At 65.5% G+C, this 110,700-nt stretch carries 111 protein-coding genes and 1 tRNA gene (2 of these 112 running past the window's edge); 51 read left to right on the top strand and 61 right to left on the bottom strand.

Going from position 1 to position 110,700, the window contains the following annotated elements:
* Nucleotides 1-104 carry the 5' end (the start) of a hypothetical protein gene (locus ASC89_RS19725; RefSeq protein WP_055880512.1) on the bottom strand. The gene continues 445 nt to the left of window position 1, outside the view, so the window shows 104 of its 549 coding nt (coding positions 1-104); its start codon is at nt 102-104; its stop codon lies beyond the left edge, outside the window.
* 119 nt (nt 105-223) lie between these two features.
* On the opposite strand from ASC89_RS19725, the gene ASC89_RS19720 reads away from it, so the two are divergent.
* On the top strand, nt 224-652 hold the full coding sequence (locus ASC89_RS19720; RefSeq protein WP_156384692.1) for a hypothetical protein: 429 nt from the start codon (nt 224-226) through the stop codon (nt 650-652).
* A gap of 104 nt (nt 653-756) precedes the next feature.
* Here the strand turns inward: ASC89_RS19720 and carB are convergent, their stop codons facing one another.
* From carB to ASC89_RS19705, 3 genes are all read right to left on the bottom strand, one after another.
* Nucleotides 757-4,080, bottom strand: coding sequence for a carbamoyl-phosphate synthase large subunit (gene carB / locus ASC89_RS19715; protein ID WP_055880507.1), 3,324 nt, complete (start codon nt 4,078-4,080; stop codon nt 757-759).
* A 213-nt stretch (nt 4,081-4,293) separates the two neighbouring features.
* Nucleotides 4,294-4,947 (bottom strand): DUF2161 domain-containing phosphodiesterase, encoded by a 654-nt coding sequence (locus tag ASC89_RS19710; RefSeq protein ID WP_056001942.1) that lies wholly within the window; start codon nt 4,945-4,947, stop codon nt 4,294-4,296.
* A 40-nt stretch (nt 4,948-4,987) separates the two neighbouring features.
* Complete coding sequence (locus ASC89_RS19705) at nt 4,988-5,200, bottom strand: hypothetical protein (protein WP_055880504.1); 213 nt, start codon at nt 5,198-5,200, stop codon at nt 4,988-4,990.
* Between the two features lie 246 nt (nt 5,201-5,446).
* Between ASC89_RS19705 and ASC89_RS19700 the strand changes: the two genes are divergently transcribed.
* Nucleotides 5,447-5,728, top strand: a complete 282-nt coding sequence (locus tag ASC89_RS19700) for a DUF2277 domain-containing protein (protein ID WP_055880501.1) — start codon at nt 5,447-5,449, stop codon at nt 5,726-5,728.
* Here the strand turns inward: ASC89_RS19700 and ASC89_RS19695 are convergent, their stop codons facing one another.
* Together ASC89_RS19695 and ASC89_RS19690 are read right to left on the bottom strand one after the other, a co-directional pair.
* Complete coding sequence (locus ASC89_RS19695; protein WP_055880498.1) at nt 5,729-6,313, bottom strand: NADPH-dependent FMN reductase; 585 nt, start codon at nt 6,311-6,313, stop codon at nt 5,729-5,731.
* Between the two features lie 66 nt (nt 6,314-6,379).
* Nucleotides 6,380-6,889, bottom strand: a complete 510-nt coding sequence (locus tag ASC89_RS19690) for a hypothetical protein (RefSeq protein WP_056000937.1) — start codon at nt 6,887-6,889, stop codon at nt 6,380-6,382.
* 213 nt (nt 6,890-7,102) lie between these two features.
* Between ASC89_RS19690 and ASC89_RS19685 the strand changes: the two genes are divergently transcribed.
* Together ASC89_RS19685 and ASC89_RS19680 are read left to right on the top strand one after the other, a co-directional pair.
* Nucleotides 7,103-8,164 (top strand): SH3 domain-containing protein, encoded by a 1,062-nt coding sequence (locus ASC89_RS19685; RefSeq protein ID WP_056000935.1) that lies wholly within the window; start codon nt 7,103-7,105, stop codon nt 8,162-8,164.
* 144 nt (nt 8,165-8,308) lie between these two features.
* Nucleotides 8,309-8,791 carry an SRPBCC family protein gene (locus ASC89_RS19680; protein WP_056000932.1) on the top strand — a complete coding sequence of 161 codons (483 nt, stop codon included), beginning with the start codon at nt 8,309-8,311 and terminating at the stop codon, nt 8,789-8,791.
* Between the two features lie 109 nt (nt 8,792-8,900).
* Here ASC89_RS19680 and ASC89_RS19675 read toward each other — a convergent pair whose 3' ends face one another.
* Entirely contained in the window at nt 8,901-9,734 is an 834-nt protein-coding gene (locus ASC89_RS19675; protein WP_082533477.1) for a ChaN family lipoprotein, read from the bottom strand.
* Nucleotides 9,735-10,070: 336 nt separating this feature from the next.
* Nucleotides 10,071-10,379 (bottom strand): ATP-dependent Clp protease adapter ClpS, encoded by a 309-nt coding sequence (clpS, locus tag ASC89_RS19670; RefSeq protein WP_055880490.1) that lies wholly within the window; start codon nt 10,377-10,379, stop codon nt 10,071-10,073.
* Nucleotides 10,380-10,485: 106 nt separating this feature from the next.
* Between clpS and ASC89_RS19665 the strand changes: the two genes are divergently transcribed.
* The 3 genes from ASC89_RS19665 (at nt 10,486) to ASC89_RS19655 (ending at nt 15,938) form a co-directional block, all read left to right on the top strand.
* Entirely contained in the window at nt 10,486-13,236 is a 2,751-nt protein-coding gene (locus ASC89_RS19665) for a pitrilysin family protein (protein WP_056000929.1), read from the top strand.
* Nucleotides 13,237-13,702: 466 nt separating this feature from the next.
* Nucleotides 13,703-14,740: a multicopper oxidase domain-containing protein gene (locus ASC89_RS19660; protein ID WP_082533532.1), complete on the top strand. Its 1,038-nt coding sequence runs from the start codon at nt 13,703-13,705 to the stop codon at nt 14,738-14,740.
* 1 nt (nt 14,741) lies between these two features.
* Entirely contained in the window at nt 14,742-15,938 is a 1,197-nt protein-coding gene (locus ASC89_RS19655) for a ZIP family metal transporter (RefSeq protein ID WP_056000924.1), read from the top strand.
* Between the two features lie 252 nt (nt 15,939-16,190).
* Here ASC89_RS19655 and ASC89_RS19650 read toward each other — a convergent pair whose 3' ends face one another.
* A complete protein-coding gene (locus tag ASC89_RS19650; protein WP_156384691.1) occupies nt 16,191-17,504 on the bottom strand; it encodes a tetratricopeptide repeat protein in 1,314 nt (437 codons plus the stop codon).
* Nucleotides 17,505-17,815: 311 nt separating this feature from the next.
* On the opposite strand from ASC89_RS19650, the gene ASC89_RS19645 reads away from it, so the two are divergent.
* Entirely contained in the window at nt 17,816-18,652 is an 837-nt protein-coding gene (locus ASC89_RS19645) for an aldo/keto reductase (RefSeq protein ID WP_056000918.1), read from the top strand.
* Between the two features lie 63 nt (nt 18,653-18,715).
* Here the strand turns inward: ASC89_RS19645 and ASC89_RS19640 are convergent, their stop codons facing one another.
* On the bottom strand, nt 18,716-19,609 hold the full coding sequence (locus ASC89_RS19640; RefSeq protein WP_056000915.1) for a DMT family transporter: 894 nt from the start codon (nt 19,607-19,609) through the stop codon (nt 18,716-18,718).
* An 80-nt stretch (nt 19,610-19,689) separates the two neighbouring features.
* Here ASC89_RS19640 and ASC89_RS19635 point away from each other — a divergent pair, with 80 nt between their 5' ends.
* The 3 genes from ASC89_RS19635 (at nt 19,690) to ASC89_RS19625 (ending at nt 21,937) form a co-directional block, all read left to right on the top strand.
* Nucleotides 19,690-20,019 (top strand): DUF6665 family protein, encoded by a 330-nt coding sequence (locus ASC89_RS19635; RefSeq protein ID WP_056000912.1) that lies wholly within the window; start codon nt 19,690-19,692, stop codon nt 20,017-20,019.
* 146 nt (nt 20,020-20,165) lie between these two features.
* Nucleotides 20,166-21,455: a hypothetical protein gene (locus ASC89_RS19630; RefSeq protein ID WP_056000909.1), complete on the top strand. Its 1,290-nt coding sequence runs from the start codon at nt 20,166-20,168 to the stop codon at nt 21,453-21,455.
* A 206-nt stretch (nt 21,456-21,661) separates the two neighbouring features.
* Entirely contained in the window at nt 21,662-21,937 is a 276-nt protein-coding gene (locus tag ASC89_RS19625; RefSeq protein ID WP_055880471.1) for a hypothetical protein, read from the top strand.
* A gap of 101 nt (nt 21,938-22,038) precedes the next feature.
* Here ASC89_RS19625 and ASC89_RS19620 read toward each other — a convergent pair whose 3' ends face one another.
* Nucleotides 22,039-22,497: a GNAT family N-acetyltransferase gene (locus ASC89_RS19620; RefSeq protein WP_056000906.1), complete on the bottom strand. Its 459-nt coding sequence runs from the start codon at nt 22,495-22,497 to the stop codon at nt 22,039-22,041.
* Nucleotides 22,463-22,846 (bottom strand): helix-turn-helix transcriptional regulator, encoded by a 384-nt coding sequence (locus ASC89_RS19615; RefSeq protein WP_055880464.1) that lies wholly within the window; start codon nt 22,844-22,846, stop codon nt 22,463-22,465. Before ASC89_RS19615 ends, ASC89_RS19620 begins: the two co-directional genes overlap by 35 nt.
* A gap of 112 nt (nt 22,847-22,958) precedes the next feature.
* Between ASC89_RS19615 and ASC89_RS19610 the strand changes: the two genes are divergently transcribed.
* Nucleotides 22,959-24,131 (top strand): MFS transporter, encoded by a 1,173-nt coding sequence (locus ASC89_RS19610; RefSeq protein ID WP_056000903.1) that lies wholly within the window; start codon nt 22,959-22,961, stop codon nt 24,129-24,131.
* 98 nt (nt 24,132-24,229) lie between these two features.
* Entirely contained in the window at nt 24,230-25,381 is a 1,152-nt protein-coding gene (locus ASC89_RS19605) for an MFS transporter (protein WP_056000900.1), read from the top strand.
* Nucleotides 25,382-25,550: 169 nt separating this feature from the next.
* On the opposite strand, the gene ASC89_RS19600 is transcribed toward ASC89_RS19605, so the two are convergent.
* The 5 genes from ASC89_RS19600 to ASC89_RS19580 form a co-directional block, all read right to left on the bottom strand.
* Nucleotides 25,551-27,086, bottom strand: coding sequence for a hypothetical protein (locus ASC89_RS19600; protein ID WP_056000895.1), 1,536 nt, complete (start codon nt 27,084-27,086; stop codon nt 25,551-25,553).
* The gene (locus ASC89_RS19595) at nt 27,086-27,847 is read right to left on the bottom strand and encodes an ABC transporter ATP-binding protein (protein ID WP_082533476.1); all 762 of its coding nucleotides are present in this window, start codon (nt 27,845-27,847) and stop codon (nt 27,086-27,088) included. The genes ASC89_RS19600 and ASC89_RS19595 overlap by 1 nt, the downstream gene beginning before the upstream one ends.
* Before the next feature lie 138 nt (nt 27,848-27,985).
* Entirely contained in the window at nt 27,986-28,792 is an 807-nt protein-coding gene (locus ASC89_RS19590) for a ribonuclease T2 family protein (protein ID WP_082533475.1), read from the bottom strand.
* A gap of 4 nt (nt 28,793-28,796) precedes the next feature.
* Complete coding sequence (gene cfa / locus ASC89_RS19585; RefSeq protein ID WP_055880450.1) at nt 28,797-29,891, bottom strand: cyclopropane fatty acyl phospholipid synthase; 1,095 nt, start codon at nt 29,889-29,891, stop codon at nt 28,797-28,799.
* Nucleotides 29,892-30,005: 114 nt separating this feature from the next.
* Entirely contained in the window at nt 30,006-31,982 is a 1,977-nt protein-coding gene (locus ASC89_RS19580) for a bifunctional 2',3'-cyclic-nucleotide 2'-phosphodiesterase/3'-nucleotidase (RefSeq protein ID WP_056000889.1), read from the bottom strand.
* 234 nt (nt 31,983-32,216) lie between these two features.
* Between ASC89_RS19580 and ASC89_RS19575 the strand changes: the two genes are divergently transcribed.
* The 5 genes from ASC89_RS19575 to ASC89_RS19555 all read left to right on the top strand — a co-directional run bounded on the left by ASC89_RS19575 (nt 32,217) and on the right by ASC89_RS19555 (nt 36,174).
* A complete protein-coding gene (locus ASC89_RS19575; protein WP_056000886.1) occupies nt 32,217-33,116 on the top strand; it encodes a neutral zinc metallopeptidase in 900 nt (299 codons plus the stop codon).
* 11 nt (nt 33,117-33,127) lie between these two features.
* Nucleotides 33,128-33,961 (top strand): neutral zinc metallopeptidase, encoded by an 834-nt coding sequence (locus ASC89_RS19570; protein ID WP_056000883.1) that lies wholly within the window; start codon nt 33,128-33,130, stop codon nt 33,959-33,961.
* A 1-nt stretch (nt 33,962) separates the two neighbouring features.
* Nucleotides 33,963-34,487 (top strand): cupin domain-containing protein, encoded by a 525-nt coding sequence (locus tag ASC89_RS19565; protein ID WP_056000880.1) that lies wholly within the window; start codon nt 33,963-33,965, stop codon nt 34,485-34,487.
* A 46-nt stretch (nt 34,488-34,533) separates the two neighbouring features.
* A complete protein-coding gene (locus ASC89_RS19560) occupies nt 34,534-35,721 on the top strand; it encodes a GGDEF domain-containing protein (RefSeq protein WP_156384690.1) in 1,188 nt (395 codons plus the stop codon).
* A 201-nt stretch (nt 35,722-35,922) separates the two neighbouring features.
* Entirely contained in the window at nt 35,923-36,174 is a 252-nt protein-coding gene (locus ASC89_RS19555) for a hypothetical protein (RefSeq protein WP_055880432.1), read from the top strand.
* 67 nt (nt 36,175-36,241) lie between these two features.
* On the opposite strand, the gene carA is transcribed toward ASC89_RS19555, so the two are convergent.
* Entirely contained in the window at nt 36,242-37,447 is a 1,206-nt protein-coding gene (gene carA / locus ASC89_RS19550) for a glutamine-hydrolyzing carbamoyl-phosphate synthase small subunit (protein ID WP_056000874.1), read from the bottom strand.
* 128 nt (nt 37,448-37,575) lie between these two features.
* On the opposite strand from carA, the gene ASC89_RS19545 reads away from it, so the two are divergent.
* Nucleotides 37,576-37,944, top strand: coding sequence for a VOC family protein (locus tag ASC89_RS19545; RefSeq protein ID WP_056000871.1), 369 nt, complete (start codon nt 37,576-37,578; stop codon nt 37,942-37,944).
* Between the two features lie 3 nt (nt 37,945-37,947).
* Nucleotides 37,948-38,400 (top strand): GatB/YqeY domain-containing protein, encoded by a 453-nt coding sequence (locus ASC89_RS19540; RefSeq protein WP_056000869.1) that lies wholly within the window; start codon nt 37,948-37,950, stop codon nt 38,398-38,400.
* 132 nt (nt 38,401-38,532) lie between these two features.
* On the opposite strand, the gene ASC89_RS19535 is transcribed toward ASC89_RS19540, so the two are convergent.
* Together ASC89_RS19535 and ASC89_RS19530 are read right to left on the bottom strand one after the other, a co-directional pair.
* Nucleotides 38,533-39,711, bottom strand: coding sequence for a diguanylate cyclase (locus ASC89_RS19535; RefSeq protein ID WP_162247968.1), 1,179 nt, complete (start codon nt 39,709-39,711; stop codon nt 38,533-38,535).
* Between the two features lie 61 nt (nt 39,712-39,772).
* Nucleotides 39,773-40,951 (bottom strand): MFS transporter, encoded by a 1,179-nt coding sequence (locus tag ASC89_RS19530; RefSeq protein ID WP_056000861.1) that lies wholly within the window; start codon nt 40,949-40,951, stop codon nt 39,773-39,775.
* 150 nt (nt 40,952-41,101) lie between these two features.
* On the opposite strand from ASC89_RS19530, the gene ASC89_RS19525 reads away from it, so the two are divergent.
* A complete protein-coding gene (locus ASC89_RS19525; protein WP_082533473.1) occupies nt 41,102-41,683 on the top strand; it encodes an HdeD family acid-resistance protein in 582 nt (193 codons plus the stop codon).
* 14 nt (nt 41,684-41,697) lie between these two features.
* Complete coding sequence (locus tag ASC89_RS19520; protein ID WP_055880412.1) at nt 41,698-42,267, top strand: HdeD family acid-resistance protein; 570 nt, start codon at nt 41,698-41,700, stop codon at nt 42,265-42,267.
* Between the two features lie 45 nt (nt 42,268-42,312).
* Here the strand turns inward: ASC89_RS19520 and ASC89_RS19515 are convergent, their stop codons facing one another.
* Nucleotides 42,313-43,197, bottom strand: coding sequence for a YihY/virulence factor BrkB family protein (locus ASC89_RS19515; RefSeq protein ID WP_056000855.1), 885 nt, complete (start codon nt 43,195-43,197; stop codon nt 42,313-42,315).
* A gap of 170 nt (nt 43,198-43,367) precedes the next feature.
* On the opposite strand from ASC89_RS19515, the gene ASC89_RS19510 reads away from it, so the two are divergent.
* The 5 genes from ASC89_RS19510 (at nt 43,368) to ASC89_RS19490 (ending at nt 48,886) form a co-directional block, all read left to right on the top strand.
* Nucleotides 43,368-43,964: a hypothetical protein gene (locus ASC89_RS19510; protein ID WP_056000852.1), complete on the top strand. Its 597-nt coding sequence runs from the start codon at nt 43,368-43,370 to the stop codon at nt 43,962-43,964.
* Nucleotides 43,965-44,015: 51 nt separating this feature from the next.
* The gene (gene dnaG, locus ASC89_RS19505) at nt 44,016-45,977 is read left to right on the top strand and encodes a DNA primase (protein WP_056000849.1); all 1,962 of its coding nucleotides are present in this window, start codon (nt 44,016-44,018) and stop codon (nt 45,975-45,977) included.
* A 173-nt stretch (nt 45,978-46,150) separates the two neighbouring features.
* Entirely contained in the window at nt 46,151-48,229 is a 2,079-nt protein-coding gene (gene rpoD, locus ASC89_RS19500) for an RNA polymerase sigma factor RpoD (protein WP_082533471.1), read from the top strand.
* Nucleotides 48,230-48,241: 12 nt separating this feature from the next.
* A complete protein-coding gene (locus tag ASC89_RS19495) occupies nt 48,242-48,541 on the top strand; it encodes an HlyU family transcriptional regulator (RefSeq protein ID WP_055880403.1) in 300 nt (99 codons plus the stop codon).
* A gap of 123 nt (nt 48,542-48,664) precedes the next feature.
* Nucleotides 48,665-48,886, top strand: a complete 222-nt coding sequence (locus tag ASC89_RS19490) for a hypothetical protein (RefSeq protein WP_055880400.1) — start codon at nt 48,665-48,667, stop codon at nt 48,884-48,886.
* 127 nt (nt 48,887-49,013) lie between these two features.
* Here the strand turns inward: ASC89_RS19490 and ASC89_RS19485 are convergent, their stop codons facing one another.
* From ASC89_RS19485 to ASC89_RS19460, 6 genes are all read right to left on the bottom strand, one after another.
* Entirely contained in the window at nt 49,014-49,853 is an 840-nt protein-coding gene (locus tag ASC89_RS19485; RefSeq protein ID WP_056000846.1) for a glycosyltransferase family 25 protein, read from the bottom strand.
* On the bottom strand, nt 49,850-50,662 hold the full coding sequence (locus tag ASC89_RS19480) for a glycosyltransferase family 25 protein (protein ID WP_056000841.1): 813 nt from the start codon (nt 50,660-50,662) through the stop codon (nt 49,850-49,852). Before ASC89_RS19480 ends, ASC89_RS19485 begins: the two co-directional genes overlap by 4 nt.
* Nucleotides 50,663-50,664: 2 nt before the next feature.
* Nucleotides 50,665-51,480 carry a glycosyltransferase family 25 protein gene (locus ASC89_RS19475; protein ID WP_056000838.1) on the bottom strand — a complete coding sequence of 272 codons (816 nt, stop codon included), beginning with the start codon at nt 51,478-51,480 and terminating at the stop codon, nt 50,665-50,667.
* Nucleotides 51,477-52,301: a glycosyltransferase family 25 protein gene (locus tag ASC89_RS19470; RefSeq protein ID WP_056000832.1), complete on the bottom strand. Its 825-nt coding sequence runs from the start codon at nt 52,299-52,301 to the stop codon at nt 51,477-51,479. Before ASC89_RS19470 ends, ASC89_RS19475 begins: the two co-directional genes overlap by 4 nt.
* A 66-nt stretch (nt 52,302-52,367) precedes the next feature.
* The gene (locus tag ASC89_RS19465; protein ID WP_056000829.1) at nt 52,368-53,408 is read right to left on the bottom strand and encodes an LLM class flavin-dependent oxidoreductase; all 1,041 of its coding nucleotides are present in this window, start codon (nt 53,406-53,408) and stop codon (nt 52,368-52,370) included.
* A 147-nt stretch (nt 53,409-53,555) separates the two neighbouring features.
* Nucleotides 53,556-54,251, bottom strand: coding sequence for a tellurite resistance TerB family protein (locus ASC89_RS19460; protein ID WP_082533470.1), 696 nt, complete (start codon nt 54,249-54,251; stop codon nt 53,556-53,558).
* 152 nt (nt 54,252-54,403) lie between these two features.
* On the opposite strand from ASC89_RS19460, the gene ASC89_RS19455 reads away from it, so the two are divergent.
* From ASC89_RS19455 to ASC89_RS19445, 3 genes are all read left to right on the top strand, one after another.
* Nucleotides 54,404-54,877 (top strand): Lrp/AsnC family transcriptional regulator, encoded by a 474-nt coding sequence (locus tag ASC89_RS19455; protein WP_056000826.1) that lies wholly within the window; start codon nt 54,404-54,406, stop codon nt 54,875-54,877.
* Nucleotide 54,878: 1 nt separating this feature from the next.
* A complete protein-coding gene (locus ASC89_RS19450; RefSeq protein WP_055880379.1) occupies nt 54,879-55,493 on the top strand; it encodes a GyrI-like domain-containing protein in 615 nt (204 codons plus the stop codon).
* 69 nt (nt 55,494-55,562) lie between these two features.
* The gene (locus tag ASC89_RS19445; RefSeq protein WP_056000823.1) at nt 55,563-56,576 is read left to right on the top strand and encodes a DUF4424 family protein; all 1,014 of its coding nucleotides are present in this window, start codon (nt 55,563-55,565) and stop codon (nt 56,574-56,576) included.
* A gap of 82 nt (nt 56,577-56,658) precedes the next feature.
* Here ASC89_RS19445 and ASC89_RS19440 read toward each other — a convergent pair whose 3' ends face one another.
* From ASC89_RS19440 to ASC89_RS19430, 3 genes are all read right to left on the bottom strand, one after another.
* On the bottom strand, nt 56,659-57,042 hold the full coding sequence (locus ASC89_RS19440) for a hypothetical protein (protein ID WP_055880373.1): 384 nt from the start codon (nt 57,040-57,042) through the stop codon (nt 56,659-56,661).
* Nucleotides 57,043-57,211: 169 nt separating this feature from the next.
* A complete protein-coding gene (locus ASC89_RS19435) occupies nt 57,212-57,763 on the bottom strand; it encodes a TIGR00645 family protein (RefSeq protein WP_055880371.1) in 552 nt (183 codons plus the stop codon).
* Between the two features lie 154 nt (nt 57,764-57,917).
* A complete protein-coding gene (locus tag ASC89_RS19430; RefSeq protein WP_055880368.1) occupies nt 57,918-60,641 on the bottom strand; it encodes an OmpA family protein in 2,724 nt (907 codons plus the stop codon).
* Nucleotides 60,642-60,920: 279 nt separating this feature from the next.
* Between ASC89_RS19430 and ASC89_RS19425 the strand changes: the two genes are divergently transcribed.
* On the top strand, nt 60,921-61,745 hold the full coding sequence (locus tag ASC89_RS19425; RefSeq protein WP_244488501.1) for a sulfite exporter TauE/SafE family protein: 825 nt from the start codon (nt 60,921-60,923) through the stop codon (nt 61,743-61,745).
* A 4-nt stretch (nt 61,746-61,749) separates the two neighbouring features.
* On the opposite strand, the gene ASC89_RS19420 is transcribed toward ASC89_RS19425, so the two are convergent.
* Together ASC89_RS19420 and ASC89_RS19415 are read right to left on the bottom strand one after the other, a co-directional pair.
* Nucleotides 61,750-62,520, bottom strand: a complete 771-nt coding sequence (locus ASC89_RS19420; RefSeq protein ID WP_056000820.1) for an SIMPL domain-containing protein — start codon at nt 62,518-62,520, stop codon at nt 61,750-61,752.
* Nucleotides 62,521-62,659: 139 nt separating this feature from the next.
* Complete coding sequence (locus tag ASC89_RS19415) at nt 62,660-63,394, bottom strand: SIMPL domain-containing protein (protein WP_055880361.1); 735 nt, start codon at nt 63,392-63,394, stop codon at nt 62,660-62,662.
* A 230-nt stretch (nt 63,395-63,624) separates the two neighbouring features.
* On the opposite strand from ASC89_RS19415, the gene ASC89_RS19410 reads away from it, so the two are divergent.
* Both ASC89_RS19410 and ASC89_RS19405 read left to right on the top strand, forming a co-directional pair.
* Nucleotides 63,625-64,779 carry a fumarylacetoacetate hydrolase family protein gene (locus ASC89_RS19410; RefSeq protein ID WP_055880359.1) on the top strand — a complete coding sequence of 385 codons (1,155 nt, stop codon included), beginning with the start codon at nt 63,625-63,627 and terminating at the stop codon, nt 64,777-64,779.
* A gap of 142 nt (nt 64,780-64,921) precedes the next feature.
* On the top strand, nt 64,922-66,361 hold the full coding sequence (locus ASC89_RS19405; RefSeq protein WP_056000817.1) for an aldehyde dehydrogenase family protein: 1,440 nt from the start codon (nt 64,922-64,924) through the stop codon (nt 66,359-66,361).
* Nucleotides 66,362-66,421: 60 nt separating this feature from the next.
* On the opposite strand, the gene ASC89_RS19400 is transcribed toward ASC89_RS19405, so the two are convergent.
* Nucleotides 66,422-66,976 carry a dihydrofolate reductase family protein gene (locus tag ASC89_RS19400; RefSeq protein ID WP_056000814.1) on the bottom strand — a complete coding sequence of 185 codons (555 nt, stop codon included), beginning with the start codon at nt 66,974-66,976 and terminating at the stop codon, nt 66,422-66,424.
* 141 nt (nt 66,977-67,117) lie between these two features.
* Complete coding sequence (locus ASC89_RS19395; RefSeq protein ID WP_056000812.1) at nt 67,118-67,558, bottom strand: SRPBCC domain-containing protein; 441 nt, start codon at nt 67,556-67,558, stop codon at nt 67,118-67,120.
* Between the two features lie 194 nt (nt 67,559-67,752).
* On the opposite strand from ASC89_RS19395, the gene ASC89_RS19390 reads away from it, so the two are divergent.
* Nucleotides 67,753-67,828 (top strand) — tRNA-Ile (locus ASC89_RS19390).
* A 7-nt stretch (nt 67,829-67,835) separates the two neighbouring features.
* On the opposite strand, the gene ASC89_RS19385 is transcribed toward ASC89_RS19390, so the two are convergent.
* The 4 genes from ASC89_RS19385 to ASC89_RS19370 all read right to left on the bottom strand — a co-directional run bounded on the left by ASC89_RS19385 (nt 67,836) and on the right by ASC89_RS19370 (nt 70,364).
* Nucleotides 67,836-68,951, bottom strand: coding sequence for a sorbosone dehydrogenase family protein (locus ASC89_RS19385; RefSeq protein WP_056000809.1), 1,116 nt, complete (start codon nt 68,949-68,951; stop codon nt 67,836-67,838).
* A gap of 91 nt (nt 68,952-69,042) precedes the next feature.
* Nucleotides 69,043-69,348, bottom strand: a complete 306-nt coding sequence (locus ASC89_RS19380) for a hypothetical protein (RefSeq protein WP_156384688.1) — start codon at nt 69,346-69,348, stop codon at nt 69,043-69,045.
* Between the two features lie 176 nt (nt 69,349-69,524).
* Nucleotides 69,525-70,094, bottom strand: coding sequence for a DNA-3-methyladenine glycosylase (locus ASC89_RS19375; protein WP_056000803.1), 570 nt, complete (start codon nt 70,092-70,094; stop codon nt 69,525-69,527).
* A gap of 39 nt (nt 70,095-70,133) precedes the next feature.
* On the bottom strand, nt 70,134-70,364 hold the full coding sequence (locus ASC89_RS19370) for a hypothetical protein (protein WP_055880340.1): 231 nt from the start codon (nt 70,362-70,364) through the stop codon (nt 70,134-70,136).
* Nucleotides 70,365-70,467: 103 nt separating this feature from the next.
* Here ASC89_RS19370 and ASC89_RS19365 point away from each other — a divergent pair, with 103 nt between their 5' ends.
* Entirely contained in the window at nt 70,468-71,871 is a 1,404-nt protein-coding gene (locus ASC89_RS19365) for a phosphomannomutase (protein ID WP_056000800.1), read from the top strand.
* 102 nt (nt 71,872-71,973) lie between these two features.
* Nucleotides 71,974-72,801, top strand: coding sequence for an NYN domain-containing protein (locus ASC89_RS19360; protein ID WP_082533468.1), 828 nt, complete (start codon nt 71,974-71,976; stop codon nt 72,799-72,801).
* Nucleotide 72,802: 1 nt separating this feature from the next.
* Here the strand turns inward: ASC89_RS19360 and ASC89_RS19355 are convergent, their stop codons facing one another.
* A complete protein-coding gene (locus tag ASC89_RS19355; RefSeq protein ID WP_056000794.1) occupies nt 72,803-73,420 on the bottom strand; it encodes a LysE family translocator in 618 nt (205 codons plus the stop codon).
* 26 nt (nt 73,421-73,446) lie between these two features.
* On the bottom strand, nt 73,447-73,794 hold the full coding sequence (locus tag ASC89_RS19350; protein WP_056000791.1) for a hypothetical protein: 348 nt from the start codon (nt 73,792-73,794) through the stop codon (nt 73,447-73,449).
* A 235-nt stretch (nt 73,795-74,029) separates the two neighbouring features.
* Between ASC89_RS19350 and ASC89_RS19345 the strand changes: the two genes are divergently transcribed.
* The gene (locus tag ASC89_RS19345) at nt 74,030-74,602 is read left to right on the top strand and encodes a TetR/AcrR family transcriptional regulator (RefSeq protein WP_056001932.1); all 573 of its coding nucleotides are present in this window, start codon (nt 74,030-74,032) and stop codon (nt 74,600-74,602) included.
* Nucleotides 74,603-74,665: 63 nt separating this feature from the next.
* A complete protein-coding gene (locus ASC89_RS19340) occupies nt 74,666-75,235 on the top strand; it encodes a DUF308 domain-containing protein (RefSeq protein ID WP_056000788.1) in 570 nt (189 codons plus the stop codon).
* Between the two features lie 348 nt (nt 75,236-75,583).
* On the opposite strand, the gene ASC89_RS19335 is transcribed toward ASC89_RS19340, so the two are convergent.
* Nucleotides 75,584-76,525, bottom strand: coding sequence for a nucleoside hydrolase (locus ASC89_RS19335; protein ID WP_056000785.1), 942 nt, complete (start codon nt 76,523-76,525; stop codon nt 75,584-75,586).
* A 121-nt stretch (nt 76,526-76,646) separates the two neighbouring features.
* On the opposite strand from ASC89_RS19335, the gene ASC89_RS19330 reads away from it, so the two are divergent.
* From ASC89_RS19330 to ASC89_RS19290, 9 genes are all read left to right on the top strand, one after another.
* Complete coding sequence (locus tag ASC89_RS19330) at nt 76,647-77,882, top strand: AI-2E family transporter (protein WP_156384687.1); 1,236 nt, start codon at nt 76,647-76,649, stop codon at nt 77,880-77,882.
* Between the two features lie 86 nt (nt 77,883-77,968).
* Nucleotides 77,969-79,819, top strand: a complete 1,851-nt coding sequence (locus ASC89_RS19325; RefSeq protein WP_055880318.1) for a monovalent cation:proton antiporter-2 (CPA2) family protein — start codon at nt 77,969-77,971, stop codon at nt 79,817-79,819.
* Nucleotides 79,820-80,108: 289 nt separating this feature from the next.
* Entirely contained in the window at nt 80,109-82,586 is a 2,478-nt protein-coding gene (locus tag ASC89_RS19320) for a glycogen/starch/alpha-glucan phosphorylase (protein ID WP_056000779.1), read from the top strand.
* Nucleotides 82,587-82,592: 6 nt separating this feature from the next.
* A complete protein-coding gene (gene glgB, locus ASC89_RS19315) occupies nt 82,593-84,785 on the top strand; it encodes a 1,4-alpha-glucan branching protein GlgB (RefSeq protein WP_056000776.1) in 2,193 nt (730 codons plus the stop codon).
* A 101-nt stretch (nt 84,786-84,886) separates the two neighbouring features.
* A complete protein-coding gene (glgC, locus tag ASC89_RS19310) occupies nt 84,887-86,158 on the top strand; it encodes a glucose-1-phosphate adenylyltransferase (RefSeq protein WP_056000773.1) in 1,272 nt (423 codons plus the stop codon).
* 15 nt (nt 86,159-86,173) lie between these two features.
* Complete coding sequence (gene glgA / locus ASC89_RS19305) at nt 86,174-87,634, top strand: glycogen synthase GlgA (RefSeq protein ID WP_055881241.1); 1,461 nt, start codon at nt 86,174-86,176, stop codon at nt 87,632-87,634.
* Complete coding sequence (locus ASC89_RS19300) at nt 87,615-89,246, top strand: alpha-D-glucose phosphate-specific phosphoglucomutase (protein WP_055880307.1); 1,632 nt, start codon at nt 87,615-87,617, stop codon at nt 89,244-89,246. Before glgA ends, ASC89_RS19300 begins: the two co-directional genes overlap by 20 nt.
* 13 nt (nt 89,247-89,259) lie before the next feature.
* The gene (gene glgX, locus ASC89_RS19295; protein ID WP_244488499.1) at nt 89,260-91,413 is read left to right on the top strand and encodes a glycogen debranching protein GlgX; all 2,154 of its coding nucleotides are present in this window, start codon (nt 89,260-89,262) and stop codon (nt 91,411-91,413) included.
* A 72-nt stretch (nt 91,414-91,485) separates the two neighbouring features.
* Entirely contained in the window at nt 91,486-92,799 is a 1,314-nt protein-coding gene (locus ASC89_RS19290; RefSeq protein WP_055880304.1) for a hemolysin family protein, read from the top strand.
* A gap of 10 nt (nt 92,800-92,809) precedes the next feature.
* Here the strand turns inward: ASC89_RS19290 and ASC89_RS19285 are convergent, their stop codons facing one another.
* A complete protein-coding gene (locus ASC89_RS19285; RefSeq protein WP_162247967.1) occupies nt 92,810-93,280 on the bottom strand; it encodes a GNAT family N-acetyltransferase in 471 nt (156 codons plus the stop codon).
* Between the two features lie 26 nt (nt 93,281-93,306).
* Nucleotides 93,307-93,666, bottom strand: coding sequence for a MerR family transcriptional regulator (locus ASC89_RS19280; RefSeq protein WP_055880297.1), 360 nt, complete (start codon nt 93,664-93,666; stop codon nt 93,307-93,309).
* A gap of 75 nt (nt 93,667-93,741) precedes the next feature.
* Here ASC89_RS19280 and ASC89_RS19275 point away from each other — a divergent pair, with 75 nt between their 5' ends.
* Nucleotides 93,742-94,149, top strand: coding sequence for a hypothetical protein (locus tag ASC89_RS19275; RefSeq protein WP_056000768.1), 408 nt, complete (start codon nt 93,742-93,744; stop codon nt 94,147-94,149).
* Nucleotides 94,150-94,245: 96 nt separating this feature from the next.
* Nucleotides 94,246-94,962, top strand: a complete 717-nt coding sequence (locus ASC89_RS19270; protein ID WP_056000765.1) for a metallophosphoesterase — start codon at nt 94,246-94,248, stop codon at nt 94,960-94,962.
* A gap of 126 nt (nt 94,963-95,088) precedes the next feature.
* Here ASC89_RS19270 and ureG read toward each other — a convergent pair whose 3' ends face one another.
* From ureG to ASC89_RS19220, 10 genes are all read right to left on the bottom strand, one after another.
* On the bottom strand, nt 95,089-95,721 hold the full coding sequence (gene ureG / locus ASC89_RS19265; RefSeq protein ID WP_056000762.1) for an urease accessory protein UreG: 633 nt from the start codon (nt 95,719-95,721) through the stop codon (nt 95,089-95,091).
* On the bottom strand, nt 95,718-96,146 hold the full coding sequence (locus ASC89_RS19260; protein WP_056000759.1) for a DUF3995 domain-containing protein: 429 nt from the start codon (nt 96,144-96,146) through the stop codon (nt 95,718-95,720). The genes ureG and ASC89_RS19260 overlap by 4 nt, the downstream gene beginning before the upstream one ends.
* Nucleotides 96,143-96,997, bottom strand: a complete 855-nt coding sequence (locus tag ASC89_RS28220; RefSeq protein ID WP_082533464.1) for an urease accessory protein UreF — start codon at nt 96,995-96,997, stop codon at nt 96,143-96,145. The genes ASC89_RS19260 and ASC89_RS28220 overlap by 4 nt, the downstream gene beginning before the upstream one ends.
* Nucleotides 96,994-97,467, bottom strand: coding sequence for an urease accessory protein UreE (locus ASC89_RS19250; RefSeq protein ID WP_056000753.1), 474 nt, complete (start codon nt 97,465-97,467; stop codon nt 96,994-96,996). Before ASC89_RS19250 ends, ASC89_RS28220 begins: the two co-directional genes overlap by 4 nt.
* Nucleotides 97,468-97,520: 53 nt before the next feature.
* On the bottom strand, nt 97,521-98,108 hold the full coding sequence (locus ASC89_RS19245; RefSeq protein ID WP_055880280.1) for a hypothetical protein: 588 nt from the start codon (nt 98,106-98,108) through the stop codon (nt 97,521-97,523).
* A gap of 7 nt (nt 98,109-98,115) precedes the next feature.
* Complete coding sequence (locus ASC89_RS19240) at nt 98,116-98,457, bottom strand: MliC family protein (protein WP_082533463.1); 342 nt, start codon at nt 98,455-98,457, stop codon at nt 98,116-98,118.
* A 53-nt stretch (nt 98,458-98,510) separates the two neighbouring features.
* The gene (locus tag ASC89_RS19235) at nt 98,511-99,713 is read right to left on the bottom strand and encodes an MFS transporter (RefSeq protein ID WP_056000747.1); all 1,203 of its coding nucleotides are present in this window, start codon (nt 99,711-99,713) and stop codon (nt 98,511-98,513) included.
* 60 nt (nt 99,714-99,773) lie between these two features.
* Nucleotides 99,774-100,622 carry an SDR family NAD(P)-dependent oxidoreductase gene (locus ASC89_RS19230; RefSeq protein WP_056000744.1) on the bottom strand — a complete coding sequence of 283 codons (849 nt, stop codon included), beginning with the start codon at nt 100,620-100,622 and terminating at the stop codon, nt 99,774-99,776.
* Between the two features lie 63 nt (nt 100,623-100,685).
* Nucleotides 100,686-102,395 carry an urease subunit alpha gene (ureC, locus tag ASC89_RS19225; RefSeq protein WP_056000741.1) on the bottom strand — a complete coding sequence of 570 codons (1,710 nt, stop codon included), beginning with the start codon at nt 102,393-102,395 and terminating at the stop codon, nt 100,686-100,688.
* Between the two features lie 161 nt (nt 102,396-102,556).
* Nucleotides 102,557-102,958 (bottom strand): hypothetical protein, encoded by a 402-nt coding sequence (locus ASC89_RS19220; protein WP_056000739.1) that lies wholly within the window; start codon nt 102,956-102,958, stop codon nt 102,557-102,559.
* Between the two features lie 130 nt (nt 102,959-103,088).
* On the opposite strand from ASC89_RS19220, the gene ASC89_RS19215 reads away from it, so the two are divergent.
* Nucleotides 103,089-103,472 (top strand): hypothetical protein, encoded by a 384-nt coding sequence (locus ASC89_RS19215; RefSeq protein WP_056000736.1) that lies wholly within the window; start codon nt 103,089-103,091, stop codon nt 103,470-103,472.
* A 134-nt stretch (nt 103,473-103,606) separates the two neighbouring features.
* Nucleotides 103,607-103,921 carry a hypothetical protein gene (locus ASC89_RS19210; protein WP_056000733.1) on the top strand — a complete coding sequence of 105 codons (315 nt, stop codon included), beginning with the start codon at nt 103,607-103,609 and terminating at the stop codon, nt 103,919-103,921.
* Between the two features lie 170 nt (nt 103,922-104,091).
* On the opposite strand, the gene ASC89_RS19205 is transcribed toward ASC89_RS19210, so the two are convergent.
* The 8 genes from ASC89_RS19205 to urtB all read right to left on the bottom strand — a co-directional run.
* The gene (locus ASC89_RS19205) at nt 104,092-104,403 is read right to left on the bottom strand and encodes an urease subunit beta (RefSeq protein ID WP_056000730.1); all 312 of its coding nucleotides are present in this window, start codon (nt 104,401-104,403) and stop codon (nt 104,092-104,094) included.
* Between the two features lie 5 nt (nt 104,404-104,408).
* Nucleotides 104,409-104,711: an urease subunit gamma gene (locus ASC89_RS19200; protein WP_055880252.1), complete on the bottom strand. Its 303-nt coding sequence runs from the start codon at nt 104,709-104,711 to the stop codon at nt 104,409-104,411.
* A 210-nt stretch (nt 104,712-104,921) separates the two neighbouring features.
* Nucleotides 104,922-105,737 carry an urease accessory protein UreD gene (locus ASC89_RS19195; protein ID WP_056000727.1) on the bottom strand — a complete coding sequence of 272 codons (816 nt, stop codon included), beginning with the start codon at nt 105,735-105,737 and terminating at the stop codon, nt 104,922-104,924.
* Between the two features lie 168 nt (nt 105,738-105,905).
* Nucleotides 105,906-106,610 carry an urea ABC transporter ATP-binding subunit UrtE gene (gene urtE, locus ASC89_RS19190; RefSeq protein WP_055880247.1) on the bottom strand — a complete coding sequence of 235 codons (705 nt, stop codon included), beginning with the start codon at nt 106,608-106,610 and terminating at the stop codon, nt 105,906-105,908.
* On the bottom strand, nt 106,607-107,137 hold the full coding sequence (locus tag ASC89_RS19185; RefSeq protein ID WP_056000724.1) for a hypothetical protein: 531 nt from the start codon (nt 107,135-107,137) through the stop codon (nt 106,607-106,609). Before ASC89_RS19185 ends, urtE begins: the two co-directional genes overlap by 4 nt.
* An 80-nt stretch (nt 107,138-107,217) precedes the next feature.
* Nucleotides 107,218-107,967 (bottom strand): urea ABC transporter ATP-binding protein UrtD, encoded by a 750-nt coding sequence (gene urtD / locus ASC89_RS19180; protein ID WP_055880241.1) that lies wholly within the window; start codon nt 107,965-107,967, stop codon nt 107,218-107,220.
* Nucleotides 107,964-109,139: an urea ABC transporter permease subunit UrtC gene (gene urtC, locus ASC89_RS19175; protein WP_055880238.1), complete on the bottom strand. Its 1,176-nt coding sequence runs from the start codon at nt 109,137-109,139 to the stop codon at nt 107,964-107,966. The genes urtD and urtC overlap by 4 nt, the downstream gene beginning before the upstream one ends.
* Nucleotides 109,140-109,323: 184 nt before the next feature.
* Nucleotides 109,324-110,700, bottom strand: partial view of an urea ABC transporter permease subunit UrtB gene (gene urtB / locus ASC89_RS19170; RefSeq protein ID WP_056000721.1) — the 3' portion only. Its footprint extends 237 nt past the window's final position; 1,377 of the gene's 1,614 nt are visible here — the last part of the coding sequence; its start codon lies off the right edge, out of view; it ends in the stop codon at nt 109,324-109,326.

The following is a 110,700-nucleotide window of genomic DNA, read 5'->3' as shown; positions in this document are numbered from 1 at the left end:
CGCTCGGGCGACGGCCGAAACAGGGCGCGTACCAGCAGGCCGGTTGCCGCCGCGCCAGCGAGCCCCGCTGTGATCGGGCCGAAGAGATTGATCCACCACTGCATGGGAGGAGATCTAGCCGACGACGGCTGCAGATTTGCTAAGGTTGTCGGACGAATGCTCAGGATGAAGACGGTCGGGCCATCGACGGTCGACCGATGCAAGGAACACGGAGGTTGTCCCAGTGCCGACCTATGCTGCTGGGCATTGCCAGCTATTGCGGATGATCGCTGCCTCGGCTGGTGCGCTCGCCTTGGCTGGCACGCCTGCGCTCGCCGCGACGTCTTACACCTGCTCCAATGCCGAGCTGCTGCGCGTCGCCTGCGCCGATGCAGCGTGCGAGGTGATGGATGAGGCGATCCTGACCGTGGCGATCGACGGCTACGATCGCTTCACGGTATGCGGCGAGGCGCTGTGCTGGAGCGGGCCGGGGACGCGCCAGGTGTCGGGCGCTTACGAAATCGTCACCGGCGTCGGGCTCAAATCAGAAATGGGCGATGGCGGCGCGCCCAATGATGCGGTGCTGGCGTTCGACCCGAAGACCGGAATGGGGACGATCCTCGCGCCCCCGTTCTATTCGCCGATCCAGTGCCTCGTTCACCCCGGAGAGTGAGGATCAGGCTGCTAGGCACTGCCCCGTGGTCCGAGCGTGTGGCCACCCCCACCCTTGATCCCTCCCCACAAGGGGGAGGGAGAGACGACTGACGGTTTGGCGGCTCAGGCGGCGAAGTAGCTCTGCAGCGGGCGAACCTGCAGGTTGCCTTCGCGGTAGGCGATGATGCCTTCCACGGCCGCCACGGCGCCCGGGATGGTGGTGTAATAGGGGATCTTGCCCATCAGCGCGGTGCGGCGGATGTCGCGGCTGTCCGAGATCGACTTGGCGCCATCGGTGGTGTTGATCACCAGCTGCACGCCGCCGTTCTTCATCGAGTCGACGATATGCGGGCGGCCTTCCAGCACCTTGTTGACCTTGGTCGCGGCGATGCCGTTCTCGACCAGGTATTTATGGGTGCCGGAAGTGGCGACGAGCTTGAATCCTGCATGCTCGAGATGGCGGCAGAACTCGAGGATCAGCGGCTTGTCGTCGTCGCGGACCGAGACGAACACCGTGCCCTCGCGCGGCACTTTCGAGCCGGCGCCGAGCTGCGACTTGGCGAAGGCGATCGGGTAGTTGGTGTCGAGTCCGATGACTTCGCCGGTCGACTTCATCTCCGGGCCGAGCACAGTGTCGACGCCGGGGAAGCGGTTGAACGGGAAAACCGCTTCCTTCACCGCCACGTGGTTCAGCTTCTTCTCAACCAGGTTGAAGCTCGCAAGGCTCTCGCCGGCCATGACGCGCGAGGCGATTTTGGCGATCGGCTCACCGATCACCTTGGCGACGAAGGGCACCGTGCGCGAGGCGCGCGGGTTCACTTCGAGGATGTAGATGGTGCCGTCCTTGAGCGCATACTGAACGTTCATCAGGCCGCCGACCTTGAGGGCCAGCGCCAGTTCGCGGGTCTGGCGCTTCAGCTCGGTGATGACCTCGTCGGAGAGGTGCTGCGGCGGCAACGAGCAGGCCGAGTCGCCGGAGTGAATGCCGGCTTCCTCGATATGCTCCATGATGCCGCAGACGAACACGTCCTTGCCGTCGCTGAGGCAATCGACGTCGATCTCGATGGCGCGGCTCAGGTAGCCGTCAAACAGCAGCGGGTTATCGGAGAGCACCGAGTTGATCTGGCCGGTCTTGTCGTTGGGGTAGCGGATCAGGATATCCGGCGGTACGAGGCCGGTGAGGGTATCCTGCACATAGCGCTCGAACTCGTTGGGCGAGTGGACGATGGCCATGGCGCGACCACCCAGCACGTAGGACGGGCGGATCACCAGCGGGTAGCCCAGGCGCTCGGCGACGAGGCGGGCCTGCTCGAGCGAGTAGGCGATGCCGTTCTTGGGCTGGGTCAGGTCGAGGCGCGAGATCAGTTTACTGAACAGGTCGCGGTCTTCGGCCAGGTCGATCGAGCCGGGCTGGGTGCCGAGGATCGGCACGCCAGCCTTCTCAACCGCGTCGGCGAGGTTCAGCGGGGTCTGGCCGCCGAACTGCACGATGACGCCGTGTAGCGTACCGTTCTGCTTTTCGGTCTCGAGGATCTCGATGACGTCTTCCTCGGTGAGCGGCTCGAAATAGAGGCGATCCGAGGTGTCGTAGTCGGTCGAAACGGTTTCCGGGTTGCAGTTGACCATGATGGTCTCGTAGCCGGCATCGGCCAGCGCGAAGGCGGCATGGCAGCAGCAATAATCGAACTCGATGCCCTGGCCGATGCGGTTCGGGCCGCCGCCGAGGATCACCACTTTCTTCCGGTCCGAGGGACGCGCCTCGTCGTCGGGCTGGCCGTTGAACGGCGCCTCATAGGTCGAATACATGTAGGCAGTGGGCGAGGCGAACTCGGCCGCCGAGGTGTCGATGCGCTTATAGACCGGACGAACGCCGAGCGACTTGCGTAGTGCCCGCACCTCCTTGGCCTGCTTGCCGGCGAGGTCGGCGAGACGGCGATCGGAAAAGCCCATGGCCTTGAGGCTGCGCAGTGCGCCGGCGGTGTCGGGCAGGCCGAGCTCACGGACCTTCTTTTCGGTCTGGACCAGGCCGTGGATTTCTTCGAGGAACCACGGATCGATCTTGGACGCATCGTGGATGTCTTCGAGGCTATAGCCGAGCCGCATCGCTTCGGCGACATGCAGCAGGCGCTGCGGCGTCGGGGTGGAGATGGCGGCGAACACCGCGTTCTCGTTGTCGTCTTCCGGCGCGCCGGTGGCGAAGCCGGGGATGCCGATCTCGTTGAGACCGGTAAGGCCGGTTTCGAGCGAGCGCAGCGCCTTCTGCAGCGATTCCTGGAAGGTGCGGCCGATGGCCATGGCTTCGCCGACCGACTTCATCGAAGTGGTCAGGCGGTTATCGGCGCCGGGGAATTTTTCGAAGGCGAAGCGCGGGATTTTGGTGACGACGTAGTCGATGGTCGGTTCGAACGAAGCCGGGGTGGCGCCGCCGGTGATGTCGTTCTCGAGTTCGTCGAGGGTGTAGCCGACGGCGAGGCGGGCGGCGACCTTGGCGATCGGGAAGCCGGTGGCCTTCGAGGCGAGGGCGGACGAACGCGAGACGCGCGGGTTCATCTCGATGACGATCATCCGGCCATCGGCCGGGTTGATGGCGAACTGCACGTTCGAACCACCGGTCTCGACGCCGATCTCGCGCAGCACCGCGATCGAGGCGTCGCGCATGATCTGGTACTCTTTGTCGGTCAGCGTCAGGGCCGGCGCGACAGTGATGGAATCGCCGGTATGGACGCCCATCGGATCGAGGTTCTCGATCGAGCAGATGATGATGCAGTTGTCGTTCTTGTCGCGAACGACTTCCATCTCGTACTCTTTCCAGCCGAGCACGCTCTCCTCGATCAGCACTTCATCGGTGGGCGAGGCGTCGACGCCGGTCTCGACGATGGCGAGATATTCTTCCTTGTTATAGGCGATGCCGCCGCCGGTGCCGCCCAGCGTGAAGCTGGGGCGGATGATGCAGGGCAGGCCAATCACCTCGAGCGCCTGCAGCGCCTCGATGGTGTTGTGGGCGAGCATGGAGCGCGGGGTTTCGAGCCCGATCTTCTTCATGGCGTCGCGGAACAGCTCGCGGTCCTCGGCCTTGTCGATGGCCTCGGCATCGGCGCCGATCATTTCGACGTTGTACTTGTCGAGGATGCCCATCTTCTTGAGGCTGAGGGCGCAGTTGAGCGCCGTCTGGCCGCCCATGGTCGGGAGCAGCGCGTCGGGGCGCTCCTTCTCGATGATCTTGGCGACGATCTCGGGGGTGATCGGCTCGACGTAAGTGGCGTCGGCCAGGTCCGGATCGGTCATGATCGTCGCCGGATTGGAGTTCACCAGGATGATCCGGTAGCCCTCGTCCTTCAGCGCCTTGCACGCCTGGGTGCCGGAGTAATCGAACTCGCAGGCCTGGCCGATGATGATCGGACCCGCACCGATGATGAGGATCGATTTGATGTCGGTGCGTTTTGGCATCTCGGGCTCTCGGTTCTCGGTTGTGCTTCGGCTTGTCCGAAAAGTCCTGCAACTTTTCGGGCCTCGGCATTGCGCGCGCGGAAAGACCCGCGCGAATGGCGCGGGCTGGGGCGGCAGACTCTATGGGCTAGGCGCGTCCTGTAACCGAAGCGGTGGGGGAAGGGAACCCCCAGCGCGAACGAAGCGTGTGCAAGTTGTCGCGGCCGCTAGCGATCAGGCCTCAACGGGCCAGCGCTTCAGTGCCTCGGCGCCGGCGTCGCTCAGTCCGTAAACGCCGCGATCGATGCGGTCGAACCAGCCATAGACATTGTGCAGGAGAATCTTCGCGGCGATCGGGGTGGTGGTCTTGAGGTCGCGCGGACGCAGCGGGCCGGCCTGCAGCGCCGCGGCACAGGCGAGGGCCTGCTGCCGATAGGCGGTCATGATCGGCTGCCGCGTGCTGCCGCCGGAGGTAGGGTCGCCCTTGCGGCGGCGATGTTCCTCGACCAGCCGGTTGCGCTTGCGCGTGTTCTTTTTCGGCATCGGCGCGAGCGGGCTGACGATGATCTCGATATGGTCGGCAGCGCTGACGCCGAGCATGCCGAGGCCGAGGCGGCGGCAGAGATCGCGGAAGCGGCGGTCGCGCTCGCGGCCCTTGCCGGTCAAGGAGGTGCGCGCGGCGATCCAGACTTCGTCGCTTTGCGATTGTCGGTCGACGGCCTGCAGCACCAGCTCGAGATTGAAGGCCTGCTTCAGCTCACAGATCACCACCAGCGGCGGCTCCCCTTCGAGCAGCCCGACCAAGTCGCAACCGCCGACCTCACCTTTGACAGCGTAGCCGGCGGCCTCGAGGAAGCTCTTCACAGGCGGGTAGAGGGTGGTTTCCAGGGTAGGGCGTCCGAAGATGATTCTCGGCGCCGATGTTAGCTCAATGGCGGGCGTCGAGCGCGTCCCTGACGGCATCGATGCTGATGCCGAGATCGTCGAGACGCCAGGCATCTATTTCCAGCAGGCTGAGCATGGCCAGCCGGCGGGCGCGTTGCGCGCGCCAGGCGATAAAGCTCGAGGCCAGGGCACGTAGTGCAACGGCGGCAAGGCTGGAACGCGGGGCGTCCTGGTGGGCGACGGACAGCAGGCTCATTTCGATCTCTCCTCGGTTTCGACATCCGGCTGAGTGGCCGTTCGACTTCATGACGAGCGAGCGAGAGGCGGATCGACAGTGCCGGAGAAAAAAGTTGCGAGGTCTGGTGGCCGCACCCGGGCGGACGGGTGTCGAACTTGTCGGCGCTGCAGCGACTACCTCGGTGGACGGGTGAGGGCAAAGCCTTGTCGAGGTTCGCGCGAGGTGCGAGCCTTCGGCTCGCCATCGTATAGGGAGACGGGTGCCATGTGCCGCAACATCAAGCCGCTGTTCAACTTCGAGCCGCCGGCCAGCAAGAACGAGATGCATGACGCAGCGCTGCAGTTCGTGCGCAAGATTTCGGGCTATACGCACCCATCAAAGGCCAACGAGGCAGCCTTCGACGACGCCGTCGCCGACATCGAGCGGGTGGTGAAGCGGTTGCTGAAAGAACTCGAGACCGACGCGCCCAAGCGCGACCGCGAGGTGCTGATCGCGCGGGCGCGGGAAAAGGCGAAGCTCAGGTATGCGCCGCGGGTCGAGGCGTAACTAGACCGCCGGACTGTGCGGGCGCGGGATGGCGGTGTAGACGCGCTCGATGAAGCCGTAGAACTCGGCCATGTAGTTGCGGAGGAACTCGGCGGTCGCTTCGTTGGTGACGTCGCCATCGTCGGTGATGAGCCCAGGCTTGAACTGGATATAGGCCTCGATCGAGTTCATCAGCGGCGAGTTGCAGAAGGCCATGACGCTCCTCAGGCTCTGCTGGGCGACGGCGGTGCCGATGGCGCCAGGCGAAGTGCCGATAATGGCAGTGGGCTTGCGGGCGAAAGAGTTCTGGCCCCAGGGGCGGCTGGCCCAGTCGATGGCATTCTTCAGCCCGCCGGGGATCGAGCGGTTGTATTCGGGGGTGACGAACAGCACCGCTTCGGCATCGGCGAGCGCGGCCTTGAAGGCGCGGGCGGCCGGCGGAAAGTCGGCGTCGTAATCGTAGCTGTAAAGCGGGAGATCGGCGAAGCCGATCTCGGTCAGCTGCATCTCGTCGGGCGCAAGGCGCACCAGCGCCTTGGCCAGTTTGCGGTTGATCGACGCCTTGGCGAGGCTGCCGATCAGGTATCCGACCTTCACGTCACGCATGTGCTGCTCCTCGGTAAACCGAGGACAACGCGCGGGCGCGCCGGGCGGTTCAACCGCCGGAGCGGCTCAGCTCTTCTTGAAGCTGATGGCCGAGGCGGTGGTCTGGCCCTTCTTGTCGACCAGGGTGAAGCCCAGCTTGATGCTGCTGCCGCTCAGCGTCATCACCGAAGAGGCGAGGCCGTAGCTGGTTTTGATGCCGGCCGAGGCGAAGACGATGGTGCTGCCCGCCCGCTTGCCCACGGTGGTGGTGTTGGCGCCCTGCGCTGAAGACGAGGCTTCGAAGCGCTTGGTCGCATCATTATAGACCATGCTGCCGCGGAAGCTGGCTGCCCCCGAGCCGCCGAACGAGCAGCGGCCGGAATAGGTGAGCTTGCCGGCGCTTGCTGCCTTGAAGGTCAGGCGGCAGACCACCGTGCCGGGGTCGGGGCCGGTGACCTTACCGCTGCCGCGCCAGTTTCCCTCGTATTTGGCGAGGAGCGCATTCTCGGCCGGACCGGCGACAGCCGGCAGGGCGACGGGCAGGGCGAGGATGGATGCGAGGGCGAGGACCTTGAGGCTCGTCGGCAGGCGCAGCATTAGGCATCTCCGGAATCGGGCGTTTCGGTGAAAGCAACGGTAGCGCGGCGGCTAAGGTTGCGGGAGGGGCTCGCGGAGTTTTGCGAGAACGCGATGAAGCTGGGATGAACGGCCCGAAACATCAGTATTCACGGCGGGTTCAGCCGCCGGGACGCTTGTCTTGCTGCCGTATGCAGGGAAACGCATTCCCCGCAGAGGAGAGGGATGAGGGAAATGACCATCAAACGGGCTATGGCTGCCGCCGCCATGATTGCGGCGAGCCTGCTGGTCTGCAGCACCGCGGCGCTCGCCGTGGAGGCCGCAGCCAAATCACCGGTCAATGTGCGCACCGGACCGGGCAAGACCTTCGGTATCGTCGATCAGTTGACCGCCGGCGAGGTGGTCAATGTCACCGAGTGCGCGCCATCGAATTTCTGCTTCATCGAGCATGACGGCCCCGACGGCTGGGTCAGCGCCACCTTCCTGACCAGCGTCGAGGACGACGAGGAAGAGCCGGTCGAAGAGGGGGCTGGCTCCAATCCGGATTGCAGCTTCGGCTTCACCATGACGCCGAGCGGGCCGAGCATGTCGATCAATTGCGGCGACGACGCAGGCCCGGGCCCGGCTCCCGAACCGGAACCCGAGCCCGAGGAAGACCCCGGCGCCTGCTTCTATGTCGGCAGCAATTTCGGCGGCGATGATCTCTGCGTCGCGCTGGGAACCCGCAACGCGCTCAACGGCACCTTCAACAACAAGATCTCGTCGGTGCAGCTGTTCGGCGGCGCCAAGGCGAAGCTGTGCGAAGACCCCAACCTGGGTGGCTATTGCCGGACGATCACCGGCGATACCGACGTGCTGCATAACTCGATCAACAACAAGGCTTCGTCGCTCGCCGTCTATGTCGGCGCCCCGCCGATGCCGGAGCCGCCCGAGCCGCCGGAAGTGCCGGACACGTTCTCGACCGGCCCGATCGAGCTGATGCAGACCTATACCGCCAACCTCGACAACGGCAATGTCGGGGGGGCAGGCACCGACATCTGGTACGAAGCCGAGACGGCGGTGGAGAAATACATCACGCCGCAGAACGGCGCGTCGATCGCCGTCGGCGACGGTTCGAACCGCGGCTATGAGGGGTGTTTCGATGAGAGCTTCTCGAGCGCACGCGTGCCGCTCGCCGATATCCCGCCGGGCACCTATGTGTGCGCCAGGACCAACCAGGGCCGGATCTCGCAGTTCCGCGTCAACGGTTTTGTCGGCACCACGATGAAGCTTGGCTACACCACCTGGTCGAACTGAAACGCCCGTCAATGAACGGCGAGGGGCCCGGAGGCATCTCCGGGCCCCTCGCTTCTTTCTGAAGTTTTTTCGTCGCGGCTGTCGATTCCGGCTCGCGTGCTTCGTCGTGAAGTCGAACAGGCAGTTCGAACCGAGGAAACCAGAATGACCACGAAGCTCGATATCACTCCCGACAACGGCAACCAGCTGGTGCTGGCCCGCATCATCGATGCGCCGGTGGAGCAGGTCTACCGTGGCTGGACCGACCCGGTACTGATGAAGAAGTGGTTCGCGCCGCGGCCGTGGACGACGCCGAAGGTGGTGACCGATGTGCGGCCGGGCGGCAGCACGCTGGTGGTGATGGCCGACGAGAACGGCACCGAGTATCCCAACCCGGGCCAGTATCTCGAGGTGGTGCCGAACCGGAAGCTGGTGTTCACCGACGCCTATACCGGCGACTGGCAGGCCAGCGAGAAGCCGTTCATGACGGTGACCCTGACCTTCGAGGATATCGGCGGCAAGACCCGTTACATCGCCCGCTGCCAGCATTGGAACGCCGAGGACAAGGCGGCCCACGAGCAGATGGGCTTTCACGAAGGCTGGGGCATGGTGACCGAGCAGCTTGAGGAAGTGCTGAAGGCGCACTAGGCATAGCGAATAGCGAATAGCGAATAGGAGGGGTTGCCGTGACAACGAGCCCTGGCAACCTCTTTCGCTACTCGCTACTCGCTACTCGCTACTCGCTACTCGCTACTCGCTACTCGCTATTCACTGCCCCAGGCAGCCGGAACAGCGCGTCGGCGATGTTGGCTTCGCGCCGCGGATCGAACGGTCCGTCGGTGGGCAGGGCGATCGAGACGCGGTCGACGCCGAGATCGGCCAGCTGGTAGGGCGTGCCGTAGCCATATTCGAGATGGCCGCGGCCGATAATGCCGATCACCAGCGGCGCGGCCGGGCCATCGAGGGCGCGGGCGATGTTGCAGGCGAAGGCGCGATCCCAGGTCTGCTGGGCGCGGACGAACCGGTCGGAGGTCATCGCATCGCGCGAGCGGCTCGCGGGACCTGCAAAACGGCTCAGATAGTCGCGATAGGCAGGCAGCGCCGGACGCGCCGGGGTGAGGCCGTCGCGTTCATCGACCGGGATAGCGTCCCAGCCTTCCTTGCCGACGCGGGTGACCAGCGGGCGGTGGCAGTTGAGCGCCAGCATGGGCAGGCGGAACTGCCGGCAGAACTGGAACAGCGGCAGGTAGAGGGCAGGATCGAAGCGCCAGACTTCGCTCCATTCGGCGGCCTCGAGGAAATCGGTGGTGGTAGCGAAGGCGCCGGCGATGAAGGCATCGAGCACCGGCTGCAGGCGGCGCGGAAACATCTCGAAGCCGAGCGCGATATCGGAGCGGTGCGCCATGATGCCGGCGGCGACGTGCAGCTGCCAGCGATGCACGTCGAAGCGATCGTGGGTCTCGCCGAGCAACACCACCTGCTGCAGCGCCAGGTGGCGCATCAACTGCGGGTGCGCGATGGGTTCGGCAGTGCGCGGATCGAGCCAGGTGCCCGGGGTGATGGAAATCGTGGGGGTGGTCGTATCAGCCATGCCAGCTCTCGTGCGGTTCGGGGGCGCTGGCTGGCAGATGCTGGCTTGCTGAGCGGGTGGTAGCCGCTGCCGGACGACCGGTCAACCGGTCGCTCACAGGCGCTAAGTTACGGTCGTACCCCACCCACCGGGTCATTCCCGCGAAAGCGGAACCACTGTTTTTGGCCTTTGCACGATCGCAAACGGGGTTCCCCACTTTCGTGGGGATGACACCGAGTTTGGGGACTTGCGGAGCGTCGGTTCGCATACCCGGCGTCACCCATGGGGCGAAAGCTCGGATGACACCCGGTGGGCAGGTCGGGATCGAGCCCCAATCGGCTTCGCCGGCGAAATGTTCTACTCTTCCGGCTCGGTGGTGAAGAGCAGCGGGTAACCCTCATTGCGGGCCATCTCGGTGGCGCGCGTTGCCTTGGTCTCGGCGATCTCCTGGGTGAACACCGCGACGACGCACGAGCCCTTGGTGTGGGCGGTGATCATGATGCGATGCGCCTGGTCCTCGGTAATGCGGAACTCGGCCTTGAGCACACGGACCACGAATTCCCGTGGCGTGAAATCGTCGTTGAGCAGGATGACTTTGTGCAGCGGCGGGCGCGCCACCTTGGGTGCGGTCCTGGTACGCGGCTTGGTGTCGGTGTCGTTGGCCATGGTGCTGACAATATAGTGCAGCCTAACCGGCCCCGCACCCTTTCGGTTGGACGATAGCTGAAGGCGGTGCAATGAAGGACGTCAGATTTCATCAGGGTCATATTGCATGCGCGTTATTGGGTTGGTTCTGGCCGCCGCCTGGCTTGTGCTGGGCGGTGCTGTGGTTGCTGTCGGCGATGAACTTCCGCCGGTGGTGCAATACCGGCTCGATAACGGGCTCGAGGTGCTGCTGTCGCCCGACAGCAAAGTGCCCAAGGTCGGGCTGGCGCTGGTCTATCGGGTGGGCGGGATGAACGAGCCGGCCGGGCGCTCGGGCTTCGCGCACCTGTTCGAGCACCTGATGTTCTCGGGCACGACGAAATACCCCAAATTCGACGACACCTATTCGGCGCTCGGGGTCGAGAACAACGCCTTCACCGAGGAAGATCGCACCATCTATGTGGCCGATGCCCTGGCTTCGGCGCTGCCGGTGCTGCTGTCGGTTGAAGCCGACCGGATGGCCAATCTGGGTGGCGAGGTCGACCAGCACGAGCTGGATGTGCAGCGCGACGTGGTCAAGAACGAGATGCGGCAGACGGTGCTCGACAGCGCTGGCCAGCCAGGCATGCAGGCGCTTCGCTCGGCGCTGTTTCCGGCGCCGCACCCCTATGCCGAAGCGGTAATCGGCTCGATCGCCGATCTCGATGCGGCAAAGCTCGACGACGTGAAGGCGTTCTTCGATCGCTACTATGTGCCCAACAATGCGGTGCTGGCATTGGCCGGAGATTTCGATGTCGAGGCGGTGAAGGCGCTGATTGCCGACACATTCGGCCGCGTCCCGCGCGGCGCCGATGTAACGCTCCCTGAAGCGAAGGAGCCCAAGCCGGTGGCGCTGCGCATGGAGGTCACCGATCGGCTGCCGTCGCCGACCGTGGTGCTGGCGAGCACGGGGCCGGCCATCGGCACCATGGACAGCGCGGCACTGATGGTGGCGGGCGATCTGCTCGGCAATTACGAGTATGGCGTGCTGCGGCGCGAACTGGTGAACAAGGGGCTCGCCATCAACGCCACGGCGGGCTGGGACCCGGGCCGGCTCGGCGGACGGTTCATGATTTCGGCCACGGCGGCGCCGGGTGTGACGCCCGATGTGCTCGAGGCGGCTTTGCGGCAGGCCGTGGCGGAGTTCGTGGCGGCGCCGCAGGACGTAGCCGGGGTCGAGCGGGCCCGGCAGACGCTGCGGCTCGGCCGGGCGCTGAGCGGCGAAGCGATGCTGGACCGGGCGCGATCGCTGGCGACGCGCTACGATCTCTACGGCGAGGCCTCACCCGGGCTGGCGGACGATCCGAAACTGCTGGCGCTGAGCGCTGCGGATGTCGAGGCGGCGGTGCGCAAGCGCCTGGCGCCGGAGGCGCTGAGCGTTCTGACCATGCTGCCGGGCGCGGCGCGGAGCGAGTATCCGGCCGTGCTGCAGGCGAGTTCGGGCACGGCTGTGCCGATCGTCGCCGAGCCGCGACCGGTGGTCGATGTGCCGGTGCTGGCGGCAGGGGAACCCGGACGGGCGGCGCTGCCGCCGATGGAGACGGCGACGCTGTCGAACGGCATCCGGGTGGTGCATTACCAGACCGCCGGCTCGCCGCTGGTGCTGCTTGCCGCCTCGGTCAGTGGTGGGGCAGGCAGCGACGTGCCGGGCGAGGAAGGGCTGATCGAGCTCACCACGATGATGATGTCGCGCGGCGCGGGCGAGCGAGGCTTCGAGGCGTTCAGCAAGGCGGCCAAGGATATCGGCGCCGACATTTCGGGGCAGACCGGGATGGAGCAGTCGGCGGTCGTTCTGGGTGTGCCGCCGGAGAACTTCGCGGCCGGCGTCGACCTGATGGCCGATGCGGTGCAGCGGCCACGCTTCGAACAGCCGGAATGGGATGCGCTGCGGGGTGAGGTGCAGCAAGGGCTGGCCTATCGCAAGATGGACCCTGGCGCGCTGGCCTATTACGCGATGGAGGAACTGGCGTTCCCGATCCCTCAGGGCAGGGCGGCGCTGGAGCCGACGCCAGCAGGGGTGGCGGCGCTGACCGTTGCGCAGGCCCAGGCGACGCATCTGAAACTGTTCACGCCGAGGACCATGACCGTCTACAGCGTCGGCTCGGTGAACCTCGCGACCGTCAAGGCGGAGTTGGAGCGGGCCTTCGGCGGCTGGAGCAATGACAGCCCCGGCATCACCCCGGTGCCGCATCCGTCGGCGGTGCTGCCCGAGGGGCTGAAGGTTTATGTGACGCCGAGTGCCGGCAACAGCCAGGCGATCATCAACCTGTCGCGGCCGGCCCCGGCGTTCAACGACAAGGGCGTGCTGGAGGCAATCGCGGTGGCGCGGCTCTTGGGCGGCGATTTTACCAGCCGGCTCAACCAGGTGATGCGCGAGGCGAAGGGCTACTCTTACGGTGTCGGCGCTTCGGTGTGGACCAATATCCCGACGGGCGGCATGCTGACCGTGTCGTCGGCGGTAGCGGCGGACCAGGTGGGGACGGCGATTGCCGATATCCGCGCCGGCTTTGAGGGGCTGACATCGATCCCGGTCGAGCAGACCGAACTCGATCGCACGGTGATGGCCACCGCATCGGGCACTGCCGGGACGGTCGAAACCTCGAGCGGGCTGTTCGGGCTGGTGATGAGCGCCGCCGGAGCCGGGATGACCGCCGAGGAGATGAACGGCAAGCTCGACGAGATCGTCGCGCTGCAGCTGCCGGCGGTGGAGGCCGCAGCGCAGTCGCTGGCTTCGCTCGACCGGGCGCTGGTGGTGATCTCCGGCGACCCGCAATCGATCCTGCCGCAGTTGCAGGCGATCGGCATTACCGATGTGACGGTGCTCCCGCCGGCGGAGTAAGGGCGGGCGCTTTCTATCAGTCGGCGACCCTCCCCCGCCTGCGGGGGAGGCCGATGAGCCCGGCGGCCCTCACGGCGAGGGCGCAGACCGCTAAGCCTTGTAGGGCAGGGTGCTTCACCACCGACCGGCTGTCATCCCAGCGAAAGCTGGGACCCATCTGACCGCCTGCGCCGGGGAATAGTTGGGTCCCAGCTTTCGCTGGGATGACACCGAGTATTGGGGAGCAGCTATGCTCACCACACCCAAGTTGGGTAGATGGCACCGCCGAGGGGCATCCGTAGCCGCGATCGAACCCACTTCCTGCAAATGATACGCACTTGCAGCGATCTAGCGTTCTGTTAGCATTGCGAATGCGAACCATTCGCAAGTGGAGGATGATGTGTCGTTGGATTCGGTGCGGCGGCGGGATTTCCTGCGGGCAGGGCTGGTTGCTGCAGGCGGAACGGCGATCGCGCTGAACGAGGCGATGGGGCAGGAGGGGCATGCGGACCATGCCGGAGCCGCCGCGCCGGCGACACCAGCCACCGAGCCCGAAGTTCCCTATGGCGGAGCCCACTCGGCGCATGGCGACATGCTGACGGTGGGCGCCGTCGACGACGCCGCCAACGGCTTCACCACGACTGAGCTGCTGACCGAGTGGGAGACCGGAACCGTCTCGACGCTGCCCGATGGACGGGTGCTGCGCAGTTTCGTCATCGAGGCGGTGGACAAGGAAATCGAAATCGCGCCGGGAGTGAAGTTCCCGGCCTGGACCTATAATGGCCGCGTCCCCGGTCCGGCGCTCCGGGCCAAGGAGGGCGAGCGGCTGCAGATCACCTTTCGCAACTTCGGCTCACACCCGCACTCCATGCACTTCCACGGCATCCATGCGGCGCGGATGGATGGGGTGCCCGGGGCGGGGCTGATCAATCCGGGCGAAAGCTTCGTCTACGAGTTCGACGCTTTCCCGTTCGGCTGCCACCTCTACCATTGCCACGCGCTGCCGCTGCGGCGGCACATGCACAAGGGGATGTACGGCGCGTTCGTCATCGATCCCGACCCGGCGCTGCATCCGGAGGCGGCGGAGCTGGCCAGCGGGCGGCTGCTCGGCACGCCCGAGAATGCGCGCTGGCAGGAGCTCATCATGGTGATGAACGCCTTCGACACCAATTTCGACAGCGAGAACGAGTTCTACGCGGTCAACTCGATCGCCCACGCCTATGCCAAGGCGCCGATCCGCATCGAGAAGAGCCGACCGGTGCGGATCTACCTGATCAACGTGACCGAGTTCGATCCGATCAACTCCTTCCACCTGCACGCGAACTTCTTCGACTATTACGATACCGGCACGAACCTTTCGCCGACCCTGAAGACCGTCGACCTGATCATGCAGTGCCAGGCGCAGCGCGGCATCCTCGAGTTCAGCTACATCAGGCACGAGCCGGGCCTCTACATGTTCCACGCGCACCAGAGCGAGTTCACCGAGCTCGGCTGGATGGGCATGTTCGACGTGGTGGAGGCGTGAGATGAGCGACATTGCCGAGACCTCTGATGTCGAACGAAAACTGTCGGGTTGGGGGCGGTTGCTCTGGGTGCTGTTGCCGCTGGCGGTGCTGGCAGCGGCGCTGGCCTGGGTGTTTGCGGCCAACCCGCTGCGCAACCTCGATATCGGCGCGCCGCCGGTCGAGGGGCTGACGATCGAGCGGACGGTGCTCGACAGCGCCGGGCTCAGGATGGAGGTGCGGGCCGGCGGCTCAACCGATATGCGGATCGCGCAGGTGCAGGTCGACGATGCCTATTGGCTGTTTACCCAGGAGCCGGCGGGGCCGTTGCCGCGCGGCGCGACAGCCTGGATTTCGATCGCCTATCCCTGGGTGCTGGGTGAGGCGCATGCAGTGCGGTTCGTCACCGACACGGGGGCGACGTTCGACCATGAGATCGCCGTGGCCGTGCCGACACCGCGACCGACCGAGGCGGCGCTGGGCGGGCAGGCGATCATCGGGCTGATCGTCGGGCTGCTGCCGGTCACCGTGGGGCTGATGTTCTATCCGGCGCTGCGCGGCATAGGTCGCGAGGGGATGAACTTCCTCCTGGCGCTGACGGTGGGGCTGTTGGCGTTCCTCTTCGTCGATATGATCGGCGAGGCGCTGGAACTGGCCGGCGAGGCTGCGGCGATGTTCCAGGGGCCAGCGCTGGTGGTGCTGGCAGCGGCGGCGAGTTTCCTGTTGCTGATGGCAGTGGGACGCTGGCGCGGCGCGCCGGGCGGGCTGCAGCTCGCCGGCTTCATTGCGCTGGGCATTGGGCTCCACAATTTCGGCGAAGGGCTGGCAATCGGCGCGGCCTTTGCCTCGGGAGCAGCCGGACTGGGGTTGTTCCTGATCGCCGGGTTTGCGCTGCACAACGTCACCGAGGGGATTGGCATCGCCGCACCGATCCTCAAACAGAAGGTGCCGCTCTGGGCCTTCGCCGGGCTGGCCATGCTGGCCGGCGGGCCGGCGGTGGTTGGGCTGTGGATCGGCAGTCTCGCCACGGCACCACAATGGACGGCGCTGGCGCTGGGCGTCGGAGCCGGCGCCATCCTGCAGGTGATCGTCGAAGTCGGGGCGTACCTCACGCGCAGCAATGCCGGCAAGGCCAGAACCTGGTTCACGCCGGTGGTGATCGCCGGGCTGATTGCTGGCGGCGTGGTGATGTACGTCACCGGCGCGGTGGTGAAGATTTGAGGATTTCGTGGGCGACCGAACCACCTGCCGTGGGCCGAGTAACTTCGGCACCAGTGATTGATAGCCGATGTCCGAGCTGATCCACCCTAGCTCCCCCATCCGCGGTGTCATCCCAGCGAAAGCTGGGACCCATCCATCGGCTGGCGCGGGCGGTGAGTTGGGTCCCAGCTTTCGCTGGGATGACGGCCGGTGGGGCGGGCAGGTCGAGCCCGGGCACAGGGCGTTTCAACCGCAGCGTGAAACGCTCCCTAGCTAACTCTGCGGCAATCCAAGGCGGGTCAGCAGCGCCGTGAAGCGGGGCTCGGCGCGGAGGGTCCGGAATTCCGGCTCGACCAAGAGGCCAATGGTCTCGGCGCGCTCCACCGAGGTTTCGAGGTAGGTGAGGGCAAGCTGCTTGTCGCCGAGCAGGGCGGCAGTGGCGGCGACCTTGTAAGCTTTTTCCCGCTCGGCCAGGAACTGGCGCTGCTGTTCAGCGAGCATGGCGCGCAGCATGGCCTCGCCACCTTGCGGCAGGGCGGCGCGAGCGGCCTTGGCGATCAACTGGCGGCCGACGCTGCCCTCGACACTGGCGGCAATCTCGTAGCTATCGAGGAAATCGGCGTAGCGGCGCTGGTCGAGGTAAATGGTGGCGAGATAAGCCGGCACGGCGAGATAGTCGGGGTTGGCCTGCCGCAGCTGCTCGAGCATCGCAATCGCGGCCTCGGTATCGCCGGCATAGTAGTGGATCAGCGCCGCATTGGCGCGAATGGAGCGCGAGTCCGGTTGCTGCACCAGGGCGCGGTCGATCAGCGCGAGCGGGCGCTCGAACTTGCCCATCTGCATCGAGGTCAGGGCATACCAGTGGAGGGCCTGGGCGTTGTCCGGAGCCAGAGCCAGCGCCTTGTCGAACAGCTCGGCGGAACGGGCGAACTCGTGGCTGCCGTAGAAGGCGTTGAAGCCGAGCGCCGCATAGGCCTCGCCCGATTGCGGATCGAGGCTGAGGGCGCGCTCGGCGGCCTGTTTGGCTTTGGCGTAGGACTCGGCAGCGGGAGCCAGCGTGTACTGGCTGATCAGGTTGTAGACATTGGCGCGGCCGACTTCGGCGCGGGCATAATCTGGTGCAATGGCGAGCGCCGCATCGAACTTCTCGATGGCGGTGGCGAAGCCCGAGGCAGTCCGGTTGGTCCAGGCGATGACGCCTTCGTCGTAGAGGGCGCTGGCTTCGGCCGGGATGGCGGGGACGGGCCGGGCTGGCGGCTGGGCCGTGGCGATGAGGCCGACGATCAGCACGGCGAGGATGGCGATGGCGGCTGCCAGCGGGAGCAGCAGGGGGCGGCTGGCAGTGGGCGCGGTGGCGTCGGCCGGCGGCGGGGCAGCTACCGGGCGCGGCGCGCTGAGCCAGGCTTCGAGCTCGCTGACATAGGCGAAAACCGAGGTGCGGGTGCCACCGGGGACGCGCCGCACCGGCAGGCCGCGAATGCTCTCCCAGCGTTTGACCGTGCGCTCATCCTTGCCGAAGAAGGCAGCGATTTCCTTCCAGCTGTTGAGGCGCTGGCTCACCCCTTCGGGGCCAGTCTGGTCAGGCATCTGCAAGCCCCGAACTCCGTCGTCCACAGCGGTCGCTCCACCCGATTACGGTCGAAGGCGCGGGGGGAGTCAACTGCGTCAAGGGGCATTTGATCGGGCGGCCTTCTTTGATTTCCGGAAGCATCGGCAGATGACGCTGGAGCCAATATCGGCTATCAACGATAGAGGCGGACGCGTGGCATGAGCCGGCGGCGCCTGAACCTTTCCCCCGCCGGCGGCATTGTCCTGCCGGATACCAGACATCCCGATCTATCTCTCAGCGTCGATGGCGACGCCCGGGTCGTCTCATCGTTCAGCTTTGGAGGCAGTAAATGGCAGCGGTTCCATCCATCAAACTTCGCGACGGCAATTCCATTCCGCAACTGGGACTGGGCGTCTGGCAGGTCGATCCGGCCATTACGGCGCGCGTCGTATCCGACGCGATCGAGGTCGGTTACCGCTCGATCGATACGGCCGAGGGCTATCAGAACGAGGAAGGCGTCGGCGAGGCGATCAAGCGCGTCAGCGTGCCGCGGAGCGAACTGTTCATCACCTCGAAGCTGCGCAATGGCGGCCACGCCCGCGACCTGGCGCTCTCGAGCTTCGATGCAACGATGAAGGCGCTCGGGCTCGAGCAGCTCGACCTGTTCCTGATCCACTGGCCGGTGCCGAGCCAGGGCAAGTTCGTAGAGGCGTGGAAGACGCTGGTGGAGCTGAAGACGCAGGGGCGGATCCGCTCGATCGGCGTCTCCAACTTCAACCAGGATCATCTCGAGCGGATCATCGGCGAGACCGGTGAGACGCCGGTGGTCAACCAGATCGAACTGCACCCGCGGTTCCAGCAGCGCGACAAGCGCGACTTCCACAAGGCCAACAACATCATCATCGAGAGCTGGAGCCCACTCGGCTCGGGCCGGATGCTCGACGATGCGACGGTCAGCGCGATTGCCAAAAAGCATGGCAAATCGATCGCCCAGGTGATCATCCGCTGGCACCTGCAGGACGGGCTGATCGTCATCCCCAAGACCACGCATCGTGAACGCATGGTGGAGAATTTCGACGTGTTCGGCTTCGAACTCGACGCGGATGACATGGCCAAGATCAGCGGGCTGGACCAGCGCGACGGCCGCGTCGGCGCCAACCCGGCGACCGCATCGTTCCTGTTCTGAGGTCTGCGCCCTTAGCAGGGGCGTGCCTTCGATCCGAGAGGCCGGGAGCGATCCCGGCCTTCTCTATTCGGCAGCAGCGGCAGAGCGCCGGCGGAATAGCAGGTCCTTGGCGGCCAGCACGGCGCCGGCGGTAATCAGGAGGCAGGCGATCAGGATCACGTGGCTGTAGCTGGCATAGCCGGTAAGGATAAGGATCAGCGTCGAGAGCAGCGGGGCGGAGTAGGACGCGGCGCCGAGCACCTGGATGTCGCCGCGTTTCACCCCGATGTCCCAGACGTAGAAGGCGAGGCCGACCGGACCAAGCCCGAGTCCGATCAAGGCGGCCCATTGCCAGAGGTCGGTGGGCCACACCGTTTGCTCGAGCAGCAGGTGGCAGATCGCGGCGAGGATGGCGGTGACGAGGCAGAAGCCGGCGATAGCGTCACTGCTGACCGCGGCGAAGCGGCGCGACAGCACGGAATAGCTGGCCCAGATGACGGCAGCGCACAGTGCGGTGGCGTAGCCGAGGCTGTACTGCGCATCAAAGCCAAAGCCCTGGCCGCGGGTGACGACGAGCACGGCACCGGTGAGCGCCAACGCGCAGCCGGCGATGTGTTGCCATTTGAGCCGCTCGCCGGGGAGCAGGGCGGAGAACACCACGATCAGCAGCGGCCAGAGATAGTTGATCAGCCCGGCTTCAACGGGTGGGGCGTTCCTGAGCGCGAAGAAATAGCAGAAGTGGTAGCCGAACAGCCCACCGACGCCCAGCAGCCAGACCGGCAGCGGCTGCCGCATCGCCTTGATGGCACCCGGCCGGATCAGCAGCAGCGACAGCCCGCCGATGGCGAAGGTGATGGCGGTGAGCTGGAAGGCCGGCATGGTGCCGCTGGCGGCGGTGAGGAAAGCAAGCAGCGACCACAGCAGCACCGCGGTGAAGCCGATGAAGGTGGCGGTGGAGCGGCTCAGGTGGCTGGTCATCAGACGCTTCTAGCGCGCGTCCGCCAACTGGAAAAGAGCGAGGGGTTGCAGCCGCTGATGGCGCTACCTAATTTCGGCGCATGAGCTTGAGCATCGCCGACCTCGCCGAACTGCGCCAACGACTGACCAGCGGCTTCGGCCCCATCGAAAGCGAGGTGATGGCCGAGAAGGCCGCCTCGCTCGGCTATCACGGGCGGCAGGTGGAGAAGGCGATGGCGGCGCTCAAGGCGTTCGATGCGGCGCCGGGCTCAGCCGATGAACGCTTGATCCTGGTCAAGGCCGCGGCGCGCGACGTGTGGAAGTTCTTCGTGCAGCGCGAAGCCTGCGGGATGCGTGACCAGCGCGACGCCATCCGCCACTACGGCATTCCGCCCGAAGTGCTGGCGCGGCTGGGGGCAATCGAGAAATGACGCAAGGCCTCAATGTAAGTCGATTGATCCGGCCGGGCGATTTCCCTAGAATTTGTGAGATCGATTACATGCCTCATCTGTGCGGGGGCGTCGCGCGCGGATGGGCCAGCCGTTTCGAGTTCGATTGATTCGGCCGGGGAAAGCCGATGCTGGGCGATAAGGTTCGCAAGTCCCTCAGGGATCTCGACAGGCCACTCTCGGCGCTGCGTCCGGCTGCCGACATGGTGCCGCCCTTCCACAAGCTTGCCATCGACGTGATCTGGGCGGGGTTCCGGATCGATCCCGATGCGGTGCGGCCGTTCCTGCCCGATGGTCTGGTGCTGTCGCCGGCCAGCATCGGGGTGCTCGGCATCTACCAGGCGCCCACCGGCTACGGCATCGCGCCCTATATGCGTGGGCTGGTCGGGGTGTCGGTGGAGGGGGGGCGAGGTTCCGACATCGGCGAGGGCATGTTCGTGATGGGCAACATCATGGATGAGCCGGGCGCCGCGACGATGCGGAAGTTCTATTCGGGCGCGACGGTCGAGGGCGTGGCGCGGACCTGGCGCGATGGGGAACTGTTGCATGGCGTTGCCTCGGTCGGCGGGGTCGACTGGTTGCGGGCGACGATCCGGCCAGGTGAACTGCGGCCGGCGCTGTCGGGCGTCGACAACTTCCTCGGGCTGACCGATGCAGGGCTGATCAAGCATGCGGACTCGACCGTGGCGGACCTGGCGGACGCAGACATCGTGACGCTGGAGATCACCGACGCGGCGCCCGACTACATGCGGGCGCTGCGGCCGGTCGAGTACGTGTTCGCGCTCGATGCGGTGCGCGTGAATTCGATCTGGAGCGAGCCCCGGGTGGTGGGGCGAACCGCTTCGGGCAATGCCGCCTCGGTGTTTCTCGCGCTGATCGAGGATACCGGCCGGGCTGCTGCCGTGGTGCGGCAGGATGGGACGCTGATCGAAGCTAATGCCAGCGGGCGGGCCTTGCTCGGACCGGATGGTTCGCGGGCAGGGGAGCCACTGCTGAGCGGCGTGCCGGCCGAAAAGCACGCGCTTTGTCAGGCGCTGAAGATGAGTTGCGCGCGCAAGGGGCCGCGAGTATCGGAACCGATCGCACTGACCCGCCCCGGCGGTGGGCACCTGCTCGCTTATGTGATGCCGCTCGAGCATGGCGAGCATGGCGGCGATGCGGCGCTGGTGCTGCTGGCCGATCCGCGCGGGCCGGAGCGGCGCGATGCCGCACAGATGCTGCAACTGTTCGGGCTGACCGGGGCGGAAGCCAGGCTCGCCGCGCTGGTGGGCGTTGGCCATGCGCCGCGTGGGGCGGCGGCGGAACTCAGGATTTCCGAGCATACGGCGCGCTCGACGCTGAAGACGGTCTACGACAAGCTCGGGATCAACAAGCAATCCGAGCTCGGCCACCTCGTGGCGCGGCTGCAGTATCTCTAGAGCCAGGTCATCGGTTCACTGAACCGAAGAGGTGTCTGTAAGCCTTTGATTTATCGCGCTTTCAGCCAGAAACGTTTGCAACTTTTCCTGAAAGCGCTGTGAAAGCAATGCTACCCATAGGCGGTTGAACCCCTCATTTGTGGGGTGCGGGTTTTGCCGTGTGCTGCGCACTGTCCCTTCGAGAATGCATCTCAGGACAGACCGCCGTGCTCGACCTTCTCGAAAAACGCCATGCACCCAAGGCCCCCGAGCTCGCCGGGCTGACCGTGGGCGACGTGATCGCCATGCTCGAGACGTTTGACCCCTCGGCGCCGCTGATGGTGCAGGGCGAGAGCGGTGGCTTCGAAGAAGTACTGGGGTTCCGCACCACCGGCGTGGTGCTGAATGTCAACACCGCGGAGGGTTTTGGCCCGCATGACCTGCCCGATGACGGCGCGCGGGCGGATTTGGTCGCGGTGGTGCTGCGGTCAACCGAGCGGTAGTCCAGAACACCAGGGACAGTGAGAGCGTCTCCCTCCCCCTAAACATGGGGAGGGAGACCAAAACACAGGCTTCCGGGTAAGCGCCCGCCCAGCGAAGCGGCTCATAGCGCCAGCTTGAAGCCCTCGTGACTCTTCTTGAAGCCCAGCCGCTCGTAGAAGCGATGGGCGTCCAGCCGCTGCTTGTTCGAGGTGAGCTGGACGAGGCCGCAGCCGCGGGTGCGGGCCTCTGCAACGGCCCAGCCGATCATCTCGCCGCCAAAACCCTTGTTGCGATGCGCGGGAGCGATGTGCACCGCCTCGATCAGGCAGCGCCATTCGCCAAGCCGGTTGATACCGGGGATGAAGCTGAGCTGCTCAGTGCCGACGGCCTCGCCGTCAAGCTCGGCGATGATCAGCCGCTGGTTGGGGTCGGCGGTGATGGCCTTGAAGGCGGCGAGGTAGCGCGGGTGCTGCGGCTCGTCGGGGCGGTCGTCAGTGGCGACGACGCTGTCATCGACGATCAGCCGGACGATGAAGCCGAGATCGTCAGGGGTCGCGTCGCGAAAGCTCAGCCGGCTCATTCGGTTCGTCCTCGAATCCATCGATGTGGAGATCACGCGTACTGGTGATGATCGAGTCGAGGAAGCCGGGGAAGCGATGGTCGAGATCGTCGCGCCGCAGGGTGACGCGGCGGCGGGTGCCTTCGGGCGTGACATTGACCACGCCGGCCTCGCGCAGCTTGCTTACGTGGTAGGTAATCGACGTCTTGCTGGCGAGATCGGTAAACTGCCCGCAGGTCATGCCAGTGCCCTCGCAGCGCGACAAATGCCCGATGATCGCCAGCCGCGTCTGGTCGCCGAGCGCGGTGAGCACGGTGGGCAAGGTGATCTGGTCGGCGTCCGGATGGGGCAAAGGCGGCTGAGTGTTCATGGCTCTCACCTATGCCATTTTCCGTCAAAGTTCAATGATCGTTGAACTAGGGCTTGACGGGGGCGCTGACGAGGTTCATTTGTTCAACAATCATTGAACTAAGGATCTTCACATGGACACGCGGCTCATCTGGCTCGCGCTCGGCACCTTTGCCGTCGGCGTCGAGGGCTTCGTCATCGCTACGCTTCTGCCGGCCATCGCGGCCGATAGCGGCGTGACGATCACCCAGGCCGGTTATCTGGTTTTCGCCTATGCCATCGCCTACGCGGTGGGGGCGCCGGTGCTTTCGGCGTTCACCGGCCGGTTCGACCGGCGTCCGCTGCTGGCGGTAGTGGCGCTGGTGTTCGCCGCCGGCGCGCTGCTCGCGGCCCTGTCGCAGGGTTACGCTATGTTGCTGGTGGCGCGGCTGATCATCGCTGCTTCGGCCGGGCTCTACGCGGCGACCGCACAGGCCGCGGCGGTGACGCTGGCGCCGGCTGAACGCCGGGCGAGGGCCGTGGCGACGGTGGTTGCCGGCACCACCATGGCAGTGGCGCTGGGGGCGCCGATCGGGGCGTTTCTCTCGGGCTTTGCCGGGTGGCGCGGCACCTATTTCGCCATTGCCGGGGTCGGCGTGCTGACCGCGGCGGCGATCTGGCTGATGTTGCCCAGGGGCATAGAGGGCGACCGGCGCGGGCTGGGCGAGCGGCTGGGCGTGCTCAGCGTGCCGGGCCTGTTGCCGGCGCTGCTGACGATCCTGCTCTACATGACGGGGCCATTTGCGGCGTTCATTTACCTCGGACCGGTGACCACCAGGCTGATGGGGCTCGATGCCGGGCTGCTGCCCTTCGTCATGCTGGCCTATGGGCTCGGCGCGGCGCTGGGCAATCCGCTGGGTGGGCAACTGTCGGATCGGATCGGCGCGCAGGCGACGGTCACCATCGCGGCGGTGCTCAATATCGGCTTCCTGCTGCTGCTCGGCGCCATCCCATTGCTGCCGCAGGCGGCGATCACCCCGGCTTACTTCGCCTTCATGGTGGCCTGGGGCATTGCCGGCTGGATGTTCGTGCCGGGGCAGGTGAGCCGCGTCGTTGCCCTGTCGCCGAGTTCGGCGCCACTGGCCTTGTCGCTCAACGCCTCGTTCCTTTATCTCGGCACGGCGCTGGGCGCACTGGTCGGCGGCCTGGTGCTTGAGCACCTGCCGATCAATGAACTCGGGCTGGTAGCGGCGATCTTCCCGGCGCTGGCGCTCGGGGTGCTGCTCCTCAGCCGGCCGCGCGCCATCGCCATGCCCCGGCTTGGCTAAAGTCGAGGCCGCCGGGCTCGGCTGAAAGGCTTAGACCCCGGCGGCTTGACCGGCGTCGGGGGCTCTCCTAACCATCGTCGGGCGAGGGGTTTCCGACGATGGACGTGCGACTGCTGTGGTTGGCGCTGGGGGCATTTGCCGGCAGCGTCGAGAGTTCGCTCATCGTCAGCGTGCTGCCCGCCATTGCGACCGAAACCGGCGTCAGCCTGGCGCAGGCCGGCTACCTGATCTTCGGCTATTCCATCGCCTATGGCATCGGCACGCCGCTGCTCTCGACCCTGTTCGGGCACCTCGACCGGCGCTCGGTAGTCGCCGGAGCCGAGCTGCTGTTCGGGCTGATGTGCCTGTTGCTCGGGGTGCTGCCCGGCTTCCTGCTGCTGGTGCTGGCTCGAACCTGCATGGCGCTGGGCGCGGGGCTGTTCACCTCGACCGCGCAGGCGACCGCGGTGGCCCTGGCGGCACCGGGTAAACGCGGTTCGGCGATTTCGACGGTGGTGATGGGCGGCTCTATCGCGGTGGCGGTCGGTGTGCCGGCCTCGGCGCTGGTGGCGGAGTTCCTTGGCTGGCGCGTCGCTTATCTCGGGCTTGGCGTCCTCGCGATCATCGCTTCGGCGACGATGTGGCTGAAGCTGCCTGGCGATATCCACGGCGACCCTCGAACTATCCGAGAGCGGCTGAGCGTGCTGAAGGTGCCGGGGATGCCGCTGACGCTGCTCGCTTCCGGCGTGATGGTGATGGCGAGCTTCACCTTCTTCAACTACCTGGCGCCGGTGACCACGGACCTGCTCGGGCTCGACCGCGTGCTGCTGCCGCTGGTGATGTTTGCCTTCGGCGTCGGCGCGGTGTTCGGCAATTTCTTCGGCGGCCGGCTGGCCGATCGGATCGGGGGCAGGCAGACCATGCTGGTGATCGGCGGGCTGATGGTTGTGCTGCTGGCCGCCGTACCGCTGCTGGCGATGCTGCCGCGGCCCGCCGTGCTGCCGGCGTTCCTTTTCCACATGCTGCTCTACGGCGTGGTGTCGTGGGGCTTCTTTCCGCCACAGCTGCACCGGCTGGCCGCGCTGGCGCCGGCGGCGGTGCCGCTCTCGGCGTCGCTGAACCTCACCTCGATGAATCTCGGCGGGGCGCTCTCGGCGCTGGTGGGCGGCCTGGTGCTCGAGAACCTTGATATTGGCTGGCTCGGGCCGATCGGGGCGGTCGTGGCGGTGGCGGCGTTGGTGATCGCCTACCTCGCACCTGATCATCGGTAGAAATAAGGCGTCGCTTCTGGTGCCGGTGTGCGCTGACCCCCACCCTTGATCCCTCCCCGCAAGGGGGAGGGAGACGATTGCCTCGGCGCCGGTGTGAGGGTCTCCCTCCCCCTTGCGGGGAGGGGACAGGGGTGGGGGGCGGCTATCACTGGCGGCAGCGGTCAGCCAGCTAAACCCGTTTGCCCTTGGGGCTGAGGGCCCAGGCGATGATCAGCACGATGACGGCGAGCGCTGCCGGCAGCACGGCGAGCAACTGGTTGCCGGCGACGAGCACGGCGGTGCCCGCCCACATGATCGAGCTCAGCGCCTCGGAAATCGTTGCGGTGCGCGAAGCGACCTGGCGACGGCGGAACATGGCGCGGCGCATCGGCACGCGGAACCACAGCTGGATGGCGGTGGCAGAGCCGGTCGAGATGGCGACGAAGATGGCGGTGGTCCAGGCCAAGTCCCACGAGGCGATCGCGACGAACAGCAGTATCGGGGCGAATACCACGGCGATTGAACAGAGCACCGCCTCGATCTTGGCGATCAGCACGGCGCGGGGGTGGATCGGCGCGGTGACGACGAGATCGTGCGCGTCTTCGCCAGAGATGGCCAGCCAGGAAAGGCCGCCGGCGAGCTGGCCGGCCGCCATGACGATCACCGGGATCACCACGACATAGGTGCCGGCGCTCTGGCCGTAGGAGACCCACAGGAACAGCGCCGGCGGGAATAGGTAGAGGATCTGCATCAGCGTCTGGCTGAGCAGCCAGGGGTCACGCAGCAGCAGCCGCCATTCCTTGACCCGCAGCGCGTGGCGCTGCGAGGCCTTGCGGAAGGGCCGGGTGGAGGCGGTTTGCTGCACCCGAGTAGCCGAGACGCCGGCCGCCGCAATGGCATGCTGCGCGAAGCCGCCGGAGGTGAGACGGATCACCAGCGCCAGGGCGCCGAGGCCGAGGCCGAGGACGATGAGCATGGCGCCGAGATCGCCCATGGCGGCGCGCGCCGGCAGCCAGAGCGGGTTGGCGAGGTCGGGCGCTCCGGCGACAAACTCCGGAGATTGCAGCACCGAGAAGCGGTTCATGTTGCCGAAGCTGAGGATAGCAACAGCCTGGATGCCGATGACGAAGCCGGCGCCGACGATGCCGGCAATGATCTGGGCGATCAGCCGCGTGCGGGCCGGGCCGATGCTGCGGAACAGCCCGACCGTCACCAGCACCGAGATCGCCGCGGCAAGGGCGCCGAAGCCGGCGAGGACGCCATAGGCGGCGAGCCATTTCGGCCCTTCATAGGCGATCATCACGTTGATGATCGGGCTTGCGAGGAGGCAGGCCAGCAGCACCGTGGCAAAGGCAGTCGCCGCTGTGCGGACGGCGAAGACGCTGGCCGAGGACGCCGGGGAGCTGAGGATCAGGTCGAGGTCTGAGCGCGCGTAATAGGCGCGGGTAACCGATTCCAGCGCCTGGCTCAGCATCACCGTCCAGAACAGGAAACCAGTGCCGGTGACCATCACCAGCGTCGCCTTGTCGGCAACGATGCCCTGGCTGACCCACGGCGCCAGCAGCACGTTGGCGAGCAGATGCAGACCCAGGTAGAACAGCCCGAGCACCAGGACCAGCACGACGCTGCGGACCTTGCGGCCGCCGGTGGTCATGGCAAGCCAATCGCGCCAGGCGAGGCGGAACTCGTGGGCGGCGAACCAGGGGAGCGTCGCGGGCGTGGTCATCAGGCCACCGCCGCGAGGTCGGCTTCTTTCTGGGCCACCAGGTCGAGGAAAATTTCCTCGAGCGTGGTTTCGCGGCCGATGCGGGCGCGGAGCTCGGCGAGCGTGCCTTCGGCGACGAGGCGGCCGTGGTTGATGACGCCGATCCGTTCGGCCATGCGCTCGGCCACCTCGAGGATGTGGGTGGTCATGATGACGGTAACGCCGGACGCTACCTTCTGCTTCAGCACATCCTTGACCTGCCGGGCGGAGCCGGCGTCGAGGCCGGTCAACGGCTCGTCGAGGATGATCAGCCGTGGGTTGTGCACCAGCGCACCGGCCAGGGCCACCTTCTGCAGCATGCCCTTGGAAAAGCCGCCGCAGCGTTCGTTGGCATGCGGACGGAGACCGAGCCAGTCGATCAGTTCGTTGGACTGGCGCTCGGCCTCGCGCGCCTCGATGCGCCAGAGGCCGGCGACGAACTCGAGATATTCCAGCGGGGTCAGCCGGTCATAGACCATGGGCTCATCGGAGACCCAGGCAACGATGGATTTGGCGGCAATCGGGTCCGTCGCCGTGTCGATGCCGTAGACCGAGATCGCTCCGGCATCAGGCTTCAAGAGGCCCGCAACCATGCGGAGAATGGTGGTCTTGCCGGCGCCGTTCGGTCCGAGCAGGGCGTAGAATTCGCCGGCCTTCACCGTTAACTCGAGATCGACGACGACAGGGTGGTCGAAGCTCTTCCGGAGCCCGGAAATGGCGAGGGCGAAATCGGGGGACGGCATGCGAGGCTCCGCTATGTTCGCCTGGAGCCTATCCATCAGCCGTTGAGAGGCGCTGAACTGGGCCGGTAAACAAAGAGTAGTTCTCGCTTGGTCGCGTGATCGAACCGGAAAAGTCTGCAACTTTTCCTGATCACGCTCCTATTGCAGGCCCACGGCGTCGACGATGCCGCCGATGCAGCCGCCATCGGTGGGGCGGGCGGCGCGGATCAGCTTGCCGAGATTGGGGCTCTCGCCCGGCGCGCCCCACAGGCCAATGGTGATCTCGCTGATGATGCGGCGCTTGCCGTCATCATCGCAGGCGATGCGGACGCGCTTGCCGGCATCACGGCCGAAGGCCTCATCGAAAGCGTCGCGGATCTGGTCGCGGCTCAGGGTCTTGCCGATATTGTCGGCGAAGAGGTCGCGCACCTTCGAGGCGTTGAGCGCAGCGAGCAACTGGGCGGCGACGCTGTAATAGCTCCCCTGATCGCCGCCGAAGCAGCTGCCGTGCTTGATCCACTCGTGCCGCTCGAGCTGCGAGCGCGTGCCGGGCATCACTTCGTCGAGGGTTTTCTGCAGCGTGGTTGGAAGCTCGACCGGGGGCAGGGCCGACCAGCGGCCGTCGCGATCGAGCTGTTCGAGCTGGCTCGATACATCGCAATACTCCCCGGTTGGCCAGAGCCCGTGCAGCGAGAAATGGTTGGCATCGAACCGGGTACGGCTCTGCTGGCGACATTCCGGCTTGCCGGCAGCGCCTTCGCAGAAGGCGGGCTGCCAGCTCGCAGCCAGAATCAGGAACTGCTCGGAAGCCCTGGAAGGTGTTGTGGGTTCCGGCTTTGGCGCGGGCTCGGCCGGGGCCGGGGGCGTGGCGACGACCGGCGGGGGATCCGCCGGCTTCAACCAGAGGTACACCGCCCCGCCGATGAGGAAAGCCAGCAGCAGGGCGGTAATGAACCTCGGGTTCATCCGCTCAACGCTGCGTCACGTAGCCGTCGGGCACGCCCCTTGTAGCGAGCACGAACTGCCAGACCTGCAGCACCTTGGCGCGGAAGCCGCCGGCGCAGCAGAGCAGGTAGTACTTCCACAGCCGGTAGAACCGCTCCTCCTCGGGGTTACGATCTTTCTTCCAGTTGCGCTCGAAGTTCTCGTACCAGGCGACCAGCGTCTTGTCGTAATGCGGGCCGATATTGTGCACGTCGATGACGCTGAACAGCCCGTCGATGGCCTTGCCGATCTGCGCGATCGAAGGGATGACGCCGCCGGGGAAGATGTACTTTTCCAGCCAGGCTTCGATGGTCTCGGTCGACCACTGGCTGCCGATGGTGTGCATCATGAACAGCCCGTCGTCTTTGATGACGCTGCGCGCCTTCTCGAAATAGGTGCGGTAGTTCTTGTGCCCGACATGCTCGAACATGCCCATCGAGACGGCATGGTCGGTCTTGCCCTCGAACTGGCGGTAATCCTGCACCCGGAACTCGACCGGCAAGTGCTTGTAGCGCTCGCGGCCATAGGCGGCCTGGTCGGGTGAGACGGTGACGCCGACGCAATTGGCGCCGTATTTCTCTGCCGCAAAGCCCATGAAGGCGCCCCAGCCGCAGCCGATATCCCACACGGTCTGCCCAGGCTGCACGCCGATCTTGCGACAGACCATGTCGAGCTTGGCTTCCTGTGCGTCATCGAGATTGGTGACGCCCTCCGGCCAATAGCCGCATGAGCCGGTCATGCGCTTATCGAGCGAGGCCTTGTAGGCCTCGGTCTCGTTGTAGTGCATGGCAGCGACGCGCTGTGAGCGCGTGATGTTCTGCATGTTCATGAAGCGCGCCTGGACGATCTGCCAGACGAGGTTGGTGGTGACGCGCACGCCATCGGGAACGCGTGAGCGCAGCACCCGGTTGAAGAACTCCGCCATGTCCGCGACGTCCCAGATACCGTCCATATAGGCTTCGCCGAGGCCAAGGGTTCCCTGGCCGTATAGTCGTTTCCAGAACTCTTCGGAGTGGATCTGAGGGTCCCACGGGTTGGGACCGTTCAGCGTGATATCTGCCTCCTTGAGGAGGACTTCCATTTGTGGGGTGGCTCCCATCGAATCCCTGCTCGCTTAATAGACAAACGCGGGAGAGCCAATGCCCCTAAGGCAGGCAAGTCAAGGGCGGCAGGAGTGCCTGCCGCCCTCAATGGATCAGAGCGTGATGCGGTATTCGCCGAAGCCGTTTTCGCTGGTCTTGCCGGTGGCCTCGATCTTCACCGCGGTGACGTCGGCGAGATGCTCGGCGGCCTTTGGGCCGGTCTCGAACAGCACGGTGCCGCCAATCGGGGCGAGCGACCAGTTGCTGTCGGCCTTGGGCTCGATGGTCTTCTGCTCGATGATGTAGCGCACGATGATATCGCGGTTGGTATCGGGGCCCTTGAAGACGATCTTGTCGGGGCCGATGCCCGGGAAGGTGCCGCCGCCACCGGCGCGATAGTTGTTGGTGGCGACCACGAACTTCTGGGCCGGATCGATCGGCTTGCCGTCAAATTGCAGGTCGATGATGCGGCTCTCGGTGTTGCCGATATCCTCACCCTTGGGACCGTATTTCGACGGCTTGGTGACGTCGATCTTGTAGCTGACGCCGTCGATGACGTCGAAGTTGTAGGCCGGGAAATCGAGGTTGATCAGCGGCTGGTCGGCGCCGCCTGATGCCACCTGGTTGAAGATGCCGGCCGAGCGATCGAGCCAGTTCTGCACGTCCTGGCCGGTGATCACCACGGCCTGGATGGTGTTGGGATAGAGGTAGAGATCGGCGACGTTCTTGATCGCCACCGGCCCCACCGGCACATCGGTGTAATAATCCGGACCGCCGCGGCCACCGGCCTTGAACGGAGCGGCGGCGGAGAGCAGCGGCAGGGCCTCGTATTCGGTGCCCTTCAGCATCTGCGTGAGGTACCATTTCTGGGCGATGTTGACGATCTGGACGCTCGGATCGTCGGCGACCAGCGCGAAGTAGGAGTGGAGCGGCGCGGCCGTCTCGCCGACCGGGCGGCGAATATAGGCGAGGGTCTCGTCGTGATCATCCTGCGCGGCGGCGAGGATACCGGCGACGCTTTCGACCAGCGGCTTCACCTTACCCTCGACGCGCTCGAAGATCGGGCGGGCTTCGGCAGTGTGGGAGACGACGCTCCACTTGCCGTCATCGGCCTTTTCGAGCAGCAGGTCGATCAGGCCCATATGCGAGCCCCAGAAGCCTGCCATCACGGCTGGCTTGCCGGCGAGCGTCCCGGCGGTGAGATCGGCGCCTTCGAGGCCCTCGAAATCCTTGGAGTTGGGGAACACCAAATGCTGGTGGCCGGTGACGATGACATCAAGGCCCTCGACGGCCGCCAGCTGCAGCGCAGCGTTCTCGGCCTTGGGCTGGCCGGTGTCGGCGGCGATGCCGGTATGGGCGAGCGCGATGACGAGGTCGGCCCCTTCCGCACGCATTCTGGGAATATAGGCCTTGGCCGTCTCGACGATATCGCGGGTATCGACCTTGCCGACGAGATGGGTGTTGTCCCAGGTCATGATCTGCGGCGGCAGGAAGCCGATGAAGCCCAGCTTGATGGTCTGCTTGGCGCCGGCGCCGTCAACCAGTTCCTTCTCGATAATCTTGTAGGGCGCGACATAGGTGGTGTCGGCCAGGGGATCGGCGCCGAGTTCGCCCTTGGCGAGGTTGGCCGAAACGATCGGGAAGTTGGCGGCGGCGATGGCGGCGTCGAGGAACTCGAGGCCGTAATTGAACTCGTGGTTGCCGAGCGTGCCGACCTCGTAGCCGAGGGTGTTCATGGCGGCGATGATCGGGTGCGGCTCGTTGGTCAGGCCCTTCTCGTAGGCGATGTAGTCGCCCATCGGGTTGCCCTGGATGACGTCGCCATTGTCGATGAGGACCGAGTTGCCGGCTTCGGCGCGGATGGCGTCGATGATCGCCGCGGTGCGGGCGAGGCCGAGCGTGTCGTTGGGCGCATCGGCGTAATAATCATAAGGGAAAACCGCGACATGCAGGTCAGTGGTTTCCATCAGGCGGAGGTGGGCCTGGCCGGCGGCAGCCTGCACCGCGAAGGGGTGCAGCACGACGGCGGCGCCAAGCGTCGCCGAGCCGGCGAGGAAGGCGCGGCGGGAAATTGAGTAATTGTAGTTCATTGACGTCTCCCACAACATTTGAAGAAAGCGCGACCAGACGGAACGTCGGCTCTCCTGGCCGGTTATCCCGCATGGCGATCTGGGCTCAGATGCCGCCGCGACGTGACGTTGGCATGACGACTTGGCAATGACGACGGCGATTGTGACAGTGACTGTTCTGGACCGTTTGGTCAAATTTGCTGTCGCAAGACGAATGGCAGTATTGTTACTGGGCTGGTCCCATGGAGATTCCGGATGAAGTGGCAAGGGCGTGAGCGCAGTTCGAACATCGAGGACCGGCGCGGCCAAGGTGGCGGCAACATGGGCGGCCTGGGCGGCGGCCGTATTCCGATCCCGATGGGACGCGCCGGCGGCGGCGGCCTTGGGCTGGTCGGCATCATTATCGTCCTGGGCATCATCTGGTTCGCCACAGGGCAAAACCCGATCGACATTCTCACGGGCGGTGGTGGCGGTACGACGACGTCGCAGAGCCAGCAATGGGCCCCGCCTCCGAGCAATGCCGGCGAGGACGAACTCGCCAACTTCGTCGGCGTGGTGGTCAAGGACACCGAGAACCTCTGGGGTGAGGTGTTCCAGCAGAACAACCTGACCTACCAGCCGCCCAAGGTGGTGCTGTTCTCGGGCGCCACGCAATCGGCCTGCGGCACGGCGCAGTCGGCTTCGGGGCCGTTTTATTGCCCGAACGACAAGAAGGTCTATATCGACCTCAGCTTCTACGATCAGCTGCGCCGCCAGTTCGGCGCGCCGGGCGATTTCGCCCAGGCCTATGTGATTGCGCACGAGATCGGCCATGCCGTGCAGGATCAGACCGGGGTGCTGCCGGAGTTCAATCGGGCCCGCGCCTCGATGAGCCAGGGGGAACAGAACGCTTACTCCGTGCGGGTCGAGCTGCAGGCCGACTGCTTTGCCGGGGTGTGGGCGAACTACGTCAACCGCGAGAACCTGCTGGAACAGGGCGATACAGAGGAAGCGATCACCGCCGCCAATGCCATCGGCGACGACACGTTGACCCGCGGGCAGGTAGCCGAGCGCAATTTCACGCACGGCACCTCGGCGCAGCGCATGGCGTGGCTGAAGAAAGGTATGCAGACTGGCGACGTGAGCCAGTGCGATACGTTCAAGGGTTCGATCTAGGAACAGCAAAAATGGGGCTGATCCCCGCGGGTGCACTGCCGCATGTGAAGCGGTTCGGCTGGTCCGGCGTCCTGGCGCTGGGCGTGGTGATCGTCATGCTGGCGGGGATCAATCCGATCACGCTGATCAGCGGCAAGGTTTCGCCGCCACCACCGCCGACCTCGATCACCGGCGTGCCGGCGAGTTCGGCCAGCCTCGGGCAGATCGCCGCCTATCCGCCGATCGTCGGCAGCGAGGCGGAGCTGATGTGGCGGCGCTTCTTCTGGCAGACGGCGATCCGTTTTCCGCGGGTGACGATGAGCGTGGTCGAGAGCTCGAGCGCCTTCGGCTGCGGCATGGCGGGCAAGGACCTGACGGTCTTCTACTGCCCGGACAACCGCCTGGTTTACGTCGACAGCAGCGCCTACGAGCGGTTGCGCGCAAAATTCCCGCTCGGCGCCGACTACGCCATGGCCTACCTGGTGGCCGAGGCCTATGGGCATCACGTGCAATGGGCGCTCGGGGTGTTCACCGACCTGGTGGCGCTGCAATCGCTGAAGGGAGCCGACCGGATCGCTGCGCTGGAGCGGCAGATCGACCAGCAGGCAGCGTGCTATGCCGCAATGTGGACGATCACCGCCGGGATCGACGAGCTGAACAAGAGCGCTGCGGTGATGGCGGCGGTGGGCGCGGTGGAGGCCAATCGCGGCAATGCCATCATCAACCTGCCGCTTGGCCGGGTGGTGCCGGAGGTGCTGGCAGCGGCGAGCCCAGAGGCGCGGGCCTTCTGGTACGACAAGGGCTACGCCATCCCGGCGCCGGGCAGTTGCAAGCTCGAAAAGATCGCCGCCGAAGGGCTGGTGTGAGATGAGCGGCCGGATCGACGGATTGCGGGTCGAACGCTTCTTCGACGACGGCACCTATCCCAACAGCGCGCTGCCCTTGCTGTTCTACGAGGAGGCGTTGCCGCGTGCCCAAGCCGATGCCGAGGCGATGGAGGCGCTGTTTGCCGCCAATGGCTGGCCGCCGGCCTGGCGCGCTTCGGTGTTCACCTACCACCACTACCACTCGACGGCGCACGAGACGCTGGGCGTGGTGCGCGGTTCGGCGCGGCTGCTGCTCGGCGGGCCGGAGGGCCGCGAGTTCGACGTCGAGCCGGGCGATGTGATCGTCATCCCCTCGGGCGTGGCGCATCGACGGCTCGATTCGAGTGGCGATTTCCTGGTGGTCGGCTGTTACCCGCCAGGGCAAAGCTGGGACCTGCTGCGCGGCGAGGCGGGCGATCGTCCCGCCGCCGACCACAATATCGAGCGGGTGCCGCTTCCACGCACCGATCCGGTGGGTGGCGCAGACGGGCCGCTGGCGAAGCATTGGCGAGTGGGAACTCGTTAATCGGGCTCGGAATAGGGTGCGCTTCGACACGCCCGGGGCCTATTCGATGTCGCTCGATCTCACCACGCTCTATCTGGTTTCCGCCATGGTGACCGGCATGTCGGGCTTGCTGTTCCTGCTCGACATGCGCGGACGGCCCGATCCGGCGTTGCGCTGGTGGGGGCTGGCGTTCCTGTTCGCCATCACCCCGGCGGTGATCTACGCACTCGCCGGGCAGGCGCCTGAGTTCGTCGTGCTCAACCCGATCGGCAACGGGCTGGTGGTGGCCGGCAGCTCGCTGCTCTGGGTCGGGGCCCGCGCCTTCAGCCACAAGCGCACGCCGCTGGTGGCCTGGGTGGGGCCCGCCGTGCTCGCCGCTGCGCTGCCGTTTGCTCTCGAGCAGCCGCTGGTGACCTGGAGCGGCTTCCCGCTGCTGGCCGGTGGGGTGGTGGTGTTCAATATGCTGGCGGCACTCGAATGCTGGCGGCCGGTGGGGCCGCGGATGCGCAACCACGTGGTGCTGGCCGTCGCCTGGGCCGGCGGCTCGGTGTTCTACCTGTTCCGGCTCATCGCATTCGTGGCGTTCGGGCCGGATGATCCGCGCTTCGCGCTGGCGTTCGGTTCCGAGGCGGCGACGATCTGCGTATTGCTGCTGATCGTCATCTCCAGCTTCTCGATGGTGGCACTGGGCAAAGAGGTCTCCGAGGCGGCGCTGAAACAGGCGGCGACGCGCGATGGCCTCACCGGGGTGCTGAACCGGTCGGAGTTCACTCGGCTGGCCGAGCGGGAGATCCAGGACGCAGGCGCGCGCGACGAGGGTTATGCGCTGCTGTTGCTCGATCTCGATCATTTCAAACGGATCAACGACACGCATGGCCACGCGATCGGTGACGAGGTGCTGGCCGGCGTCGCGGCAGCGGTGAGCCGGTGCCTCGGGCCGCGCGACCTGTTCTGCCGCTATGGCGGGGAGGAGTTCGCGGCGCTGCTGCCGGGCGCGAGCCCTGATGTTGCCGGCGTGGTGGCCGAGCGGGTGCTGCGGGCGGTACGCGGCGTCACGGTGTGGACGCCGGCCGGTCCGCTGCGGCCGACCACCAGCATCGGCATCTCGGCAGCCAACGTCGAATCGATCGATCTGGGAGCGCTGATGCGGGTCGCCGACATTGCGCTTTATCGCGCCAAGCGGGGTGGGCGAGACCGCGCCGAGGGTGCCGGCGACACGCCGGAAGCGTTGCCGAAAACCCTGCTAAACGCGTGAATCTCCAATCGGTTCCGCGTTCCCGTTGGGTTCCCATCGGCCCTCAAAATGACCAGCAAATGATCGCCACGACGCCGTGATCCAGCCGGTTTGCGAGCACAATCAGGCTTAGTCTTTGTCCTCGCCGACAGCATTAAGGTTGTGGGCCGGACCCGGGCCACCGGGTGCCGATTTGAACCTCACATGGAAGGACAAAACTCCATGAAGAAGCTCCTGATCACCATCGCAGCCATTGGCCTTTCCTCGGCGGCTTTCGCCCAGGCGGCGGCAGTCACCTTCACGTCGGTCGATGCCGACACCAGTGGCGGTGTGAGCCTGGCCGAGGCACAGGTTGCCTGGCCTGATCTGACCCAGGAGGCGTTCGACGCCGCCGATACGAGCAAGGACGGTTCGCTCGACCAGGCCGAGTTCGATGCCTATGTAGCGACGCTTCCGGCTCCGGCCGCGCAGTAATTCGGCCAGCCATGGCTGAGAGGGGTCGCCCGGCCACCGGCGGCCCCTTTTTCTTTGGGCTCGGCGATTACTCGCCGGGCTTCACCTGTTCCGGCTGCAGCGCCATGCCCTTCTGCGAGCGCACCAGGTTCAGGAACCGGGTGAACAGGTAGTGGCTGTCATGCGGGCCGGGGCTGGCTTCAGGGTGGTACTGCACCGAGAAGATCGGCTTGCCCTCGACTTCAAGGCCGGCGTTGGAGCCGTCGAACAGCGAGACATGGGTCTGCTTGACATTGCCGGGGAGGCTCTCGGTGTCCACGGCAAAGCCATGGTTCATCGAGGTGATCTCGACCTTGCCGGTGGTCAGGTCCTTGACCGGATGGTTCGCGCCGTGGTGGCCCTGATGCATCTTCTGCGTCTTGCCGCCCACCGCGAGGCCGAGCAGCTGGTGGCCGAGGCAGATACCGAACATCGGCTTGCCGGTTTCCATCAGCGTCTTGATCGTCGGCACGGCATACTTGCCGGTCGCCGCCGGATCGCCCGGGCCATTCGACAGGAAGATCGCGTCGGGGTTGTGCGACATCACATCCTTGGCGGTGGCAGTGGCTGGAACGACGGTCACCCGCGCGCCCTGGTCGGCGAGCTGGCGCAGGATGTTGCGCTTGGCGCCATAGTCGATGGCAACGACGTGGAACTCGGGGTTATCCACCCGGCCATAACCCTCGGTCCGGGTCCAGGAGGTCTGGTCCCAGTGGTAGGTCTGAGCGGTGGTGACTTCGCGGGCGAGATCGAGCCCTTCGAGGCCGGGGAAGTTCTTCAACTCAGCCTGCATCGAAGGCTCGTGGAAGTAGCCATCAGGGGCGTGGGCGATGACGCCGTTCGGCATGCCGTTTTCACGGATGCGGGCGGTGAGTGCCCGGGTGTCGACGCCGGCGATGCCGATGATGTTGCGCTTCTTCAACCAGGCGTCGAGCTTCTCGACCGCCCGGTAGTTCGACGGGTTGGTGATGTCGGCGCGCAGCACGCAGCCGCGGATGCCCGACAGCGCGGCCATGTTGACCGTCTCGATATCCTCGTCGTTGGTGCCGACATTGCCGATATGCGGAAAGGTGAAGGTGATGATCTGCCCGGCATAGGAGGGATCGGTGAGGATCTCCTGGTAGCCGGTCATCGCGGTATTGAAGCAGACCTCGCCGGCCGCGTGGCCGATGGCGCCGATGCCGTGCCCTTCGAGACGGGTGCCGTCCTCGAGCAGCAGGAGGGCGGTCGCAGGTTTTTGCTGCCAGCCGGTCATGGCGGGGCTCCAAGGGTTCGGGTCGATGTCGGTTGAGGGCTCTCCTTAGAAGGGGCCCGGCCCAAGCGCAAGTGGCGCACGGGTATTATTGCGCTATATGGGGTGCGGCATAGAGGGGACAAGTCGCGGTGAGTGCGATCGAGCGTGAGATCGGTGGGGTGTTCGTTCCGGTGAGCGACGTCGAGCGGGCGAGGGACTGGTATCGGGGCCTGTTCGGGCTCGAGCCGGGTGGCGAGATCTTCTTCGGGCACATTCATGTGCTGCCGATGGTCGAAGGCAGCGGCCTGGTGCTCGACAGCAAGGGATTCGCCGGACCGCATGACAAGAAGCCGGCGTTTCACTTCAATACTTCCGACGTGCACGCGGCGCGCCGACAGGCAGTCGCCGCTGGCGCAATGGAGGTGGGACCGGTGACCGATGGGGTGTTCTTCACCTTCAAGGACCCGGATGGAAATCTGTTGATGGTGGCCGACGTGCCGCCTGCACCAAGGAGCTAGTGAATGCGTGAAGCGATCAGCGAAGGCTACAAGACGGCGCTGAAGGCCGGTGACAAGCGGCGCACCGCGACGCTGCGCGCCATCAATGCGGCGATCAAGGACAAGGACATTGACGCGCGCGGGCAGGGCAAGGAGCCGCTGGGCGACCAGGACGTGCTGGCGCTGCTGCAGAAGATGGTGAAGCAGCGCGAGGAATCACTCGGCATTTACGAGAAGGCCGGCCGTGAGGACCTGGCGGTGGTCGAGCGCGAGGAGATCGCCATCCTCAACGAGTTCCTGCCCAAGGGGCTGAGCGAGGCGGAGGTCGAGGCGGCGATCATCGACGCGATCAACAAGACCGGCGCCGCCGGGGCCAAGGACATGGGCAAGGTGGTCGCCTCGCTCAAGGCCGACTTCCCGGGCCGGATCGATTTCGGCAAGGCCTCCGCCAAGATCAGGACAGCGCTCGGCGCTTGAGGTTGGTTGGCGTGCCGGGTGCGGCGTCGTCGAGCTGACGCACTGCGATCACCCCAACTACGATGACAGCCGGTGGCGAGGTCCAGCGTCGAGCCCAACCAGCTTCGTCGATGCAGCCCAATCGTGAACGATCTACGCCGCCAGCCGCAGCTCCGGGCCGTGGACGCGGTTGCGGCCGGCGTCCTTGGCCCGATAGAGCAACTCGTCGGCGGCGCGGAGCAGTGCGTCGAAGGTCTCCGGGCGCGGCGAAGCGATAGCGATGCCGGCGCTGACCGTGGGTGGGCCGAAATCGCCCGGCAGGGGCTCGGTGCTGGCGAATTCCATCCGGATGCCGTCGGCAAGGGCGTGGACGGCGGCGGCGCTGGTGGCGTGGACGAGCAGGCAGAATTCCTCGCCGCCGAGGCGTGCCGCCACGTCCTCCGGGCCGAGGGCGCGCGACAGGATCGCGGCAAAGCGCACCAGTACTTCGTCGCCGATGGCATGGCCGAAGCGATCGTTGATGGTCTTGAAATCATCCAGATCGAGCATGATCACCGCGGTGGCCGGCGCCACCGGGGCGTTGCCGGCAAGGGTGAACAGCGCGCGGCGGTTGAGCAGGCCGGTCAGCGCATCGGTCATCGCCAGGTGGCGGTGTGCTTCGGTGATGCGAAACTGGTGCAGCGCCATGGTCACGGCACCGGCGGCAGCGAGCGAGGCGAGCAGCGCGATCGAGTTGAGGTCTTCGGCCCAGTTGTGGGGCCGCTCGGTGAGCACCCATTGTCCGCCGGCAAACAGCACGACGGCGCAGAGGGCGAAGGTCACGGCGGTCGAGCCGTAGAGCGCAGATTTGGCGAGCATGGCGAGCGGTGTGTTGGTGCGCGCCAGCCAGTGTTCGCGGCCGGCAGCGAGGAAGAAGCCGGCGGCGGCGACGTTCATCACGATGGTGCCGATGCCGCTGAAGCCAACGACGAACAGCGCGCTCATGACCCCACAGGCCAGCACCCAGGCCACCAGGGCCGAGCGCCAAGGCGTGCGGCCGGAGGAGAACTGCGTGCAGCCGATATAGATGAAGGCGAAGCCGGCGAGCAGCAGCGAGAAAGCGATGCACTGCATGGCCGGATCGTAGGTTTCGAACCAGCCGTAGAGCATCGAGCCGGGCGCCACGAAGCCGAGGCCGAGGCCCCAGCTCAGCAGATAATAGTCCGGCCGCGAGCCCAGCCAGGTGATGACCAGCGTCAGCATCAGGGCGGTGGCGGAAAAGCCGATGGCGATGAGCAGGGACGTCTGGTCGAGCACTAGCGGAGTTTGGGTCGGACGCGGGAGTAGCTGCATCGGCCATCGGCGGGGAAATGCGCCCGCCGATGGTAAAGAATATCCTAGGTAAGCGCTCCGGCTAGGCCTCGCTGGTCGCGGCAGCGGAACCGCGGCGCTCCAGCCACCATGAGAGGCTGGCGGTTCCCGCCGCGCAGAGGCTGGTGACGACGCCGACCGCCGGGATATCGGCATAGCTGACGCCGGCACTGAGCAGCATGGCGCCGATGAAGGCGCCGCCGGCGATGCCGATGTTGAAGGCAGTCGAGATCAGCGACGAGGCGAGATTGGGGGCCGAGTGGGCCGCCGCGATGACGCGGGCCTGCAGCGGGGTGGAGAAGGCGAAGCCGAGGATCGAGGTGCCGAGCAGGTTGACCGTCATCCACACCTTGTCGTGCATGGCGAACAGCATGGTGAAGTAGAGCAGCGCCTGCAGCAGCAGCACGGTCAAGAGCGTCGGCATCGGTTTCCAGTCGGTGCCGCGGCCGCCCAGGTAAATGCCCAGCATCGAGCCGATACCGCCGACCAGCAGGTAGATCGGGATGATGTCGGGGTGCAGCCGGGTAACGTTGAGCATGATCGGCACCTGGAAGGTGCCGAAGGCGAGGGCGCCGATCATCACGAAGGTGATGGTCAGGTACGAGAGCCAGACCTCCTGGTGGCGCAGTTCGCGTACCTGCTCGCCGAAGGTGGCGTGACGGTCACCCTCCTGGCGCTTGTCGCGCGGCAACTTCAGGAACAGCACGACGGCGGCGATGGCGCCAAGCGCCGCGACGGCGAGGAAGGGGACGCGCCAGCCGAAATGGAGCCCAATGGCGCTGCCGCCGGGGAGCCCGAGGAGGTTGGCGACGGTGATGCCGGAGATGAACAGCGAGAAGGCGGCGCCGCGCCGCTCCGGTGGTACGAGGCCGACGACCACCACGTTGCCGGCGCCGAAGAACACGCCATGGGCAGCGGCGGAGAGCAGCCGCGCCGCCAGCAGGAGACCGTAATCGGGGGCGATGGCGCACAGCACCTGGGCGATCGAGAAGACAATCATCAGGCCGATCAGCACGTTGCGCTGCGAGAAGCGCGAAGTGAAGACGGTCAGCACCGGCCCGCCGACTGCGACGCCGATGGCATAGGCGCTGACCAGCAGGCCGGCGACGGGAATGGTCACCGCCAGGTCCTCGGCGAGCGGCGGCAGGATGCCGGAAATGACGAACTCGGCCGAGCCGACTGCGAACGCGGCCAGCGCCAGAGCGTAAATGGCGATCGGCATGACTATCCTCAAAATATCCGGGGCGGTCAGACCACGCCATGCCGCAGGAAGCAAGCCGGATAAGCAGCGGTGCCTAAACCCCAGACAAGGCTTGGCGGGACGGCAAAAACAGCTAACCTCCTTGAGGCAAACAACATTGGAGGCGGACCGATGGCTGTATCAAGTGACACGAAAAAGCGCTGGGCGTGGATCACTGGGCTCAGAGGCCTGCTGATGCTGCTGGCGGGACTCTATGCGGTGTTCTTTCCGGCCCAGGCGCTGGCGATACTGATGATCGCCGGCGGTGCATTGTTGCTGGTGGATGGGGTGCTGGGGCTGTGGAGCCTCACCTTTGGTGGCGCCAAGACCGGCAATTTCTGGTTCGACGTGATCCGCAACGTGCTTGCCATCATCACCGGCTTGCTGATCCTGTTGTCGCCGTTCTTTGCGACGTTGCTGACGGCAACTTTGCTGGTCTATCTCGTGGCATTCCAGTCGATCTTCGTCGGCGTCATGGAGATTTGGGTAATCATCCGGGAGCGCGAACAATATGCGCGCGTCTGGCCGGTGCTATTGTCGGGAACGCTTTACGTGCTGTTCGGCATCGCGCTGCTGTTCTGGCCGGTGTTCAGCGCCCTGGTGTTCGTGACGCTCGCCGGCATCCTTGCCGTCATCTTCGCGATCGGCCTGTTCGGGCTGGCGTGGCGGATGTTCAAATCGGCTGGTGACGCTGCGGGTACCAAGCCCGTGTGACCGAGGAGGAGAGAATGGCTACCGATAGCGCTTTACCCTGGCCGAGCATTTTCGCGGGCGTCCGCGGCGTGCTGATGCTGGCGGGCGGCATTTTCGCACTGATCTCGCCGCAACTGGCGCTGGCGACCCTGGTGTGGGTCGGCGGTGTGATCGTCATCATCGATGGCGCGCTGGGCTTGTGGGGCCTGCTGTTCGGCGGCCGCACCAGCTCACGGCTCGGCGTCGCCATCACCCGACATATCCTCGCGATCCTTGCCGGCATCCTGATCGTGGCGTTCCCGGCGATGGCGGCGGCGATCGGTATCTCGACGCTGGTGATCGTGGTCGGGATCATGATGATCCTGATCGGGGCGTTCGCGCTCTATGTCACCATCGCCGGGCGGGCGCTGCTGCGGCAGGGGACGTTCTGGCCTGAAGTGCTCAGCGCCTCTGCCTACCTGCTGTTCGGCGTGCTGCTGCTGGTGATGCCGCTCAGCAGTGCCCTGGTGCTGGTGAGCATCGTCGGCGTGCTGATGATCCTCTATGGGCTGTTCCAGCTCTACATCGCCTGGCAGTTGAGGAGCATCGAGGTGAAGGTCGCCTGACCTGGCAGCGCGGGCGCTGCCCGGATCAATGCAGGTGCTGATGGATCAGCGCGGGGGAGTCGGGCTGACCGCCTCCCTCCCATCCGTGGCGCGTTCGATCTCGGTGTTGAAGGCGGCTCCCAGCACCAGGATCTGGGCGGAGTTGTACAGCCACAGCAGCAGCACCACCGCGGCGGACACCGAGCCGAAGGTCGCTTCGTAGTTGCCCCAGTTCTCGACATAGATCGAGAAGATCGCCCCGGCGAGCAGCCAGAGCAGCGAGGCGAGGATGGCGCCCGGCCAGATGTGGCGGAACTTGCGCGGGTGGCGATCGGGGCCCCAGCGATAGAGCGCGGCAAGTACGAGAACGCTGAGCAGCAGCAATACCGGCCAGCGCAGCGCCAGCGCCACGACCTCTTCGCCGGACGGCCATGGGATCAGGGCGGGCAGGCCGGCGACTGCCAGCAGGGCGAGGACCACGAAGACGGCGCCGCCGATACTGAGGCCGATCGCGTAAGCCAGCGACTTGAAGAAGCCGCGCCGGGGCGCCTCGTTGCGGATGCGCGACATGGCATAAAGCAGGGAATCGACCCCACGCGAGCCGCTCCACAGCGCGAAAGGCACGGTGATCAACAGCCCGAGGCCGAGCGTTGTCGGCGGCTGGCTGGCGAGCATGGTTAGCTGCTCGGCAATGATCCCCTGAGCCATCTGCGGGACGACGTCGCCGACGGTTTCGATGGTGTCGGCGACCATCTGGCGGTTGGCGACGATGCCATAGATCAGCGCGACGGTGGCAATAGCGGGAAAGAAGGAGAGGAAGCCGAAGAAGGCCACGGCTGCGCAGCGCGGCGCGTTGTCGCGTTCGAAGAAGAACGAATGGAGCGTCGCCAGCACGATGGCGCGCCAGCGTCCGAACCAGTTGCTCCCAGCGGTTGCGTGGCTTGTTGTCATCGGTGCCTTCCGCATCAAACGACGCCCGGGCACTGCGGGTTGCGTAGGGATAGTATCAAGGCGGGGATGGCGGCGCGTGACCTGGTAACCGATCTCGGTTGAAGTTTAGCTATCCGATACATCTAACCTGAATTTTGCTCGTGCAGTGTTTTTTGCAGGCAGGGGCTCACATGCAAATACGTACAAAGACTTTTGGCGCGAGTCGGTTGGTTGCGGCCGGCCTTTTCACCTTGTTCGGCGCGATAGCAGCATCGATCTTTGCACCTGGAGTGACAGATTATTTAGCAAACGGGGAGATCGTCGGGCCGTTGCGGGTGGTTAACTCATGGGAGCCAGGGCATCGGTTGCTGCTGGCTCATGTGCTGGTCGGGATCTCGGCGCTTCTCGCCGTCTCGTACCTGCGACGGTTGATCGACAACACGGTGGTGGTGCTGGATCACGAAGGGATCGAGGTGCGGCATGCGCTCTGGGTGAACCGCGCCATGTGGAGAGATTTCGACACCGTCTCCACGAGCCGATTCTTTGGCGCCAAGGACGTCAGCATTCTGTTTCTGCCCGGACGAGACGCCAGCGGCCGCAAATTGTCGCGCAAGGTAAGACTGCCGAACCCCATCCTGGGGGTCGATGCCAAGGCCGTACTGATGGAGGCGCTCGTGCTTGTTGCTGCGGATCAAGCTATGGCGCCATCGCCGAACACCTCGACGAGGGGGCCCGGAGCGCCGCCGATGGTTGGGCCGAGGCGGGCGGTATTCGGCAAGCGGCAGTGAACAGCTAGAGATGGGCGATGACACGGCGGGCGCGCGTGCTTACTTAGGGGCATGCGCTTTTCCGACGGCTTCCTCGATGAGATCCGGCAGCGCCTGCCGATCTCGCAGGTGGTGGGCGAGCACGTCATCTGGGACAAGCGCAAGAGCCAGCCGCAACGCGGCGACATGTGGGCCTGCTGCCCGTTCCATGGCGAGAAAAGCCCGAGCTTTCATGCCGATGACCGGCGCGGCATCTACCATTGCTTCGGCTGTGGGGTATCGGGCGATCACTTCCGCTTCCTGACCGAAAAAGCCGGGATGAGCTTTCCCGAGGCGGTGGAAAAACTCGCCGGGATGGCCGGGGTACCGATGCCGGCGCGCGACGAGCGCGACGAGGCGCGGCAGGAAAGCCGGCGCTCGCTCTACGACGTGATGGAAGTCGCCACCCAGTATTTCGAGGCGGCGCTCAGCCACAATATCGGAGCACGGGCCCGTGGCTATCTGAACGAGCGCGGAGTGAGCGCGGCGGCGCAGACGAAGTTCCGGCTCGGCTATTCCCCTGATAGCGCCAACGGCTTGAAGGAGCATCTCGCCGCCAACGGCGTTTCGGCGCAGGAGATGGTGGATGCGGGGTTGGTGGTGGTGCGCGAGGAATCGCCGCTGCCTTACGACCGGTTCCGCAACCGGGTGATGTTTCCGATCATGGATCTGCGCGGCAAGGTCATCGCCTTCGGCGGGCGAGCCATGTCGGCAGATGTGCCGGCCAAGTATCTCAACTCGCCCGAGACCGAGCTCTTCAAGAAGCGGATGACGCTCTATAACGGGCAGACCGCCCGCGAGGCGGCGCGCTCCGGCAAATCGGTGATCGTGGTCGAGGGTTATCTCGATGTGATCGCGGCGGTGACCGCAGGCTTCGAGGGCACGGTGGCGCCGCTCGGCACAGCGCTGACCGAAGAGCACCTGCAGATGCTGTGGCGGATGAGCGACGAGCCGGTGCTGTGCTTCGACGGCGATGGCGCCGGGCAGCGGGCGGCGGCCCGCGCCACCGATATCGTGCTGCCGCACCTGCAGCCGGGGCGGACGGTGCGGATCGCGACGCTCCCCGAGGGGCAGGACCCCGATGACCTGATCAAGGCGCAGGGGCGCGGCGCTTTCGCCGATGTGATCGACCGGGCCCGTTCGCTGTCGGACGTGATCTGGAGCATCGAGACCGGTGGCATCGTGCCGGAGACGCCCGAGGCGCGGGCGGCGCTCGAGGCGCGGCTCAGGGCCCGGGCCAACGCCATCGGCGAGGCCTCGGTGAAGCGACACTACATGCAGGCGTTCGACGAAAAGCTTCAGGCGTTTTTCGCACCGGTGCGCAACCAGCGCTGGGAGCGGCGTGATGGCGGCGGGCAGCGTGGCGGCGGCTTCGACCGGCGCAATCCGCGCGGCGGCAATGCCAGCCCGGTCGGCAGCCGGGGCAGCCCGCGGGTGGTGGTGTCCGACACGCTGAGGAACTCGCGGCTGTTGAAGCCGGGCAGGGGAGTGGATGCTACCCCGCGGGAGGCGGCGATCCTCGTGACGCTGGTGAACCATCCGGCGCTGGCCGACAGCCGGCTCGAATCACTTGCGTCGCTGGAGCTCAGTTCGCCGGTCTCAAGGAACCTCTTGGGCACCATGCTCGACCTTGTGACCAGGGATCACGATATAAGCGCCGAGGCGCTGAATGCCGCACTCGGGACCCGCGGCTTCGGCGAATCGCTCGACAAAATGCGGGATTTGCTGGCCCGCCAAGGGGTTTGGCAGAGCGGGGCAGAAATCGCCGATCCGGACGCCGAGATCGGATTACGTCATGCCCTGGCCTTGCATTACAAATCCGTTGAGCTAAATAAGGCCCTGAAGGCAGCCGAATTGGCGCTGGGCGACGACCCGAGCGAGGAAACATTCGAACGGCTGCGGGACATCCAGAACCAGATCACCACCGTCGATGGCACAGAGGCATTGATCGAAGGGTTTGGTTCGTTATCGGGGCGCGCGACACGAAGCTTTTAGTTAAGGCTGCGGGTACGCGCGATTTCGCTTATGGGCGAATCAGCACCGGTGACGAACAAGTGACGGCATATCGGAAACCGTCGCGCCAGCCCGTCCCTTTACGATGTCTCAAGCCGTGACCACTTAACGACTATCGGCGCCCTCCCGATCGGGCACCCGGAGCAGCAAGCTAGATGGCCACCAAGGCAGCGACCCAGACCAAGACCAAAGACGCAGAGAAGCCGGAAGTTGCCGGCGCAGCCGGTGGGGCAGAAGCCCCAGATAGCCCGCTGCTCGACCTATCCGATGCCGCAGTAAAGAAGCTGATCAAAACCGCCAAGAAGCGCGGTTACGTCACCTATGAGGAACTGAATGCCGTTCTGCCCTCGGAGGAGGTCAACTCCGAGCAGATCGAGGACATCATGGCGATGTTCTCCGATATGGGCATCAACGTCGTCGACGAAGATGAGGTCGAAGAGGCCGAGCCCGATACCCCGGAAGAGGAATCGACCGAGCTCGCCGAACGGACCGGCACTGCCGTCGCCTCCAAGTCCAACACCCGCGAAGGCAGCGACCGCACCGATGATCCGGTGCGCATGTATCTGCGCGAGATGGGCTCGGTGGAACTGCTCAGCCGCGAAGGCGAAATCGCCATCGCCAAGCGCATCGAGGCCGGTCGCGAGACGATGATCGAGGGCCTGTGCGAGAGCCCGCTGACCTTCCAGGCCATCATTATCTGGCGCGACCAGTTGGCCAACGCCGAAATTCTGCTGCGCGACATTATCGACCTCGAAGCGACTTATGCCGGCCCCGACGCCAAGCAGGCGGCCCCGGTGATGCCGTCCGAGATCGAGCGGCCCTCCGCGGTCAAGGAAGAGATCAAGCCGGCTGCCAAGGCGAAGCCGGCACCGCGCTCGGGCGATGACGAGGACGACTACGTTCCCGACGAGCCGCAGGCGCCGCAGGATCCGGTCGAGGAAGAAGACGACGACTTCGAGAACTCGCTGTCGCTTTCAGCGATGGAAGCCGAGCTGAAGCCGCAGGTGGTCGAGACCTTCGACCGCATCGCCGAAGCCTATGGCAAGATGCGCAAAATGCAGGACCGGCACGCCGAGGACCGCATGGCGGGCAACGCCCCGGCGACCGCCGCCGATCTGAAGAAGCTCGAGGGCCTGCGCTCCGAAGTGATCACCGACGTGAAGTCGCTGTCGCTGAACCAGAGCCGTATCGAGAGCCTGGTCGAGCAGCTCTACGACATCAACAAGCGCCTGGTGCGCCTCGAGGGGCGCCTGTTGCGCCTCGCCGAGAGCTATGGCGTCAAGCGCGAGAGCTTCCTCGAGGCCTATTATGGCAGCGAGCTCGAGCAGAACTGGATCGAAGGCGTCGCAACCCTCTCGGGCAAGGGCTGGGCGGAATTCGCCAAGCGCGAAGCGGACACAGCGAACGAGCTGCGCGGCGACATCCAGACGCTGGCGACGGAAACCGGCCTCGATATCGCCGAGTACCGCCGGATCGTGCACAAGGTGCAGAAGGGCGAGCGCGAAGCGGCGATCGCCAAGAAGGAAATGGTGGAAGCCAACCTTCGCCTGGTGATCTCGATCGCCAAGAAATACACCAACCGCGGCCTGCAGTTCCTCGATCTCATCCAGGAAGGCAATATCGGCCTGATGAAGGCGGTCGATAAGTTCGAGTACCGCCGCGGCTACAAGTTCTCGACCTACGCTACGTGGTGGATCCGCCAGGCGATCACCCGTTCGATCGCCGACCAGGCCCGCACCATCCGTATCCCGGTGCACATGATTGAGACGATCAACAAGATCGTCCGTACCTCGCGCCAGATGCTGCACGAGATCGGTCGCGAGCCGACCCCGGAAGAGCTGAGCGAAAAGCTGCAGATGCCGCTCGACAAGGTCCGTAAGGTCCTGAAGATCGCCAAGGAGCCGATCAGCCTCGAAACGCCGATCGGCGACGAAGAGGATTCGAACCTCGGCGATTTCATCCCGGATGTGAACGCCATCCAGCCGATCGACGCGGCGATCCAGAGCAACCTGCGCGAAACCACGACGCGCGTGCTGGCGTCGCTGACGCCGCGCGAGGAACGCGTGCTGCGCATGCGCTTCGGCATCGGCATGAACACCGACCATACGCTTGAGGAAGTCGGCCAGCAGTTCAGCGTGACGCGCGAGCGCATCCGCCAGATCGAGGCTAAGGCGCTGCGCAAGCTGAAGCACCCGAGCCGCAGCCGGAAGCTCCGCAGCTTCCTCGACAACTAAGAGTGCGAACCCATGTCGTTCTGGAAGAACCTCTTCGGTGGTGGTGGCAGCGGGTCGGCGGGCAAGTCGATCGAGCCGGCGGTGGTGGCGGAGGAGGCCTATAAGGGCTTTACCGTGAAGTCGCTGATCATGCCGGTGGGGAGCGAGTACCAGCTCGCCGGGCTGATCGAAAAAGAGATCGACGGCGAGCTCAAGAGCTACAAGTTCGTGCGCGCCGACCGGTTCTCGTCCAAAGAGGACGTGGTCAGCTTCGCACTCGCCAAGGGCCGGCAGATCATCGACGAACAGGGCGACGGGATCTACCGCCCGTAACGGCTGCCTTACCAGACAACAATGGCGCCCTGGGGATGCGGTCGCACCTCCGGGGCGCTTATACGTTACCCCCACGAGATTGCTGCGAGCGCTGAATTGCGCCGCCAACAGGAGTTCCCAGAGATGGCAAAAAAGCCAACCGCCCGCACCGAGTTCGTGCTGTTCGACATCGTCTACGAGGACGGCAGCCAGCGCTCCAACCGCAAGGTCGATGCGAGCCTGCTCGGCGGCCTCGATGGCGATGAGGCGGCCCGCACCGCCATCATGGAGCAGGACCAGGCCATTGCCGAGAGATCCGGGTTGCCGCCGCTGCAGATCAAGAGCATCAGGCGCAGCGGCAAGTAGGGACTAGAGCGCTCTCAGCAAAAAGCCTGTCCCCGCGAAGGCGGGGATTGCGGACTTTCAGGTTGGAAAGCGCTACAAAATCAATTACTTAGATCTTTCCGCCGGTTCACTTGAACGGCGAGAGTATCTAGACGTCGCCCTCGTAAGGCACTTCCCGCCGCTTCTGCCGGCGCGCTTCGGCATCGGGCAGAATGTGAGCGATCAGCCGGAGGGTGTAAGCCACCCTGCCGAGACCGTCGCGCCAGCGATGGCGGAGTGGCCGGGGCACACCGGCGTGGTGGCCGTCACGATCCCGCTTGAGGTCGCTCCGCTCCGCGTCGGCGGGCTTGTTGCCCCGATAGTGCTCGAGTTGCACCACTGGGGCCGGATCGACCTGGAAGAGCCGGCGGTGCGGAATGATCGGGCCGCCGCGCGAGAACATGTAGCGATCCACTGACATGCGCGGCAGCCTGGGATCGGCGAGGGCGCGCCGAGCCATGCTTGCCGAGATGATGTAGGCGGCGGCTCCCATGTGCGAGGCCAGCAGTTGGCGGACACCGAAGCGGCCGGCGACGGTGCGCACCGCACGGCCAAGCCGTACGCGTTCGTACATCGTCTCCAGCTTCACCAGATCGGGCCGTAAATCACTGCTGAAGGCGGGCTCCAGAAACGCCTTGAGGCCGTCGCCCATCACGGCATCGTCCTCGAGGATCAGGGCGAACTCATTCCCCGCGTCGAGCATATGGCGCCAGGCCTTCTCGTGGCTCATGACGCAGGCCACTTCGACCCGTGTCATCGCCCATGGATTGTGCGGATCGGCATGCAGAGCCATGCGGGCCTCGCCGACCCCGGCAATGGTCACGGCATCGATCCGCTCGGCCACGATGCCGAGCCGCGCGAACTGCTCCTCCATGAATTGCCGGCGATCGGCGCGGGCGCCCAGGTTGATGTAGTAGACGGGGATCTGCGTGGCGGGGAACTCGGTCATCGGGCCTCGGAGGCGCCGACGAAGGGAATGATGACGCGCCGTCCGCGCAGTGCGGGGAGGTCGCGCCCGGCCAGCCGCGCGAGGCGCGCCATATGGTCGAGATGCAAGCCGAGCACGGCCGTCAGGTCGCGCGCCGGCCGACCCGCCGAGGGGGCCCGCGTCACCGCGATGTTGCTCTCGCCGACACGGTCGGCGGCGTCGAGCTTGTCGATCTGGATGCAGGGGCTCGGAATGGCCTGCAGCACGCGGCTGCGCAGCAGGTGATAGCCGCCACGCCCGAACAGGAAGCGGTCGATCCCCATCTGATTGCGTAACGGACTGGCCAGCGAGTGCCGGGCAGCCTCGCGGGTGAGGATGTAGGCAGCGCCGCCCATCTGCGAGGAGCAGAGCTCGCGCAATTCGGTCGTGCCGACACGCTGCGACGCGCTGCCCAGCTTTACCGGACTGTGGAACGTCTCGAGCTTCAGCAGGTCAGCTCGCAGCCGTGCCGGCAGCTCCGGATCGAGGAAATCGCGCACCGGTGCGGCGAGTTGCACATCGTCCTCGAGAACCAGGGCGGCCGGCGCGCCGCTCTCGAGCAGGCGCTCCCAGCTGCGCTGGTGGCTGAGGCCACAGGCGAGGTCGCCTTCGGCCAACCGCCACAGGCTATGGGTCGTCGTGTGCCACGCGACGAGGGCGCGCGGCACTTCATCCATGCGCATTGCCTCGATGCGCTCGGCAGCAATGCCGAGATGCTCGAACTGCCGCTCCATGAATGCCCGGCGGTCGGGGCGGGACGCGAGGTTGATGTAGTAGACGGGGATCGGCATGCTCAGCTGCTGTCATCAGCGAAGGGTACGGCGACCCGCTTGCCAAATGCCGCGCCCGGGTCCCGGAAAGCCAGCGACAGTAGCCGCGCGGCATGATCGAGGTGGAGGCCCATGACCCCCGGGAGGCGGGTCAGCGAGCCGCGTGCCGGCTTGGCTCGGGTGCCGTGCAGGTCGCTGGTGCCAGCACTCGCGGTTGGATCTAGATGACCGAGCTGAATGCATGGGCTGGGCCAGGCCTGCAGCACGGGCGTGCGCAGCAGGCAGCTTCCACCGCGACCAAACAGGAGGCGATCGATACTGGTAAGATCTCGACCGGGATCGGCGAGCAGTTTCTTCGCCAGGGGCCGGCTTATGATGTATGCGGCAGAGCACATCTGCGACGAGCAAAGCTCTCGCACCATCACCGCACCGACCTGATCGACTCGGGTGCCGAGCAGCACCTGCTCGCGTGTCGTTTCCAGTTTGATCAGCTTGGCGCTGAGCCTAGCGAGCGCATCGTGGTCGAGAAAGTCGAGAATGGACGGCGCGAGGATGGCGTCGTCCTCAAGCACCAGGGCCCAGGGGGCCGTGCCCTCGGCGATACTGGCCCAAGTCCGCTGATGGCTCAGGCCACAGGCCAAGTCGCCGGGGTTCATGCGCCATAGGCTCCCACCGCCCCGGTGGTACGCAACCAGCTCGGCCGGCACATCGGCGATGTGGACGGCATCGACGCGCTGCGCGGTGATGCCCAGTTGCGCGAATTGCGATTCCATGAACTCGCGGCGGTCCTGCCGATGGTCCAGGTTGATGTAGTAGGTAGGTACTTGCCCTGAACTCACGGCTTCAACAAACCTCTGGGGGGCATGAGGCGGGCAAGGTCATCTGCCACCGGGAGGTCGATCTGGCGCGCCCCCCAAAGCTCGCCCGTCGGACCGAAGGTCCTAAGAACGCGGAAGGCGTGGCGCAAATTAGCCGTAAGTCGCCGCAATCGCTCAGGCCATGCGCCCGTACTCGGGCTCAGGCGACGAGGCGTCAGGTCGCTGCGCTCGACGCCTCCAGCGCCCACGGTCTTGTCGAGCTGTATCGCCAGGGCCGGCAGGATCTGGAACAGGCGCATCTGGTAGAATGCCCCCCCACTACGACTGAAGAGCAGGCTGTCGAGCGGAAGCTGATCGGCGTAGGGCAGTTGCAGGACACGTCGTGCAAACTGGGCCGTCATCACGTAGGCGGCGCCTCCCAGGCTTGACGACATCAGCCGGTGTTTTGCGACACCTGCAACCGTGGTTGGGATGGGCCTGCCGACGAGCGCGTTGGTGCGGTGGTTCTCGAGTTGCAGCGCGTCGGTGCTGCCCGAGAGGAGTTCGGGGTCGGCCAACAGCTCGCGTGTCCTGGACGACAGCACGACGTCATCTTCGAGAATGAGCGCAGCGGGCACGTCGGTGTCCAGCATCACCTGCCACGTGTGCCGATGGCTGAGACTGCAAGCCAGCTCGCCAGCTGTCATATAGCCTGCCGCCGCGGCCAGTTGGGCTGCGGACAGGTCATCTGGCGTTACCGCCTCAACCCGCGTTGCGCTGAGGCCCAGTGCTGCAAGCTGCCGCTCGACATGATCCCGTCTATCCGGGCGGGCGGCCATATTGATGTAGAAAATCGGCAGCAACCGTTAGCCCCACTGTTGAATCCGGGGACCGTAATACCACTGACGCGTCGGGCGTCAACGGTTACTCTAGCCGTCCAGTGCTTTGTTTACTGCCGGCTTCACCACGGTGCCAAAGAGTTCGATAGCCTTCATGACCTTGGCGTGGGGAAGGGTGCCGACGCTCAGCTGCAGGCCGAAGCGATCGTGCTTGAACCATTCGTGCTGCATCAGGATCTTGTCGATCACCTGCTGCGGCGAGCCCATGAAGTAGGCGCCCGAGGGGCCGGCGCCGGCTTCGAACTGGGCGCGAGTGGTGGGCGGCCAGCCGCGTTCGCGGCCGATGCGGCTCATCGCCTCGTGATGGGCAGGGAAGGCAGTATCGAGCGCGTCCTGCGAGTTCTCGGCGATGAAGCCATGCGAGGAGATGCCGATGGGCAGCTTCGCCAGGTCGTGCCCGACCTTCTCGGCGGTGCGGCGGTAGAGCTCGGTGAACTGGGTGAACGCTTCGGGATTGCCGCCGATGATGGCGAGCATCAGCGGCAGCCCGTAATAGGCCGCCCGGGCAACCGAGTTCGGCGTGCCACCAACCGCGACCCAGAGCGGCAGGGGCTCCTGGACCGGCTTGGGATAGATGGCGATGCCGGGGATCGGCTTGGTGTGCTCAGAACCCTCCCAGAGCACCTTGCCGCCTTCGCGGATCTTCAGCAGTTCGGCGAGCTTTTCCTCGAACAGCGTGTCGTAGTCATCAAGCTCGTAGCCGAACAGCGGGAAGCTCTCGATGAACGAGCCACGGCCGGCCATGATCTCGGCGCGGCCATTGGAGAGCAGGTCGAGCGTCGCGAATTGCTGCCAGACGCGGATCGGATCGTCCGAGCTCAGCACGGTAACGGCAGTGGAGAGCCGGATGCGCCTGGTGATGGCGGCGGCGGCCGCGAGAATGGTCACCGGCGCCGAGGCGACGAAATCTGGACGGTGGTGCTCGCCCAGCCCGTAGAAATCGAGCCCGACCTCGTCGGCGAGCTTGATCTCTTCGAGCAGGTCCTTCAGCCGCTCGGCCGGCGACTGCAGGTGGCCGCCATTCAGCGGATCAGGAGTGTTCTCGGCGAAAGAGTAGAGACCGATTTCCATGGCGCAATCCTCGTGTGGTGCGCCCTGGAGCGCTTCACCGTTTCACTGAAACGTCGAAGCGCTCGAGATCCTGGATTTGTGGCGCCTCTGATCGCGCTCTACATGGCTGTGCGTTTTGAGCCGCGCAAGAACGCACAGCCTTGTAACTCAGACGCTGCTGGTTGGCACGTAGGACGCAGCCGAAGACGAAACCGGAGCCGGCGGAGTGTGCCCGGCCTGGCGGTGGATTTCGGCGACCAGGCCGGCGGGCAGCTTCAGCTTGAAGGCCAACGCTTCAAGATAAGCCCGTTCGGCGGGGGTATCGGGCTGCATGGCGACAAGCGAGGCGGCATAGATTTCGGAAGCGTGCTCGGGTGTGTCGGCGCGGGCGACGACGGCGTCGATATCGAGCGGGCTCGCCAATTCGTCAAAGACGAACGCCTTCTCCTCGGAGGAGAGCGGCATGGTCTCAAGGCGCTTGAAGATGCGCTGCTTCTCCTCGGCGTCGATCTGGCCGTCGGCCTTGGCGGCGGCGATCATGGCGCGCACCAGGGTCTTGCCCAGCTCCTCGCCCTGGTAGGCGGCCTGCGGCGGCGGCACGAAAGCATCCTGCGTCGGGGCAGGGGCGCCATCCGAGGCGGCGCCGGCCTGTTGCTGGTTCTTCTGGTAGGCCTGCCAGGCGGAGTAGGCGAGCCCGCCGACCGCCGCGACCGCGCCCACTTTGGCCACGTTGCCGACCATCTTGCCCAGTCCGCCGCCCGAGAGCAGCATGCCGGCGGCAAGCCCGGCGGCGCCCGTCATCGCAGTCCGCTGGGCATTGGGGTCGGTCTGCAGGGCCTTGATGATACCGTCGATGTTGAACATGGCTTTCTCCCAGCTTTTTTTGGTTTCGAACGGGAGTTAGGTAGCGCGGCGGGGCTGCGCAAGGATGACAAGTTCGCGCAGGGCCTATGGTTGCCTTTCTCGGCTCGGTGGGTAGGTTGAGGCAGCGTTCAGTTGGGGAGGGCCAAGAGCCGATGGCGAGCGGTCTCGACGATATCGATCACAAGCTGCTGGCTCTGTTGCAGGTAGACGATCGGGTGCCGGTGGCGGAACTTGGCAAGACGCTTGGCGTCGCGCCCTCCACCCTCAACGATCGAATCCGCCGGTTGATCAAGCTGGGCGTGATCAGCGGCTTCCATGCACATGTCGATCCCGAGAAGGTTGGCCTGGACCTCCTCGCCTACGTGTTCGTCGGCTGGAGCGATCCGGCGACCGAGAAGCTGTTCCTCGCTGCGATCGCCAGGTCGCCGGAGGTGCTGGAGGCACATCACGTCACGGGATCGTGGAACTACCTGATGAAGGTGCGGCTCACGACAACGCGGGATCTCGAGGGGTTCTTTGCCCAGGTGGTGAAGGAAGTGCCGGGGGTGCAGCGGACGGAGACGCTGATCGTCCTGTCGTCGCCCAAGGAAACGACGCTGATCGTGCCGCCCGAGCTCAAAGCGTGAGATGGAAAAGCTCGACCTGAAGAAGCAGCACAAGGCGCTTTACAACCCGCCCAAGGGTGAGTTCGAGATCGTCGACGTGCCGCCGCTGCACTATGTGCAGATCGATGGTGCAGGCGATCCCAACAGCGCGGAGGCCTACAAGACGGGCGTCGCCTGGCTCTTTTCGGTGAGCTACGCGATGAAGTTCGCGGCGAAGGCGGAGCTCGGCCGCGACTACGTGGTCGGGCCGCTGGAGGCGCTGTGGTGGGCCGACGACATGTCGACGTTTCTCACCCGCCAGAAGAGCGACTGGCAGTGGACGATCATGATCCTGCAGCCGGATTTCGTCACGACCAGGCAGTTTGAGAAGGCTGTCGAGAAGACAGGCAAGAAGCTTGGCGCGGCGCCGGCGAGCCTCAGGCTCGAGACCTATCACGAGGGCCTGTCGGTGCAGACGCTGCATATCGGCAGCTATGACGACGAGGCGCCGACGCTGGCGCGGCTGCATCAGGAATTTGTGCCGGGGAACGGGCTCAAGGAGACCGGCCACCATCACGAGATCTATCTCAGCGATCCGCGCAAGGTCGCGCCGGACAAACTGAAGACCATCCTCAGGCAGCCGGTGCGGCGGCTCTGATCCGGCCGGTTCAGCCGCGGTTCAGGCGCAAACCCGCACAGGGCCGGCGTCCCAACCGAGGAGGAACCCATGCTGGTCCGCAGTGCTCTTTTCATCGTCTTCGCCAGCCTCGCGGCGCCAGCGCTGGCCAATGGGGTGATCAGCGAATTTCCTGCCGGCGGGGTGGTGTTCAAACAGGCCGCCAACATCGCCATTGCGCGCGAGGACCTCTACCTGAGCGTGCGCGAAGTGCGGGTGCGCTACGAGTTCCGCTCGGACGCTTCGGCCGCCGAAACCCACACCATCGGCTTTCCGATGCCGGCGGTGCCGCTCGATGGTGGGCCGAGCTATCTGGGCGGGGGCAGCATCGAGCAACTGGCGGATCCACGGAACTACATGGACTTCGCCGTGAAGGTGGACGGCAAGCCGATCACGGCCAAGCTGCATGAGTACGCCCAGCTCGAAGGCAGGGACATCACGGCAGAGATCGAGGCCGCCGGCCTTGAGCCATTGCTGCTGGCCGAACAGTTCGACGCGACCCGGTTCGATCGCCAGACGCTCGAAGCCTTCGTGGCGAAAGGTTGGTTTGCCAGTGCGCCAGAGAGCGCCGAAGAACTGTGGTGGCCGAACTGGAGCTACCAGGCGGTCTACGAGTGGGAGCAGGCGTTCGTTCCGGGCGAGACGGTGGTCGAGATCAGTTACGCGCCGCTCAATGGGTACCCCAGCGATTACGGCCAGGTCTATGAGGGCGGCGGCGAGTACGACGACCCGGAAACGGTCGCGGCGACCAGGGCGGAGTATTGCATCGACGATGCAGTGCTCAGCGCGCTGCAGCGCCATAAGGCGAAGGGCGGTTATGAGGTAGTGACGCAGGGGTACGTGCTGACCACGGGCAACTTCTGGAAGGGGCCGATCGAGGAGTTCAACCTGGTGGTCGACAAGGCAGACCCGGCGGAAGGGATGAAGAACCTCGACCTGGTCGCCTTCTGCCCGCTCGAAGCCAAAAAGATCAGCGACACGCAGTTCGCTTGGCAGGCCTCGAACTTCGAGCCCGACCGTGACATGCGGGTGCTCTACTACAGCTTCTACGATATCGAGCAATGAAGGAACCCCGGCAGCGGAACTGCCGGGGTTGAGGGAGCTTTGGGGGAGGATCCGAAGCTCAAGCTCTGCTTATTGACCGAGCTTACTGCGCGGCCGGGGCCTCAGTCGCCGGGGCCGGAGCCTCGGTGGCGGGCGCTGCCGGAGCTTCAGTCGCCGGAGCGGCTTCAGCAGGGGCCGGAGCCGGCTCAGCGGCCGGAGCCATCGGCGTGGTCTCGGTGCCCGTGGCCGGAGCCTCGGTCATCGGAGCCGGGGCCGGAGTGGCCGGAGCTTCAACCGCGGGGGTGTTGTTCACGGTCGTCGAGGTCGACGGGCCGGAATTGGCCGAGAAGACCAGGTAGCCAATGGCGAGCAACGCCAAGGCGACGATGATGCCAACGAACCAGCCAGTCGCGCTCGACTCGCGGGTGTAGACAGTGCGGTTGGCGTCATCGCTCGAGTAGACGGTATCGCGTTCGGGGACAGCCATGATCAAGCTCCTTTGTTTGAGTACCGTATGGGCCAAAAACGCAGCAGCCGGCGGAATCGTTCCCGCAAACGTGAGCGAATGCGAGATTGATTCAGCGCGATGTCGCAACCCGCTGACGAATCTGGCGATTTTGCCGCGCCAGAGATGAAGAAAAGCTGTCGCGGACCGCTCAGCTTTCAGCCGATTTTGCCGCTTTTTCGTCGCCGCGGTTTGCCTTGCCGATCGATTTGGTCTGAGCGGAGACGCGATCGATGAAGGCAAGGAACAGCGCCGAAACGACAAAGGCCAGGTGGATCAGGGTGAACCACATCAGCTTGTCGGCGGTATAGCTCGACACGTTCAGGAACACCTGCAGCAGGTGGATCGAGGAGATGGCGACAATGGTCGAGGCGACCTTGATCTTGAGCGAGCCGGCGTCGATCTCACCCAGCCAATGCACCGCATCGCCGTCGTCGAAGCGCGAGACGTAGTTCTCGTAGCCCGAGATGATCACCATGACCACGAGGCTGGCGACCAGCGCCGCATCGATCAGGGCCAGCATCTTCAGGATCGCATCGGCTTCGTCGATAGTGAAGACGTGGCTGACAAAATCCCACAGCTTCACCCCGAAGGTCGCGGCGTAGACCGCCAGCGCCACCGCCAGCCCGAGATAGAACAGCACCAGCAGCCAGCGCGAGGCGAGGATAACCGCTTCGATGACGAGTTCGAGACGCTTGGGCATGGTGGCTCCGGCAAGGTTTAGCGAACGAGGGATAGCGGATTTTTGGGGTGAGGCAAGGGGCAGGGGTGACGCAGTGGGGGATGGCGCTTAGCGCGCAAAACCTAACGGGCCGGGGATTGCTCCCCGGCCCGTTCGTCAGTTCAGGCGATTGCCCTTAGTTGCGGTCGGCAACCGTGATCAGCGAGGTGATGCGCTTGATCGAGACGCGGCGGTTGAGCTTTTCGGCCTTCTCCGTCTTCACCTTCAGGTAGCGCTCGCCATAGCCCTGGGTGACCAGGTTCTCGGGCGGCACGTCGTAGAAGTCGGTCAGGATGCGGGCGACGGTCGAGGCGCGCTGGTCCGACAGGATCAGGTTGGCCTGGTCGCCGCCCACGGCGTCGGTGTGGCCTTCGATCAGGAAGGTCTCGCCCGGGTTGTCCTCGAGGATCGCCAGCATGCCGTTGGCGACCTTGCTGAGCGCCCCGACCTGGCTGCGGGCGATGGTCGCCGCACCCGAGTCGAAGGTCAGACCGCCGACTTCGACACGACGCACCGAGTCACGGATACGGGCCGAACGCTTCACTTCCTCGATGGTGTAGATCTTGCGGACCTGCTCCACCGGCGGTTCGCGGAAGAACAGCTCAACCTCTTCCTCGTCGGCGTCGTCGGCATCGAGGATATAGTCGCGGATCGGGATGGTCAGGCGCAGCGGGGGCAGGTCGTCGCCCGGGTCGCGCCAGTTGCCGAAATAGTCGTCATCCTGTTCGAAATCGTCCTCGTCCTGGTAGGCGAGGATGTACTCGCGGCCGTCCGGCATGATGCGCGAACGCTTCAGCACGTTGCCCCACTTGTCGCGGATGGTGACGATCTGCACGCCGTTCGGGCGTTCGATGGTCTCCTTCACGCGGCCTCCCGGCAGGCGCTGGTAGTAGACCTCGTCCTCATCGCTGTCGCGAATGCGGTCGAAATCCTGGGCCGGGTTCGAGATGATCAGGTTGACGCCGATCTGGAAGATGAAGCCCGAGTTAGTGAAGTTGTTGCCGGGCTTGCCGCCGCCCTGACCGCCACCGTTATTGTTGATAACGGTGTTGTTGTTCGTCACGTTGGTCGTGTTGTTCGTGATGTTGGTCACATTCGTCACGTTGGTGACGTTGTTGATGATGGTGACGTTCTGCGGCACCTCCATCACCGGCAGGGCGTCGACGGCGATCTTCTCGCCTTCCATCTTGGCCAGCGACTGCACCTCGACCGGTGCGATGTCGGCCTGAGCAGCCTTGTCGTCGGTCGGCGGCGGAGCGGTCGGTTCTTCGGCAACCGCCGGCTGTTCGGCCGGCGCCTGGCCATCGACCACCTGGGTGGCGAAGTCCTTGGCGCTGTCGAGCACCGGAGCCGCTTCTTCGGGGGCAACGGTTTCGGGCAGCACTTCGACGGCCTGCGGGGTCACGGCTTCCTGGGCGCCCGGCAGTTCGGAGATCGGCGGAGTGGTTTCCGCCGCCGGCTGCACTTCGGGAACCGGGGGCAGGGTGATGCCGTACTGCGCCAGGCACTGGGCAACATCGGCAACCCCTAGCGCGGCGCAGATGTCGGCGAACTGCTTGTTGGCAGCATCGATGGTCGACTGGCCGGAGGCGTCGCCGGCTTCGAGCTGGCCGACGCCGACGCTGTAGAGCTCGACGGCAGTGCCCAACTGGTCCTGCGCGGCGGCAACCGGGTCGGTGGCGTTGGCGTCTGCAGGCTGGTCGGTCGGGCCGGCTTCCGCAGGCTGTTCAGCCGCCGGCTGTTCGGCGGGCTGCTCGGCTGCCGGCTGTTCGGCGGGCTGCTCAGCCGCCGGCTGTTCGGCGGGTTGCTCGGCTGCCGGCTGTTCAGCCGCGGGCTGCTCGGCCGGCTGTTCGGCCGGCTGCTCCGCGGGCTGCTCAGCCGCGGGTTCGGGCAGCGGGGGCAGGTCCTGGCCGATGCAGGACTTGATGTCCTGGTAGCCGTTGGCGGTGCAGAGCTCCTGGATGCGCGCCGCGGCAGCATCGGCGAGGGGCTTGGCGCCGGCATAGTCGCCGGCAGCGGCCTGGTTGAGCGCCGCCTGATACTGGTCGAGCGCCGCCTGCAGGTCGGCAACGAACTGGGCCTGTGCATCCTCGGCAGCCTTGGCGTCCTCAGCGGCCTTAGCCTCTTCGGCAGCCTTGGCGTCGGCATCGGCTTGAGCCGCTGCTGCAGCTGCCGCTTCGGCGGCCTGGGCATCCTGAGCAGCCTTGGCATCAGCTTCGGCCTGAGCCGCAGCAGCTGCTTCGGCAGCCTTGGCATCCTCAGCTGCCTTTGCGTCAGCATCGGCCTGAGCCGCGGCCGCAGCGGCAGCTTCAGCGGCCTTGGCATCCTCAGCGGCCTTGGCATCAGCCTCAGCCTGAGCTGCGGCGGCGGCTGCTGCTTCAGCAGCCTTGGCCTCCTCGGCTGCCTGTGCGTCAGCTTCAGCTTGCGCCGCAGCGGCGGCGGCCTCTTCAGCGGCCTTGGCCTCTTCGGCGGCGCGCGCTTGTTCAGCTGCCTGTGCGTCGGCCTCGGCCTGTGCGGCGGCTGCGGCTGCTTCCTCGGCAGCCCTTGCTTCCTCAGCAGCCCTGGCCTCTTCCGCGGCGCGAGCTTCCTCGGCCGCCTGGGCCTCGGCATCCGCCTGCGGGTCGGCCGCCGGTTGGCCGCCGCCAGTGATGGCCGCGATGCATTCCTGGACACTCGAGTAGCCGTTCACGATGCAGGTGTCGGTCAGCGCCTGCTGGGCGTTATTGATCGCGTCTGCGTCGCCGGAAGCCTGCGCCTGCTGCAGGGCCTCATATTCGGCCTGCTGCGCGAACGCGGCGCCCGGCACCAATGCGAGAACGGCGAGACTGGTGCCGGTTAGGAGCCAGTTTCGAAAGCGCATGGGTTTTATCCTTGTTTTGGAGTCAGTTGTTCGAAAAGTGACGCAGACCTGCTGAACCGAACCTGAACGGTTGGGAAACCTGCGGCGAGATGAATTAGCCCATCATGTGCCGAACGCCCCTGATGCGCGTGCGGTTCCGTACCGCGACAGGACCGGTCAATCGTGGCACCAGTTGGGCCGTCGCACCCTTGCGAGCAATGGACGGATTCGGTTGCGGCAGCCTAGGCTTGGCGCGCCTATTCGTGCGATCCGATAGGCATTGGTCTGTTGGAGTCGATCTTGGGCGAGCTTCTGAGCTACTGGCCGTTTGTCCTCGGGCTCCTGGCGACCGGGGTGATTTCCGGCATCGCGGCGGGGCTGCTGGGCATCGGGGGCGGCGCCATCATCGTGCCGGCGCTGGCCTCGGCCCTGGCGCTGCTCGGCTATGACAGCGACGTGGTGCAGCACATTGCGGTGGGCACCTCGCTCGCCATCATCATTCCAACCGGCATTGCCAGCGCCCGGGCGCATGACAAGCGCGGTGCGGTGGACCATCGCATCCTGAAACTCTGGGCGCCGGTGGTGGTGGTCGCCACCTTTGTCGGCGGGCTGATGGCCGGCCTCTATACCGGCGATGTTCTGCGCATCGTGTTCGGCGTCGTCGCGTTGTTCATCGCTGCAAATATCGTCCTGCCGTTCCAGGAGCGGCTGATGGGGCACTTGCGGGATTCGGCTCTGACGCATCGGATCTCGGCGGCGGTGGTCGGCTATATCTCGGCGCTGATGGGCGTAGGGGGCGGCTCGCTGAGCGTGCCGACCATCCACGCCTTCGGCGCCTCGATGCACAAGGCCGTGGGCACCGGGGCGGCGATCGGGGTGTTCATCGCGCTGTCGGGCACGCTCGGCTTCATCATCTCGGGCTGGAGCGTCGAAGGCCGCCCGCCGCTCAGCCTTGGCTATATAAACATCGTGGCGCTGGTGCTGATCGGCGTCACCGCGGCGCTCTGCGCGCCCCTGGGCGCAGCACTGGCGCACAAGCTGCAGCAGCGCACCCTGAAGATCGCCTTCGCAGTGTTCCTGACCCTGGTCGGGCTGAACATGATCTGGAAGGCGATCGCGGGGTAGGGGGCTATTGCCTCGCGCCTTCCACCGCCCATTTGACCGCCATGCTGGCACCAAAGGTCAAGGTCGGGAAGGAAATCGGGACAGGCGGCTCGCGGCGGGGCTCCAGCATCAGATCGGCGGCTTCGCCCTCGCCGTAGCTGGGATACTCCATGGTGTCGGTGTCGTAGCCGGTCCCTTCCTTGACGGCGAGGATGTCACCGAGACTGGTGCCCAGCGTGTCGGCGTAAAGCCGGGCCTTGTGAAGAGCGCTTTCGGCAGCCTTCTGTTTGGCTTTAAGCGTGTACTCGTCCTCGCGCGCCGCGGTGAAGGTGAGCGAACTCACCTCAGCGCCCAAACCAGCGATCGTCGACAACACAGCTCCCAACTGGGTAACGTCGCGAACCTCGATCGACATGTTGTTGGTGGCGCGAAAGCCGTCTAACTGGTCGCGATTGGGATCGGGGAAATAGGCGACCGGGTTGCCGTCCTTATCCTTGGCGATGATGTAGACCTTCTCGAACTCAAATCGGTTCGTCTCAATACCGGCAGTGGGCACCCCGATCTTGTCTATCGCCTGCAAGAGTCGCGTAGCCTTATCGATGCTGGCGTCTATCGCGGCCTGCGACGTTTCGGCCTTTTCGGAGATGCTGACGTTGACCGTCGCGATATCGGCCTTGGCGGTAACCTGGGCATTGGCTTCGATGTAGATGTAGTGGCGCGTGTCAAAATCCTGCGCCGAGGCGCAAACTGGCGCCAGCGCCAGTGCAAGCACGAGCGCGTAATGATACAGTTTCATCGTAAATCCCCATTCCCCAAGTCAATGCGATGATCTGCGGTACACCTGGGGGCGCAATTGTGGCCAAGTTGAACGCGGCGCCACAAAAGTTTCGCCCCGGCACCAGGCCGGGGCGATTAGCAGCTTCTGCAGAAGCTGGTTAGTCGGCAAAGTCCCAGGTGACCTGGACGTTGATCGAGTAGCTGAGTTCGCCACCTTCGATCGGCACGGCGCCGGCCGCGACGGAATCGGCCGAGGCTTTCATCATGTAGGGCTGCGGCGTGCCCATGCCCTGCACTTCGCTGATATTGCGGATGCTGCCGAGCTCTTCACCAGCGACGCCGGCATAGAGCGCGGCCTTGGCTTTGGCATCGGCGAAGGCGGCCTTGCGGGCCTCGTCGTAGAGCTTGGACGGGTCGGCGACCGAGAAGCTGACGCCGTTGATGGTGTTGGCGCCGACAGTTACGGCCTTGTCGAGCACCGAGCCGAGCGTCGCCAGCTCACGCACCCGGACGTTCACGTTGTTATAGACCTGGTAGCCGGTGATCTTGGGCGGCAGCTGGTAGCCATTGGCGTCACGCGCGTCGGAATAGACATAGTTCGGGCTGACCGAGAAGCCCGAGGTCTGGATGTCGCGCGCTTCGATGCCGGCGGCCTTCAGCGTCTCGATCAACTCGCCCATCGCCTTGGTGTTGGCATCGAGCGCTTCACGGGCGGTGGCGCCCTGGCTGGTGACACCTGAATTGACGAAGGCGGTATCGGGCGCCGCAGTGACTTCGCCGAGGCCGCTGATTGAAAGGGTGCCGTTCACGGGTGTCTCCTGCGCGAATACGGGGGTGGCAGTCAGCGCGGTGGCGAGGAACAGGGGAATGAGGGCGGCAGTAATGGGACGCATGCGTCTCTCCTATGTGGCCTTCGGTTGGGAAATATGTCCCAGCCGATCGGGGTGTTAGTGCGGCGAACCTGAACGGGATTTGAACGCCGCTTCCAGGAGATAAGACGCCGGAGGTTGCGTGAACCTTGGGTCGCGAACCGACGAAAGTTTGAGTTACGTGCCTCGACCGCTGCTGGACAGGCTTTGGGACGGCGGGTTAGGTAGCCCGTCCGAAAAACCGGGGGAGTGCCGTGGCCAATCCGATCGTTCCAAGCGAAGGCGTCCTTCTCGGTCGGGCGAGGGTGCCCGGATACGAGCATCCGCGGGTGATCACGGTGCGCGGCGAGGATATCGTCGATATCACCTCGAAGGCCGCGCCGACCTCGCGCGATATCGCCGAACAGGCCGACCCCGCAGCCTACGTGGCCGCGGCCAAGGGCCCGGTGATCGGCAACCTCCATCAACTCCTCGCCAACTCCTGGTCGGGCAAGACCGACATTGCGGCGCCCTCGCTGCTATCGCCGATCGACCTGCAGGCGGTGAAGGCGGCGGGCGTGACGTTCGTGGTGTCGCTGCTGGAGCGCGTCATCGAGGAGCAGGCGCGCGGCGACAAGGCCAAGGCTGACGAGCTGCGCAAGGACATCCTGGGGCTGGTCGGCACCGATCTCAGCCAGCTCGAGCCGGGTTCGCCCGCCGCGATGGAAGTGAAAAAGACACTGATCGCGCGCGGTGTGTGGAGCCAGTATCTCGAAGTCGGCATCGGGCCGGACGCCGAGATCTTCACCAAGTGCCAGCCGATGGCTTCGGTCGGGTTCGGCGCCGATGTCGGCATCCTGCCGATCTCGGAGTGGAACAACCCGGAGCCGGAAGTGGCGATGGTGGTGAACTCCAAGGGCACCATTGTCGGCGCAACGCTCGGCAACGACGTGAACCTGCGTGATGTCGAGGGCCGTTCGGCACTGCTGCTCGGCAAGGCCAAGGACAATAACGCTTCGGCTTCGCTTGGGCCGTTCATCCGGCTGTTCGACGGCAAGTTCACTATCGAGACGGTGAAGGCCGCCGATATCGCGCTCAGCGTCACCGGCGAGGACAGGTTCGAACTGACCGGCGTTTCCAACATGAGCCAGATCTCGCGCTCGCCCGAAGCGATCGTCGCGGCCACCGTTGGCCGGCATCACCAGTATCCGGATGGGCTGGTGGTCTATCTCGGCACGATGTTCGCGCCGGTGAAGGATCGTGGCGGCGCCGGCAAGGGCTTCACCCACAAGCTGGGCGACGTGGTGTCGATCTCGACGCCGTCGCTCGGCACCCTATCTAACACTGTGCGCCTCGCCACCGAGGCCGCCCCCTGGACCTACGGCGCCAGCCACCTGCTGCGCGACCTGGCAAAGGCTGGGTTGTTGTAAATACTCGATGTCATCCCTCGCGAAAGCAGGGACCCAACTCGCCGTCAACGCCGGCGGAGAAATGGATCCCGGCCTTCGCCCGGATGACACCGGGGTTGGTTGAAACGAGGTGCTCTATGGCACCTGTGAAGAGGAACTCCCCATGACCGAACTGCACAAGAATCTCATCAACGGCGAATGGGTCGGCGGGGACGGGGTGAACAATATCAACCCCTCCAACACCAACGAGGTCGTCGGCGTCTATGCGCGCGCCAGCCAGCAGGACACGCTCGACGCCATCGCGGCGGCCAAGGCGGCGTTCCCGGCCTGGTCGCGCTCGGGCATCCTGCAGCGCTGGGAAATCCTGTCGAAGACCGCCCATGAGATCTTCGCCCGCAAGGCCGAACTCGGTGAGCTGTTGAGCCGCGAAGAAGGCAAGACTCTTGCCGAGGGCATCGGCGAAGTCACCCGCGCCGGGCAGATCTTCGAGTTCTTCGCTGGCGAGGCGTTGCGCCTTTCGGGTGAGAGCGTGCCGTCGGTGCGTCCGGGCGTCGGCGTCGAGATGACGCGCGAGGCCATGGGTGTCGTCGGCATCATCACGCCGTGGAATTTTCCGATCGCTATCCCGGCCTGGAAGATCGCGCCGGCGCTCTGCTACGGCAACACCGTGGTGTTCAAGCCGGCCGACCTGGTGCCGGGCTGCTCGTGGGCCATCGTCGATATCCTCCACCGCAACGGGCTGCCCAAGGGCGTGCTCAACCTGGTGATGGGCAAGGGCTCGGTGGTCGGCCAGGCGATGCTTGATTCGAAGGATATCGTGGCGCAGACCTTCACCGGCTCGGTGAATACCGGCCGCCGCGTCGCCGAGGCCAGCGTCAAGGTGATGCGCAAGTTCCAGCTCGAAATGGGCGGCAAGAACCCGACCATCGTGCTCGACGACGCCGACCTGAAGGTGGCGGTCGAAACCACGGCGCAGAGCGCCTTCTACTCGACCGGCCAGCGCTGCACAGCTTCGTCGCGCCTGATCGTCACCGAGGGCATCCATGATGCGTTCGTCGCAGCGCTCACCGAGCGGATCCGCAACCTCCGGGTGGGCGACGCGATTGCCAAGGACACCGAGATCGGCCCGGTGGTCGATCCGGGCCAGCTCAAGCAGGACACCGACTATATCGAGATCGGCAAGGGCGAGGGCGCCAAGCTGGTGGTTGGCGGCGAGCTGGTGCAGCGCGACAACCCGGGCTACTTCCTGCAGCCGGCTTTGTTCACCGAAGTGCACAACCAGATGCGCATTGCCCGCGAAGAGATTTTCGGGCCGGTGGCCGCAGTGATCCGGGTGAAGGATTATGACGAGGCGCTGGCCGTCGCCAACGACACCGAGTTTGGTCTCTCGGCCGGCATCGTCACCACCTCGCTGAAATACGCCACGCACTTCAAGCGCAATGCCGAAGCCGGCATGGTGATGGTCAACGTGCCGACCGCCGGCGTCGATTTCCACGTGCCGTTCGGTGGCCGCAAGGGCTCGAGCTATGGCCCCAAGGAACAGGGCAAATACGCCGCCGAATTCTTCACCCAGGTGAAGACGGCCTACACCGCCGCCGGCTGAGGCCAGCCGTTCCGAGTTGATTGAGCCCGCGCATCACTCGATGCGCGGGCTCTGCATTCGTCAGGCGGGACGCAGACCGTAGGTCACGACGACGTTGCCCTTGCTGGTGATCGTCGAGTTCTTGAGCACGAGCTGAGTGATCGGGTCGTTAGCCTCGAAGATGCGCTTGCCCTTGCCGGCGATCACCGGATGGGTGATCAGCGTCAGCTCTTCAAGGAGTCCGGCAAAGAACAGCTGGCGTGCAACGTCGACGCCGGCCATGACGGCAATGTCGCCACCCTCGCGGTTCTTCAGGTCGCGGGCGAAATCCAGCAGGTCGCCCTTGATCAGCGTGGTGTTCTTCCAGCTCAGTTGTTCCCGACTCAGGGTGCGGGAGGCCACGTATTTCGGCACTGCGTTGATGTAGTCGGCAAAGCCCTGGTCGGCCTCGGCGTTGGGCCAGTACCCGGCCCAGTCCTGGTAGCCGACCCGACCCATGATGACGGTGTCGGTCTTGCCCATCACCTCGCCGAGCAGGGCGCCCAGCTCGTTGTCGAAGGCGTCACCCTGCCAGAGGTTGGGCGCCTCGATGACGCCGTCGACCGAGTGGAAGAAGCCCGCAGTGATCTTGCGCATTTGAAGTTCCTTGCTAGTCGGCAGTCGGAAGTGATGCCGCTTCGTCAACACAACGAACGGCAAAAGTCGCAATCGACACGGGAGCGAGAAAATTTAGCGGCAATCGGGATGACCCATCCCATCGAGGCGCGCCAAGGGCCTTCAGCGTGCCTTCGTCTCGGCTCGGCGTTTCAGAGAGTCATTGAGGTCTTCGTGGTGGCGCTGCACCGGGCCACCCATCACCAACTCGAAGACCGGGGCGAGCCAGCCGCTGAGATCTTCGATATGGGTGAAACGCACCCGGTCGGCGGTGAGCGGCTCGATCGCGAACTCGCGGTAGCCGGTGAACAGCAGGTCTGCGCCAAGGTGCCCCCGCCAGGAGAGACGTCGATTGGGGGTGGCCTCGAGGACTTTGGCCTCAACGTTGAGGGGCGGCCGCCCCGGCAGCGCCAGGGTCATTGACAGCACGCCGCCCGCGCGAAGCTCACCCGAGATGGCCGGCAGGGCAGGGTTCCACTCGGGGTAGCGATCGAGGTCGGCGAGCACAGCCCACACCTCGGCATCGGAGGCATCGATCTCGAAATCCGTGCGATGAAGCGCCATCGGCATCTCCCGGTACGTTTCGCAAGTTGTGCACCAGCGCTGGGCGGGTGCAAAGGGACTGCGAACGCGTATCGGGCAGAGCGGCGCTGGGAGCTATGGACGGAGAATGGTGGGCGGAGGCAAGGTCTTGCGACCTATGGCTTTGCTTCGCTGCCGCCTCTTGCTAAGGAGGCGGCGCTCCGTTCTCGGGGCAGGGGCCCATAGCTCAATGGTTAGAGCCGACCGCTCATAACGGTCTGGTTCCAGGTTCGAGTCCTGGTGGGCCCACCAACCTCTCTCACTCAGCCCGCACCACCTCGAACAGGTTGCCCTCGATCGTGGTGATGTAGAGCTCGCCCTCGCTGTCGACACCGAACGAGGTGATGGCGCCGAGCGCGCCCAACTGTTCATTCCAGTAGGTAATGTCGCCGTGCCGGCCGTTGGCGTAGGCGAAGGAGTGGACGCGGCTGTCGCAGAAATCGGCGAAGAAGTATTGGCCGGCGAGCTCGGGGATGGCCTTGCCGCGATAGACATAGCCGCCGGTGATCGAGCAGCCGCCGGTGTCGTGCGAGTAGCTGTAGGTGGGCGGCACGAGGCCCGCCTGGTCGCAGGTCTCGGCGCCGAAACAGGCCGGGCCTTCCATCACCTTCCAGCCGAGATTGGCGCCGGCATCCTCGGCGCCGATGACGGTAATTTCCTCGTAGGCGTTCTGGCCGACATCGGCGATGTAGAAATCGGTGCCGTCGAAGGCCGGGCGCCAGGGGTTGCGGACGCCGAGCGCGAAGATCTCGGGACGACCGCCGCCATTGGCGAAGGGATTACCTGCTGGGATGGCGTAGGGCGTGCCGCCGTCGACATCGAGCCTGAGGATCTTGCCCAGCAGTTCGTCGGGGTTCTGTGCTCGGTTTTCGGGGTCGCCGCCCGAACCGCCATCGCCCATGCCGATATAGAGGTAGCCGTTGGGGCCGAAGCCGAGCCAGCCACCGTTGTGGTTGGCATAGGGCTGGTCGATGTGCAGCAGTTCGGCCGCCGAGTTGGGGTCGGCGACGGCGGGATCGGCGGAGACCTTGTAGCCGACGATGCGGGTGTCGCCGTCCTTGTCGGTGTAGTTGACGAAGAAGCGGCCATTGCTGGCGTAATCGGGGTGGAAAGCCAGACCGAGCAGGCCCCGTTCGCCGCCGCTGCTGACGCTGCTGCTGAGATCGAGGAATGGGGCTTCGGTGAGTTGGCCATCGACGAGGACGCGGATGCGCCCGGTTTGCTCGAGGACGAACAGCCGCGGATCGGCCGGCGGCGCGACCGCGTAGACCGGCTGGTCGAGCCGGTCGGTGAGCAGTCGGGTGGTCAACGCCACCGGTTGGGCCAGGGCAGGTGCGGCGCTGAAGGCGACGAGGGCGGCGAGCAACAGGCGCATGTGATTCCTCCGCAATGACAGGTGCTTATCACCCACGCTGCGGCGGGTGATGTCCAGTCAATCGGAGGTCAAAGCGGCGCGAGTAGGGAGGTCAGGCGCTAGTGGTGCTGACGCTGTCCTTGAGGGCGGCCAGTTCGCTCTCGGCGCGCAAGGCGCGGTCGCGCCAATCCTCGATGGTGAGGCCGTCGATGCGGGCCGGTTCGGCAGCAGGCGCGGCTTCGACCTCGGGAAGCGGGGCGCCGCTGAGCTTGGCGTGCAGTGCCTCGATATAGGCGGCATCATCCGCGTGCAGCGTACCGCCAGCGAACTCGGCCTGCCAGCGGTTCAGATCGGCGGTGGTTTCCTCGTTCATGCTGCCGGTTGCCAGCAATTCCTTGATCAGCGCATCGACCGCCACGGGCATCTCCTGTTCAGTTCGGGCGCAACCTATCCAAAGCCGCCGCAAAGGGGAACCCGGTGCGACCACGCGAAAGCCTTCTTTTGCGTCGCGCAAAGGCCTTCTTTTGCGCCTGTGAGGAAGTCCGCGAACCCGCGTGAAAGTCCTCCTTCACGCCTGTGGGCCTCCACTTCGCCTCACTCCGACGCAGGCCGAAACGCCTTGCTGAGAAAGCCAGAGCCGGCGATGCCGAAACGCCAGGGCAGGTCGGCGGCCTTGGTGATGCCGATGCGGGGGCCGATCACCACCGGGCGCTGAGCATCGGCAGGTCGGAAGCTGAAGGGCGGGCCGTCGACCATCAAGCCGTCATGTGCCCGGGTGATGGCGAGGGCCTGGCCCAGCTTGCCCGGACCGGAGCAGAGATCGCGTGGGTTGGCGAGGCCACGGCGCTCGGCCATTTTCTCGATCCCTGCGGTGGGCTCGATGGCGCGGATGAGGACGGCGGAGGCGTCGGCGCAGACGAAGTTGAAGCACCAGTGGATGCCGTAGGAGCGGTAGACATAGACATGGCCGGGGCCGAGGAACATCGAGGCGTTGCGCTCGGTGCGGCCGCGGTACGAGTGCGAGGCGGGATCGGTCGGGTGATAGGCTTCGGTCTCGACGATGAGGCCGCCGACGCCATCGACAAGGAACTCGGCGCCCAGCACTTCGCGGGCGACAAGGGTGACTTCGCGGTTGAAGAAGGTGATCGAGTCGAGGGCAGGCATGCGCCGAAACTGGGCAATACCCCCAGCCAATGCAACCCTTTAGACCTTCTTGGTGGTGCCGTTCTGCAGGCGGGCCGCGGCGATGCGCAGCGTCAGGTTGATCGATTCGCCGACACTCGAGGTGCCGCTGGAGATCAGGGCGGAGTTGTTGTTGGCGGACGTCGCAAGATCCGACTGGGCCTGGGCCCGGCGCTTCAGCCGGGCGCTTTCGGCCTCGTCGTAGAGCGAGGCGCGCGGCAGCCAGTTCATGGTGCGCTTCTGAATCTGCATGGCGGTGAGACTGCGGGCGCAAGATGAATGAAAGGTTAAGGATGCCTCGGCGCTTGCGGGAGCGGCCAAGGCCATGACAAAGCTCACGGGATAGGAGTGCGGCATGGCGGATTCACTGAAGTTTGGCACCAGCGGCCTGCGCGGCCTCGCGGTCGATCTCACCGGTGGCGCGGCGCGGCGCTATACGGCGGCGTTCCTCAAGCATATCGGCACGGTCGCCGGTGGGCGGGTCTATCTGGGGCGGGATCTGCGCGCCTCGAGCCCGGCGATCGTTGCCGATTGCGCCGTGGCGATCCGCGCGGCGGGGCTGGTGCCGGTCGATTGCGGCGTGCTGCCGACCCCGGCATTGGCGCTCCATGCCATGGCGCTGGGCGGGCCGGCGATCATGGTGACCGGCAGCCACATTCCGGCCGACCGCAACGGGCTCAAGTTCTACGTCGCGGCGGGCGAGATCACCAAGGCGGACGAGACGGGCATCGCCGCGGCGCTGAGTGATGCCGTTCCGGCAGGCGAGGGGGCGGCTGAGGATGGCAGCATAGCCGCCGGCGACCGCTATCGGCAGCGCTATCGCGGTCTGCTCGATCCGGCAGCGCTGAAGGGCTGGCGCATCGGGGTGTTCGAGCACTCCTCAGTGGCGCGCGACCTCCTGGTGTCGTTCCTCACCCGGGCCGGTGCCGACGTGGTGCGGCTCGGCCGTTCCGACAGTTTCGTTGCCGTCGATACCGAGGCGTTCTCGGATCCACTGTTCGAACCGCGCCTCGGCTGGATCCGGCAGCACCGGCTCGATGCGATCGTTTCGACCGATGGCGACGGCGATCGGCCGCTCTTGATCGACGGCGAGGGCAGTTTCGTGCGCGGCGACGTGCTGGGCATGCTGGCGGCGCGTTTCCTCGGGGCCGACCGGGTGGTGACGCCGGTCACCTCCAACTCGGCGATCGAAGGCGTCGGCTGGTTCGGCCGGGTCGATCGCACCAGGGTCGGCTCGCCCTATGTCATCACCGGCATGGAAGATGCGGCCGCCGGCTCGCCCGGCGCCGTGGTGGGGTTCGAGGCCAATGGTGGGTTGCTGCTGGGCAGCGCCGTGACGATCAACGGCCGCGTGCTGAGCCCGCTGCCGACCCGCGACGCGGTGCTGCCGATGCTGGCGGTACTCGGGACGGCGGCGAAGCTCGGCGAGAGCGTCGCCGGGCTGGTGCGGACCCTGCCGGTGCGCGCCGCGCTCAGCGACCGGCTGGCGCATGTGGCGAACGAACGCAGCGCCGCGCTGCTGAAGGGGCTGGTCGAGCAGCCCGGCTACGCCAAGGAGTTCTTCGCGCCGGTGGGCGAGGTGCAATCGGTCTCGACTATCGATGGTCCGCGCTTCTCGCTGGTTTCAGGCGACACGGTGCATTACCGCGCCTCCGGCAATGCGCCGGAGCTGCGCTGCTATGTCGAGGGCGTGACGCCGGAGCGGGCGAAAGAGCTGCTGGATTGGGGGCTGGCCGCCGCGAGCGCGGTGGTGCGGTAATACTCAATTGATTAAGTAAGTTTCAGGATCGCGCAGCGCGAGTACTCCCCGCGCCGCAGCTCGTTGCCATATTGAGTCCATTGAGTGCTGATGGGGCGAGTAATGGCGAATGGCATGCAGAGGCGACTTGCGGTGCTGATCGATGCGGACAACGCATCTACAAAGAGCAACGACAGGTTGTTCGAGGAAATCGCCAAGCTTGGGACAGCGACCGTGCGCCGCGCCTATGGCGATTTCAGCAAGGGGCAGGCGAAGAGTTGGGAGTCGGCACTCATCACGCATGCGATCGTTCCGCAGCAGCAGTTCGCAAACGTACCAGGCAAGAACGCAACTGACTTTGCTCTGGTGATTGATGCGATGGACTTGCTGCATGCCGGTGGACTTGACGCATTCTGCATCGTGTCCTCCGACAGCGATTTCACGAGGTTGGCAACGCGCATACGCGAGCACGGGCTGGAGGTCTTTGGCTTCGGTCGCGCCGACACCGCTGAGAGCTTTCGGAGAGCCTGCCAAGAGTTCGTTGAGATCGACGCTCCGGTAAAGGAAGCGGCGGTCAAAGGTGTGACGCCTGTTGCGAAGGCGGCGAAGACGCCGGTGCCGTCGTCCAAAACCACCGCGGCCAAGGCGTCTGTCGCTGACGCTGAACGCTTACTGTTGAGAGTGCTTGGCGAACTAGGAGCCGGCGGGAGCTGGGTCGCCATCGAGACGATCCATCACCGGGCTTTGAAGCTCGATCCGAGCTTCAAAGCTGCGACCTACGGCAGCAAGAAGCTGCGGGACTTGATCGCGAGAGTCGACTGCCTCGAATGCAAAGATGAAGGTACGAGCGCCAAGGTGCGGATGAAGGTCACGGGTGCGCGCGCTGCCACTGCAACGGTGGGCCCCGCATTGAGGCCCCCGGCGGGTGAGGGCGCGCTTGCCATAAGCTGAGTTACTCCCGCACCACCACGAACGCTGCGGCGCTGGCCATGATTACCCCAGCCGTGCGGTTGAGGATGCGGAGCGCCTTGCTCGATTTGAAGAAGTCCCGCGCCGCGGCGGCGAGGCCGGCATAGGCGCAGCCGATAGCGAGCAACACCACGATCACGATGCCGGTGAGTTCGGCGAAACCCAGCGCCGTGATCGGCTTGTCGAGTGGGATGACGGTGGGGAGCAGGGCTAGGTAGAAGACGATGGTCTTGGGGTTGCCCATGGTGAGGGCGAAGCCCGAGAGGAAGGTCTTCCAGCGGCTCCTCTCAGTCTTGGCGCCGATCTGCTCGGAGCCGGGCTTGGCGCTCCAGAACTGCCAGGCGACATAGAGCAGGTAGAGCGCGCCGGCCCACTTCACCACGAAGAACACCGGGCCGAACCAGGTGGCGATGGCGGCGAGGCCGAACAGCGCGAACACCAGGTAGACCAGGTCGCCGGCGAGAATGCCCAGCACCATCGGGAAAGCCGAGCGGAAGCCACCGCCCAGCGCCCGTGCCACCACCGCTGCGACGCCAGGTCCCGGCACGATCACCGCGATGGCATAGGCGATGGTGAAGGCGGCGAGGGTGACGATATCCATGGCGGGCTCCGAAGCAGGCAGCCGTTCTAGCCCCGGCGGGGAGGGGCGGCAAGCTCAGCCGATGGGCGGCGGGCCCAGTTGCGGCGCGGCCAGTGGCAGTAGCCCCAGAGCAGCACCAGCGTCACCAGCGGCGCAATGGCCGCAACGAGCGGCTGCAGCGGATCGGGGAACCAGGCTGCAGCGAGCGTCCAGGGCAGTCCGAGGACAACGAGGAAGACGCCGGCCAGCGGGGCGGGGGCGAAATCGAACCAGCCCGTGGCGCTGATGCCGGTAAAGGCGAGCGCGGCCAGATAGAGCAGGCCGAAGGCGCGAACGATCATGCGGCAAAGCCAGCGGGCAGCCTCCTGCCGGTAGAGCCGGCCCACCTGGCCCATGGAATGGGGGGCCGCACCAACGGCCACGACCTCGGGAGCCGTGGGCGGTTCGTGCCGGCGGCGGCGTGCGGGGTAGGTGCTATGTGCTCGGCTGTCCCTCATCACAGCGACGAGGGTAAGAACCGGCAGGTTTCGGATTTGCTTAACTGGGGCCGGACGGGCCGGGCTGCTGCACGACATGGTTTCTCATGTCACAACGGTTGACAGCCTACCTACTGGTAGATAGATGGTGCGCATGGAACAACACACAGCAGAACGGATCCTGGCGACGGCGCGCCAACTGGTTATCGCCGGCGGCTATAATGGCTTCAGCTATGCCGATATCGCTGCTGTGGTCGGCATCCGCAAGCCGAGCATCCACCATCATTTCCCCAGTAAGGCCGATCTGGTGCAAGCGCTGGTTGCCGGCTACCGGGACGATCTCGCGGCCGGCCTCGCCCATTTCGAGAACCTGTCGCCCGACGCTGCCGTGCAGCTGCAGAGCTACATCGCAACCTGGGAAGCCTGCATCACCGATGGCAGCATGCCATTCTGCCTGGGCGCACAACTCGCCGCCGAGTTGCCGGCGCTGCCACCGGAGGTGGCGGTGGAGGTCAAGGCACATTTCCGCTTGCTCGCCGCCTGGCTTACCGAGGTTCTCGCGCGCGGCGCGCAGCAGGGCAGGTTCAGGTTGACTGACAGTGCCGAACTCGAGGCGGAAGGGATCATGGCGACCGTGCATGGCGCCATGCTGTCGGCGCGTGCCTATGGCACGCCGGCGACGTTCGGCCTGATCGTCGGCCCGCTGCTCCAACGCCTCATCATCTGAGATCACTGCCTGCCGACAGGCAAAAGTACACCTCCGCAACCTACCTACTAGAAGGTCAATTCTATGAACACGATCAACTCCGCACCGGCCAGTTGGCTGAGGACCTATGCCTTTATTCGCTTCGGTGTTTCCGCCGCCTGGGTGGCGGCAGCGCTGCTGCTGGCCCCATTCAACCCGGCCATCGCGGCGGTGCTGCTGGTGATCTATCCAGCCTGGGATGCAGCGGCGAACTTCGTCGATGCGCAGCGCAACGGTGGGCTCAGCCACAACCCGTCGCACCTGCTCAATATCATCGTCAGCGTCATCACGGCGATCGCCGTCATCGTGGCGCTCGGGCAGGGGATGGCGGCAGTGATCGTCGTGTTCGGCGTCTGGGCGATTCTCTCGGGGCTGCTGCAGCTGGTGACAGCGGTGCGGCGCTGGGCCTCGGGAGGGCAGTGGGCAATGGTGCTGAGCGGGGCCCAGTCGGCGCTGGCCGGCGGCTTCTTCGTTTTTTCTGCCGGCACGATGCCGAACCCCGGCATCACGCTGATCGCCGGGTACGCGGCGTTCGGCGCCGTGTATTTCCTGGTGACCGCGGTGTGGCTGAGCTTCAAGCGAGCGCGGCCGGCTGGCGCGCTACGCGGTTCCTAAGTGACACCAGGAATCGTTTGAGATTCTCCGATTTAGGCACCCAACTTCCCTACCCACGATGTCACCCCGGCGAAGGCCGGGGCCCATCCTGTGGGGTTTCGGCCGATCACTGTACGTCGTCACTCGTCGGACTGGATTGCGCCGAACCGGATTCATGCGGTGACACGCGTGGCCGATGAGGCGTTGCGCCTCAGCCGAGGCGGACTTCGCGTCCTAGCGCAACTGCGGCATCTCAGGATGGGCCCCGGTCTTCGCCGGGGTGACACCGTGGGTGGGGGTGGGTGCGGTGACCAACAGGCCGCCGTCCCCGGCAGGCACCCCAAAGCCAGCGATTGGCGTCCACCGTCCTCAGGGCAGGCGGCTGAGCCGTTCGGTCAGCAACTGGTAGAAACCTTCTGCATTGCCCGAGCGCAGATAGGTGACGTTCTTCACCCGGCCGGTGACGCCCCAGTAGTCGGCGACGGTCATGCCGACGGTCAATTCGCTCGAGGTTTCGATCACCACGTTGATGTGGCGGCCCTCAAACAGTTCGGGTTTCAGCATATAGGCGATGACGCAAGGGTCGTGCAACGGGGCGCCGGTCGAGCCGTATTTGTTGAGATCGAAACGCTCGGAAAAGCTCAGCATCTGGTAGACCGCCTCGCCGGCCTTGTTGCCGAGCCCGCGGATCTTTGCGAGCCGCTCCGGCGTCGAGAGGATCATGTGAGTGACGTCGAGCGGCAGCATGGCGATGGGGACGCCCGAGCGCAGCACGACATCGGCGGCATCGGGGTCGACATAGATGTTGAACTCGGCCACCGGGGTGATGTTGCCACCCTCGAAATAGCCGCCACCCATCATGACGATTTCCTGGATGCGGGGAATGATGCGCGGCTCCTTGATCATGGCCATCGCGACATTGGTCAGCGGCCCCAAGGTGGCGAGCGTCACCGTGCCGGCTTCGTGCGCCAGGAGGGTTTCGATGATGAAATCGACACCGTGCTGATCTTCGATCTGCAGCTTGGGCACCGGCAGGTCGGGGCCATCGAGGCCGGTCTCGCCGTGCACGTGCTCGGCCGTAACGAGGGTGCGGCGCATCGGGCGCTCGCAGCCGGCATAGACAGCGATATCTTTACGACCGGCGAGCTCGACCACCTTCAGGGCGTTGCGGGCGTTCTGCGCCAGGCCGACATTGCCGGCCACCGCGACGATGCCGAGGATATCGAAATCGGCCGGCGAGGCGAGCGCCATGAGGATGGCGACGGCGTCATCCTGGCCCGGGTCGGTGTCGATAATGATCTTGCGTGCCATGGGTTTAGCGCGAGCCCCTGAGAAATTGATTCCGGCGGCATGATAGAGAGGGTTAGCGGCGGCGTCGACGCACGGAACCAGCTCTGAGGTCCCCGAGTTAGTGGTGTCGGAGGAACCTCACTTGGTTAAAAAAGTCCGTCGCGGCCCGTCCCCTCGGTTGCTAAGGGAAATCTCCAACACTCACTTTGAGCGCATCCTCTCAAACGCATCGCAACTGGCCATCGTGGCTATGGGCGCCTTTGTCATGCTCGTGGCGCTGAAGCTCGGGGAGGTGGTGTTGGCGCCGGTATTCCTGGCGATCACGGTGGGGCTGATGTTTGGTCCCGTGGCGGACATGTTGGACAAGCGAGGTGTCCCGGACGGTGTGTCCGCGGGCGTGGTGGTGCTGCTATTCCTTGGCCTGATCGCGGTGAGCGGGGTGCTCTTCGCGGGGCCGGTGAGCGACCTGATCGAACGCATGCCGGTCATCTGGGAGGCGTTCCGCACGGAACTCGCCAACTGGAAAGAGCCGCTCAGCGCAGTGGGTTCGCTGCAGGAGCAAGTGAAGCAGGTGTTCGGCGCCGACAGCTCCACGGTCACGGTAACCGTCGAGGACAGCAGCGCGGTGCAGAACGTGGCGCTGTCGGCGCCAGCACTCTTGGCGGAGATGCTGATCTTCCTTGCGAGTCTCTATTTCTTTATGGCCACGCGCGACCAGATCCGGGTTTTCGTGCTGTCGCTGTGCGCAACGCGCCGTATGCGCTGGCGGATGGCGCACGTGTTTCGCGATGTAGAGGAAAAGGTCTCGCGGTTCCTGCTGACGGTCAGCGCCATCAATATCAGTATGGGTATCGGCGTGGCGGCGCTGATGGCGGCCATCGGCATGCCGACGCCGATCTTGTGGGGAGCGCTTGCGGCACTGCTGAACTTCATTCCATTCGTGGGGCAGGCGGTGATGGCAGTGATCCTGTTCGCCGTCGGCCTCGGCACGCTGAACGGGCTAGAAGGGGCGTTACTGCCGGTGGGGCTCTATCTGGCGCTCAACTTCGTCGAGGGCAATTTCGTGACGCCCCACCTCCTTGGCCGGACGATGATGATCAACCCATTCCTGATCCTGTTCGCCATCACGTACTGGCTGTGGTCATGGGGGCCGATCGGCGGATTCATCGCGGTCCCGTCGCTGCTGGTGTTGGCCTCGATAGCGACGCACATCCTGCCGATACGGCAGCCGGTGCCGATGCATGTGCAGCGGAAGCTGGAGGCCGAGAAGGCGGCTGAGGTGAAACTGGCGGCCGCAGCGGCTGAGAAAGCGCTGCAGGAACCTGCAAAGGTCGGCAGCCGCCGAACCCGCGCCGCTAAGCCGGCGTCCGCCGCTTAGGCATCCCACCTGCCCACAAAGCCAGCCTTGACGCTGTTTGGCCGAGGCCTCAGGGTCGGATTTTCCGATTTGCATTGAGGTGAGCGATGGCCGGCGAAGTAGTGGCGCATGCAGCAGAGGTGGCTTCGCATGGCGGGGTCGACCTGGTGCAGGTGGTGGCGCTGCTTGGAGCCGGGGTCATCGCGGTGCCGCTGTTCCGCCGCCTGGGGCTCGGCTCGGTGCTGGGTTACCTTGCGGCAGGCCTCGCGGTCGGGCCGTTCGGCCTCGGGCTGGTGGGCGACCCGCAGGCCGTGCTGCACGCGGCCGAACTGGGTGTGGTGCTGTTCCTGTTCATCGTCGGGCTGGAGATGGAGCCGGCCAAGCTCTGGGGCCTGCGCAAGGAGATTTTCGGGCTCGGTGTGCTGCAGGTCGGCCTCTGCGGCCTGCTGTTGACGCTGGCGGGCATCTTTCTGCTCGGCCTCGCGCCACCGGTGGCGTTTGTCGCTGGCATGGGGTTCGTCCTCACCTCGACGGCCATCGTCATGCAGATCCTCTCGGAGCGGGGCGAACTGCAGACACCGGCAGGGCAGAAGATCGTCTCGGTGCTGCTGCTCGAAGATCTCGCCATCGTGCCGCTGCTGGCGGTGGTGGCGTTCCTGTCGCCGGGCATCGATACCGATGCGAGCGCCATGCAGCGCTGGATCAGCGTCGGTGTCGCGGTAGCTTCGATCGTCGCAGTGATCTTTGCCGGCCGCTGGGTGCTGAACCCGGTGTTCAAGATCCTCGCCGAATCCAAGGCGCGCGAGGTGATGACCGCCGCGGCGCTGCTGGTGGTGCTCGGCGCGGCGCTGATCATGGAAGCGGGCGGCCTCTCGATGGCGATGGGGGCCTTCATGGCCGGTGTGCTGCTCTCGACCTCGACTTTCCGGCATCAGCTCGAGGCCGACGTCGAGCCGTTCCGCGGGCTTCTGCTGGGGCTGTTCTTCCTTGCAGTGGGGATGTCGCTCGATCTCACGGTGGTGGCGGCCAACTGGCAGTTCATCGCGCTCTCGGTGCTCATCTACATGGTGCTGAAGGGTGGCGCGATCTATGGGCTGGCGCGGGTGCTGGGCAGCGGCAACGCACCGGCGCTGGAGCGCGCCGTGCTGATGGCGCAGGGCGGCGAATTCGCCTTCGTGCTGTTCACCACCGCGACCGCGGGGGGCCTGCTGACCGGCGAGCTCAATGCCATCTTCACTGCCACCGTCATCATCTCGATGGTGCTGACGCCGTTCTCGACCATGCTGCTTAAGCTGGTGCCCAAGCCGGTGCAATCGCTGGCCGGGGTCGAAAAGCCCGATGGGCTGACCGGCAACGTACTGCTGATCGGTTTCGGCCGCTTCGGGCAGATCGCCAGCCAGCCGCTGATCGCCAAGGGGCAGCACTCGATCTCGATCATCGACAACGATGTCGAGATGATCGAGGTGGCGCAGACCTTCGGCTTCAAGATCTACTACGGCGACGGCACCCGGCTCGACATCCTGCATGCCGCCGGCGCCGGTACGGCCGACCTCGTGCTGATCTGCGTCGACAAGAAGGAATCGGCCACCCGGATCACCGAACTGGTGAAGTCGGAATTCCCGCTGGCCAAGATCATGGCGCGCGCCTTCGATCGCGGTCACGCACTCGAACTGGTGAAGGCCGGAGCGGATTACCAGCTGCGCGAGGTGTTCGAGAGCGCGCTCGAGTTCGGCGCCGAGACGCTGCGGCAGCTCGATGTCGACATGGTCGAGGTGGGCGAGATCATCGAAGGGGTGCGCGAGCGCGACCGGCAGCGCTTCGCGGCGCAGATGGTCGGCGGCCTGATGGCGGGCAGGGACCTGCTCAGGTCGAACGCCGAGGACCAGGCCCGCGAAAGCGGCACCGTCGCCGGCCCGTCGACGCCCATCATTGCGCCCGAGGAAGAGGCGAAGGCTTAGGGCTGGGCCGCAGTTGGCCCGGTGCGAGTGGACCCCCACCCCTGTCCCCTCCCCGCAAGGGGGAGGGAGACCCTCACTGCGACATCTCGGTTCTATCGTCTCCCCTTGCGGGGAGGGATCAAGGGTGGGGGGCCGCGACCACCGGCCTGGCCATGCCACACGCAACAATCGTCTACGGTTTAGGCAGCGTGCCTTAGAAGCGTTCTCAACAGGCCTTCCCAGGCGTGCGATTCAGTGCAAAGGTGGTGCTCTAGAGGGGAATACATCGCCATGATGCTGGATTGCGACAATGCCGCAAAAGCCCCTCGTATTGGATGCCCCGGTCCCGGAACGGCGCGCGCTCACCACTGAAGCGCTGCAATCGGAGATCCTTGAAAAACTCACCTATTCGGTCGGTAAGGACCCGATCGTCGCACGGCCGCATGACTGGCTGAAGGCGACGATCCTCACGGTCCGCGACCGGATCATCGACCAGTGGATGGAGTCGAGCCGCGAGACCTGGCGGACCTCGAACAAGCGCGTTTACTACCTCAGCCTCGAGTTCCTCATCGGCCGCCTGATGCGCGACGCGATGAGCAATATCGGCGTGATGGAGCCGGTGCGCGCCGCGCTGAAGAACTTCAACGTCGATCTCGGCGACCTGATCAACCTCGAGCCGGATGCGGCGCTGGGCAATGGCGGCCTCGGCCGCCTCGCCGCCTGCTTCATGGAGTCGATGGCGACGGTCAATATCCCGGCCTATGGCTACGGCATCCGATATGTGCACGGGCTGTTCCGGCAGGAAATGAGCGAGGGCTGGCAGGTCGAACTGCCCGAGGATTGGCTGGCGCACGGCAACCCCTGGGAGTTCGAGCGGCGCGAGTCGAGCTACGAGATCGGCTTCGGCGGGCATGTCGAGCCGGTGCAGGAACCGGATGGCTCGACCCGGCTCGAGTGGCGGCCGGCCGAGCACCTGCTCGCCGTGGCGTTCGATACGCCGATCGTCGGCTGGCGCGGCAAGCGGGTGAACACGCTTAGGCTCTGGTCGGCGCAGCCGATCGATCCGATCCTGCTCGATAAGTTCAATGCCGGCGACCATATCGGCGCGCTCGAGGAGAGCTCCCGGGCCGCTGCGGTGACGCGGGTGCTCTATCCGGCCGATTCGACCCCTTCGGGGCAGGAACTGCGGCTCAGGCAGGAGTTCTTCTTCTCCTCGGCCTCGCTGCAGGACATCGTCCGTCGTCACATGCAGGCCTATGGCGATCTCGGCTCGCTCTCCGACAAGGTGGCGATCCAGCTCAACGACACCCACCCGGCGATCTCGATCGCCGAGCTGATGCGCATCCTGATCGATATCCACGGCATGGCCTGGGCGCCGGCGTGGAAGCTGACCAAGGCGACGTTCGGCTATACCAACCACACGCTGCTGCCTGAAGCGCTGGAGACCTGGCCAGTGGGCCTGCTCGAGCGCATGCTGCCGCGCCAGATGCAGATCATCTACGCCATCAACGCCGAGGTGCTCGGCGAAGCCCGCAAGATGGGCGGCTTTACCGACAACCAGATCGCCAACCTGTCGCTGATCGACGAGCATGGCAGCCGGCGGGTTCGCATGGGACAGCTGGCTTTTGTCGGCTCGCACTCGATCAACGGCGTGTCGGCGTTGCACTCTGAGCTGTTGAAGAAGACGCTGTTCGCCGATCTCGATCGGCTCTACCCCGAGCGGATCAACAACAAGACCAACGGGGTGACGCCGCGGCGCTGGCTGCTGCAATGCAACCCCGGGCTGACGCGGTTGATCAGCGATCGGATCGGGCCGGAATTCCAGGACGATTTCTCGCTGCTCGCCAAGCTCGACAAGCACGCCGATGATCCGAGTTTCCAGGATCAGTTCAAGGCGGTGAAGCGCGCCAACAAGGTGGCGCTGGCGCAGGTGATCAAGGATCGGCTGGGGATCGTCGTGTCGCCTGACGCGATGTTCGACGTGCAGGTGAAGCGCATCCACGAATATAAGCGCCAGCTGCTCAACGTCATCGAGGCGGTGGCGCAGTACTCGATGATGCGCTCACACCCCGAAAAGGACTGGGTCCCGCGGGTAAAAGTGTTCGCCGGCAAGGCGGCGCCGGGCTACTGGAACGCCAAGCTGATCATCAAGCTGATCAACGACGTCGCCAAGGTGATCAACAACGATCCGGCAGTGCGCGGCCTGCTCAAAGTGGTGTTCCTGCCTAACTACAACGTCTCGCTGGCCGAGCAGATCATCCCGGCGGCGGACCTGTCGGAACAGATCTCGACGGCCGGCATGGAAGCCTCGGGCACCGGCAACATGAAGTTCATGGCCAATGGCGCGCTCACCATCGGCACGCTGGACGGCGCCAATGTCGAGATGCTGGAGCAGGTCGGGCCGGAGAATATGGTGATCTTCGGGCTCACCGCCGACAAGGTCGCCGAGAAGCGGAGCCGCAGCGAAGTGCCGCGCAGCGCCATCGATGCCTCGCCGGCGCTGCGCGAGGCGCTGGAGGCGATTTCGTCGGGGGTGTTTTCGCCCGATGACCCGAACCGCTACCGCGACCTGATCGGCGGTCTCTACGACCACGATTGGTTCATGGTGGCGCGCGATTTCGACGCCTACGCGGCGGCGCAGCGGGACATCGATGAGCTCTGGAACAAGCCCCGCAAATGGTATTCGATGGCTATCCGGAACACTGCTCATGTCAGCTGGTTTTCCTCGGACCGTACGATTTCGCAGTACGCCAAGGAAATCTGGGGTGTCCCGGTTGTCGGGGGGTAGTGGGGTTTGACCAAGTCCAAGTGGCAGGCAGCTGACAGCGACGTCCGTTCGATCGTCGCGGGCCGTCATTCCGATCCGTTCGGCATCCTCGGCCTGCATGAGGTCGATGGCGCCTGGGTGGCTCGGACCTTCATTCCGCATGCCGAGTCCGTTTCGGCCCGCACCATGGATAACCGCATTCTCGGGGAGCTCGAGCCGCGCGGCGACGGCTTCTTCGAGGGCCTCGTCAAGCTCAACAAGCTGCAGCCGGTGAACTACCACGCCCGCAACGACGGTGGGGAGTGGAACGTCCTCGACCCCTACAGCTTCGGGCCAGTGCTCGGGCCGATGGACGATTACTATATCGGCGAGGGCTCGCACCTCAGGCTGTTCGACAAGCTCGGCGCCCATGCGATGGAGTTCGAGGGCGTCAACGGCACGCATTTTGCGGTGTGGGCGCCCAACGCCAAACGCGTCAGCGTGGTCGGGCCGTTCAACGAGTGGGATGGCCGGCGGCACCCGATGCGGGTGCGGATCAATACCGGCGTCTGGGAAGTGTTCGTGCCCAATGTCGGGCCGGGCGAGGTCTACAAGTTCGAGATCGTCGGCCCGGACGGCAAGCTCAGGCCGCTGAAGGCCGATCCGTTCGCGCGGCAATCGGAGCTGCGGCCCAAGACCGCCTCGATGATCGCCGATCCCAAGCCGTTCGAATGGACTGACGCCAAGTATATGAAAGAGCGCGCCAGGATCGACTGGCGGCGCAAGCCCGTGTCGATCTACGAGGTGCACCTGGGCTCCTGGCGGCGGCGCGCCGATGGCTCATTCATGAGCTATGAGCAGTTGGCCGAGCAGCTGATCCCCTATGCCGCCGATAGCGGTTTCACCCATATCGAACTGATGCCGATCACCGAGCATCCGTTCGATCCGAGCTGGGGCTACCAGCCGACCGGGCTCTATGCGCCGACGGCGCGGTTCGGCGACCCCAGGGGCTTTGCGCATTTCGTCGACAAGGCGCATGCCGCGGGGCTCGGGGTGATCCTCGACTGGGTGCCGGCGCATTTCCCCACCGACGAGCATGGGCTGGCCCGCTTCGACGGCACCGCGCTCTACGAGCACGCCGATCCGCGGCAGGGCTACCACCCGGACTGGAACACCGCGATCTACAATTTCGGGCGCAAGGAAGTGGTGAGCTTCCTCGTCAACAATGCGCTGTACTGGCTCGAGGCCTTCCACCTCGACGGGCTGCGCGTCGATGCGGTCGCCTCGATGCTCTACCTCGATTACTCGCGTCAGGCCGGGCAGTGGATCCCCAACCAGTTCGGCGGCAACCACAATCTCGAGGCGGTCGAGTTCCTGAAGCGCGTCAACCAGGAGGCCTACCGGCTACATCCTGGGGTGATGATGATCGCCGAGGAATCGACCTCGTGGAGCGGCGTGAGCGCGCCGGTCGACAAGGGCGGGCTGGGCTTCGGCTTCAAGTGGAACATGGGGTTCATGAACGACACCCTGCGCTACATGAGCCGTAATCCGGTGCACCGGAAGTACCACCACAACGATATGACCTTCGCGGCGCTCTATGGTTACGCGGAGAACTTCATCCTGCCGCTGAGCCATGACGAAGTGGTGCATGGCAAGGGCTCGCTGCTCAGTAAGATGGGCGGCGATGACTGGGGCCAGTTCGCGGGCCTGCGCGCCTATTACGGCTTCATGTGGGGCTGGCCCGGCAAGAAGCTCCTGTTCATGGGCCAGGAATACGCGCAGCGCGAGGAATGGAACGAGGCCAAGGGGCTCGACTGGTGGTTGCTCGAAGCACCCGCGCACGAGGGCATCCGTCGGCTGGTCACCGACCTCAACGCGCTCTATCGCGAGTTGCCCTCGCTCTATGCCCGCGACAACGAGCCGGAAGGCTTTGAGTGGCTGATCGGCAATGACCAGAGCAACTCGGTGTTCGCCTGGACCCGCAAGGCGCCGGGCGAGCATCCGGTGGTGGTGATCTCGAATATGACGCCGACGCCGCGCGAGGGCTACCGCGTGCCGATGCCGCTGGCCGGACGGTGGGTGGAACGACTGAACACCGATGCCGGTTTTTACGGCGGAACCAATAAGGGGAACCAGGGCCGGGTGCTGGCCAAGGCGAGCGAAGTGGAAGGGCTCGGACCGTACGCCGACCTCTACCTGCCGCCAATGTCGACGCTTTACCTGAAGTATGACCCCGCCTAGGCGGGACTGACTGAATACGATCCCGCATAAACGGGACGTAAGAGTGCTTTGTGTGTGTCGCGTGATCGGAACAGCTGATCACGCCCCGAGGGGAGGGAAGCATGGCAGACTACCGGACACCATCGCCGCTGGCGCGTGAGGCGATGGCGTATGTGCTGGCGGGGGGACGAGGAACCCGCCTGTTCGAATTGACCGACCGGCGCGCCAAGCCGGCGGTGTATTTCGGCGGCAAGTCCCGCATCATCGATTTCGCGCTCAGTAACGCGCTGAACTCCGGCATCCGACGCATTTCGGTGGCGACGCAGTATCAGGCGCACTCGCTGATCCGGCACCTGCAGCGCGGCTGGAACTTCCTCAGGACCGAGCGAAACGAGAGTTTCGACGTGCTGCCGGCGTCGCAGCGCGTGTCGGAGACGCAGTGGTATGAGGGCACTGCCGATGCTGTGTACCAGAACATGGACATCATCGAGGATTACGGCCCGCGCTACATCGTGCTCCTGGCCGGCGACCACATCTACAAGATGGACTACGAGATCATGCTCCGGCAGCATGTGGACACCGGGGCCGATGTGACGATCGGCTGCCTCGAGGTGCCGCGCATGGAAGCCACCGGCTTCGGCGTGATGGCGGTGGACGGGCGCGACCGGATCGTCGATTTCGTCGAAAAACCAAAGGACCCGCCGGGGATCCCCGACAAGCCGGACTATGCGCTGGCCTCGATGGGCATCTATGTGTTCGAGACGCGCTTCCTGATGGAGCAGCTGCGCCGCGACGCCGCCACCGAAGGCTCGTCACGCGACTTCGGCAAGGACATCATCCCCTATATCGTCAAGAACGGCTCGGCCTGGGCGCATCGCTTCCCGCGCTCCTGCGTCCGTTCGGCCAACGAGGATGTCGCCTATTGGCGCGATGTGGGCACGGTCGATGCTTACTGGAAGGCCAATATCGACCTCTGCGATGTAACCCCGCAGCTCGATCTCTACGACCGCGACTGGCCGATCTGGACCTTTGCCGAGATCACCCCGCCGGCCAAGTTCGTGCACGATTTCGACGGCCGTCGCGGCTCGGCGGTGAACTCGCTGGTCTCCGGCGACTGCATCATCTCGGGTGGTGCGCTCGACCGCACGCTGCTCTCGACCGGCAGCCGGGTGCATTCGTACTCGGAACTGCACGAGGCGGTGGTGCTGCCTTACTGCACCATCGGACGCGGCGCGCGGCTGAAGAAGGTGGTGGTGGATCGCGGCGTGCACGTGCCCGAAGGGTTGGTGGTGGGCGAGGATCCGGCGTTCGACGCGCAGTGGTTCCGGCGCACTGCCGAGGGGGTGACGCTGGTCACCCAGCCGATGATCGACAAGTACCTGGCGAGCAAGTAACTGGCGGAGCAGATGATCGAAGTCCTCTCCGTCGCCTCGGAGGCCTACCCGTTGATCAAGACAGGGGGCCTGGCGGATGTCGTTGGTGCGCTGCCGGCGGCATTGGCGCCGCACGGCGTATCCATGCGCGTGCTGCTACCGGGCTATCCCAAGGTGATGACCGGGTTGGCGGACGGCCGACAGGTGCTGTGGTTCGACGATTTGTTCGGCGGCACGGCGCGGCTGGTGGCGGGGCGGGCCAACGGGCTCGATGTGATCGCCATCGACGCACCGCATCTCTACGATCGGCCGGGCAACCCCTATGTGGGGGCTGACGGCAAGGACTGGCCCGACAACTGGCAGCGCTTTGCGGCGCTGAGCTTTGTTGCCTACGAGCTGTCGCGCGGCGCCATCGAAGGCTACAAGCCGGATATCCTCCACTGCCACGACTGGCAGTCGGGGCTGGCCCCGGCCTATGTGGCGTTCAATGCGCCGACCCGGGTGAAGACGGTGATGACCGTCCACAACATCGCCTTCCAGGGGGTGTTCGGCTGGGACGTGTTCAACGGGCTGAGGCTCGACTTCCAGGCGGCCAATAGTGGGGCGATCGAGTATTTCGGCAATATCGGCTACCTCAAGGCCGGGCTGCAGGTGGCCGACGCCGTGACCACGGTGAGCCCGACCTATGCGCATGAGATGCGGACGGCGGCCTATGGCATGGGCCTCGAAGGCCTGCTGCAAAGCCGCGCGGACACCGTCACGGGTATCCTCAACGGCATCGATGCGAGCGAGTGGAACCCAGGCACCGACGCGGCGCTGGCGCAGGTTTACAACCCCAGCAACATTTTCGAGCGGGTCGCCAACAAGCGGGCGCTCGAGCAGCGGTTCGGGCTCGAGTCGGGCGATGGGCCGATCTTCTCAGTGGTCAGCCGGCTCACATGGCAGAAGGGCCTCGACATGCTGCCGGGCGAGATCGACAGCCTCGTCGCGCATGGCGGGCGGCTGATCGTCCTCGGCTCGGGCGATGCGGCAATCGAGAATGGCCTTGCCGGCGCGGCGCTGCGGCACCCCGGCAAGGTCGGCGTAGTGATCGGCTATGACGAAACGCTCAGCCACCTGATCCAGGGCGGCGCCGACGCGATCCTCATTCCATCGCGGTTCGAACCCTGCGGGCTGACCCAGCTCTATGGCCTGCGCTATGGCTGCATCCCGGTGGTGAGCCGGGTGGGCGGGCTCGCCGACACGGTGATCGATGCCAACGAGGCAGCGGTTGAGGCCGGGGTGGCGACCGGGGTAGTATTCTCGCCGGCCACCGAGGAGGCGCTTGGCGAAGCCATCCGCCGGACCATCGCGCTCTATCAGCGGCCGAAGGTGTGGCACAAGATGCAGCGCCGGGGGATGAAGTCGGACGTCTCCTGGGAACTCAGCGCCGAAAAATATGCCGACCTCTACGCGTCACTCCTGGGGCACAAACTCGATGACGATTCTGACGATTGAGACGAAGCCGTTCGCGGACCAGAAACCCGGCACTTCCGGGCTCCGCAAGCGCGTGACCGTCTTCAGCCAGCCCAACTATGTCGAGAACTTCGTGCAGTCGATCTTCGACTGCCTCGAAGGGATCAAGGGCAAGACGCTGGTGCTGGGCGGCGACGGCCGCTTCTACAACGACGTCGCCATCCAGAAGATCATCAAGATCGCCTCGGCCAACGGGTTCGGCGCGGTGCTGGTGGGGCAGGGCGGGATCCTGTCGACGCCGGCTGCCAGCCACGTCATCCGTCACCACAAGGCGTTCGGCGGGCTGATCCTCTCGGCCAGCCACAATCCGGGCGGACCGGACGGCGATTTCGGCATCAAGTACAACGTCTCGAATGGCGGTCCAGCGCCCGAAAAGATCACCGATGCGGTGTTTGCGCGCTCCAAGGAGATCGACCGCTACCTGATCGTCGATGCGCCCGATGTCGACCTCTCCCGCATCGGCACGCAGCATTCAGCCGGCATGGTGGTCGAGGTGATCGATCCGGTCGCCGACTATGCGGCGTTGATGGAGACGCTGTTCGATTTCGACAAGATCCGCGCCATGTTCGCCGCCGGCTTCACCATGCGGTTCGACGCCATGCACGCGGTCACCGGGCCTTACGCGCACAAGATCCTCGAGGGCATCCTCGGCGCGCCCAAGGGGACGGTGGTCAACGGCACGCCGTCGCCGGATTTCGGCGGTGGGCACCCCGACCCGAACCTGGTCTACGCCAAGGATCTCTACGACCTGATGATGAGCGACAACGCGCCGGATTTCGGCGCCGCGTCGGATGGCGACGGCGACCGCAACCTGATCATCGGCCGCAACCGCTTCGTCACCCCGTCGGATTCGCTCGCCATTCTCGCCGCCAACGCGCCGCATGCGCCGGGCTATGCCGCGGGGATCGCCGGCATTGCGCGCTCCATGCCGACCAGCGCGGCGGCCGATCGCGTCGCCGAGAAGCTCGGCATCGAGATGCACGAGACACCCACCGGCTGGAAGTTCTTCGGCAACCTGCTCGATGCCGGCCGCGTCACCATCTGCGGCGAGGAATCGGCCGGGACCGGCTCAAACCACGTGCGCGAGAAGGATGGGCTGTGGGCGGTGCTGCTCTGGCTCAATGTGCTCGCCGCGCGGCAGCAGAGCGTCGACATGATCGTCCAGGATCACTGGGCCACCTATGGCCGCAACTACTATACCCGGCACGACTACGAAGAGGTGGAGGCGGCGCCGGCCAATGCGCTGATGGACGACCTCAGGGCCAAGCTTCCGGGCCTCGTCGGACAGTCGCTCGAGGGGCGTCCGGTGGCCTATGCCGACGACTTCACCTATCACGACCCGGTGGATGGCTCGACCAGCGGCAAGCAGGGGGTGCGGATCGGCTTTGCCGATGGCAGCCGGATCGTCGTCCGGCTCAGTGGAACCGGGACGGTCGGCGCCACGTTGCGCTTGTACCTTGAACGGTATGAGCCCCCGCATGGACAGCACGATCTCGATACCCAGTCGGCGCTTTCGCCCCTCATTTCCATCGCCGACAGCGTTGCTGGCATCAAGGCCCGCACCGGCCGCGACGCGCCCAGCGTTATCACTTGAAGGCCCGGTAGCCGTGAAACCAGTGTTGGTGCCGGGCGCTGGCAGCCCGGAGAAGCTTGGCGCGACCCTCACCGCCGAGGGCGTGAACTTCGCCGTCTATTCAGAGACGGCGACGGTGATCTGGGTATCGATCTATGACGAGCTCGACCAGGAAACGGCGCGCATCGCGCTCGACGGGCACGAGAACCACATTTGGTTCGGGCTGATCGGCAATATCGGGGCAGGGGCCAAATACGGCCTGCGCGCCGACGGCCGTTACGATCCCGACCAGGGCTATTTCTTTGATCCCAACAAGCTGCTGGTCGACCCCTATGCGCGGCGGCTCGACCGCCCCTTCGTGCGCTCGCCGCGGCTGCGCCTCAATCGCGATGAGGCGGTGGACACGGCGCCGCTGATCCCCAAGGCGATCGTGCTTGCCGCCGACAACAAGAACGCGGCGCCGCGCCGCAAGACGCCGGGGCTGTTCTATGAGCTCAACGTGCGCGGCTACACCATGCGCCACCCCTCGGTGCAGGGGCCGCTGCGCGGCACATTGGCCGGCCTGACCACCAAGCGGGTGGTGGATCACCTGCGCTATCTCGGCGTCGACACCGTCGAGCTGATGCCGATCGCAGCGTTCATCGACGATGGCCACCTGCCGGCGATGGGGCTCACCAACGCCTGGGGCTACAACCCGGTCAGCTATTTCGCGGTCGACCCGCGCCTCGCGCCACGCGGCCCGCAGGAGTTGCGCAACATGACCGATGTCTACCGCAAGGCGGGCATCTCGGTGATCCTCGACGTGGTCTACAACCACACCGGCGAGGGCGACGCCAACGGGCCGATGCTGAGCCTGATGGGGCTCGACGCCATGACCTACTACCGGTTCGTCGACGCCGGCGGGAAAAAGGTGCTGGTGAACGATGCCGGCACCGGCAACACGCTGCGCGCCGACCACCCGGCGACGCAGCGGCTGGTGATCGAAAGCCTCCGCTACTGGGTGGAGGAAATGGGCGTTTCGGGCTTCCGCTTCGACCTCGCCCCGATCCTCGGGCGCGAGCCGGGGTTCAATCCGAACGCCCGGATGCTGCAGCTGATCAAGGCCGATCCGGTGCTCAGCAAGTCGATCCTCGTGGCCGAGCCGTGGGACCCGGGTCCAGGGGGTTACCAGCTCGGGCAGTTCGGCAAGGAATTCCGCGAGTGGAACGACAGCTACCGCGACGATGTCCGCTCGTTCTGGCGCGGCGACCAGGGCAAGATCGGGGCGCTTGCCGGCAAGGTTGCCGGTTCGGCCGAGATCTTCGACTTTGCGGGCAGGAAGCCCAGCGCTGGCGTCAACATGCTGGCGGTGCATGACGGCTTCACGCTCGCCGATCTTGTCTCCTATCTCGACAAGCACAACGAGGCGAATGGCGAGGGCAACCGCGACGGGCACAACAACAACCACTCGTGGAACTGCGGCGTCGAAGGCCCCACCGACGACGAGAAGATCAACGCCGCACGCCGCCGTGACGTGCGGGCGCTGCTGGCGACGCTGTTTGTGAGCCGTGGCCTGCCGCTGATCCAGCAGGGCGACGAGTTCGGCCGCACCCAGCGCGGCAACAACAATGCCTATGCGCAGGACAACGAAATCACCTGGGTCGACTGGGAGAACGCCGACGGCACGCTGGTGGATTTCGTCTCGGCGTTAGCCGAGTTCCGCCGCATGCATCCGGCGCTGACCCACGACCATTTCCTTTCGGGGCAGACCAAGCACGGCGTGCGCGATGTCGCGTGGCTCCATCCGGATGGGCGCGAGATGAACGAGGGCGACTGGAACGACGCCGGCGCCTCAGTGCTCGGCATGCGGCTGCAAACCGCCGAGGAGGATCTGATCGTCTGGTTCAACCGCCGGATCGACCCGGTGCTGGCGCGGCTGCCCGAGGGCTACTGGACCGTCGGCCTCGTTTCCGACGACCAGGCCGTGCTGCCGGTCGCCGACCGCGCGGCAACCCTGCCGCCCCGCTCGGTGGTGGTGCTGCTCAAGGGGCAGATCCCGCCGAGCAAACCCGAGGTCCCGGTGCCGCCGCAGGAGATCCCGGTACAGCCGGAAACGCCGCAACCGCCGCCGCAGCCCGACAACGTGCCGGGTGTGCCGCCGGAGGAGATGCCGAACGACGAGCCGCCGGAGCAAACGCCGACGGAGTAGCGGTGGCGGTTTGGCCGCGGGCCGCCGATGTGACATTGATGGGTCGTTCCAGCATGTTGCACGAGGTTCCGCATGTCACCGTTGCTCGGGCTCATCCTCTTGGCGCTGCTGGTGGGCGCAAGTTCCATCATCTCGATGTCGGAGATTGCGTTTGCCGCGGCGCGCGAGGTGCGGATTCGGGCGCTGGCCGAGGGCGGTGACAGCCGGGCCATCCGCTTCACCGCGCTGCGCGCCGATGCGGGCAACATCATCACGGCGTTCCAGATCGCCATCAACTCGATCTCGATCCTTGCCGGCGTGATCGGCGACGGGCTGGTCGGGCCGATGTTCGCCGATGCGCTGGCCGGCGCCGGGGCAGGGAGCTTTGCCGGACCGGTCGGCTCGATCCTCGCCTTCTGCCTCACCACGACGCTGTTCATCCTGTTCGCTGACCTGATCCCGAAGCGCATCGGCATGCTGATCCCCGAGCAGGTGGCGCTGGCGCTGGTGTGGTTCCCGGAGGCCGCGGTCGCGGTACTGCGGCCGCTGGTCTGGCTGTTCAGCGGCATCTCGGACTGGCTGATCGCCCGGCTGCATCTGGCTCCATCGGGCCCAGCCGACGAGGTGACTACCGAGGATTTCCGCATGATCCTCGCCGGCGGCGAGAAATCCGGCGCCTTGATGAAGAAGGAACGCCGGCTGATCGAGAACGTGCTCGCGCTGGAACTGCGCAGCGTCACCTCGGTGATGACGGTGCGCGACGAGATCGTCTATCTCGACCTCAGCGATCCGCTGGAGGTGCAGCAGGAGAAGGTTCGCCGCCGGCCGTTCTCGCATTATCCGATCTGCGATGGCGGCATCGACGAGGTGATCGGCTGCGTGCGCGCCGAGGACGTGCTGGCGACGGTGATGGACCGCGACGCGCCGGTGGATTTCGCCAAGGCGAGGCGCGATGTGCTGTCGGTGCCGGACACGCTCAATGTCTGGGAGGTGCTGGCCGAATTTCAGGCCAAGGGCACCGGGTTTGCCGTGGTGGTCAGCGAGTATGCGCATGTCGTCGGCGTCGTCACCTTCAAGGACCTGATGGGTGCGCTGATGCAAGGGCTGGCCAACCCGTTCGAGGAAGAGGCGATCATGCGCCGCGACGACGGCAGCTGGCTGGTCGACGGCGTCGCCCCGGTAGTGGACGTGGTGCGCGCCCTCAACATGAAGAGCTTTCCGCACGATGGCGCTTACGAGACCATTGGTGGTTTCATTGTCCACAACCTCCGCCGCGCCGCCCGCAAGGGCGACAAGGTGGAAGCCGGCGGCTACCTGTTCGAGGTGGTCGATGCCGACAAGCTGCGCCTCAACCAGTTGCTGGTGACCAAGCTCGGTTCGAAATCAGGACCACGTGTCGTCTCCTAGAGCGGTCTGCTCAGGCGACGAAGCCCAGCCGCTCATAGAGCCGCCGTGCTCCGGCGTTGGCCGTCACCACCTTCAGCTGCACGATGCTCGCCCCGCGCTCCCGCAGCGCCGTCATTGCGGTCGCCAGCAGCGCCGCGCCGAGGCCTTGGCCGTGCCACTCCGGCGCGACCACCAGGTCTTTGACGAAGCTCGAGGTCCAGCAGAGGCAGAAGCCGACCACCTCGCCCTCCGCCTTGGCGACGAAGCAGAGGGCAGGCTCGAATTCGCTGTCGGCGCGCAAAGCTTCCCACCAATCCAGCCAATCGGGTGTGACGCCGCCGAAGCCGTTGGCGTAGGCGCGTTGCAGCAGGGCGTGGATGGCTTTGACGTCGGCGACATCAAAGGCCGTGAGGCCGGCGCCATCGGGCCATGCCGGGGCAGGGATCGGGGTGGCGAGGTCGCGCTGCAGCGCGATGAAATCCGGGGTCGCCAAGCTTACCAAAATGATGCTCCGTCTAGCGGCAATCGCTACTGCCCGGCGGCGATGAGCGGACAGACATCGGAGAGTCGCCCGGCCAGGTCGTCGCGCAACGCCTTGAGGTCACCGATGCGGGCATCGATGACGGCGATCTTGCCGCGGAGGATCGTTTCGACCCGCTCGGCAGTCAGCCCCTCGCCCTGCAGCAGCGGCAGCTCCGCTTCGATCTCGGCCAAAGTGAAGCCGAGGCGCTGCGCCGTTCGGACATAATCGAGCAGGAACAGCGTGGCTTCCGGATAGTGGCGGTAGCCGTTGGGCCGCCGGCGGGCGCGGATCAGGCCGCGCTTCTCGTAGAAGCGCAATGCGTCGCGGCTCAGCCCCGAGCGTTCGGACAACTCGCCGATCTGCATCGCCATTTCTCCCTTGACCCTGGAGTGCACTCCACCCTCTAGAGCAAATGCATCCCAGGCACAAAGGAGATTTCCATGCTGGATGCACAGGCCTATGCGCGGATCGTCCGCGCCAGCGCGCTCTACGACCTGATCGTAACTGCCCCCTTCGCCACGCCATGGACTTTCGCGCTGTTGGGCTCGCTGCTCGCCGGTATCGATGCGGCACTTGGGCTTCCTGGCAGCATCGAGGCGCCACAAGGCCTCGCCATGCTGATGGGCAACCTGATGGGGTCGGTGGTCCTGGTGTGGTCGGTGGCGCGCTATCGCCTGGGCCTGCCGGTGCTCGGCCGCTACGACGCCGTAGCGCGCTTCCTGTTTGCCGCCTGGCAGATCCATGCTCTCGCCAGCGGCATGAGCTGGGTGGTGCTGCCATTTCTCGCGGTGGAGATCGGCATGGGGATAGCCCAGAGCCTCCCGGTACGACGGACAATGCCGGCCTGAAGGGTGAACCGGGCGGGCACAACCGCCTGGCGCGCGCGCTTGCCTCGCAGCCAGGTGCGGGCCAAGTTCACGCGGCAACATTCGCGAGTCCCGCCCATGCTGATTGCGCAACTCAGTGACATCCACCTCGACGGCGTCTCTTCGCTGCAACGCCTTGATCGGGTGCTGCAATGGGTGGCTGAACTCAGGCCTGATGGCGTGGCGGTCAGCGGCGACCTCGCCAACAACACGCATGCCGCCAACTATGCCGTGCTGAAGACGCGTCTCGAGGCGCTCGGTGCGCCGGTGCTGGTGGTGCCGGGCAATGTCGATAGCCGCGAGGCGATGCGCGAGGTGTTCGGCGGGCCGGGCGAGGGGCCGCTCAACAGGGTCGTTCAGGTTGGCGATGTCAGGCTGATCGGGCTCGACGTGATCGTGCCGGGGGCGGCGCATGGCGACGCCGCTCCGGTGCTCGGCTGGCTCGAGGCGGAGCTCAATTCCGGTGGTGCGCCGGCGCTGATCTTTCTTCATCAGCATCCGTTCGATTGCGGCATGGACCAGTACGAGACCATCGACTGCCGCAACAAGGAGGGCCTCGCCGCGGTGCTCGAAGCGGCCGGTGACACGGTGCTCGGTATCAGCTGCGGGCACCTGCACCGGCCGATGTTCACCCGCTTCGCCGGCGTACCGGCGACGCTGGCGCCGGCGATTGCGCCGATGGGCGGGCTCGCCGCTGAGGGCCGCAAGATGCCGGCGACCGATCCACCGGGTTTGCTGGTGCATCACCTCAAGGGCAACAACCTCGTCACCCACGTGATCTCGGTCGGGGGGTAGAGCGCTGCCCGCTGGAGCCAAGCGTACTGCCCCTTGCCCCTCAACGTGACACCGGCGGTGGGCGCATGTCCCCTCTCCCCAAAGGGGCGAGGGGGCGGTTCGGCGCGGCCGGTGCTGATCCACGCGCTACTCCGCCGCCTGGGCCGCCACGAGCCCACCCTGCTGTTCGATGAAGCCGATGATCGCATCGAGGTTTTCGCGGCGCAGCAGGTCGGCGAAGACGTAGGGCCGGCCTTCGCGCACCTTGATGGTATCGGCTTCCATCACCTCGAGGCTGGCATTCACATATTGCGCGATATCGGTGTGGGTGACGATCAACAGGTCCGAGCGCGTGATGGCCGGGCCGCCCTTGCGCGGGATTTTTTCGCCCTGCGCTACCGAGATCACGTAGAGCGTGATGTCGGCGAGATCGGGCGAGAACGTCGCGGCGAGATTGTCGCCGCCGGACTCGATCAGGATGATGTCGAGATCGGGGAATTTGCGGTTGAGGTCGGCGATGGCCGCGAGGTTCAGCGAGGCATCTTCGCGGATGGCGGTGTGCGGGCAGCCCCCCGTTTCGACGCCGACGATGCGGTCCTCGGAGATCGCCTGCACCCGATTGAGGATCAGCGCGTCTTCCTTGGTGTAGATGTCGTTGGTGACCACCGCCATCGAGTAGCGGTCACGCATTGCCTTCAGCAGCATTTCGCAGAGCGTCGTCTTGCCCGAACCGACGGGGCCGCCGATGCCGACGCGGAGGGGGCCGTTGAGCGATTTCATATGAGCCTCATGATGACGAGGATGAGATAGCCGGCGCCGAGCGCCAGGCAGAGCGGGGAGTAGTTCTTGCGGTCGAGCGTGGCGAACGGCTCGGCCGAAAAGCGGGCGCGCCAGCCTTCGGTATAGCCGATGGCGCCACGGCCGAGGAACACGGCGGCGAGCAGGACGCCGACCAGCGTCAGCCACCAGCCGCCGGCGCTGTGGTCGGCGAGCGACAGGGCCAGCACGCCGGCGGCGAGCACCAGCAGCGAGACGACGAACGAGGCCAGTTTGGGCACGCGGGTAACGCCGGGCTTGCCGATCACGGTGCGGGCCAAGAGCTCCGGATCGCGGATCGGCCAGCGGCTGCCGATCGACCACAGGAAGTGGGCAATCGCCACCGCTAGCAGCACGACGAAGATCAGGGCGGCAATCAGCATGCTCATGAACGGAAAATCCTCGGTTCCAGCGTCTCGTGGCGCATCTGCGCGATATCGGCGGCGTAGGCGATTGCGCCGAGGTCGGCAAGGGTTGCCGTGGCCGCGGAGGCAGCGAGTGCCGCGACACGAGGTTCGAGTGCGGCGAGGACGCTGAGGCCGTCGGACTGGCCGAGCGGCACGAGGCGGACGGCGACCGAGATCTGGCCATGCACGGTGGCGGTGAGCCAGGCGAGGAGGGTGTCAATGAGCTCGATATCGTGCGCAGCGGCGATAGCGCCGACGGCGATAGGGTAGGGGCAGGGTTGCGGCAGGCGGGCGAGGATGTCAGTCGGCCAGTGTTTTGCGGCGAGCACGTAATTGTCGCCGGTGATGGTGGTCTCCATCCAGCGCTCGCGGCTGGCGGTGAGGGCAAGGCTGAGGTCGGCGAGGTCGGAGAGGGCGGCAGCCCGGTCCCCATAGCCGGTGGCTGTGGACCCCCACCCCTGTCCCCTCCCCGCAAGGGGGAGGGAGACGCCGTCAGCATGCTCGGTGCCAGTTGGACGAAGACTTCCAAGCGCAGGTCTCCCTCCCCCTTGCGGGGAGGGGACAGGGGTGGGGGGCGGCTCGCGCCGGCCGGTCGTTCCGGCTCCAAGCGCAGTCTCTCCTGCCGCCCGCCACGCCTGCGCCAGCAGGATCGCGTCCGTGCGTATTCCCCCATGCGCCAGCGCGCCTTCGATCCAGTTCTGCAAGCGTTCGGAATCAGTTACGCGACGATCTGCAATTGCTGCCTCAAGTCCGGCCGACCACGCGAAGGACCCTACCGGAAAGGCCGGGGAGAGCCAGGTGATGAGCTTCTGCAGCGCAGCGGGATCGGTCATCGGTTGATGAGGGCGTGCTGCGGCTCGCCGTGGCTGTGCGCATAGGCGCCGTCCTCGGGGTGGAACGGTTCCGAGATATCGGTGACGGTGGCGCCGAGGCCGCGCAACATGTCGCGGATCACGTGATCGCGCAGGATCAGCACCCGTTCGGCCTCGATCTGCGTCTTGAGGTGGCGGTTGCCCAGGTGCCAGCAGAGCCGCATCAGGTGAATAGGGTCGCGGCCGCGAACATCGTAGAGCGGCTCCTCGCCGGCGATGATCTCGACCAGCCGGCCGTCGTCGAGCTTGAGCACCGAGCGGTCGGCGAGGGTGACGGGTTCGGGGAAATCGACCAGTACGGTGTCGCCATGCACCAGGGTCAGCATGCGGCGGCGCACACGGCGCTCGTCATGCAGCAGGATGGCGAGATCAAAGGGAGTACCGGCGGCGCCTGTCGGCAAATAGCCAATCGCGCGAAAGGTTTGCGGCATCGTCAAACTACCAAGTCTTCGAGGCTTCCCAACCTTCAGTCGAGCTTAGCCGGTCAGCCGCGGGTTTCAAAGTAGAAGCCGATCGACCAGGCCTGATAAATCAGGTGCGTCACCACGAAGGCGAGGTGGTAGCGCCGGTTCGGCGTCCAGATGGCGATGGCCGAGAGCAGCAGCCCGACCGGGATCTGCGCGATGTAGAGCAGGTCCATCGCCTGGAAATACGGAGCGCCCTTGATCAGCGTGTCGGTCAGGTCGAGCAGGAAGGTCAGCCCGAAGATGCCGAAGAACCAGTGCCGGCGCTTGATGAAGAAATCTTCGTAGCCGTCATATTCGCTGAGGTTGTCGGGGAACAGCAGGGCGGCGAGCGCGAACAGCGTCACCGCATAGCCGATCAGGAAGATGAAGATGCCGAAGTTCCAGCTCGGCAGGCGCGCCAGATCGTATTCCCACCACCAGAACAGGATGAGTTCGACGCTCATCGACACCACCCAGAGCAGGTGGATGAGCGACAGCTTGGCGCGCTTGGGGTGCTGGATCAGCCCGGCCGCGCCCATCAGCAGGCGCGTCAGGCCGAGGCCAATGACCGTACCCATGACGATGCGCACATGGATGAACACATCGTGGGCGGTGCCAGTGTCCATCGCGGCCTCAGGGGGTGTTGCTGACTTCCGAGCAGCCTACCGGGGTTTGCGGATCGGCCATCAGGTCGGTGAAGGTGGCCTCGCTGCCCTTGGTCCAGAACTCGTACTGGCCGGCGACATACTTGGCGCCCGAGGCGGCCATGACGTTGACGAAGACGAGCTTTTCCGGACCCACCGGCACGATGGCGATGAAGTTCGGCTTGGCGTTGATGAAATCCACCGCGAAGGGCTCGAGCCCCTCGCACTGATACTGGTGGGTGGTGCGCTCGAAATCGCCGGCGAGGTTCAGCACGACCTGGGCCGAGACATCGACGTTCTGCATCATGGCGGCAGTGGCTAGAGCTTCCATCGTCTGGTCCTCCTCGGAACTGGCTGAGCCTACCCGATTCGCTGTGGCGGATTTCAGTCGGCTTCCGCCGGGGCCGAAGGGGCTGAGGTACGGCGATGCCGCAGCACCAGTAGCCCGAGGCTCAGCAGCGCGCTGAGCGACAGCCCCGCCGCTACCCACAGCGCGGCATCGCTGCCCGGGCCGGCGAGGATCGCGGCAAACAGCGGCGGCGCGCAGGCGAAGCTGAGGTTGAGCGGCAGCGCCAGCATCGAGGAAGCGCGGGCGTAGGCGGCAGGCGGGAAGAGATCGAGCGGCATGGTCGAACGGGCGACGGCCAGGACGCCGCTCGAAAGCCCATAGACCGCGACGAAGGCAATGGCTGCCGGCGCGCCGGTCCCCATGATCAGCACGGCAAAGCTGAGCGGAAGCGCTGTGCCCGCCAGCAGCCCGGTGGCGAGGCTGTTCCAGTGTTTGCCGGCAGCGAAATCGACCAGCCGCGCCAGCAGCGCCGTGACGCCGATGAACGAGGCGACGAGTACCGCGGTGCCATGCTCGAGGCCACGCCCTTCGAACAGGGTGATAATGGTGAGCGAAAAGCCCCAGGTGACGATGCCGTTGGCGGCGCTGGCGAAGGCAAGGAGTGCGAAGGCGACGCGGTCGAGCGATGGGATGGGGCCGGTGGCTGGCCGCTTCGCTGCTCCGCCCGGGCGCTTCGCCAGCAGCAGCCAGTAGATCGGCGCGGCGACGACGAGCAGCAGCGCTGCGCCGACCAGTGTCGCGGTGCGCCAGCCGAACACTGCCTGCAGCGCGCCGAGCAGCGGCCAGGACAGCGTGGTCGAAAGCCCTCCGAAGATCAGCAGCGCGCCGATCGCCTGCCGTGCCCGGGCGCCGGCCCATTCGGCGACGCCGATCTGCATGGCGGTGGTCAGCGTGCCCGCGCCGGCGAAGCCGACCAGCATCCAGCCGGCGAAGTAACTCCATGGCGCGGTCGCGCTGGCGATCACCGCCAGCCCAAGTGCCGCGACGGCAGTGCTCGAGGTCATCACCAGACGCGCGCCAAAGCGCTCGAACAGGCGAAGGAACGGCACTGCCGCTGCCGCCATCACCACCAGCATTACCGTCGGGCCGGCCATCACCGCGGGGTAGGGTAGGGCCAGCGTCTCGGCCATGGCGCTGCCGGTGATCGCCGGCAGGTTGAAGGTCATGCCCCAGCACACGGCCTGGGCGAGGGCAAAGGCGGCAATCGTCAGCGGCAGGCGGGGAGGAGATTCGGACATCATTGGCTCGGCAGAAGCCGGCCACCAATCACGGCGAGATTTCAGCCGTGTGACAGGAGCCTAGACCGTCTCAAATGTGTTCGGGCGGGGCTGGTAGCCGTCGATATCGGCGTAGCCATACTCGAGGGCGAGGTCGGCGCTGGTGAAGACGCGGCCGGATTTCTGCAGCAGCGCCGGGTCGGCGGCGAGGTGGGCGACGGCGCGGCCCTGGAACTCCGGGCTTTCGGAGTTCGACATGTCGAAATACTGGGCGTTCTTCAGCACCTCCTCGGTGCGGACGAGGCCGGGATAGAGCGCGATGGCGGCGACATCGAACTCGCGCATCTGGTGGGCGACATCGGCCGCCAGCTTGTCCATGGCAGCCTTGGAGACGCCATAGACGGCGTTCTGCATGAACTTCTGCGCCGCCCAGAACGAGATGTTGACGATGAGGCCAGAGCGCTGCCGTGCCATCGCTTCGGTGGCGACGCGGATGGCGCACCAGGAGGAGCGCACGCCGACGCCGATCATGGCGTCCCAGCGCCACATCGGCTGCTGCCAGATCGGATCGACCCAGGTGAAGCGGTCGTCCTCCACCATGCGCTCGTAGCCGGGCCAGGCGGAGTTGACGAGGATATCGAGCCGGCCCTCGTCGGCCAGCACGCGATGCACCACGGCCTCGGTTTCGACGTCATAGGCATGGTCGACCCGGTGAGCGACACAGCGGCCGGGGTACTTGCCGGATTCACCGAGCACCGAGGCGAGCGATCCAGCCCGATCAAGCCCCTCGGGATGCTCGCCGTCCCGCACCGTGCGGCCGGTGATGTGCACCGTGGCGCCCGCCTCGAGCAGCCCCAGCGCTACACCACGGCCGACGCCGCGGCTGGCCCCGGTAACGAGGCAGACCTTGCCCGTGAGATCGACCGCCATGCTGTTACCCTCGACTCAATGAGGAGAACATAGCATGAACAGATGTACCAAGATAAGGCCGAGCTAGAACAGGAAGTACCGCTGCGCCATCGGCAGCACGGTGGCCGGTTCGCAGGTCAGCAGTTCGCCGTCGGCCCGTACCTCATAGGTCTCGGGGTCGACGTCGATATCAGGGGTGGCTGAATTGTGGATCATCGAGGCCTTGCTGATGCCGCCCCGGGTGTTTTCGACCGGCAGCATGCCCTTGGCAACGCCGAGTGTGGCTTGCAGGCCATTGTCGTAAGCGGCCTGGCTGATGAAGGTCACCGAGGAGTTGGTCCTCAGCTTGCCATAAGCGCCGAACATCGGGCGGTAGTGCATCGGCTGCGGGGTGGGGATCGAGGCGTTCGGGTCGCCCATCGGCGCCGCGGCGATCGAGCCGCCCATGATCACCATTTCGGGCTTCACGCCGAAAAAGGCCGGCGTCCACATCACGAGGTCGGCGCGCTTGCCCACTTCCACCGAGCCGATGTGACGGCTCAATCCCTGCGCGATAGCCGGGTTGATGGTGTATTTGGCGATGAAGCGCTTCACCCGGAAATTGTCGTTGTCGCCGGTCTCCTCGGGTAGCCGCCCGCGCTGGCGCTTCATCTTGTCGGCGGTCTGCCAGGTGCGGATGATCACTTCGCCGACCCGGCCCATGGCCTGGCTGTCGGACGAGATCATCGAGAAGGCGCCGATATCGTGGAGGATATCTTCGGCCGCGATGGTCTCCTTGCGGATGCGGCTCTCGGCGAAGGCGACGTCCTCGGCGATGGCCGGGCTGAGGTGATGGCAGACCATCAGCATGTCGAGATGCTCGGCCAGCGTATTCACCGTGTAGGGACGGGTGGGGTTGGTCGAGGAGGGGAGCACGTTGGGGAGGCTCGCCACCTTGATGATATCGGGGGCATGCCCGCCGCCGGCGCCTTCGGTGTGGAAAGCGTGGATGGTGCGGCCCTTGAAGGCGCGCACGGTATCTTCGACGAAGCCGGATTCGTTCAGCGTGTCGGTGTGGATCATCACCTGCACGTCGAAGGCGTCGGCGACGGCGAGGCAGTTGTCGATCGTGGCCGGCGTGGTGCCCCAGTCCTCGTGCAGCTTCATCGACGAGGCGCCGGCGAGGATCATCTCCTCGAGCGGAGCGGGAAGCGAGGCGTTACCCTTGCCGGCGAGGCCGAGGTTCATCGGGAAGGCGTCAAAGCTCTCGATCATCCGGTGGATGTGCCAGGCGCCGGTGCAGGTGGTGGCGAGCGTGCCATGCGCCGGGCCGGTGCCGCCGCCGATCATGGTGGTGATGCCCGACATCAGGGCTTCTTCGATCTGCTGCGGGGCGATGAAATGGATATGCGCATCCATGCCGCCGGCGGTGATGATGCGGCCCTCCGAGGCGATCACCTCGGTCGATGGCCCGATGATGATGTCGACATTGGGCTGGGTGTCGGGGTTGCCGGCCTTGCCGATGGCGTGGATCCGCCCGTCGCGGAGGCCAATGTCGGCCTTGTAGATGCCGGTGTGATCGATGATCAGCGCATTGGTGATCACCGTATCGACAGCTCCCGCGGCGCGGGTAACCTGGCTTTGGCCCATGCCGTCGCGGATCACCTTGCCGCCGCCGAACTTCACCTCTTCGCCATAGGTGGTGAGGTCTTTTTCGACCTCGATGAACAGCTCCGTATCGGCCAGCCGCACCCGGTCGCCGGTGGTCGGCCCATACATCTGGGCGTAGGTCGAGCGGGAGATGCGAGCGGGCATGATGGTCCTTCCAGGCGAAGCAGAGGACGGTCGTTCGACCGCCTCGGGAGGACGGCAGTCGCACCGCCTCGAGGACGCTAGTTGAACCGCCTAATAGTTAGGCTGTCCAGCCATCTGACGCGAAAATCGGCAGCGAAGTTCGGCCGATGTCGCGTAGCCGATCAGTTCGGCTTCGGCGCCGTCGCCTGCGCCTTGCGGTAGGCAGCGATGAGGAAGCCGAGCATCTCGTCGAGCAGGCCGTCGCCGGCGCGGATTTCGGGGTCGTTCTGAGTGCGGGCAATCAGCGAGATGGCGAGCACCTGGATGGCGTAGGCGTGCTTGGCCTTGCCGTCTTTGTGGAAGTCGTTGCCCTGCTTCTGGAAATCGCCGAGCAGCTTGTCGTAGGCCGCACGGCCCATATTGGCCTTGTAGGCGGCCCAGCCCGGCTGTTTGGCCCGGTCGACGAGGCGCGCCGCGAGGCTGCCGATCAGGAACATCGCCTCGGGATCCTTGCCGCCATTGCTGCGCAAGTCCTGCAGCACGGCCACGAAGCGCTCCTTGAAATCTTCCTCTTTGCTGGCCATCGCCGTCCTGCCCATTGAAAACGGCGCATCCCTAGCCGAAATCTCTGGCGATTGCCAAAGCTCTGTGGCGCTCTGTCCGGATTTTGCCACAGCCCGCTGTTCTATTGGCGCTACCTGTTTGGAGGCTCACATGAAATCCCGATTCGTCGCCGCGCTTGCCGTCACCTTGGCTGTGGCCGCGCCCCAGCTCGTCCACGCGCAGAACATGGATATCGTCCAGATCATCTCGGGGATTGGCGGAACCGAATTCCTGCACGATGCCGGCCGGGCCGACAGCGCCGCGGGTCTGCGCGTGGTGCGTCTCTCCAGCCTCGCCGGGGCGGAGATGAATGCGGACCTCTTGGCCCGGTCGCTCGAGATCAAGCAGCGCGACGTGGGCTACCTGCAGGGGAACCTCGTGATCAACCCGCTGGCAATGAGCGCCATCCGTAATTCCGGCGTCAGCCTCGGCCAGATCGTTTCGATCGATCTCGCGGGCGACGGCGGCGGGGTCCTCTACGCCGACGACCTCTGATCGTAAGGTTTCGCACGATCCCTGAGGGCGGGTTCCCGTGCAGGGCGCGCAAAATAGTGTGAACGGGCATGGGGAAACCTCTGCCCACTTCATGCGTATCCCCAGTGTGGTTTTATGACCAATGGAGATAAAAGATGTTGAATCTCAAGGCTATTGCAGTCGCCGCCGCCCTTACACTTTCGACCGCCGGCCTGGCCATGGCGGCCGAAGGCAGCGCAATGGACGCGTTGACCTCGGCGACGACGGTCAGCTTCAAGGCCGTGACCGCTGCCGAGCTCAATCCTCTGAGCCCGGGCTATCAAGAGGTCGATCTCGACTCGCTGAAGGCCCGTATCCAGGGCAGCCCGGCGCTGCTCGCTCAGCTCGAAAGCTTCGGCGCGACGCTTGACGACGTCGTGGGCATCACCGGTACCGATGCGACCGACGTGACCATCCTGGTCCAGGGCTAACCACTCCCTGTTCCACACGAAGGGCCGGGCTCGATGCCCGGCCTTTTCGTGTCTGGATGCGCCGCGTTAGAGTGCTTTCAGGAAAAGTTGCAGACTTTTCCGGTTCGAAAGCGCAACAAAAACAATGACTTAGATCCTTTTCGCCGTTCCACTTGAACGGTGAAAAGGATCTAGAGCTTCCCCATCACCTTCTGCTGGAAGCCGTAGACAATGCGGTTGCCCGAGAGCGGCACCAGCCGCACCTCGCGGGCCTGTCCCGGCTCGAAGCGCACGGCGGTGCCGGCGGCGATATCGAGCCGCATGCCGCGGGCCTTTTCGCGGTCGAAGCTCAGGCCCGCATTGGTCTCGTAGAAGTGGTAATGCGAGCCGACCTGGATCGGCCGATCGCCGGTGTTGGCGACCTCGAGGGTGATTTGCGGCGCGCCGACATTAAGCTCGATGTCGCCGGGGACGGTGGTGATTTCGCCTGGGATGAGAGCCATGTCGCTTACCTGATCGGTTCGTGGACGGTGACCAGCTTGGTGCCGTCGGGGAAGGTGGCTTCGACCTGCACGTCGTGGATCATCTCGGCGATGCCTTCCATCACCTGGGCGCGGCTCACCACATGGGCGCCGGCTTCCATCAGGTCGGCAACCGAGCGACCGTCGCGGGCGCCTTCGACGACATAGTCGGTGATCAGCGCGATGGCCTCGGGGTGGTTGAGTTTCACGCCACGCTCGAGGCGCTTGCGGGCCACGATGGCGGCCATGGCAATGAGCAGCTTGTCTTTCTCGCGGGGCGTCAGGTTCATGCGGAGGTTCCTACGGTAGTGTCGTGCGCGGGGCACTGGATCCCCGCTTCGCGGGGATGACGGCTGTGGTGCTAGCACAGGCTCGCGCCACAACCCCCGTGTCATTCCCGCGAAGGCGGGAATCCATGGCGCCGCCAGCGCCGGCGGAGAGATGGATCCCGGCCTGCGCCGGGATGACATCGGTGGTGAAGGAAGCCATGCGATTCATGCTCACAAATGCCAGAGGCGGGGCAGGGTGCCGGCGCCGGAGAGCTTTGCGATTATTGGGGTGATGATCCGGCGCAGCGCAAGCCCTGAGGGCGCCATGGCGCGGACGACGAGACGCTCGCCGATGACGCTGGCGGCCGCCTCGCCGGTGATGAGCGGGCGGACCGGATCGAGCTTTCGCTCGGCATCGGCGCCGACATAGAGCAGGGTGGCGAAAGCGCCGGCGCCGGCCAGCAGCGACAGACCGTCGCGCTCGAGCGGATCGGTGCTCAGCCGCGTCGCTTCGGCATGGAGCAGCCGGCCGCCGCGGCGAATGCGCCAGGTATCGGTGAGCCGGGCGCCACGAGCGGCTTCGCCCATGGCCTCGCGGCCGAGGATGATCGCCTCGATGGCGAAGAAACTGGCGTCGGGAGCGAGGTCGACCTCGAGGCTGCGGCTGAGCCGGCCGCCTTCGTAGAGGATGGTCTCCTGCGGCAGCCAGTCGAGATGCGCCCCGGCGCCGACCTCGAGCCGGGTGCTGACCGAGGCATCGTCGCCGAGCGAGCGATAGACCCGTTCGCAGGCCTGGGTGGTGAGCACCATCCTGGCGCCGGGCGCGGCTTTGGCTTCCCAGGCAACGTCATCGCCGCCGGTCAGCCCGCCGGCGGTGTTGATCAGTACGGCTTGCAGGCTCGGGTCATGCGTATGCGGCAGCCGGATCTTGGCGCAGCCCTCCTGGTACAGAGTGGTCAGGCGGGTGCGGCCGTCGAGCACCTGGGTGGCGATGCGGCCGACGCCGCGGGCGCGCTGGTGGCGGATGGTCGGGGAGACGGCGTTCATGGCTCGCCTCGGGAGCCGGTGGCCGCGGCCCCCCACCCCTGTCCTCTCCCCCCAAGGGGGGCAGGAGACCAAAACACCAGCGCCCGTGCCGGCGTCTCCCTCCCCCTGTTTGGGGGGAGGGGACAGGGGTGGGGGGCAGCTCGCACCGGAAGTGAGGACACGCGTTCCCTACACCATAAGATGCCGGCGCACCTCGGGGAGGTCGAGGTCGGTAGCGGGGCCCGAATGCATGATTTCACCGCGATCCATGATGTAGATGTCGTCGGCGATCTCGCGGCAGAAGTCCAGGTACTGCTCGACCAGGAGGATGGTCATGCCCTTCTGGTCGCGCAGGAACTGCAGCGCCCGACCGATATCCTTGATGATCGAGGGCTGGATGCCCTCGGTCGGCTCGTCGAGCACCAGCACCTTGGGCCGCGTCACCAGGGCACGGCCGATGGCGAGCTGCTGCTGCTGGCCGCCTGAGAGGTCGCCGCCGCGGCGGCCAAGCATCGATTTGAGGATCGGGAACAGCTCGTAGATGTAATCCGGCACATTGCGTTCGGCCGCCTTCAGCGGTGCGTAGCCGGTTTCGAGGTTCTCCTTGACCGTCAGCAGCGGGAAAACCTCGCGCCCCTGCGGCACGTAGCCGATGCCGAGCCTGGCCCGCTTATAGGGCGGGGCCTTCTTCAGCACCTCGTCGTTGAAGACGATCTCGCCCGAGGAAATGTTGTTGATGCCGGTGACGGCGCGCAGCGTCGAGGATTTGCCGACGCCGTTGCGGCCGAGCACAGCGGTGATCCGTCCGGGCTTCGCCTCGATGCTGATGCCACGCAAGGCTTGCGCCGCGCCGTAGTGGAGGCCGATGTCACGGATGGAAAGGGCGGTGGTCATCGGTTCTGCTCCGGGCCCAAAGCTGTACGCAGCGTCACGAGAGTCAGCTTCTGGTTGTGGTCGTCGCCTTCGCCGAGACCGGCGATGGTCTCGGCCATAACGATGAGATCGGCGCGCTCCTCGCGCGTCAGCTTCTGCCGCCACAGCGGCTTGAAGCGGCGCACCACATCGCGTGCATCGGCGACATCGCGAGCCGCCCATTGCGCGTAGGAGACGACCTCGTCGAGGTCGGTATCCGCGACGATCCGGCCGAGCTCTTCACGGATCCTCGGTTCGGCAAGATGCAGCGCGTCGCGCTTCTCGTTGGCGAGCGCGTGGAGGAACACCGCCGCAGCAAGCGCCGGGTCTTCGATCGAGGCGAGCGCCGAGCCCTCCGCCTTCTTCCTGAAATTGTTCATCCGGATGCGGCCCTGGACCCGGCCGACCACGCTTCCGACGTCGTCGACCACCTCCTTGGCCGCCTTGGCGCGCCAATACCACACACCCGCGGCAGCAATGATGCCGACGACAATTGCCAGAATATGCATTCCACTATCCCCAAGCCGCGCCTTCGGTCGCGTGATCGCCGGGGATATTGAAGAGGTACGGAGGTTACTGCAACTGATCATCATCGCCCGAGATACCGCTCGATGACGATCGGGTTGGCGCTCACCTGGTCGAGCGAGCCCTCGGCCAATACCGAGCCCTCGGCGAGGCAGGTGACGCGGGTGCCGAGTTCGCGCACGAAGCTCATGTCGTGTTCGACGACGACCACCGAGCGGGTCTTGGCGATCTGTTTGAGCAGCTTTGCCGTCTCGACCGTTTCGGCATCGGTCATGCCGGCGACCGGCTCGTCGACCAGCAGCAGCTTCGGGTCCTGCGCCAGCAGCATGCCGATCTCCAGCCACTGCTTCTGGCCGTGGCTAAGGTCGGCGGCGAGTTCGTCCTTGCGTGCAGTGAGGCGGACGGTGTCGAGGATTTCCTCGATGCGCGCCTTGTCCTCAGCGCTCTCGGAATAGAGCAGGGCGGCCAGCACGCTGCGCGGCCGCTTCAGCGCCAGCACCAGGTTATCCCAGATGGTGTGGCTCTCGAACACTGTCGGCTTCTGGAACTTGCGGCCGATGCCGAGATTGGCGATCTGCGCTTCGTCGAGCTTGGTGAGGTCGGTGCGGCCGTCGAAGTAGACTTCGCCGTCATCGGGGCGAGTCTTGCCGGTGATGATGTCCATCATGGTGGTCTTGCCGGCGCCGTTCGGGCCGATGATCGCCAGCATCTCGCCCGGGTGGACGATGATCGACAGATGGTTCAGCGCCTTGAAGCCGTCGAAGGAGACGGAGACGCCGTTGAGATAGAGCATGGTGCCGGATTTGTCGGTCATTCGGCGGGCTCCGGCACGGGCTTGGGCTGCGGCAGGGTGGATGGATCCTCGCCGGCTTCGGCGGCCGAGCTCGCTTCCTTGCCCTTGCGAGGCTTGAGTTTCTGGAACAGCCCGACAATGCCCTTGGGCATGAACAGGGTGACGAAGATGAAGAGGCCTCCGAGGCAATAGAGCCAGAAATCGGGGAAAGCGCCGGTGAACACCGACTTGCCGGCATTGACCAGCACCGCGCCGATGATCGGGCCGATCAGCGTGCCGCGGCCGCCGACGGCGACCCAGATCACCGCTTCGATCGAGTTGGCAGGGTCGAACTCGCCCGGGTTGATGATGCCGACCTGCGGCGTGTAGAGCGCGCCGGCTATGCCGGCCAGCACCGCTGACACGACGAAGGCGAAGAGTTTGACGTTCTCCGGGCGCCAGCCGAGGAAGCGGGTGCGGCTTTCGGCGTCGCGCACCGCGACCATGACTTTGCCGAGCTTCGAATTGACGATGGCCGAGCAGATGATCACCGCCAGCGCCAAAGCCAGTGCCGAGGCGGCGAACAGCCCGGCGCGGGTGGTCGCTGCCTGCACGTTGAAGCCGAGGATATCCTTGAAGTCGGTGAGCCCGTTATTGCCGCCGAGCCCGAGATCGTTGCGGAAGAAGGCGAGCAGCAGGGCATAGGTCATCGCCTGGGTGATGATCGAGAGGTAGACGCCGGTGACGCGGCTGCGGAAGGCGAACCAGCCGAAGGCGAAGGCCAGGAGGCCCGGCACGAACAGCACCATCAGGAAGGCGAACCACCACAGGTCGAACCCGTGCCAGAACCAGGGCAGGTCCTTGTAGTTGAGGAACACCATGAAGTCGGGCAGCACCGGATTGGCGTAGACGCCGCGCGCCCCGATCTGGCGCATCAGGTACATGCCCATGGCATAGGCGCCGAGCGCGAAGAACGCGGCGTGACCGAGCGAGAGGATGCCGCAATAGCCCCAGACCAGATCGAGGGCGAGCGCCAGCAGCGCATAGTTCAGATATTTGCCGAGCAGCGGCACCATATAGTTGGGCAGGTGCAGCGGGTTGCCCTCGGGGATCACCAGGTTGGCGACCGGAATGGCGATGGCGATGAACACCAGCGCCGCGACCAGCCACATGGCCTTCTTGTCGAGGGCGCGGAACAGCATTTGGGTCAGCATTGGTCGGCACCCGTCAGAAGAGAGGCCCCCTCACCCGGCCTTCGGCCGACCTCTCCCCCAGAGGGAGAGGTGGCGCTGTGGCGCGATCTCGCCTCCACGCCACCTCTCCCTGGGGGACGCGGTAGCGCCCCGAGGGGGAGAGGTCGGCGCGCAGCGCCGGGTGAGGGGGCCTTGTGCACGAAACTCACGACTCCACCGCCCGGCCCTTGAGTGCGAACAGCCCCCTTGGTCGCCGCTGGATGAACAGGATGATGAGGATCAGGATGGCGATCTTGGCCAGCACCGCCCCCGCATAGGGCTCGAGAAACTTGTTGGCGACGCCGAGCGATAGCGCGCCGATCAGCGTGCCCCACAGGTTCCCCACACCACCGAACACCACCACCATGAAGCTGTCGATGATGTAGCCCTGGCCGAGATTGGGCGAGACGTTGTCGATCTGGCTCAGCGCCACACCGGCCATGCCGGCAATGCCGGAGCCCAGCCCGAAGGTCATGGCGTCGACGAACGGCGTGCGGATGCCCATGGCCGAGGCCATGCGGCGGTTCTGCGTCACTGCCCGCATCTGCAGGCCCAGCGGCGTGCGGTTGAGGATGATCTGCAGCGCGATGAACACGGCGATGGCGAAGACGATGATCCAGAGCCGGTTCCAGGTGAAGCTCAGGTTCCACAACTCGAACGTGCCGCTCATCCATTGCGGCGGCTGCACCAGCTTGTTGGTGGGGCCGAAAATGGTGCGGACCAGCTGCTGCAGCACCAGGGACAGACCCCAGGTGGCGAGCAGGGTTTCGAGCGGCCGGCCGTAGAGCCAACGAATGATGCCCCGCTCGATGCCGACGCCGACCAGCGCGGTGAACAGGAAGGCAGCGGGGACCGCGAAGGCGAGCGAATACTCCATCAGCCCCGGCGCCACCGACTGGATCACCAGCTGTGTGACGTAGGTGGTGTAGGCTCCCAGCATCACCATTTCGCCATGCGCCATGTTGATGACGCCCATCACGCCGAAGGTGATGGCGAGGCCGATGGCGGCGAGCAGCAGCACCGAACTCAGCGAGAGACCGTAGAGCAGGTTCTGGCCGACGTCCCAAACGGCGAGGGTGCGGCCGATCGAGTCGATGCCGGTCTGGATCGTCGGCTTCAGCTCGTCGGGCGCGGTGTCGAGCGTGTTGCGCAGCACGGTCTGCGCGGCCCGGTTGTTCTGCGCCACGACCAGATCGACGGCGGCGCGCTTGTCTTCCAGCGAGGCATCGGTCTTCAAGACGATCACGGCGCGCGCCATCTGCATGGTGCTCTTGATGCCGGCGTCCGCCTCAGCTGATATCGCCTGGTCGAGCAGCTCGAGCATTGCCGGATCGGCGTTCTTCAGCACGCTTTGCGCCGCCGACAGCCGGGTCGGCTGGTCGGGGCTCAAGAGCGTCAGCTTGCCGATGGCGGTGCGGATCTTGCCGCGCAGGCCATTGTTGGTCTTGATTTTTTCGAGCTCGCCGCTCGGCAGGACGCCGAGATCGGCACCATCGACCGGGTCGGTCACCGCCAGGCCGCCGGCGGCCTTGGTGGCGATCAC

It is taken from the genome of Devosia sp. Root413D1, assembly GCF_001425235.1.
Taxonomy (GTDB): Bacteria; Pseudomonadota; Alphaproteobacteria; order Rhizobiales; family Devosiaceae; genus Devosia_A.
The sequence above is the reverse complement of the archived record's forward strand: the minus strand, read 5'-3'. Positions and strand labels throughout refer to the sequence as shown.

What these genes read in the sequence shown, in the direction of transcription:
- clpS (WP_055880490.1), bottom strand. Translation starts at nt 10,379, where the DNA reads ATGGCCAACGACACCGACACCAAGCCGCGTACCAGGACCGCACCCAAG.
- ASC89_RS19640 (WP_056000915.1), bottom strand. Translation starts at nt 19,609, where the DNA reads ATGACCAGCCACCTGAGCCGCTCCACCGCCACCTTCATCGGCTTCACC.
- ASC89_RS19205 (WP_056000730.1), bottom strand. Translation starts at nt 104,403, where the DNA reads ATGGCTCTCATCCCAGGCGAAATCACCACCGTCCCCGGCGACATCGAG.
- ASC89_RS19520 (WP_055880412.1), top strand. Translation starts at nt 41,698, where the DNA reads ATGGCTACCGATAGCGCTTTACCCTGGCCGAGCATTTTCGCGGGCGTC.
- ASC89_RS19230 (WP_056000744.1), bottom strand. Translation starts at nt 100,622, where the DNA reads ATGGCGGTCGATCTCACGGGCAAGGTCTGCCTCGTTACCGGGGCCAGC.
- ASC89_RS19400 (WP_056000814.1), bottom strand. Translation starts at nt 66,976, where the DNA reads ATGCGCAAGATCACTGCGGGCTTCTTCCACTCGGTCGACGGCGTCATC.
- ASC89_RS19635 (WP_056000912.1), top strand. Translation starts at nt 19,690, where the DNA reads ATGAGCTTGAGCATCGCCGACCTCGCCGAACTGCGCCAACGACTGACC.
- ASC89_RS19660 (WP_082533532.1), top strand. Translation starts at nt 13,703, where the DNA reads ATGGGGCAGGAGGGGCATGCGGACCATGCCGGAGCCGCCGCGCCGGCG.
- glgC (WP_056000773.1), top strand. Translation starts at nt 84,887, where the DNA reads ATGGCAGACTACCGGACACCATCGCCGCTGGCGCGTGAGGCGATGGCG.
- ASC89_RS19580 (WP_056000889.1), bottom strand. Translation starts at nt 31,982, where the DNA reads ATGAACTACAATTACTCAATTTCCCGCCGCGCCTTCCTCGCCGGCTCG.
- ASC89_RS19395 (WP_056000812.1), bottom strand. Translation starts at nt 67,558, where the DNA reads ATGGCGCTTCATCGCACGGATTTCGAGATCGATGCCTCCGATGCCGAG.
- ASC89_RS19340 (WP_056000788.1), top strand. Translation starts at nt 74,666, where the DNA reads ATGAACACGATCAACTCCGCACCGGCCAGTTGGCTGAGGACCTATGCC.
- ASC89_RS19335 (WP_056000785.1), bottom strand. Translation starts at nt 76,525, where the DNA reads ATGGCACGCAAGATCATTATCGACACCGACCCGGGCCAGGATGACGCC.
- ASC89_RS19245 (WP_055880280.1), bottom strand. Translation starts at nt 98,108, where the DNA reads ATGGACACTGGCACCGCCCACGATGTGTTCATCCATGTGCGCATCGTC.
- ASC89_RS19250 (WP_056000753.1), bottom strand. Translation starts at nt 97,467, where the DNA reads ATGCCGCAAACCTTTCGCGCGATTGGCTATTTGCCGACAGGCGCCGCC.
- ASC89_RS19360 (WP_082533468.1), top strand. Translation starts at nt 71,974, where the DNA reads ATGGCGAATGGCATGCAGAGGCGACTTGCGGTGCTGATCGATGCGGAC.
- ASC89_RS19540 (WP_056000869.1), top strand. Translation starts at nt 37,948, where the DNA reads ATGCGTGAAGCGATCAGCGAAGGCTACAAGACGGCGCTGAAGGCCGGT.
- ASC89_RS19600 (WP_056000895.1), bottom strand. Translation starts at nt 27,086, where the DNA reads ATGACCACGCCCGCGACGCTCCCCTGGTTCGCCGCCCACGAGTTCCGC.
- ASC89_RS19700 (WP_055880501.1), top strand. Translation starts at nt 5,447, where the DNA reads ATGTGCCGCAACATCAAGCCGCTGTTCAACTTCGAGCCGCCGGCCAGC.
- ASC89_RS19290 (WP_055880304.1), top strand. Translation starts at nt 91,486, where the DNA reads ATGTCACCGTTGCTCGGGCTCATCCTCTTGGCGCTGCTGGTGGGCGCA.
- urtE (WP_055880247.1), bottom strand. Translation starts at nt 106,610, where the DNA reads ATGACCACCGCCCTTTCCATCCGTGACATCGGCCTCCACTACGGCGCG.
- ASC89_RS19680 (WP_056000932.1), top strand. Translation starts at nt 8,309, where the DNA reads ATGACCACGAAGCTCGATATCACTCCCGACAACGGCAACCAGCTGGTG.
- urtC (WP_055880238.1), bottom strand. Translation starts at nt 109,139, where the DNA reads ATGCTGACCCAAATGCTGTTCCGCGCCCTCGACAAGAAGGCCATGTGG.
- ASC89_RS19690 (WP_056000937.1), bottom strand. Translation starts at nt 6,889, where the DNA reads ATGCTGCGCCTGCCGACGAGCCTCAAGGTCCTCGCCCTCGCATCCATC.
- ASC89_RS19655 (WP_056000924.1), top strand. Translation starts at nt 14,742, where the DNA reads ATGAGCGACATTGCCGAGACCTCTGATGTCGAACGAAAACTGTCGGGT.
- ASC89_RS19560 (WP_156384690.1), top strand. Translation starts at nt 34,534, where the DNA reads ATGTCGCTCGATCTCACCACGCTCTATCTGGTTTCCGCCATGGTGACC.
- ASC89_RS19555 (WP_055880432.1), top strand. Translation starts at nt 35,923, where the DNA reads ATGAAGAAGCTCCTGATCACCATCGCAGCCATTGGCCTTTCCTCGGCG.
- ASC89_RS19480 (WP_056000841.1), bottom strand. Translation starts at nt 50,662, where the DNA reads ATGCCGATCCCCGTCTACTACATCAACCTCGCGTCCCGCCCCGACCGC.
- urtD (WP_055880241.1), bottom strand. Translation starts at nt 107,967, where the DNA reads ATGACCGACAAATCCGGCACCATGCTCTATCTCAACGGCGTCTCCGTC.
- ASC89_RS19485 (WP_056000846.1), bottom strand. Translation starts at nt 49,853, where the DNA reads ATGACCGAGTTCCCCGCCACGCAGATCCCCGTCTACTACATCAACCTG.
- ASC89_RS19535 (WP_162247968.1), bottom strand. Translation starts at nt 39,711, where the DNA reads ATGCAGCTACTCCCGCGTCCGACCCAAACTCCGCTAGTGCTCGACCAG.
- ASC89_RS19615 (WP_055880464.1), bottom strand. Translation starts at nt 22,846, where the DNA reads ATGAACACTCAGCCGCCTTTGCCCCATCCGGACGCCGACCAGATCACC.
- ASC89_RS19235 (WP_056000747.1), bottom strand. Translation starts at nt 99,713, where the DNA reads ATGTCCGAATCTCCTCCCCGCCTGCCGCTGACGATTGCCGCCTTTGCC.
- ASC89_RS19450 (WP_055880379.1), top strand. Translation starts at nt 54,879, where the DNA reads ATGGAAAAGCTCGACCTGAAGAAGCAGCACAAGGCGCTTTACAACCCG.
- ureG (WP_056000762.1), bottom strand. Translation starts at nt 95,721, where the DNA reads ATGAAATCGCTCAACGGCCCCCTCCGCGTCGGCATCGGCGGCCCCGTC.
- ASC89_RS19685 (WP_056000935.1), top strand. Translation starts at nt 7,103, where the DNA reads ATGACCATCAAACGGGCTATGGCTGCCGCCGCCATGATTGCGGCGAGC.
- ASC89_RS19325 (WP_055880318.1), top strand. Translation starts at nt 77,969, where the DNA reads ATGGCCGGCGAAGTAGTGGCGCATGCAGCAGAGGTGGCTTCGCATGGC.
- ASC89_RS19595 (WP_082533476.1), bottom strand. Translation starts at nt 27,847, where the DNA reads ATGCCGTCCCCCGATTTCGCCCTCGCCATTTCCGGGCTCCGGAAGAGC.
- ASC89_RS19620 (WP_056000906.1), bottom strand. Translation starts at nt 22,497, where the DNA reads ATGAGCCGGCTGAGCTTTCGCGACGCGACCCCTGACGATCTCGGCTTC.
- ASC89_RS19570 (WP_056000883.1), top strand. Translation starts at nt 33,128, where the DNA reads ATGGGGCTGATCCCCGCGGGTGCACTGCCGCATGTGAAGCGGTTCGGC.
- ASC89_RS19185 (WP_056000724.1), bottom strand. Translation starts at nt 107,137, where the DNA reads ATGCATATTCTGGCAATTGTCGTCGGCATCATTGCTGCCGCGGGTGTG.
- ASC89_RS19445 (WP_056000823.1), top strand. Translation starts at nt 55,563, where the DNA reads ATGCTGGTCCGCAGTGCTCTTTTCATCGTCTTCGCCAGCCTCGCGGCG.
- ASC89_RS19345 (WP_056001932.1), top strand. Translation starts at nt 74,030, where the DNA reads ATGGAACAACACACAGCAGAACGGATCCTGGCGACGGCGCGCCAACTG.
- ASC89_RS19610 (WP_056000903.1), top strand. Translation starts at nt 22,959, where the DNA reads ATGGACACGCGGCTCATCTGGCTCGCGCTCGGCACCTTTGCCGTCGGC.
- ASC89_RS19665 (WP_056000929.1), top strand. Translation starts at nt 10,486, where the DNA reads ATGCGCGTTATTGGGTTGGTTCTGGCCGCCGCCTGGCTTGTGCTGGGC.
- cfa (WP_055880450.1), bottom strand. Translation starts at nt 29,891, where the DNA reads ATGGAAGTCCTCCTCAAGGAGGCAGATATCACGCTGAACGGTCCCAAC.
- ASC89_RS19510 (WP_056000852.1), top strand. Translation starts at nt 43,368, where the DNA reads ATGCAAATACGTACAAAGACTTTTGGCGCGAGTCGGTTGGTTGCGGCC.
- ASC89_RS19495 (WP_055880403.1), top strand. Translation starts at nt 48,242, where the DNA reads ATGTCGTTCTGGAAGAACCTCTTCGGTGGTGGTGGCAGCGGGTCGGCG.
- ASC89_RS19575 (WP_056000886.1), top strand. Translation starts at nt 32,217, where the DNA reads ATGAAGTGGCAAGGGCGTGAGCGCAGTTCGAACATCGAGGACCGGCGC.
- ASC89_RS19420 (WP_056000820.1), bottom strand. Translation starts at nt 62,520, where the DNA reads ATGAAACTGTATCATTACGCGCTCGTGCTTGCACTGGCGCTGGCGCCA.
- ASC89_RS19240 (WP_082533463.1), bottom strand. Translation starts at nt 98,457, where the DNA reads ATGGAAGCTCTAGCCACTGCCGCCATGATGCAGAACGTCGATGTCTCG.
- ASC89_RS19415 (WP_055880361.1), bottom strand. Translation starts at nt 63,394, where the DNA reads ATGCGTCCCATTACTGCCGCCCTCATTCCCCTGTTCCTCGCCACCGCG.
- ASC89_RS19260 (WP_056000759.1), bottom strand. Translation starts at nt 96,146, where the DNA reads ATGAGCATGCTGATTGCCGCCCTGATCTTCGTCGTGCTGCTAGCGGTG.
- ASC89_RS19435 (WP_055880371.1), bottom strand. Translation starts at nt 57,763, where the DNA reads ATGCCCAAGCGTCTCGAACTCGTCATCGAAGCGGTTATCCTCGCCTCG.
- ASC89_RS19430 (WP_055880368.1), bottom strand. Translation starts at nt 60,641, where the DNA reads ATGCGCTTTCGAAACTGGCTCCTAACCGGCACCAGTCTCGCCGTTCTC.
- ASC89_RS19195 (WP_056000727.1), bottom strand. Translation starts at nt 105,737, where the DNA reads ATGAACGCCGTCTCCCCGACCATCCGCCACCAGCGCGCCCGCGGCGTC.
- ASC89_RS19275 (WP_056000768.1), top strand. Translation starts at nt 93,742, where the DNA reads ATGCTGGATGCACAGGCCTATGCGCGGATCGTCCGCGCCAGCGCGCTC.
- ASC89_RS19215 (WP_056000736.1), top strand. Translation starts at nt 103,089, where the DNA reads ATGAAATCCCGATTCGTCGCCGCGCTTGCCGTCACCTTGGCTGTGGCC.
- ASC89_RS19350 (WP_056000791.1), bottom strand. Translation starts at nt 73,794, where the DNA reads ATGGGCCAGGTGGGCCGGCTCTACCGGCAGGAGGCTGCCCGCTGGCTT.
- ASC89_RS19590 (WP_082533475.1), bottom strand. Translation starts at nt 28,792, where the DNA reads ATGAACCCGAGGTTCATTACCGCCCTGCTGCTGGCTTTCCTCATCGGC.
- ASC89_RS19270 (WP_056000765.1), top strand. Translation starts at nt 94,246, where the DNA reads ATGCTGATTGCGCAACTCAGTGACATCCACCTCGACGGCGTCTCTTCG.
- ASC89_RS19705 (WP_055880504.1), bottom strand. Translation starts at nt 5,200, where the DNA reads ATGAGCCTGCTGTCCGTCGCCCACCAGGACGCCCCGCGTTCCAGCCTT.
- ASC89_RS19440 (WP_055880373.1), bottom strand. Translation starts at nt 57,042, where the DNA reads ATGGCTGTCCCCGAACGCGATACCGTCTACTCGAGCGATGACGCCAAC.
- ASC89_RS19370 (WP_055880340.1), bottom strand. Translation starts at nt 70,364, where the DNA reads ATGCAGATTCAGAAGCGCACCATGAACTGGCTGCCGCGCGCCTCGCTC.
- ASC89_RS19565 (WP_056000880.1), top strand. Translation starts at nt 33,963, where the DNA reads ATGAGCGGCCGGATCGACGGATTGCGGGTCGAACGCTTCTTCGACGAC.
- ASC89_RS28220 (WP_082533464.1), bottom strand. Translation starts at nt 96,997, where the DNA reads ATGACCGATCCCGCTGCGCTGCAGAAGCTCATCACCTGGCTCTCCCCG.
- ASC89_RS19630 (WP_056000909.1), top strand. Translation starts at nt 20,166, where the DNA reads ATGCTGGGCGATAAGGTTCGCAAGTCCCTCAGGGATCTCGACAGGCCA.
- ASC89_RS19465 (WP_056000829.1), bottom strand. Translation starts at nt 53,408, where the DNA reads ATGGAAATCGGTCTCTACTCTTTCGCCGAGAACACTCCTGATCCGCTG.
- ASC89_RS19220 (WP_056000739.1), bottom strand. Translation starts at nt 102,958, where the DNA reads ATGGCCAGCAAAGAGGAAGATTTCAAGGAGCGCTTCGTGGCCGTGCTG.
- ASC89_RS19530 (WP_056000861.1), bottom strand. Translation starts at nt 40,951, where the DNA reads ATGCCGATCGCCATTTACGCTCTGGCGCTGGCCGCGTTCGCAGTCGGC.
- ASC89_RS19605 (WP_056000900.1), top strand. Translation starts at nt 24,230, where the DNA reads ATGGACGTGCGACTGCTGTGGTTGGCGCTGGGGGCATTTGCCGGCAGC.
- ASC89_RS19280 (WP_055880297.1), bottom strand. Translation starts at nt 93,666, where the DNA reads ATGCAGATCGGCGAGTTGTCCGAACGCTCGGGGCTGAGCCGCGACGCA.
- carA (WP_056000874.1), bottom strand. Translation starts at nt 37,447, where the DNA reads ATGACCGGCTGGCAGCAAAAACCTGCGACCGCCCTCCTGCTGCTCGAG.
- ASC89_RS19695 (WP_055880498.1), bottom strand. Translation starts at nt 6,313, where the DNA reads ATGCGTGACGTGAAGGTCGGATACCTGATCGGCAGCCTCGCCAAGGCG.
- ASC89_RS19675 (WP_082533477.1), bottom strand. Translation starts at nt 9,734, where the DNA reads ATGGCTGATACGACCACCCCCACGATTTCCATCACCCCGGGCACCTGG.
- ASC89_RS19355 (WP_056000794.1), bottom strand. Translation starts at nt 73,420, where the DNA reads ATGGATATCGTCACCCTCGCCGCCTTCACCATCGCCTATGCCATCGCG.
- ASC89_RS19645 (WP_056000918.1), top strand. Translation starts at nt 17,816, where the DNA reads ATGGCAGCGGTTCCATCCATCAAACTTCGCGACGGCAATTCCATTCCG.
- ureC (WP_056000741.1), bottom strand. Translation starts at nt 102,395, where the DNA reads ATGCCCGCTCGCATCTCCCGCTCGACCTACGCCCAGATGTATGGGCCG.
- ASC89_RS19515 (WP_056000855.1), bottom strand. Translation starts at nt 43,197, where the DNA reads ATGACAACAAGCCACGCAACCGCTGGGAGCAACTGGTTCGGACGCTGG.
- ASC89_RS19460 (WP_082533470.1), bottom strand. Translation starts at nt 54,251, where the DNA reads ATGTTCAACATCGACGGTATCATCAAGGCCCTGCAGACCGACCCCAAT.
- ASC89_RS19300 (WP_055880307.1), top strand. Translation starts at nt 87,615, where the DNA reads ATGACGATTCTGACGATTGAGACGAAGCCGTTCGCGGACCAGAAACCC.
- ASC89_RS19650 (WP_156384691.1), bottom strand. Translation starts at nt 17,504, where the DNA reads ATGCCTGACCAGACTGGCCCCGAAGGGGTGAGCCAGCGCCTCAACAGC.
- ASC89_RS19490 (WP_055880400.1), top strand. Translation starts at nt 48,665, where the DNA reads ATGGCAAAAAAGCCAACCGCCCGCACCGAGTTCGTGCTGTTCGACATC.
- ASC89_RS19320 (WP_056000779.1), top strand. Translation starts at nt 80,109, where the DNA reads ATGCCGCAAAAGCCCCTCGTATTGGATGCCCCGGTCCCGGAACGGCGC.
- carB (WP_055880507.1), bottom strand. Translation starts at nt 4,080, where the DNA reads ATGCCAAAACGCACCGACATCAAATCGATCCTCATCATCGGTGCGGGT.
- ASC89_RS19455 (WP_056000826.1), top strand. Translation starts at nt 54,404, where the DNA reads ATGGCGAGCGGTCTCGACGATATCGATCACAAGCTGCTGGCTCTGTTG.
- ASC89_RS19210 (WP_056000733.1), top strand. Translation starts at nt 103,607, where the DNA reads ATGTTGAATCTCAAGGCTATTGCAGTCGCCGCCGCCCTTACACTTTCG.
- ASC89_RS19405 (WP_056000817.1), top strand. Translation starts at nt 64,922, where the DNA reads ATGACCGAACTGCACAAGAATCTCATCAACGGCGAATGGGTCGGCGGG.
- ASC89_RS19525 (WP_082533473.1), top strand. Translation starts at nt 41,102, where the DNA reads ATGGCTGTATCAAGTGACACGAAAAAGCGCTGGGCGTGGATCACTGGG.
- ASC89_RS19385 (WP_056000809.1), bottom strand. Translation starts at nt 68,951, where the DNA reads ATGCGCCTGTTGCTCGCCGCCCTCGTCGCCTTCAGCGCCGCACCTGCC.
- ASC89_RS19375 (WP_056000803.1), bottom strand. Translation starts at nt 70,094, where the DNA reads ATGCCTGCCCTCGACTCGATCACCTTCTTCAACCGCGAAGTCACCCTT.
- ASC89_RS19200 (WP_055880252.1), bottom strand. Translation starts at nt 104,711, where the DNA reads ATGAACCTGACGCCCCGCGAGAAAGACAAGCTGCTCATTGCCATGGCC.
- rpoD (WP_082533471.1), top strand. Translation starts at nt 46,151, where the DNA reads ATGGCCACCAAGGCAGCGACCCAGACCAAGACCAAAGACGCAGAGAAG.
- ASC89_RS19365 (WP_056000800.1), top strand. Translation starts at nt 70,468, where the DNA reads ATGGCGGATTCACTGAAGTTTGGCACCAGCGGCCTGCGCGGCCTCGCG.
- dnaG (WP_056000849.1), top strand. Translation starts at nt 44,016, where the DNA reads ATGCGCTTTTCCGACGGCTTCCTCGATGAGATCCGGCAGCGCCTGCCG.